Consider the following 115,343-nt stretch of genomic DNA (forward strand, 5'->3'; position numbering starts at 1 on the left):
AATCGTGAATACCTGCGCCGGCGTGGCATCCGGGCGACGATCGCGGTCCCGGCAGATCAAGCCGGCCACCGCCGTCGGCGTGGCTCCGATGGCGGCCGACCTCCCGCGTTCGACGAGGTGATCTACCGGGATCGCAACACCATCGAGCGCGGTATCAACCAGCTCAAACAGCATCGAACCGTGGCGACCAGGTTCGACAAACTCGCTGTCCGCTACCTGGCCACGCTCCACATCGCCGCCATCAATCTATGGCTCGGTAACAGTTGAGGGCGGGCTCACGCCCGCCCTCAACTGTTGCTCGACTTCGAGACACTGCCTAGTCCCGTCGAGAGTTCCCGACCGGCCGCGGCATACCGCGAGTCGATGTGGCCCGGTACCTCGGGCGAGGTCCGGGCCCCACCTCAGCCGATATCGCAGCTCGGCGCCGGTCGTCCGGCCTCGATATCGTTCAGCGACTGCACCGCCCCGGCGAGGTTCTCCACCCGCACCAGCTGCAATCCCTCGGGGATACGCTGTCGGGCCTCGTTGCAGTTGGCCGCGGGGACGAGGAAGACCTCCGCCCCGGCCTCCCGCGCGGCCATCATCTTGTACTGGATTCCGCCGATCGGCCCGACCTTGCCCTCTTCGTCGATACTGCCGGTGCCGGCGACGAACCGGCCGCCGTCCAGTTCCCCGGGGGAGAGTTTGTCGATCAGCGCCAGGCTGAACATGAGGCCGGCCGACGGGCCGCCGATATCGGCGAGGTTGAAAGTGATGCGCATGGGCGGGCGCGCCCCCTCGGCCGGGATCACACCCATATAACCCTTGGCCGGATCGTCGGGGCGGGCGCCGAGCGTGACGGTGGCCGTCTGCTCGATGTTGTCCCGACGGAACACCACGGTCAACGCGCTGCCCGGTGCCCGGCCGGAAACCGCGGCCACCACATCCTGGGGTGTGGTGACCGGGGTTCCGTCGACGGCGACGAATTCGTCACCGGGACGAAGCACGTCCTTGGCCGGTCCGTTCTCGGTCACCTCGCGAACCAGCACCGCAGTGGGCAGCTTCAGATGACGCAACGCCGCGACCTCGGCATTGCTCTCGGAGTTCTCGAACTCCTGCTGGTTGGACTGATCGATTTCCTCCCGCGACACACCGGGCGGGTACACCTCGGCGCGGGGCACCAGTCCGTGGCGGCCGCTGGCCCAGAAACCGAGAGCTTCGAAGATGGTGAGCCCGTCGCGCACCGCGACGGTGGTCATGTTCAGATTGCCGGTCGTCGGATCGACCTCGGCGCCGGAGACCTCGACGACCTTCTTACCCTCCACCTCCCCCAAAGTGTTGAAGGTGGGCCCCGGTCCCAGGGCGACGAACGGCACGCTGAACGTGCTGCCGACAGCACCGAGGACGAGTACCGGGATCAGCGCGGCCAGCAGTGTGAGGATCCGACGGTTCACCCGGCCAACAGTAGCGACCGACCGTGCCGGTACACGTCAGTGGCGTGCACCGACGTGGTCGGTGTCGAGCGGGCGGATGATTTCCCCATCTCCCGAACGGGCTCAGGCCAGACCGGCGAGTACCTTCTTGACCTCGGCCAACGACGGATTGGTCGCGGTGGAACCGTCGCGGAACTTGACGGTGGGGACGACATGGTTGCCGCCGTTGACGCTACCGACGAACTCCGCCGAAGCGGGGTCCTGCTCGATATCGATCTCGGTATAGCTGATACCGGCTTCCTGCAGCTGGGTCTTCAGCCGGCGGCAGTAGCCGCACCAGGTGGTCGAGTACATGATCAGATCAGGTGTCGCATCGGTCACGCAGGAAGCAACGCCTGCGACGGCGTTCCTGTTCCGCGACCCGGTTGTGATGACGAACTCGGTGCGGTGAGCGAACGCAATCGTGCGTTCGCTCGGTGTGGGCGGTGTCGGCTCCGGCTGCCATGATGGTGGCCGTGCCCGCACTCGATCTCACCGCCCTGGATCCCGAGCAGGCGGCCGCCGTCCGCGCGCCCCGCGGACCGGTGTGTGTGCTCGCAGGGGCGGGTACAGGCAAGACCAGGACCATCACCTATCGCATCGCGCACCTGGTATCGGCCGGACAGGTGCGCGCCGACCAGGTCTTGGCGGTCACCTTCACCGCACGCGCGGCGGGCGAACTGCGCGCCCGGCTGCGCGCACTCGGTCTCGGCAGCGCTGCACATACCGTGCAGGCCCGCACCTTCCACGCCGCGGCGCTACGACAGCTGCGATATTTCTGGCCACAGGTGGTCGGTGAGGTGCCGTGGCAGGTGCTCGACAACAAGTTCGCGGTGGTCGCCAGGGCCGCGCAACAGGTCGGCCTGGGCACCGCCACCGAGGAGGTGCGCGATCTGCTGGGGGAGATCGAATGGGCCAAATCCTCGTTGGTGGCGCCCGAGGACTATCCCACGGCGGTGACCGCGCGCCGGCGCGATATCCCCGGGGACGCGACGCGGATCGCGGAGGTCTACGCGGCCTACGAAGCGCTCAAATCCACCCCCGACGGTCTGCTGCTGGACTTCGACGACCTACTGCTGCACACCGCCGCCGCCCTGGAGGACTATCCGGCGGTCGCCGACGAATTCCGCGGGCGCTACCGCAGTTTCGTCGTCGACGAATACCAGGACGTCACCCCGTTGCAGCAGCGGGTGCTCGACGCCTGGCTGGGCGATCGCGACGATCTCACCGTCGTCGGCGACGCCAACCAGACGATCTACTCGTTCACCGGCGCCACACCGCGCTATCTGCTCGATTTTTCCCGCCGCTTCCCGGATGCCACCGTTGTGCGGTTGGAACGCGACTACCGGTCCACACCGCAAGTGGTGGCCTTGGCCAACCGGGTGATCGGAATGGCCAAGGGTCGGATCGCCGGTACTCGGCTGCAATTGATCGGGCAACGCGCGGACGGCCCGGAACCGGAGTTCGCCGAATACCCCGATGTCGCCGCCGAGGCCGCGGCCGTCGCTCATGCCATCGGGAAATTGATCGCCGACGGGGTCCAGGCCGCGGAGATCGCGGTGCTGTACCGGATCAACGCCCAGTCCGAAGCCTATGAACAGGCGCTGACCGAGCAGGGGATCCCCTACCAGGTGCGCGGCGGGGAGGGGTTCTTCGCCCGACCGGAGGTGCGCCAGGCCGTCGGGCAACTCCACCGCACCGCCGCCCGCGACGATCTACCGGATCGCTCCCGCACCGGGGCGGACCTGGTGACCCTGGTGCGCGCCGCGCTCGCCCCCCTCGGCCTCACCGCTGTCGAGCCCGCGGGGGCACAGGCCCGGGAACGGTGGTCCTCGTTGACCGCGTTGGTGCGGTTGACCGAGGAACTCGTCGAGCACGAACCGACGCTGGATCTGCCCGGTCTGCTGCGCGAACTCTCCGCTCGGGCCGAGGCCCGGCATCCACCGACCGTGCAGGGCGTGACCTTGGCCTCGCTGCATGCGGCCAAGGGCCTGGAATGGGATGCGGTATTCCTGGTCGGTCTCGCCGACGGCACACTGCCGATCGGTTATGTGCTGGCCGATGACGGGTCGGTCGCCGATCCGGCCGGGTTGGAGGAAGAACGCCGGTTGCTCTACGTGGGGGTGACGCGGGCCCGGGTACATCTGCGGCTGTCCTGGGCGTTGTCCCGCGGGGCCGGCGATCGACGTACCCGCCGACGTTCCCGGTTCCTGACCGGGCTGGTCCCCGAGGATTCCCCGGCCTCACCGATCGCGGCCGCCCCGGCGCGATCGCCGGAGGACCGAGTCCGCCCGACCTGCCGTATCTGCGCGAAACCGCTGATCGGCACGTACGCGACCATGCTGGGACGGTGCCGGCGCTGTCCGGCGGAACTCGACGAGGAACTGCTGGCGACCCTGCGTCAGTGGCGGGACGAGAAAGCGACCGAACAGCGGGTGCGGGATTTCGGTGTGTTCACCGACACCACCCTCACCGCGATCGCCGAGCAACTTCCCGGCGATGACGCGGCGCTGGCCGCTATTCCGGGGGTCGGGGCACGCAAGATCGAACAGTACGGCGCCGAGGTGCTCGCGATCGTGGCCTCCCGGATGCGGGCCACAGGGCAAAACCGCAGGTAGAAAATAGGTTGTCGAGCTGTCGACAACAGCCTAAGGTGGAAAACGCGCTCGGGAGGGCACTTCCACGCGCACAGTTCAACCATTGATTACGAGTACTGGAGGGAGGCAGACGATGAAGGGCAGCATGGCCATCCAAACGATGCGCGGTGCCTTGCACCTGCCTGTGTCGGCTGCTTCCCGGGGGGTCCTCGCCATGCAGGGGACCGGTCTGTCCCGCACCGGATTCGGTGAGCCCGGAGGCAAAGCCGCCTTTGTCACCCAGGCATATGCACCCATCGCACTGCAGGACAAGCCCAACGCGGATTGGCATCCGATCTTTGCCCCGGCAACGGTCGGTTCCTCCACCGTCGCGAGCGCCGATGCGGCCCTCGATTCGGCGGAACGCCTCCGCAATGCCGACCAAGCGACCGTGAACAGGCGGCCCAGATGCCGACCTAGGTAGGGAGAAATCCCACCCCTGGCCACGGATCGCCCCGTAAGCGAAACCGTGGCCAGAATTGTTTTCCGGCCTTCAGCCATCCGGCACCGGTTTCGCGGAACGACACCGAACCGCTGCAACGAGCTGAAGGAGAACGACGTGATCACCGCCCAGAGCCGGCCACAAGCCGCTACTGACGTGGCACGCCGAACTGTCGCAACAATTTCCACCGATCGGACGGTTGCCACCACCCTGCCCTGTCGGGCGGGCGACCCGGATCTGTGGTTTGCCGAGAGCCCGGCCCAATTGGAGCAGGCCAAGGCGCTGTGCGCATCCTGCCCGATCCGCAAGGGCTGCCTGAGCGCCGCCATCGATCGGCGTGAGCCGTGGGGTGTATGGGGTGGCGAGATCTTCGATCAAGGAGTCGTGATCGCCCGGAAGCGCCCGCGTGGCCGCCCGCGCAAGGTCGCGAGTTGCGTCTGAAGGGTGTCGTCGGATGCCGACACAGCGGCCGAGCCGCTCACCTCGTCGAGGTGAGCGGCTCGGCCTGTTTCGATACGCTGTTGTAGCGCAAGAGATTTCGAATATGGACGGACGGTCAGGCGCTGTCGCGTTCCTCTCGGAAACCCGGCAACCAGGCGGACGCCAACTGAATGAACGGCACTTCGGCGTCGAGCTGGGCGCAGATACCGATGGAGCCGCCGAGCACCCGGAAGATCATCACATATTCACCGGGAAGCATCAGCGACCGCGCGGTCTTCATTTCCGGCGACGAGTAATCCGTGGCCTTTCCCGCGACCCGCTGCATCCATTTGCGGGTGAAGTGGAACGAATCCGAGCGGATCGGATCGGTGAACGGACGCAGATAGTCCTCGATCTCCTGCTCGGAAACCGTCCGCCCCGGAATCACCCAGCCGTTCTCGTGCAACAGTTCGGTGAGCGCGGTGTAATCCTCCCGAACCGCCAGGGCCAGAATACGACCCAACTGCTCCGGGAATCCGTTCGGCAACGGGGCGCATGCGCCGAAATCGATAACGGCCAGTTTGCCTTCCGGGGTGATCATGAAATTGCCCGGATGCGGGTCGGCGTGCAGCAATCCGACAGTTTCCGGGGCGGAGAAATGGAACCGCCCCATCAGAGCGGCCACTCGGTTCCGCAGTACGCGAGTTCCCTCCGGATCCGCTTCCCCGGCGGCAATGATCGCGGAAAGAGGTGTGCCCTCGAGCCACTCGCTGACGAGCACTTTCGGCGCGCCGGCCACCACCTTGGGGATCACGAACTCCGGATGCCCGTCATATGCCTTGGCGAAGGCCCGTTGATTCCGGGCCTCGTTCCGATAGTCCAGTTCTTCTTCGGTGCGTTCGTTGATCTCGGCGAGCAACGGCTTGACATCGGCGCCGGGGATCACCTTGGCGAACAGACCCGTCATCCGGTTGAGCGTTTTGAGATCGGCGCGCAGCGCCTCATCCGCACCGGGATACTGCACCTTCACCGCGACCGGGCGGCCGTCCGACCACACCGCCCGGTGCACCTGACCGATACTGGCCGACGCGGCCGGTGTGTCGTCGAAGGATCGAAAACGCTCTCGCCACCGGGTGCCGAGCTGGTGGTCGAGGACCTTGTGCACCGTCGCGGCGGGCATGGGCGGTGCGGCGGCCTGCAGTTTGGTGAGTGCCTCGCGATAGTGCTCGCCGAACTCCTCCGGAACGGCCGCCTCCATAACACTGAGCGCCTGACCGAACTTCATCGCGCCGCCCTTGAGTTCACCGAGCACGGTGAACAGCTGCTCGGCGGCCTTCTGATTCAGGTCGGCATTGACCTCGTCACGATCCTTGCCCGCAAGCCTCTTACCGAATCCGACAGCTGCCCGGCCGGCGATTCCGAGAGGAATCTTGGCCAACTTCGCATTACGGGAGGCGGGACGGCGCACGATCTCAGACACTCCCCCATCATGGCGGAGACCCCCGGGAACCGCCATGAAAACCCCCGTGATAATCAGAACCGGCGGATCAGTTGTGATATCCGTCACGACCATTGTCGGGGTCCGGAGAAAGGCATCCGCAGTCGGCGTGGGGAGCCCAGCGGCGATGGGCAAGACAATAGGAATCCAAATCCAGTTCCAACGTGCCGCTCAAGGTGGCGGGCTCCCGACGGGGCGAACACGCCAGAATGATCTCCAACTCGCCGAGGGCCAGCGCGGCCGTGGCGGCGATACCCGCGGGACCGGCGTAACCCACCCGCCCCAACAGCTGCGCGGCCAGCATGGGCCATTCGTCGTCCAGATCGCGCCGCACCAGATCCGCACAACGCAAACAGGCGGTGCGGCCCGGTAGCACCAACGGTCCGACCACCCCCTTACCATCGCGCAGCCGTACCGGCAGATGCGCGATACGACCCCGGGTCAGCCGGTGTACCAGCAGAGGATCGGGTATCAGCGCATCGGCCAGTATCACCAGATCCGAGGTCCAAGAGGAAACTCGGCAATCACCACCACGGGAACGTTCCGGACGGACACCGAGACCGCGCAGCCCGGCGGCGATCGCATCGGACAGCGGGCCGAGACCGTGCACCCGAACCGAACGAATCCGACCCGCCGGTTGCTCCGGATGCAGGAGCAGCCCCTCGGCGTCGATCGCATCGATCAGAGCAAGAGCCTGATCCGGGGTGAGACCTTGCTCCCCCGCCCGCCACACGATCTGCGCGCGAGTGTTCAGACCGTCCAACAGCCGGAGAAAGGCAACCACCTGGTCGGGGCGCAGACCGGGGGCTTCGAGAAGGAGCGCGGTCTCGGGATCCCATCCCAACTGCACCGCACCGGAAGGGCGCGTGAGGATCATCAGCCGGGGATGCAGCATCGGACCGCGGGAACAGGTTGTCGTCATGACAGCAGTATGAGCCTGCGTCATGGCGTCGAAATCGGCCCAAACCACTGTTACCCAGCGATTTCACCCGTTATCCACAAGGCCTGAACCCGGCACTCGACAACCGTGCACGGCTGTCCGTCGGACCACTACCGGTTGTCGGTCTCCGTTCCGCCGGGGCGCTCGTCGTCCTCGTCACGTGACCGTCGCTCCGCAGGATCGGTTTCCTCCGCGGCGGTATCCGACCGATTCGCCTCGTCCCGCTCCTTGGCCTCGGTGGCGGCCAACTGGGCGAGCGGATCGTCGAATGTGGCGCTACCACCGCCGATCACACCATCGAGGAAACCGGCCGGGGAATCCAGATCGGTGGAATTCGGCAATAGATCGGGATGGGCCCAGATACCGTCTCGGACGGTCATACCGGCCTCATCGGTCAGCCGCTGCCACAGAGCGGCGGCCTCACGCAGCTTCCGAGGACGCAATTCCAAACCGACCAGGGTGGCGAAGGTCTGCTCCGCTGGTCCGCCGGTCGCGCGCCGACGACGCAGCGTCTCGGCCAGCGCGCCGGCGCCGGGCAGCCGGTCGCCCACCGCCGCGGCGACCACCACCTGCACCCAACCCTCGACCAGGGCGAGCAGCGTCTCCAGCCGTTCCAGGACCTGCTTCTGCTCCGGGGTGGTCTGAGGTTCGAAGGTGCCCTGCGACAGGATCTCCTCGAGTTTGCTCGGATCCGTCAGCGCCATCGGGTCGATGTTCTGAGCGGCCTCCTCGAGCGCGGAGAAGTCCATCTTGATACCGCGGGCGTAATCCTCCACCGCGCCGAGCACCTGCTGCCGCAGCCACGGCACATGCGCGAACAACCGCTGATGCGCCATCTCACGAGCAGCGAGGAACACCAGAATCTCGCTCTCCGGCTGCTCCAATCCCTCACTGAACTTCGAAATAGCGGTGGGCAACAAGGCCGCGGTGCCCACCGGGCCCAACGGCAACCCGATATCGGTACCGGTCAGGACCTCTTTCGCCAACTGCCCGAGCGCCTGACCGAGTTGGGAACCGAAGGCCAACCCGCCCATCTGCCCGAGCATCCCCATCATGGGGGCGGCGAACTCGCGCGCCTCCTCCGGCATGGTCACGGTCCACATACCCGAAACCTGCTGGGCAACCGGGTCACAGAGCCGCTGCCAGGTGGGCAGGGTCTCCTCGATCCAGTCGTAGGCCGTCCAGGCCACCGTTTTCGTCGCACCCGCCGGGAACGTGGTTGCCTCGTCCAACCACAGTTCGGCCAAACGGGCGGCATCGGCGACGGCGCGGGCGGCGCCGGCCGATACCGGCGGGATGGTCGAACCGAGCTGCTGACGCGCCAATCGCTTGGCGACGTCGTAGTTGACCGGCCCGGACTTGGCCCCGGGAGCGGTCATCCCCGCACCCATACCGCTGAGCATCTGCCCGAGCGAGGTCAACATCTGCCCCAGCGCCGCCGGGTCGAAGCCCGCAGCACCGAAACCGAACGGGTCGTTACCGCGACCGGAATCGTTGTCGTCCTGGTTGCCGAAACCGAACGGAATATCACTCATGCTCTGTCCTTTCGCGGCATGACCGGACGCCCTCCGTGGTCACGCTCTGCTGCCGCCTCCGGGCGTTGACGTTCATGCCGGGTCCTTTCGCGGCATACCAGGACGCCCTCCGTGGTCGCACCGCACTGTTCTCGTGGGGCGGGGGCCGGTCGTCCCCGGGAGACCGGTCCGCGCCGAGACCGTCGCCCTGCCGGGGAGAGCGTGCGCGCTGTCGGAAACAGCCGCCGCTTCGTGAAGCTGCATAAAGCCCATAGTAGGCGCGCCCCGGATGCCGGAGCCGTGCGCCGTTGGCCGCTTCGCGCTGAGTGAACAGCGGAGACCGGTGACTGTGCGCCGGCACACATCACGCGGCGGCCCAGGACTCCACAATGGTGCGGGCAATGGATATCGAGCCCGGCAGCAACAGCTCCGGCGCGGAATCCGAACGCGCCGACCAGTCGCCCGCGGCCAATGCCGTGCGCACCTGCTCCCGAGTGAACCAGTGCGCTTCCGCGATCTCACCGTCGGAGAATTCGAGCGTCTGCTCCGGATCGGCGACGGCACAGAAACCGAGCATGAGCGAACGCGGGAACGGCCACGGCTGACTGCCCAGATACCGGATATCGCGCACGTCGAGCCCGACTTCCTCCCGTATCTCACGCGCCACACACCGCTCCAACGACTCGCCCGCCTCCACGAACCCCGCCAGCAGTGAGAACAGCGGGGCCGGCCAGGTGTGTTGGCGGGCCAGCAGCACCCGGTCTGCGCCGTCGTGGACCAGGCAGATCACCGCGGGGTCGATTCGAGGGAACTCCTCGTCCCCGTTTTCGGTGGTCCGCGACCACCCGCCCTTCACCGCCACCGTGGGCGTGCCGTCGGCGGCGTGGTAGGCGGCCTTGTCGTGCCAGTTCAGCAGGGCCAGCGCCGAGGTCAGGGCGTGGGCGGTGAAATCATCGATGACATCGGCCAACGCCCGCAGATCACGCAGGGTGCCGGTGAGCTCGTTGTCCCGGACCGCCCACAGGTGTGTGCCGTCGGCAATGCCGAGGAAAACCGCGTCCGGGCTGGGCTCGCCGGACAGCTCGAGCGCCGGCCCCCACACCAACGCCCCCTCCTCGAACCGCACCTGACCACGACGGTTGACCCGTAACAACCGAGCCGAGGACCAGCCCTCCTTCAACGCCTGTGGATCGGCGCGCACCGTTTCGGCACGATCGATCACCGGACGGGACAACAAAGGGATATGGAGCAGCTCGAAAACCGACACGCAATCGAGACTAGAACAGTCCCGAACTCAGGGCCGGTTCAGCGGGCGCGACGGATGTAGAGCAGCTTGTCACCCGCTTCCAGGGCATCGACCTCCGGCTCCCCGACCCGGATCAGTTCCCCGGCCCGCACGACTCCGAGCACGATATCGCTGAGATGCCGCGGTGAACCGCCCACCTCGCTCGGCTCCACCTCGCGTTCGGCCACGGCGAACCCGTGTTCCGGGGTGAGCAGATCCTCCATCATCTCCACCACGCTGGGTGTGGTGGTGGCCAGACCGAGCAGCCGTCCGGTGGTCTCCGACGACACCACCACCGAGTCGGCGCCGGACTGGCGCAGCAGATGGATATTTTCCGCCTCCCGGATCGAGGCGACGATCTTGGCGCGTTTGGTGAGTTCCCGCGCGGACAAGGTGACCAGGACAGCGGTGTCGTCGCGATTGGTGGCCACCACGACCGCGGCGGCGTTCTGCACACCTGCCAGGCGCAACACATCGGACTGGGTGGCCGATCCGTGCACGGTGACCAGACCCGCGGCGGCCGCCGCCGACAGCGCGTGCTCATCGGTGTCCACCACCACGATATCGGCGGGCTGCGCCCCGTCGCCGAGAATGGCATCGATCGCGGTACGACCCTTGGTGCCATAACCGATCACCACGGTGTGATTGCGCACGCTACGCCTCCAACGCTGAATCTTGAACGCCTGCCGGGACCGTTCGGTCAACACGGCCAGGGTGGTGCCGACGAGCACGATGAGGAACAACACCCGCAACGGGGTGATGACGAGGGTGGTCACCAGTCGCGTGCCCGGGGTCACCGGGGCGATATCGCCGTATCCGGTGGTGGACAGCGACACCGTCGCGTAATACATCGCGTCCAGAAACGACAGCTCGCTGTCGGAGTTGCTGTCCACATAGCCGTCCCGCCCGATATAGACGATGATGCCCGCGATGAACAGCAGGGAGATGGCGAACAACACCCGGCGGATGAGAGAGATCCACGGACTGGTCCGCACTTCCGGGATGTGCAGTATCCCCACCAACGCGAAATCCGGCCGCTCGGTCAGCCCGGCGAGGCTGCGCGCTCGACCGCCCAGGTCGGTGAACACCGAACTCACCGACGACCTCCGCCGCCGATACCGACCTCTCGCCCCATACCCGTGGCCACTGTGTCTTTCTCCGGCACAGCTGGGGAGCCTACCTCTTCGACCGGACCCGACACGGGCGGCGGCGGAACGACCCTTCGGGTGTCCAGGGTGAGCGCATGACAGCTGTTGTCCCGTCCACGGATGCCCTCGATATCGGCCGCGGACCGGCGCTGCGACTGGCCGGTCTGCTGATCGTCGCCGGGGTGCTGCATTTCTCGATGCCCAAGTTCTTCGATTCGATCGTGCCGCGGATACTGCCCGGCGCGGCGCGCACCTACACCTATCTGTCCGGTGTGGCCGAAGTGGGAGTCGGTGCGGCACTGGTGGCGCCACGCACCCGGCGACTCGGCGGCCTGCTCGCGGCTCTGCTGTTCATCGCGGTGTTCCCGGCCAATATCCAGCATACCGTGGATACGGTGGGCAACCCGAAGGCATCCCGATCGCTGAAGGTCATCTCGGTGCTGCGGTTGCCGATGCAGCTGCCGTTGATCACGCAGGCACTGGCGGTACGCCACGGCTGAATGCCACCGGCGAACGCTCATTCGTCGTGTTCCGCGGGCGGTATCGACGAGGTCGGGTCGGTCCGGCGGGAACGGGTGGTGGAATCGATCAGGTCCGCGAGTTCCGCGGGGCCCGGTAAACGGTCCGGTAGCACGGTGCGGCCGGTACGCACATAGTGGAACGCGGCATCGATCCGCTCCAACATCTCCTGTTCGCTCGACCCGGTGCGGGCGGCCATCAACCGGGCCCAGGCCAGGCGGTATACCGCCAACTGCATGACGACCGCGGGTTCGTCGGCGGGGCCCGGCTCGGCGCCGGTCTTCCAGTCGACAATGGTCCAGCGGCCGTCGGACCCGGCGAACACCGCGTCCATCCGGCCGCGGATCACGGTGCCCGCGATGGTGGTTTCGAAGGCCACCTCCACCTCGACGGGGCGGCGGGCGGCCCAGGGCGAGGCCAGGAACGCGTCCTGCATCCGAGCCAGTTCGGCGTCGACGGCGGAGCCCGTCCCGATGTCGGCGGCGCCGGGGAGTTCGTCCAGGCCGGGCAGCTGGTCGGACGCGAACCAACGTTGCACCCAGGCGTGGAACGCGGTGCCGCGCCGGGCCAACGGATTCGGTGGGTACGGCAGAGGGCGGCGCAGGCGGGCGGCGAGTTTGCGAGGATCGGCGCGCATCTCGACCAGGGCGGTGGCCGGTAGCTGGGTGGGCAGCTCCACCTCACGTTCCGCCGTCACACCGGCTCGGAACTCGGCGAGCAGGGCATCCACATCGGCGGCCCAGCCGTCGGGGTCGGCCGCCGGATCCGGTTCGGCTGTGGGCTCGGAGTCGGCGGGATGTTCGGCGAGCCGGGCCATGGCCGCGCGCACCAGGGCCGCGCCCTGTTCGATGGGGTCGCGGCGGTTGCCGAGCGGATCGCGGGGCCAGTGCGCGATGGCCGGATTGTCGGTGAATGGGTTGGTGGCCTCGGGAGGCGGCGGATCGACCCACCGGGCCATTTCGACCATACCCTCGGAGGTGTCGGCGGCCCGTTTCAGTTCGAGCAGGAAACCCGAGGGCCCTTTGGGAGTGGCCCCGCTTTCGGCCCAGTGGTGCGCCGAGACCAGCAGCACCCGTTCGGTTCTGGTGAGCGCGACATAGAACAGTCTGCGGTCCTCGTCGATCCGGCGGCGCTCCAGGGCCGCCTTGTGTGCCTTGACGGCCCGCTCCAGTTCCGCGCGATCGTGAACATCGGACAAATCCAGCACCGGCACCCCCTCGGGGGAGTCGAGGGTGGCGCGATCACCGCGCAGGGCGGTCGGGAGTTCGGCGAGGGCACCGAGCCAGGTGCCCGTGCCGCGACCGGACGGGAAAACGTCCCGCACCACGTGCGGGACCGCCACGACCTCCCATTCCAGTCCCTTGGCCGCGTGCACGGTCAGCACCTGCACCCGGTCGGCGGCGACCTCTACCTCACCCGGTTCGAGACCGTTCTCCACCGACTCGGCGGCGGTGAGGAACGACAGCAGACCGCCCAGCGTGGCGCCGCCGTCGCCGGCATACCCGGCCACCACTTCGGCGAACGCATCCAGATGTTCGCGGCCGGCACCACTTCCGGAGACCGCGCGCCGCGCCTGGGTTTCCACACCAACACCGATGGTGCGTTCGACGTCGGCGACGAGTTCGGTGAGGGGCTGTCCGCTGCGTTCCCGCAATGCCGCCAATTCCCGTCCCAGGGCGACGATCCGTCGATAACCGGCCTCCGAATACCGTTGCGGTGGACCGGGATCGGCGATGGCATCGGCCAGTCCCGCCTGTTCGGTCGGTTCCGGGGCCACCTCGCGCAGGGCGGCGGCGAGAGTCGCGCCGTCGGTGATGTCGCCGATGGTTGCGGTTCCCCGTCCGATCGACAGTTCCCGCGCCCGCCGGGCGAGCGCGGCCAGATCCGCGATACCGATCCGCCATCGGGCGCCGGTGAGCACCCGCACGGCGGCGCTGCCCGCATGCGGTTCGCCGATCAGCCGCAGGGTGGCGACGATATCGGCGACCTCGGGGGTGGCCAACAGACCGCCCAGGCCCACGATCTCCACCGGCAGCCCTTCGGCGCGTAGGGCTTCGGCGAGGGCCGGTGCGTCGGCATTGCGGCGAACCAATACCGCCGAGGTGGGCGGGGCCTGACCTGCCTCGCGGCGCGCGGCCCATTCGGCGGCGATGCGTTCGGCGATCCACCGGCGTTCGTCGGCGACCGTCTCGGTGAGCGCCAACGCCACCGTGCCCGATTGCGCATCGGGTTTGGCGCGCAACGGATCCACCGTGACACCGCCGACGCCCCGGGCGGTCTCCCGCAGCGGTTCGACGATCATATTCGCCAGCGCCAGGGCTTCCGGCGGATTACGCCAGCTGGTGAGCAAAGGCAGGATCCGCGCGGGAACCCCCGGGGCGCGCGGGAAATCGGTGGCGAATCGAGGCAGGTTCGCCGCCGACGCACCGCGCCAACCGTAGATCGACTGCATCGGGTCGCCGACGGCGGTCACCGCCGGCCGAGGCGCGGATCCGCGCCGGGCCGAGGCGCCACCGAACAGCGCGGCGAGCAGGATGCGCTGCGCGTGACCGGTGTCCTGGTACTCGTCGAGCAGGACCAGCCGGAAACGCGCGCATTCGGCGGCGCCCACCTCCGGGTGTTCGGCGGCCAGGCGCGCCGCCAGCGACATCTGGGAACCGAAATCCAGGGCGCCGCGGCGGCGCAGCGTCTCCGACAGCCGCTGCACCAAGGGCAGTAACGCCACCCGTTCCCGCTGTACCCGGAGCAGATCCAGTAGCTGTCGGCTCGGTCCGCCGCGCTGCCGCGGCCCCGGCGGCAGGGTGTAGATCAGTTTCTCCAGTTCGGTGTGCGCGTCCGCGAGTTGTTCCGGCTCCACCAAGTGCTCGGCGAGCTGACCCGACAGCGCGAGCACCGCCTCGGTGACCGACACCGGGGTGCGCTCGGTATCCAGGTCGCCGTCCCAACCGCACACCACCTGATGGGCCAGCTGCCACAGTTGGGTTTCGGTGAGCAGGGTCGCCGACGGCTCCACCGGCAGCAGCAGACCGTGCTCGGTCAGCAATCGACCCGCATACGAGTGGTAGGTGCTGATCTCCGGTTCCGCGCCCGTCAGCAGGGCGCGCAGTTCCCCGGACGGGTCCAGTTCGCGCAGCAGCGCCGACCCCGCCAGGCGGGCCAGTCGGGTGCGGATCCGAGCGGTCAGCTGCTGAGCGGCCTTACGGGTGAAGGTCAGACCGAGAACCTCGTCCGGCGCCACCAGACGGTTGGCCACCATCCACACCACCCGGGCCGCCATGGTCTCGGTTTTGCCCGCACCCGCCCCGGCCACCACCAGGGTCGGTTCGGGTGGTGCGGCGATGACCGCGGCCTGCTCCGCGGTCGGCGGGGGCAACCCGAGCGCCTCGGCCAGTCGTTGTGGCGTCACCCGAGCGCTCACTCGTCGGTCACCTGACGTCCCGCGTCCTGAAGGGGACAACCGGCCCGGACGGCGCAATGCCGGCAACCGTCGTTGCGCATGGCCAGGAAGCTGGGTCCTTTCGTCGCGGCGGCGGCATCGTGGATGGCGGTGCGCCACGCGTTCAGGGCCTCGGCGTCCAACGGCGGCTGTTCCCGCTCGGTGGCGGCGCCGTGGGCGGTCGGTTTGGCGACATACACCAGACGCGCCCCACCGGGGAGGCGGTCCGCGTCGGTTTCTCCCGGATCGGCGGCGCGGTTGGGATCGGTGCGCTCGTCGACCCGATCACCGACCGTCTCGTCGAGCGCACCGTATGCGGCCGCGACCTGGTAGGTCGCCAGTTGGGCGTGTTCGGCGGCGGCGTCCTTGCCGATGACCGTCCGGCCCGTTTTCACATCCACGATGACGAATCGGCCGAAGGCATCGCGCTCCAGGCGGTCGATCCGGCCGCGGATACGTACATCCGGTTCCGAATCGTCCCGACCGGGCAGAACGTGATCCACCGAAACCTCCACCCCGGCCTGGGTGAGCTCCCCACGGGTGTTGTTCACCCAGGTCGTGAAGGTGTCCAACATGGCCTCGGCGCGGCGTCGTTCCTGCCGTGAATACCATCGGGCCTCGGGTTCGACGGCCCGCCACGCCTGCCCCAGCGCTGCCCGCACCTGCGCCGGCGGGACCTTCCCGGCCAACGCCTGCACCAGGGTGTGCACCAGATTTCCCTTGACCGCATGCGGATTGTGTCCGTCGGAACCGCCATTGCGTTCCAATGCCCAACGCAGTGGGCAGGTCTGGAGCAACTCCACCGTAGAGGGTGACAGTGCGACCGGCGCATCGTCGTCCCAGAGCGGTTCGTGGGAGCTGAGTTCTGCGGTGCCGTACCAGTCGTCGGGATCGGTTCCGGGCACCCCGGCGTGCGCGAGCCGGGCGAGTTGTTCCGCGGCGCGCAGCCGGCGGTCCGGGTCGGTGTCCGGATCGCAGACCACTCCCCGTAGTTCGGCGACCAGCGCGTGCATGGCCAGGGCTCGGCCCGGCTCGGCGACCGGCAGGGCGCCCGGTTCGCCGTCGTCGTCGTGGCCGAGCAGCTCGGCCAGGAACCGGGAGGGCACCAGATCGCGGTCGCCGGCCACCGATTCCACGGCGGTCACCAACAGCGACCGCCGGGCGCGACCGCATGCCACATACAGCAGCCGCCGCTCCTCGGCCAGGATCGGCGCCGCCCGGCTGATCGGTTCGTGGGTGTCGATACCCGCGGCGAGATCCACCAGCTCCTCGGTGCCCAGCAGGGTTCCGCGGGGCCGGGGATCGGGCCAGATTCCCTCCTGCACACCCGCGACGGCGACGACCTCCCATTCTCGGCCGGCCGCGGCGTGCGCGCTGAGCAGGTCCACCGCCTCCTCCCGCCGGGTGGTCGGCATCCGGTCGTTCGGGATCTGCTGCTGAGTCAGATATTCGACGAACCCCTCGATGGTCGCGCCGGGTAGCCGATCCACATAGGCCGCCGCGGCGTCGAACAGGGCCACCACGGCATCGAGGTCACGGTCGGCCTGTTGACCGGCCGTCCCGCCGCGTTCGGACTGGGCGACCCAGCGTCGTTCCAGTCGTGAACCGGTCCACAGCGCCCACAGCACATCCTCGAGGCCGCCGCCGCGCCGCCGCACCCGGCGGGCGCTTTCCAAGGCATCGCAAACCCGGCGCAGCGGGGCGATCTCGACCTCGGTCAGACCGGCCGGAATACGCCGGTCACCGATGCCGAGGATCAGGTCCCGCAGGATTTCGGCGGAGGGCCGCTCCAGTAATTCGACGGGGTCCACGGTGGCGTCGGCGGGACCGCCACCGGAATACCACGCGACGTCGGGTTCGGGCCCGGCCGTATCCGGTTCATCATCGAACGATGCCGGGACATCGTCGGGCAGCGGCGATGTGGCCGGTTCCGCGAGGTCGTCGTCGAGGTGGTCCGGGAGGAGACCGTCCCATTTCCGGTCGTCGGGGAACGGTTCCTCGTCGAGTCCATACCAATCGGCGTCCTCGGCCAGCCGCGCGGCATCCGCGAAGGGGTCGCCGGCCACGGTCTCGTCCGGGGAGGGCCAGGTGTCGTCGAGGGGCGGCGCATCGAACGGGTCCGGTAGGGGTGGCTCGTCGATCGGTTCCGGCGGCGGTTCGGGCCATTCCGCACCGTCGAGAGATACGGGATTCGCTCGCCGGGCTTCGGAGTCGGGAGCCGAGCGAGCCAATTCCAGCGCGGTTCGGCGAATACCGCGCCGCAGCCGGCGCAGGCCGATCTGGTCGGCGGAGCCGAGGGGACCCGACAACAGGTCCAAAGCGTCGTCGGCGTCGAACAGTTCCGCCGTGGAACCGGGTCCGCGCGGTGTGGATTCGCCCGCAAGAATCGCCCGCAGGGCCAGCAGCATCCAGGCCGCGCCGCGTCGGCGGGCCAAAGGAGTGTCCGGCGCGGGTTGCCGGATCGGCACCCCGGCCGCCGACAGCGCCCGCCGCAACGGCGGCAGCAGCAATGGCACCGAGCGCACGATGACCGCCATACGCGACCAGGGCACGCCCTCGGTGAGATGCGCGCGCCGCAGATGGTCGGCGATCAGGGCGGCCTCCTTGGCAGGGCTGCCCAGCACCCGCACCCGCACCTGCGCACCATCGTCACCGGAAGCGGTGTCGGTATCCTCGTTCGGACGGTGCGGCGCGACCCCGGGCAGACGCGCGGCGATCCGGGCGGCCGCGGTCCGCACCGCCGCGCCGCTGCGATGGTTGTGTCGCAGAACGATCCGCTGTTCGGCAGGGGCATCGAGTTCCGCCAGGAATCGGGAATCGGCACCGCGGAAGGCGAAAATTCCCTGGTCGGGGTCACCGGCGATCACCGTGGTGGCGGCCCCGGAAGCGAGTACTCGGACGAGGAGGGCGGCCTGCGGGTCCAGGTGCTGCGCGTCGTCGACCAACAGGCAGCGCACCCGGGACCGCTCGGCGGCCAGCAGTTCGGGATCACCGGCCAGGGCGTCCAGCGCCGCGCCGACCAGTTCGGCCGCGTTCAACGCGGGCGCCGAAGCCTCCGGCGCCTCCACCCCGACCGACCACCGCAACAGCATGGCCTGTTCGTAGCGGGTGGCAAAACGGCCGGCGGCGACCCATTCGGGCCGATCGTGTTCGCGGCCGAGCCGGATCAGATCCTCCGGGCCGATACCGCGTTCGGTGGCCCGCAACATGAGGTCGCGCAGCTGATCGGCGAAACCGCTCAGACCGAGCGCAGGCTGTAGCCGCGTCGGCCACAGATCGGATGCGCCGGCGGCGATATCGGTGAGATCGCCGCGCAGCATCTCACGCAGTACCGCGTCCTGCTCGGCGCCGGTGAGCAGGCGCGGCGGTGGATTGCCGTGGGTGGCGGCGTGCCGACGCAGCACCGAGAAAGCATAGGAGTGCACGGTGCGGACCATCGGGTCGCGGGTGGCGCCGGGGATGTCGAGGCCGTTTCCCGCTCCGGGCTCGGCGTCCGCGGCCCGCCGGGCGGCATGGCCGAGCAGTTGTTCGGTGATCGCGTCCCGTACCGCGAGGGCCGCGGGCTTGGCGTGGGTGAGCAACAGAACCGATTCCGGATCGGCACCGGCGACCAGGCGGGTGACCGCCAGATCCACCAGCAGCGAGGTCTTACCGGTCCCCGGACCGCCGAGCACCTGCCAGGGTCGTGGCTTCCGAACCGAATCCGCGGAATCGGTGGGTGTGACGGCGAACAGCGCGCGGACCTCGGGACCCCAGACGCGGGGCCGAGGAGCCACCGCGTTCCGGCGAACGAGTCGCACCGGATTGTCCGAACGCACCACGAGGGCTATTCCAACAGACGGGGCCGACACCACCGCAAGGGGCAGGTCCGAGGGTCGGCACGTCGGGGTTTCCGGACGATCGATCTGCCACCGCGGACGTTTGGCGGACCGGTCACAATGAGCGGGTGTCCGCACTACATGTTCACCGTTTCGGCCCGGCGACCGGCCCCACGATCGTGGCGCTGCACGGCCTCACCGGGCACGGAAAACGCTGGCAGATCCTCGCCGAACAGCTGCCCGACCACCGCATCATCGCCCCCGACCTGCGGGGCCACGGCCGCTCCACCGCCCTGCCGCCCTGGGATTTCGAAACCCTGGTCGCGGATGTGGTGACCGTGGTGGCGGACGAGACCGACCGTCCGGTGACACTGGTGGGACATTCCTTCGGTGGCGCCTGCGCACTACATCTGGTCCATCGGCATCCGCACCTGGTTCGTGCCCTGGTCCTGCTCGATCCGGCGATCGCGGTGGACCCGAGGCTGGTGCACGATATTGCGGTGTCCGGTATCGAGCGGCGCGGCTACGACAGTGTCGAAGCGGCGCGCCGGGACAAACTGGAAACCGCATGGCGCGATGTGGACCCCCGACTGTTGCAGGCCGAACTCGACGAACATCTGATCTCCACGGCGGACGGCCGCTTCGACTGGCGGACGGACCCGGCTGCCGTTACCTCCTACTGGGGGCAACTGGCTCGCGACGCCGTCCTGCCACCGGCCGAGCTGCCGACGGTGTTGGTGCGGGCCGCGCGAACGAACCCTCCGTTCGTCACCCCCGAGTTCCGCGCCGCGCTTGCCGCGCGGCTGGGGGAACGGCTCACCGTACACGAATGGGACTGCGATCATATGGTCGCCCAGGCGCGTCCGGCCGAGACCGCGGCCCTGGTGCGCGCGGTGGTGAGCGACCTCCCCCGATGACAATGACGACCACCACCGACGAGCAGATCGAACGGGTCCGCGCCCTCGTCGCGGCGATCCCGCCCGGCCGGGTGGCCACCTACGGCGATATCGCCGCCGTGGTCGGACTGTCCACGCCGCGCACGGTGGGCTGGATCATGCGCACCGATGCGGGTGACCTGCCGTGGCATCGGGTGATCGGCGCCGGTGGTAAACCCGCCGACCATATCGCCGACCGGCAGCTGCGACTGCTCGCCGACGAAGGTGTCCCGATCCGGGACGGGCGAGTCGATATGCGGGCGGCGCGCCATACGTTTTCCGATGATTTCGTCGGCCGAATATCCAACTCCCACGAACTAGCATGACGGGTATGCCGAAGCCAGCGTTGGACTCCCTCCGGTGACCGCTGACGCCATCGTGCTCGCCGGCGGGCGCGCCAGTCGGATGGGCGGGGTCGACAAACCGGCCCTGGTCATCGGCGGACGTTCCATGCTGGAGGCTGCTCTGTCGGCTACGGCCGGCTGCCGGCGGACCGTGGTGGTCGGACCGCACCGGCCGGAACTTCCCCCATCGATCCTGCAGGTTCGCGAGGTTCCGCCCGGCTCGGGTCCGGTTGCGGCGATCGGCGCCGGGCTGGGCGCCCTGGGCTCGGACGCGGCGCCGTGGCTCGTAGTGTTGGCCGCTGACCTGCCGTTTCTGCGCGAGTCGGCGGTCGCCGAGCTGATGCGGCAAGGTGTCGAATCCGGCGCCGACGCCGTTTTCGCCGCCGACGAGTCCGGGCGGCCGCAGTACCTCATCGGGGTGTGGCGGCGGACCGCCCTGGGAGAACGGCTGCGCTCGCTGGAGGAGTTGATCAACCAGCCGATGAAGGCGCTGGTGCCCGACCATACGGCGATCGTGCCGCTTCCCGGGGTCGCCGATTGCGATACCGAGGACGAGGTGCGCGCGGCTCGGGCGGCCGTCGCGGACGGCAGTGGTACAGGTCGCGGCGGCGCGGTGGTCGCGCGGGTCGGTGGGGAGCCGCTGACACTGGACCGGGCCCGGACCGTCCTCCGGGAGGGCCTGTCCCGGCTCACCGAGTATCGGACCGAGCTGACGGCGGTGCGGGGCGCCGCATTGGCGGCCCCGTTGACGGCGGCGGAGGCCTTGCCGCGGTTCGACGTATCGGCCATGGACGGATATGCGGTCGCCGGCGACGGACCGTGGCGGCTGCGGACCGATATCGGTTTCGCCGGTGGACAACGGCCGGTGGGCCTGCTGCCCGGTGAAGCGGTGCGCATCGCGACCGGGGCGCATGTCCCCGATGGCACCACCCGGGTGGTGCGCGACGAGTTCGCCGAGGTCGCCGATGGGCGGCTGTCTCTGCTCCCGGACAGCCCGCAACGTTCGGATATCCGATGCCGCGGTGAAGACCTGGAACCCGGGTCGCCGGTCGCCGCGGCGGGTACCCCCGTCACGACGGCGCTGATCTCCGCGGCCGCCGCGGTGGAGGTGACCGAGGCACCGGTGCGCGGACCGGTGCGGGCGCGCATCGTCATGACCGGCGACGAGATCCGTAGCGTCGGCCCGCTGCAAAGCGGCCAGACCCGGGACTCCATCGGTCCGATCCTCCCCGATCTGTTGGCCGCGCACGGCGTACGGACAGCGGATCGGGTGCATCTGCGCGATACCCCGCGCGGGTTCGACGAGGTGCTGGCCGGCGCCGGGGATTGCGATCTGTTGGTCGTCGTAGGCGCCACCGGCTCCGGTGCGGCCGATCAACTGCGCGCCGCCCTGGCCCGCATCGCGGCCCGGATACTCGTACCTCGGCTGCGACTGCGACCGGGAGGCTCCACCGTGGTGGCCGAATTACCTTCTACGACAACTGTTCTCGGCCTTCCCGGTAACCCGTACGCGGCCGTCTCCGCGCTTTTGGCGCTGACCCCGGCCATTGTGGAGGGCCGCACCGGGGCCATGCGGTCACGCCGACCGCACGGCCCCCTGCACAATGCGGGCGAGATCGCCGGGCCGATACCCCGGATCGTTCCGGCGCGCTATGCGGAAGACGCGGGACCCACGGGCGGGTGGATCGGCGACCCGGCCGTGCGCACCGCCCATCTCGGCGGCCTACTCGATCGCGACGGTCTGGTCGTCGTACCGAGCGAGGCCACCGACGGCGCGCTCGTGGAATTCATTCCGTTGCCCCGCTGAGCGCGTTCCCGACCACAGGGCTCGGTTCACTAGCACCCGTACCGGTCTCGCCCACTGTGTTCGGCCGGTTCGGTCGGGAAGCTCGTGTTACCCGACCGGACGCGACATCTCCTGCTGTTCCGGGGCGGATGATTCCCAGGGTTACCGGACGTCCTTGTCTTCTGTTTCCGAGTCTTCTGTTTGCAAGTCTTCTGTTTGCAAGTCTTCTGTTTCCGAGCCGGCATCCCACTCCGAATGATCGGCGCAGGCGATCCACCACAGGGCCTGGAGACGTTCCGTCACGATCATGAGATCGACCCCGTCGACGATTTCTCCATACTTCTCGTAGATATCCCCTACACAATGGTGGAGAAAGAAGTAGTAGTGCAGTTCCGCCAATATCTCATCGCGGGATCGCATTCCGATTCTCCGGATGAAGGGTTGCAGTGGTTCCCCCAGCGTGGGCAGGATGTCGATGATCTGTGAACCGTCCATCCGCTCATCGGGAGCGATGAGATCCGAAACCTCACCCGCGGCCCACAACAGGACATACAACGACTCGGCCCGCCAGGACAGCAGATTCGATTGCAGCGCGCGTTGTTTCCACCGCATCTCCGCGTCGGGAAGTTCGGTTATCGCGAATGCCTGTTTTTCCCGATCGGTCAACTCGTTCAGGAAATTCTCCGAGCGCAACCATTCCGAGATTTCCCGCGGATCCTCGTAGAAGATCACCCCGAGCAATCCGTGTAGAGCGAGCGCCCGCCTGGCCAACTCGTCGGGATCACGGAATCGAACAGGAAAAATTTCCTCGATTTCGGGCAGGGATTCCACCTCCAACCCGTGCTGTTCCAATCGAGCCAGTGTCGAGGCAACCATCGCCAACCTTCCATTGAACCGGACAGAGCATTTCGTGAAACTGCGACGTCGAATCCAATGCCGGAAGGCAGGTCGACGGGGTGGATCCACGCAGACCTTGGAAACCCTTTCTTGCACAAGTGGATTCACTGTCCTCTACGCATTGGTTCGAACGGGACAGTGTGTCGCGCCCGGCGCCCGGACGCAAGTGGAACTTCCCGCCGCGGGCCTTCACTTGACGACCGGCGGGATACGCGGTCTCGACGGAGGGGCTCGCCGAGACCGAAAGGATCACCCGGACCCGGCGCGGACCGCGTGTCAGGACCAGCGTTGCGGGGTGACGGGCACCTCCCAGGCGCGGGCGTAGCGGCTCTTGTCGGGGGCGGTGACCTCCTTGCTGCGATAGACCACATACGGCCGCACCAGGTACCCGATCGGCGCGGAGAACATATGCACCAGCCGGGTGTACGGCCAAATGGCGATGAGCGCCAGCACCGCCAGCCCGTGCGCTTGGAAGGTCCACGGGGTGCCCACCATGAGTTCGGGTTGTGGGTTCAGGGTGAACAGACTTCGGAACCAGGGGGAGACGGTTTCGCGGTAGTCGTAGGTGCCCCACAGCAGGTTGCTGCCCATGGTGTTGAGCAGACCGGTGACCAGCGCGGCGACCAGCAGCACGTACATGAACCGGTCGTTGCGGGTGGTGGCCCTGCGCACCGAGGGGACGGTGATACGCCGGTAGAGCAGGATGCCGATACCGACGATCACCGCCAGACCGGCGATGCTCCCCGCGGAGACCGAGAACAGGTGGTACACGTGCTCGCCGATCCCCACGGCCTCGGTCCACGACCGCGGGATCAGCACACCGATGACGTGTCCGCCGATCACACCGAGCATGCCGAAATGAAACAGTGGGCTGCCCAGACGCAGCAGCCGACTCTCGTAGATCTGCGAGGAGCGGGTGGTCCAGCCGAACTGGTCGGTGCGGTAGCGCCAGATATGACCGAGCACGAAAGAGGTGAAGGCCACGTAGGGCAGGGTCGTCCACAGTGTCGTCGTCATCGGCGGCCTTCCGATCGGGCGGGCATCGTGGGGTCCATGGCGAAGGGTTCGAGGCCGACTCCCTCGTCCGGCGGGCCCTGAGCGGCGAGTTCGGTGATACGACGGCGGTCCGCGGTGGTCAGGGGCGGCAAGGTGGCGAGCACGGCCGCCGGCACCGCCGCATACGGCGAACCGCTGTCGGTCAGTGACAGCCGCAACAGTTCCAGCACCGGCACGTATTCGCCGAGCAGGCGTTCCCCGCCGATCGGGTCGACGGTGGCCGCGAATTCCAGCAGCACCGGCAGGTGATCGGGTAGCTCGCCGGAATCGAGTTCCACCCCCGCCTGCCGATAGGCCTGTTTGAAACGCAAGAGGGCCATACCGCGTTTGCGGGTGTCACCGTAGGCGTAGAAGGTCAGGTGCAGACTGGCGCGACGACGCATATCGAAGGTTTCGACATAGGACGCGGCCAGCTCCAACGGTGGGGCCGCGCGCAGATGATCGACCACACCGGCCAGCGGAAAACGCACCTGTTCGGGCAGGCCGGCAACGACATCCGCCAGTTGGCCCAGCAGCGCGAGGGTTTCGCCACTCGGATAGTCCAGCAGCAGGGCCGCCGTCCGCCACACCAGCCGGCGATCCTGTTCGCTCAGCGCGACCGCGGGCTCAGGGCGGCGGCGCAGCTTCAACAGCGCCATACGGCACCTCTTTCGGAGACGAGGTCCGACGACCGGACGGGCAGTACGGAGCGGGACGGCCCGATCTCGGGGAGCGGACCCGCGGCCCGGGCATCGGACGATTCCATAGCGGAACCGACCGGGGAGATGTGCGTGACAACACCGAACGGCCGAGCGGCGGCCGCTTCCCGGAGGCGCGGCGCCGAGGCGGTCACCGAGGCCGACGCGGTCACCGCCCGACCCCGGAGGTATCCGGCACCGGCACGGTCGCGTCGCCGTTCGCCACGGCCCGGTCGCCGTCATCGGTTCCGGCCCCCGGCCCGGCGGCATTCGAGCCGGCCCCCGATCTGCTGCCGTTCGTCACGGTCCCGGGCTCACCACCGGTCGACCCACCCGTATGCCCGTTCGTCTTTCCGACGCCGTTCGCGGCGGGAACCAGCCCCTCGGTGCTCTTACCATCCCAGTTGAGCAGGTTGATCCGGTTCGATTTCCGTGCCGGCGCAGCATCATTGGTGTCGGTGAGGTGGAATTTCTCCACCATCTGGTCGAACGCGGTCATACCGGGACCGCCGTCGGTATCCAGACTGCAACCGGTGGCGAGGGAGTCCAGTTCGTGCGCACGCGCGACCGCCCCGGTGGGGATCACGTACCGGTGTTCGTATTTGGCGATGGCCAGCAGCCGGTACATGGCCTCGATCTCCTCCGGCGCCAATCGCACCGACCGCGCGATGGACGGGTCCGGTTCCTGGCCGAGGTTCACCGAGCGCATGAACGAGCGCATCCCGGCCAGCCGCCGCAGCGCAGCCCGCACCGGACCCACATCCCCGGCGGTGAACAGTTCCGCCAGATAGTCGAGTGGGATGCGCAGCGCGTCGATGGCGCCGAACAGATTGTGCGCGTCCTCGCCGTCGTGTCCGGTCTCCGACAACACATCCACCACCGGCGACAGCGGCGGCACATACCAGACCATCGGCATGGTGCGGTATTCCGGATGTAGCGGCAGTGCGATCTGGTAGTCGACGATGAGTTTGTAGACCGGGGAATCCTGTGCGGCCTGAATCCATTCCGGTGAGATACCGGCCCGTTCGGCCTCCGCGATCACCCGTGGATCGTGCGGGTTGAGGAAGACGCCGAGCTGCGCCGGATACAGGTTCTTGTCATCGCGCACCGAGGCGGCCTCGAGCACGGCGTCGGCGTCGTAGAGCAGGACACCGATATAGCGCAGCCGACCGACGCAGGTCTCCGAGCACACCGTCGGGATACCGACCTCTACCCGCGGATAGCAAAAGGTGCATTTCTCGGCTTTACCGGTTTTGTGGTTGAAGTAGATCTTCTTGTACGGACAGCCGGTGACGCACTGTCGCCAACCGCGGCATTTGTCCTGGTCGACCAGGACGATTCCATCCTCGGAGCGCTTGTAGATGGCACCCGACGGACAGGAGGCCGCACACGACGGGTTCAGGCAGTGTTCGCAGATCCGCGGCAGGTAGAACATGAAGGTCTGCTCGAACTCCAGTTTCACCTGTTCGGACAACCGCGCCAGCAATGGGTCCTTACCCACCTGATCCGGGCCCGAACCCAGATCGTCGTCCCAGTTGGCGCCCCAGGTCACCCGGGTGTCCTCGCCGGTGATGAGTGATTTCGGCCGCGCCACCGGGGTGGTGTCGGTGAGGGGGGAGGACAACAGATTGTCGTAGTCGTAGCTCCACGGCTCGTAGTAGTCGTCGATCGTGGGCAGATCGGGATTGGCGAAGATGTTCGACAACCGCTTCAGCCGTGACCCGGTGCGCAGGGTGAGCCTGCCGCGCCGGTCGAGCCGCCAACCTCCCTTCCACTTCTCCTGATCCTGGTATCCGCGCGGATAGCCCTGCCCGGGTCGGGTTTCCACATTGTTGAACCAGATGTACTCGGTGCCACCGCGATTGGTCCACGCCTGCTTGCAGGTGACCGAGCAGGTATGACAGCCAATGCACTTGTCCAGGTTCATGACCATGGCCAGCTGTGCCATCACACGCATCTCAGTACTCCACTTCCTGGCTGCGGCGGCGAATGGTGGTGACCTCGTCGCGCTGGTTTCCGGTGGGGCCGTGATAGTTCAGGGCGAACGACTGCTGGGCGTAACCACCGATGAGATGCGATGGTTTGATCATGATCCGGGTGAGCGCATTGTGGATACCGCCGCGCTTCCCCCGCCCCTTGAACGCCGCTTTCTCGGCACCTGACGGGCCCTCGATCCGCGGTACGTCCACAGCGCGGTCCTGCGCGTGATACATGAATACCGTGCCCTCCGGCATCCGGTGGCTGACGATGGCCCGGGCGACCACCACACCGTTGCGGTTGACCGCCTCGATCCAGTCGTTGTCGGTCACCCCGATCTTCGCCGCGTCCTTCTCCGACATCCAGATGGTCTGTCCGCCGCGCGACAACGTCAGCATGTGCAGGTTGTCCTGATAGGCGGAGTGAATGGACCATTTGGAATGCGGGGTCAGATACCGCACCGTGACGCCGCGTTCGGTGACCTCACCGACACCCGGTTCGCTGAACAACGCCGACATATCCAGCGGCGGCCGGAAGATGGGCAGCTGTTCCCCGAGTTCGATCATCCAATCGTGATCGAGGTAGAAGTGTTGGCGACCGGTGAGCGTATGCCAGGGCTTGAGCCGCTCGGTGTTGATGGTGAAGGGCGAGTACCGGCGTCCGCCGGATTCCGAACCCGACCATTCCGGTGAGGTGATGACCGGCACCGGCCTGGCCTGGGTATCGGCGAAGGTGATCCGCTTGCCCTCGTGTTCGGCGGCCATATCGGCCAGTCGGGTGCCGGTGCGTTCCTCCAGCGCATGGAATCCCGCCACGGCCAGTCGACCGTTGGTGGTGCCCGACAACGCCAGAATCGCCTCGGCGGCGTGAATATCCTTGGCCAGCGAGGGACGTCCCTGTCCGACACCGGAGACCACGGTGCCGTTCACCCCGGCCAGGTACTCCACTTCCGCGTCCGGATGGGTGGTGACACCTTTGGTGGTGAGACCAAGGGAATCGACGAGCGGTCCGAGCGCGGCCATCTTCTCGGCCACTTTCGCGTAGTCGCGTTCGACGACCACGAGCTTGGGCATGGTCTTACCGGGAATCGGTTCGCATTCCCCGGCCTTCCAGTCCCGAACCCGCCCACCGGCCTGCGCCATGGCGTCGGGCGAATCGTGTTGCAGCGGCACCGCGACGATGTCCTTACGGCGGCCGAGATGTTTCTCGGCCATCCAGGAGAACCCGCGGGCGATCCGATGGAATGCCTCGAAATCGGTTTTTGCCTCCCACGGCGGCGAAATGGCCGGGGTGAAGGCGTGTACGAACGGGTGCATATCCGTCGAGGACAGATCATGCTTCTCGTACCAGGTGGCGGCGGGCAACACGATATCGGAGAACAGCGTGGTGCTGGTCATCCGGAAATCCAGCGACAGCAGCAGATCGAGTTTGCCGGTAGCGGCCTCGTCCCGCCAGACCAGCTCCCGTGGACGCACACCGGGCGACTCCTCGGTCTGCAGGTTGGAATCGGCGCCGAGCAGATGTTTGTGGAAATACTCGTTGCCCTTACCGGAGGAGCCGAGCAGGTTGGCGCGCCATACGGTCAAACAGCGCGGGAAGTTCTCCGGGGCATCGGGGTCTTCGCAGGCGAAGCGCAGCTCACCGGATTTCAGTCCGTCGACGATATGGTCCTGCGGGGTCTTACCCGCCTGCTCCGCTTCGTCCACCAGATCCAGGGGATTGCGGTCGAAAGTGGGATAGCTCGGCATCCAGCCCAATCGGCTCGCGAGGGCGATATTGTCCGCGGCGGTGCGGCCGGCGAACCGGCCCGCGCCCAACGGGGAGGCGAAGACATCGGCGCGGAACGGATCGTAGCGCCACTGGTCGTTGCTGAGGTACCAGAACACGGTGCCCTGCATCTGTCGGGGCGGACGCTGCCAGTCCAGGCCGAACGCCAGGGTGGACCAGCCGGTCACCGGGCGGCATTTCTCCTGGCCGACGTAGTGGGCCCAGCCACCACCGTTGACGCCCTGGCAACCGGTGAGCAGGGTCAGGGTGAAGAAGGCGCGATAGATCTGGTCGGAGTGGAACCAGTGGTTGGTGCCGGCTCCCATCAGGATCATCGATCGACCGCCGGAACGGTCGGCGTTGTCGGCGAACTCGCGGGCGATCCGCTCGGCCTGCGCGGCCGCGACCCCGGTGATGCGCTCTTGCCAGGCCGGGGTGTAGGGCTCGGTCGCGTCGTCGTAACCGGTGGGCCAGGCGCCGGGCAGGCCGGGACGGCTCACCCCGTACTGGGCCAGCAGCAGGTCGAAAACCGTGGTGACCCGTTTACCCGCCACAACGGTGGTCGGCACCCCGCGAGTGACGACCCCTGGGGTGTCGGTGTCGTATCGAGGGAACCGCACCTCCGCGACGGAGTCCGATCCCGCGTTATCGCTCGCATCGGTGCGGTGGTACAGGGTCAGCAGGGGCTGCACGTCTCCCAGATCCAGGTTCCAGCGTCCCTTGCCGGCCTCCCCGAATCGGTCGCCCAGAGTGCCGTTGGGGACCACCGGGTTACCGTCGGCATCGAGGAGAACGGTGCGGAACTCGGCGGCCTCGGTATCGAAGCCGTCCAGTCCGGCCCGGGCCAGGTCGGCGGCGGTGAGGAATTTGCCGGGCACAGCGACACCGTCGTGGTCGTCCAGGGTGATCAGGAACGGTAGATCGGTGTAGCGGCGCACATAGTCCAGGAACCTCGGGGTGATCTTCTCGACGAAGAACTCGCGCAACACCACATGCCCCATCGCCATGGCCAGGGCGGCATCGGTGCCGGGGCGGGCGGGCATCCACTCGTCGGCGAATTTGGTGTTGTCGGCGTAGTCCGGCGACACCACCACGACTTTCTGACCGCGGTACCGGGCCTCGGTCATGTAGTGAGCGTCGGGGGTGCGGGTCACCGGAACGTTGGAACCCCACATGATCAGGTAGCCGGCGTCGAACCAATCGGCCGATTCCGGAACATCGGTCTGATCGCCGAACACCTGCGGCGAGGCCACCGGCAGATCGGCGTACCAGTCGTAGAACGACAGCATGGATCCGCCCAGCAGTGAGATGAACCGGGCGCCCACCGCATGGCTGACCATCGACATGGCCGGAATCGGCGAGAAACCGGCGACCCGATCGGGGCCGTACTTCTTGATGGTGTGCACATGCGCGGCGGCCGCGATCTCGGCGGCCTCCCACCACTCCACGCGGACGAAACCGCCCTTACCTCGAGCGGCCTTGTAGCGCCGGGATCGCTGCGGGTCCTCCACGAGATCACCCCAGGCCAGCACCGGATCCTTCAATCGTTCCTTGGCCTCGCGATACAGCTCGAGCAGGGTGGAACGCACATACGGGTACCGCACCCGTGCGGGCGAATAGGTGTACCAGGAGAAGGAGGCGCCGCGCGGGCAGCCGCGAGGTTCGTACTCGGGTTTGTCGGATCCGACGGACGGATAGTCGGTCTGCTGCGATTCCCAGGTGATCACGCCGTCGGAGACATAGATCTTCCAGGAGCAGGAACCGGTGCAGTTGACACCGTGCGTGGAGCGCACCACCTTGTCGTGGGCCCAACGGTCCCGATAGAAATCATCGGCGCCCCGTCCGCCCACCTTGTGCAGGGTGCGGTGATCCTCCGACACCTCGCCGCGATGGAAGTATTTCCCCAGCCGCAACAGCGCCTCGGCGGCATCTCCGGACAGCCGGCCCGAATCGAAGGACGTCGAACCCTCAGTGCGTGGAACAACCACGACGCCCCCTTTTTTTTCTAGCTGCGAAATGGGCTGTTGCTCCGACTGTAAGGAGGCCGCGGCCGGGCACCAAAAATTACTCTCACCACGCACTTCGCCCGAAAGTGAGTTGTGAGATGACGGAAATCCGCCGGTCACGGATGGCGACCGTAATACCCCCTTATAGACCGCGATCACCTGGGAAGAAGCACCGGAAACACCCTCTGCGCCACCATTTCGGACAATTCCGGTGAAACTTTGGAAATAATCGCTTCTCCGACGCTTTACATTCGTTTACACATCGTCGGCGGCACCCGCCCACGCGGATCACCCGGCCCGGATCGGTCGCGCCCCCGATCGGCCGATCGCTCTTCCAGCTTCTGGGAAGCATTTCCGCACCGGCATCGGCGAGTCGGTTATTATTCCTCGTCATCTGCCCACCCCGGGCCCATCGAGTTCGAGGTTGTTCGATGTTCAGCGCAGTTCGACGTGTCCGAGTCCACCTGTGCGCATTTGCCGCCGCAGTACTGGCGACCGGCCTCACCGCGGCCCTCGGCCCGGACGCGCACGCGAGCCAGTCCGTCACGGTGCATCCCGGTATGGAGGTCCGGCACACCGAATACCGCGACGAAGAGGCGATCGTCTCCCGCTGCACGATCGGGCTCACAGGTTCGGTGGGCAATGCCCGCTACGGCGTCACCGCCGGCCACTGCTATCGGTCGGGGATCATCACCGACGCGAAGGGCAACTCGGTGGGTTGGTACGAATCCCAACGCCCCGACGATGGAATGAAATTCGGATTCGCCCTACTGCGCCTCTACGACAACGTCGGCGTCTCCGCCTCCATGGGCAAGTTCGGCCTCTCCTCGGTGGACACGAAACCTCGGGTCGGGCAGGAGGTCTGTAAGGTCGGCGCCACCACCGGCTGGGGTTGCGGCAAGATCATCGAGGTCGACGACGACTATCTCTATGTCGACAAGTCGTTGGGCGCCGAAGGTGGGGATTCCGGTGCCGTGGTGTATCGCCAGACCTCGGACGGGCACGCCGCCTTCGTCGGTATTCTCGCCGCCTACGACGGAGACCGGGACCACGCGGCGGTGGTGGAACCGGCCGGGCGTCTCTTCGGTCAGATCCGCCGCTACGGCCCGACCCGCGAAAACCCCTTCGTCTGGTACCGCGTCTGAGCGCGGGCACCCCATGTCACCGCGCGTGGGTCGGAGTCGGTGGGGATTCGAGCTGCCCGCGTCCCGACGGCGCGTTCGGCTCGCACGGCATCCGATATCGGAGCCGTCGTGATCTCACCGCGCCTCGATACGGCCGAGCTCGCGCACGGCGGCCCGGTAGCGATCGGCGATCAGGCGGACGACCGCCGGATGCACGCCGATCGGACCGGCGACCGCCGTGGCGCCGGCGGTGTGCAGACGTTCCTGGAACAACCCGTGCGCCAACAGGTAGGAGGCGATGAACACTCGTTCGCGACCCGCGGCGCGCAGGGTGCCGACCACATCCGGAACCCGTGGTGCACCGGTCGCGACATAGGCGATGTGCACCGGGGTGGCCAGCTGAGCGGTCAGCATGGCGGCGGCGCGCCGAATATCGGCGCGGGCGCGGGGATCCGAGGAACCGGCCGCGGCGAAGACCACCGCGTCGCCGGGCCGCCACCCGACCGCGTGCAACCGCACGGCCATGACGCGGGCCAATGCCTGATCGGGCCCCATGGCGGGGGTCACCGTGACCGACGGGTGACCGCTGTCGGCCACCTCGCGCGGTACATCCTGATAGACGTGATAACCCGAGGCCAAGAACGCCGGCACGACGACGGCGGGACGCGACGAGGTCTCGGCGAGACCGCGCAGCACCTCCCCCGGCGAAGGACCGAGCACATCGACGAATGCGGTACGTACCCCCGGGTGGTGTCCGCCGCCGTCCGCGCCCAGTTCCCACGCGACCGCCTCGGCCAGCGCGGCGATCATCTGTACGCCCTTCCCACTGCGGGTGCCGTGCGCGACCAGGACCAGGCCGGCCTCGGCCTCGGTGTTCACCGGTTCACCACCGCCCGCAGCGCTGCCGAACCCGGCGCGGACACCGCGATATCGGACAGGCGGTCCTCGGCGTTGTTGTCGGCGCATTCGGCCGGATCGAGGGCCAACCGATAGCCACGCTTGACCACCGTCTGAATCACCTTGGGCGCGCCGAGACCGGCCCGCAACCGGGCGATCGCGGTCTCCACCGCATGGGTGTCGTCACCGCCACCGGGCAGGGTGGCCAGCAGGTCCTCTCGCGAGACCACCCGTCCCGGATACCGGGCCAAGGCACGCATCAGCGCCATCGGGGCCGGCGCCAACTGTCGAACGCAACCGTCCACCACCACACATGCCCCGCGCACGCTGATCAGATGCCCGGCGGCGTGGATCCGATTGGCCCGCCGCGGCAGCTCCTCGGCGACATGCCGGGCCAGGGCGCCCAGGCGGGCCCGTCCCGGCATGGTGGTGCGAACGCCGAGCTCCTCCAGCGGTGCGGCGGTGATCGGCCCCACGCAGGCGGGCAGCACCCGGGTGCGTAGCGCGTGCAACAAACCCTCGAGCAGACCGGTTTCCTTGGCGCGCATCAGCATCGACGCCACGGCGGGGGCGCTGGTGAAGGTCACGCAGTCGATACCACCGGTGATAATGGCCTCGATGAGCTGATCCATCGGGCCGCGATCCGACGGTGGAGTCCACCGGTACACCGGCACCGGAACCACATCGGCGCCGGCCGACCGCAATACCTCGCAGAAATCGGGCAGCGGTTCCCATTCGGTGGTGGCGCCGTGCAGTTGGACCGCGATGCGCACCCCCTCCACGCCCTCCTCGAGCAGATGGTCGAGCACCTCCGCCGACGACTCCGAGGCCGGCGACCACTCCTCCCGCAGTTCCGCGGCCCGGATGGCCCCCTTGGCCTTGGGACCACGGGCCAATAGCCGGGTGCTCGACAGAGTCGAACGCAGCCGTTCGGCGAGGCCCCAGCCTTCGGCCGCCTCCATCCAGCCGCGGAAACCGATACCGGTGGTGGCCACCACGATCCGTGGTGGGTCGGCGATCAGCGTCCGCGTCACCCGCTCCAGTTCGGTGTCGTCGGCCAGCGGAATGATCCGGATGGCGGGCGCCGACACCACCGCCGCGCCCCGCCGGGTGAGCAGCGTGGTGAATTCCTCGGCCCGGCGCGCAGCGGTGATACCGATGGTGAAACCGGCCAGTGGGGTATCCGGATTCGACGTCGTCATATGCCTACCGTTCGTTTCCGGTGGCGACGGGCGTGTTCGACACCGAGACCACCCCGTCGTCCACACGCACCGCGTACACCGGCAGCGCGACCGATCCATCGTCCAGGCAGTGGCCGTCGAGCAGGGAGAACGCCTGCTTCAGCAACGGCGACGCCACCACCGGCACCCCGGCGCGGTCGCCGACGATCCCGCGCGACATCACGGCCGCCCGACCGAACGGGTCGATATTGCCCACGGCGTGGAGCGAACCGTCGGGCAGCAGGAACAGTGCGGCCTGACGCCCGCCCCGCAGTAGCACGGCCACACCCCGGCCCGGGATCAGGTAGTCCAACCGGCACGCCTGCGTCCACATGGTGGTGTCGGTGGTGACACCACGGGTATCGATAACGGTCATCGGTGTTCTCCTCCACACGCCTTACCCATTGGTACCGACGTCCTGTTTCCTGGGGGTTAAGCGGTCATTTCCCGGGCGTAGCGGAGGAGGTGACCTCCGGCATACCCAGCAGGACCGGGACCTTGCGCTCTCCGCTCTCGTCGAAGGCGATGGTCGGATCGGCCTCGGTCGGCGCATTGACGAAGGAGACGAACCGCGACAGCTTCTCCTCGTCCTCCAGGACCGCGGCCCATTCGTCCCGGTAGCCCGCGACATGCCTTTCCATGGCCGCTTCCAGCTCTGCTGCGATACCGAGCGAGTCCGAGCAGACCACGTCGCGGATGTAATCGATCCCGAGCTCTTCTTGCCACGACGCGGTGCGCTGCAGCCGGTCTGCGGTGCGGATGTAGAACATCAGGTAGCGGTCGATATAGGAGATCAGGGTCTCGTCGTCGAGATCACCGGCCAGCAGCACCGCGTGCTTGGGTGTGAGACCACCGTTACCGCCTACATAGAGGTTCCAGCCGCTCTCGGTGGCGATGACGCCCACATCCTTGCCGCGGGCCTCGGCGCATTCCCGAGCGCAGCCGGAAACGGCCAACTTCAGTTTGTGCGGGGAACGCAGGCCCCGGTAGCGCTTCTCCAACAGCACGGCCATCCCGACCGAGTCCTGCTGACCGTAGCGGCACCAGGTGGACCCGACACAGCTCTTCACGGTGCGCAACGCCTTGCCGTAGGCGTGCCCGGATTCCATACCGGCGTCGACCAACCGCTTCCAGATCGCCGGCAGCTGTTCGACCCGAGCACCGAACAGGTCGATCCGCTGACCACCGGTGATCTTGGTGTAGAGGCCGAACTCCTTGGCGACCTCACCGATCACGATCAACTGTTCCGGGGTGACCTCCCCACCGGGCATCCGCGGCACCACCGAATAGGTACCGTTCTTCTGCATATTGGCCAGGAAGTGGTCGTTGGTGTCCTGCAGTGCGGCCTGTTCACCGTCGAGGATGTGATCGCTCGAGGTGGAGGCCAGGATCGACGCCACGACCGGTTTGCAGATATCGCAGCCGAGTCCCCGGCCGTACTCGGCGATCAGGCCCGAGAAGGTGCGGATACCGGTGGCCTGCACGATCTGGAACAACTCGGCGCGTGTCTGGGTGAAGTGTTCACACAGCGCCTTGGACACCTCGACACCGGACTGTTCGAGGATCTTCTTCAGCATCGGCACACAGCCACCACAGGAAGTGCCGGCACCGGTGCAGCTCTTGATGGCCGGCACATCGCAGGCACCGCCTTCGATGGCACCGCAGATGGTGCCCTTGCTCACATCGTTGCAGGAGCAGATCTGGGCGTCGTCGGGCAGCGCGTCGGCGCCGAGTTCGGCGCCGGCCGGGGAGATCAGCGAGGCCGGATCGGCGGGTAGCGGGCGGCCGATCAGCGGACGCAGCGCCGAGTAGGCGCTCGCGTCGCCGACCAGGATGCCACCGAGCAGGGTTTTGGCATCGTCGGAGACGACGAGTTTGGCGTAGGTGCCCTTGGCCGCGTCGTGTAGGACGACCGACAGAGCGCCCTCGGTGGTGCCGTGCGCGTCGCCGAAAGAGGCCACGTCCACCCCGAGCAGTTTCAGTTTGGTGGACATATCCGCGCCGGGGAACTCGCCGCTACCGCCGAGCAGCCGGTCGGCCACGATCTCGGCAGTGGTGTAGCCGGGAGCGACCAGACCGTAACAGGTGCCCTCCACGGCCGCGCACTCACCGACGGCGTAGATGTTCGGGTCCGAGGTGGCCATGCCCAGGTCGGTGACGACCCCGCCGCGCGGGCCGATCTCCAGACCCGCGTCCCGGGCTATCCGGTCCCGTGGCCGGACACCGGCGGAGAACACCACCAGCGCGGCCTCGATCACGGTGTCGTCGGAGAGGGTGACCTTCAGCCGGTCGGCGGGACCGTGCTCGGCGTCCCGCTCGATCGAGGAGGTGCCCACCCCGGTGTGCACCTGCAGTCCCAGATCCGTGACGAGGCGTTCGAGGATCGCACCGCCGCCTTCGTCGACCTGGGCGGGCATCAGCCGGCCGTTGTACTCCACGACGTGCGGGGTCAGACCCAGCAGCCGCAGCGCGTTGGCCGCTTCCAACCCCAGCAGACCACCGCCGACGACCACACCGTGCGCGCCGGGTCCGGCGGCCTGCGCCGCGGCCCGGATACCGTCCAGGTCATCGATGGTGCGGTAGACGAAGCACTCGGGATTGTCGTGGCCCGGAACGGGTGGCACGAAGGGATAGGAGCCGGTGGCCAGCACCAGGGCGTCGTAGCCGAGGGTATCGCCGGTGGAGGTGGTGACCTTACGAGCGTCCCGGTCGATCGCGGTGGCGCTCTGGCCCAGCCGCAGCTCCACCAGATCGTCGCCGGTGTACTCGTTACCGGGCAACGCCAGCGCCGCCGGGTCCCAGGAGCCGATATAGGACGACAGGCCGACGCGGTCGTAGGCGGGCAGCTTCTCCTCGCTCAGGACGATCACCTGCCACCGGCCGTCCTCGTCCCGGGACCGCAGGGCCTCCACGAACCGGTGTCCGACCATACCGTGTCCGGCGACCACCACTGTTTTGCGCTGTTCGGGTGTCGTGTTCATGACAGTCCTTCCGTGGAGATTCGGGTCAGGCGCGCGCCGACGAGTGAGCGGACCGGGTGGAGGTATCGGCTTCGGCCGTCCGGAGCAGGGCCTCGGCCTCGGAGACGATCTCGCGTCCCGATACCGCGGCGGCGGGCCGGCGCAGGAAAACCGCCCAGGTGATGAGGGCGCAGGCGATGTAGAACGCCATGAACACCCAGAAGGCGGCAGTGGCCGACTGTGTGGAGGCGTACGAGGAGCGCAGCACCATATTGATGGCGAAGCCGCCGACCGCGCCGATGGCGCCGACGATGCCGATGAGTGCGCTCGAGGTGCTCTGCGACCAGGCCGCACGTTCGGCGGGACCGAGGTCCAGGCTGTGGGATTTCGCCTCGAAGATCGAGGGGATGATCTTGGTGACCGAGCCGTTGCCCAGACCCGACAGCGCGAACAGGGCGACGAATCCCACGACCGATGCCATCATGACCGCGCCCGAGGGCCCGTGCTCGGAGCGGTCGCCGAGGGTCGAGGCGATGGCGACGACCAGCGTCGCGGCCATCATCGCGCCGAAAACGGCCACGGTGACCCGGCCGCCCCCGATACGGTCGGCGAGTTTGCCACCGTAGGGGCGGACCAGCGATCCGAGCAGCGGGCCGATGAAGGCGAGTTGCGCGGCGTGCAGGGTGGCCTGCGCCGGAGTGTCCCCACCGGCGACGAAACCTATCTGCAGCACCTGTGCGAAGGCGAAGCTGTAACCGATGAACGAACCGAAAGTGCCGATGTAGAGGAATGCCACCGCCCACGACTGGGGCACCTTCAGCGCGGTGACCATGGCGGACATATCGGCCCGCTGGTTGGGCAGATTGTCCATGAACAGGGCTGCGCCGAGCCCGGTGAGAACGACCAGCACCAGGTAGAGGGTGCAGATGACGGTGGCGTACTCGTTGCCGAGGGTGGCCAGGACCAGGAGACCGACCAACTGGATCACCGGTACGCCGATATTGCCGCCGCCCGCGTTCACCCCCAGCGCCCACCCCTTGAGGCGCTGCGGGAAGAAGGCATTGATATTGGCCATCGATGAGGCGAAGTTGCCGCCGCCGACCCCGGCGAAGGCGGCGACCACCAGATATGTGGTGTAGGAGGTGCCGGGTTGATTCACGAAATACAGCGTCAGCAGCGCGGGAACCAGTAGGAGGGTGGCGCTGAACACGGTCCAGTTGCGGCCGCCGAACGCGGCGGTGGCGACGGTGTAGGGAATCCGCAGAACGGCGCCGACCAGAGTCGGCACGGCCACCAGGAAGAATTTGCCCGCGGCATCGATACCGTATTGCTCGGTGGGCATGAACAGCACCATCACCGACCAGATCGACCAGATGGAGAAGCCGATGTGTTCGGCGATCACCGACCAGACCAGGTTGCGAGTGGCGACCTTCTTGCCACCGGCCTCCCAGGCCGCGATGTCCTCGGCGTTCCAGTGCTCGAGCGTCGGACGGGCAACGGTCCGGCGCAGCCTCTGCCACCGGTTCGGCGTCTGCGTGCTCAATGGGCCTCCCAACATGCGGTTGGCCCCAAGGTAGGGAATGGGTATTGCCGAAATGCTGCGACAAATGACGGGAAAATCAACGGTTGCTCACCCGGGTATACCCGTACGGGTGAGATCAGGGCATCCGGTGTGTGGAGCGCGCATCACAGCAGGTGTGATACATATTCGCCCTGTTCACGCGGTAACGGAAGGGGACGAACGATATCGATGCGGGCCTCATCACACCCCCCGGCGGCCGCACCGAATCGATAGGGTCGCTCGATGGGACCCATAGGACGACCCCATGAGGAACCACCGGTGATCACTATGGGCGGTACTCTGTTGCGGTGCAACCCGTTCGACGCACCGGCCTCATCGCCCAGGTTACCGAGCAGCTGCGTGACGATATCCGTTCGGGCCGCTGGCCGGTCGGCTCCCGTATCCCGACCGAACCCGAACTCGCCGAGATCACCGGCACCGGACGCAACACCCTCCGCGAGGCCGTACAGGCCCTGGTCCACGCGGGCATGCTGGAACGACGACAGGGCTCCGGCACCTATGTGATCGCCACCTCGGAGGTCGGCGGCACCCTCGGCAAGTACTTCGCCGACGCCCGGGAACGCGACATCCTGGAACTGCGCCAGGCCCTGGACACCACCGCCGCCGCCCTGGCCGCCCGCCGCCGCGACGAGACCGATATCGATACCATTCGCCGGCTGTTGGACGAGTGCGACCGGCTCTGGTATTCGGACAGCCACGCCGAGGCCATCACCGCCGACGTGCAATTGCACCGGGCCATCGTGCTCGCCAGCCACAATGCGGTGTATCTGGAGTTCTACGATTCCCTGCTGCCCAGTATCGAGTCGGTGATGCGCTCGCATATCGAGAAAACCGAAAACCCCTACGAGGCCGAACACCGCGAACTGGTACAGGCCATCATCGACGGCGACCCCGAACGCGCGGCCGAGACCGCGAGCTGTTTCCTCGGCCATATGCTCGCCGACTACCCCGATCGGTAGACCGCGACGGTTCGTAACCGATCCATCACCGAACCGGCCCCCGGACACGTGAGCCGGATTTGAGCGGATCGTCACAACGGGCCATTTCGCCGCAACACAATACTTCTAGCGTTTCCTCTCGACCCTGAGAAAGGCTCGACGACCGGCGTGCACCGCCAGGGGGGCCGTCGAACCGGGATGAGAGGACGCCGATGACCGCGGTAGCCGACACCGGCCCACAAACCACCGAAACCCCGTTCTTCCATCAGCGTCGCGGACGCTGGCTCGATCACTGGGAACCCGACGACGAACGGTTCTGGGAGTCCGGCGGAAAGCGCACTGCCACAAAGAATCTCGCATTCTCGGTCTTCGCCGAGAATCTGGGCTTCAGTGTCTGGGTCATCTGGGGCAGCGTCGTCACCAGTATGGGTGCGGCCGGTTTCACCTTCCTGGATGGTCTGGGGCGGGGCAATCCCACCGCCGTCGGCAATGCCTTGCTGCTCACCTCCATTCCCACCCTGGTCGGTTCAGCGCTGCGAATCCCCTACACCTTCGCCATTCCCCGATTCGGCGGGCGCGCGTTCACCGCGTTCAGCGCCGCCATGCTGTTGATTCCGACCCTGGGCCTGGCCTATTTCGTCAACCAGCCGCAAACCCCTATGTGGGTTTTCGTGCTGTTGGCGGCGTCGGCCGGTTTCGGCGGCGGCAACTTCTCCTCGTCGATGGCCAATATCTCGTTCTTCTTCCCCGAAGGGAAAAAGGGTGCGGCCCTGGGGATCAACGCCGCGGGCGGCAATCTCGGTGTGGCACAGACCCAATTGGCACTACCGCTGCTGGTCACCCTGGGCACCCATCTGACCGCGCAGGATCCGGCCGGTTACCGCTTCGGGATAACCCTGTCGGTGCTGGTGTGGGTGCCGTTCATCCTCGCCGCCGCATTCGGCGCCCTGCGGTATATGGACAGTATTCGCGCCGCGAAATCCGACGGTCGCTCGTATCGACCGGCCCTCACCAACCGCCACACCTGGGTGATGGCACTGCTGTACATCGGCACCTTCGGGTCGTTCATCGGTTTCTCGTTCGCCTTTCCGACCCTGATCAAGGCCAACTTCCCGGATCTGGCGAATATCGGATGGATCACCACCCTCGGCAACCTCGCCTTCCTCGGTGCGTTCGTCGGATCGTTCAGCCGGCCTTTCGGCGGCTGGCTGGCAGACCGACTGGGCGGCGGCGCCAAGATCACCGTGGCGGTGTTCGTTGGGATGACGGTAACGGTCGCGTTCATCATGGCCGCACTGGAGTCGAAGAGTTTCCCGCTGTACCTGATCGCGTTTCTGGTGCTGTTCGTGCTGACCGGTATCGGCAACGGTTCCACCTACCGGATGATCCCCGCCATCTTCGGCGCCGAGGCCCGTGCGCACGCCGCCGAACACGGACTCGACACGGCCGAGGCGACGGCGTCGGCCAAACGTCAGGCCGGCGCCGCGATCGGGGTGATCGGGGCGGTCGGCGCCTTCGGTGGTTTTCTGCTGCAGCAGGCACTTCGGCTGTCCAACAACCACTTCGGCAGTATGGCGCCCGCCTTCTGGGGCTACGCCGTCGCCTTCCTCGCGATGGCGGCCATCACCTGGTGGTTCTACCTACGGACCTCCTTCGCGGTGCACCGGGCGCCCTCCCTGGCCTACGCCAACGTGTGACCCGTGGACGCGGGTAGGGCTGTGCCGCTTCCCCACGGCACAGCCCTACCCCTTGTCCGCGTGATACTGCTCATAGCAGGAACCGCACCATATCGGCCGTCCGCGCCAACCCCGGCAGGGCCTCCGGCGTGGACCGCGGATGCAGCGCGTGCACCGCCAGCCGAAAGATCACCGCCCGCAACAGCATCTGCGGCCATTCCGGCAGATCCGCCCAACGCTCCAACAGACCGTCATCCGCCCCACCCCAGGACAGGGCGTCCACCACGATCACCCCGGCGGCCCATGCCGGAGGCCGCCAGTAGGGGGTGATATCGCTCAACCCCGGCGTCTCCATACCGGAGAACAGCACCGTACCGAACAGATCGCCGTGCACCAGCTGCGCCGGACTGTGCACCGGTTTACGCAGGGTGGCCAGTTGACCGATCAGTTCCAGGCTCCGCCGGCCGTCCGGGGTTTCCGGTATCGCGCCGGCCGTGCGCAGGGCTCGCAGGGGCGCCGCCTCCCAGGCGCAGCGGTCCGCGGCGACGAAAACGTCCACGTCCATCCAGGGCGCCATGGGTGGCTGGGACAGGAACCGGGGCCGTTCCAGTCCGGCGGTGGCCGCGTGCAGTCGCAGCGATATCGATACCACCTCGTCGTGCCGTGGTTCGGGCATACCGCCGAGGTAGGTATCGGCCCGCCACCCGGACACCACATACCGACCGTCGGTGGCACGCACCGGCCGGGCCAGACGCAATCCGTCCACTTGCAGCGTTTCCCGCACCTTCGCCGACCACGCCGCCCTGGCGTGATCGGCGACGGGGCTGAGCACCACATCACCGAGGCGCCAGCCGCCCTCCCAGTCACCCAGTGGGACCGGGGTCACTTCACGTAGGCCGAATGTGGCCCGCACATGTTCGGGAGGTTCCACAGTGGTGGTCACGGCCGTACCGTACTCCCGGCGGCGCACCCCCGAACAGCACGCCGCACCATGGACGACACGCCGAAGTCGAACTGCAACATTCACCACCGAACGTCTCCCGCCGCAGCGTAGCGGCGCCGAGGACCCGCACCGGCACCGCCGGCGGTCAGTAGACGGGCAGCGACGGATCGATCTGCTTGGCCCAGGCGATGACCCCGCCCTGCAGATGCGCGGCGTCGGAGAAGCCGGCACGTTTCAGGGCCGCCAGCGCCTCCGCCGAACGCACCCCGGTCTTGCAGTGCAGGACGATCTTGCGATTCTGCGGCAGCTCCGCCAGCGCCTCACCGGACAGGATGCGATCCTTGGGGATGAGGGTGGCGCCCTCGATGTGCACGATGTCCCATTCCACGGGTTCGCGCACGTCGATCAGCTCGACATCACCGGCGTCGAGCATGTCCTTCAGCTCGGTCGCGGTGACGGTCGACCCGGCCGCGGCGGCCTGACCTTCCTCGGACACCACACCACAGAACGCCTCGTAGTCGATCAGTTCGGTGATCGGCTTGCGCTCCGGGTCGCGGCGCAGCTTGATGGTGCGGTAGGTCATGTCGAGGGCGTCGTAGATCATGAGCCGCCCCAACAGAGGCTCACCGATACCGGTGATCAGCTTGATGGCCTCGGTCACCATGATCGACCCGATGGATGCGCACAGCACACCGAGCACACCACCCTCGGCGCAGGACGGAACCATACCGGGCGGCGGTGCCTCCGGGTACAGGTCGCGGTAGTTGATACCGCGCCCGTCGGGGGCATCCTCCCAGAACACCGAGGCCTGGCCTTCGAACCGGTAGATGGAACCCCACACATACGGTTTACCGGCCAGCACGGCGGCATCGTTGACCAGATAACGGGTGGCGAAGTTGTCGGTGCCGTCGAGAATCAGGTCGTATTCGCGGAAGAGCTCGACCGCGTTCTCCGGTTCCAACCGCATCTTGTGCAGCCGAACGTCGATACCGGAGTTGATCTCCAGGATGGAATCGCGAGCGCTGTCGGCCTTGGAGCGGCCGATATCGGATTCACCGTGGATGACCTGACGCTGCAGATTGGAGGAATCGACCTCGTCGAACTCGACGATGCCGAGGGTGCCGACCCCGGCGGCGGCCAGGTACAGCAGCGCGGGCGAGCCCAGCCCGCCGGCCCCGATCACCAGCACCTTCGCGTTCTTCAGTCGCTTCTGCCCGTCCATCCCGACATCGGGAATGATCAGATGGCGGCTGTAGCGGGCGACCTCGTCCCTGGTCAGCTCCGCGGCCGGTTCCACCAGAGGCGGCAGGGACTTCGCTGATGACACGTCCAGAACTCCTCGTATCGAATTGGCCGGTGCGATATGACGGGCCGTCTGCCCGTCGCGGCGCCTGTTCCGGGTACAACACCGCCGTACGGGCCGTTTCTTCCCGACCCATCGTCGCGTATCCACCGCGCCGCCGACCGGCCGGCCCCGCGGACGGCCGGATGTTCACCCGCGAGGATACGGCCACGGATTGAACCGGCAGCGCTTCCCATCCATCGGCACCACCCCGTGCGGGTCGAGGGTGGCGATCTCGTCGTTGGCGGTGCCGAAGGTCTGCTGCATCATCACCGGGGCCAGTCCACCGTCGTTCTCACACGGCTGATGTTGGGAATAACCGATGGCATGGCCCACCTCGTGGTTGACCAGGTACTGCCGATAGGAGCCGATATCACCGTTGAACGCCAGGGCGCCACGTACCCACCGGGCCTCCGACAGCACCACCCGCGCGAGGTCGGAGTTGTAGCAGGAGGAATCGATGGGGATCTCGAAACCACAGAGATTGCGAGTGGTTTGCCGGGAGGTCAGCGAGATGCGGAAATCCGGTTCCCCGCGGTCGATCCGCCGGAAGGCGAACATGCGATCGTGCACCCAGCTCTTGGGGTTCGCGAGCGTGGAGTCCACCATTCGGGCGACGGCCTCGTCACCGCCGATCGCCGAGGTGTCGATACCGTTCTCGATCTCCACGGTATAGCTGAACACGTACTGTTCGCCCACGCCCCGCTGCTCGGTGCCGCCCCGGACCACCCGCCAGGTGCCGGCTCCCGTTTCGGCGAAGGCGCCGCCTTCGGGAAGCGCGCCGGTCGGCAGGTCGGCGGGGAACTCGCCGTCGCCCGGCGGAGCGCCGATGATCCCCGCGCGCGACGGCGGAGCGCCGAGGGTGCCGAGCGCCGGCTCCCGGGCGTCCAACCGGGGCTCCGGGCCGGTGCGAACGGCATCGGCGATGACGAACACGGTCAGGACGAATAGCAGCGGTAGCGCGTAGGCGCGCCACCCGTAGGTGGCGACGAAGCTGCGAAGCCGGCCCGGTTTGGCGTGCCGGGTGGGTGGATAGGGCACCTCGATGGTCGGGTCCCATTCGGCGCGCAGGGGTCGACGGTCGGGCTCGGCCGGTAGGTGTTTCGCCGGTGCATCCGGTTCTCGCGTCGCGCCGTCGGCCGCGGCGGTATCCGGGGCATCGGTATCCGGGACATCCGGGTCGGTGGGCTCGTCGCCGCCTCGGTCGGCCGGGAGATCATCGCCGGCCTCGGCGCGGGCAGGGTCGAAGTCGGGCGGGCGGTGCGCATTGCGCTCCTCCCCGGAGGCGCGGTGCGCATTGCGCTCCTCCCCGGAGGCGCGGTGCGCATTGCGCTCCTCCCCGGAGGCACTGCGGCTACCGCCGGCGATCCTGTCCGGTCGGTCGGTCACCTCACCAGGCTCTCATAACGCCCCCCACCGGCGAGCAGGTGCTATATCGAGCGGGCGAAGGTCTGTGACCGAACCGAGTTATACACCGTCGAGTCGGACCGGATCCCCCACCCGGGTCGGCAACGGCCGCTCAGGCGAGTATGGTGCTCGAAAGACCCGGTACACACCCCTTCTGCCGGGGAAGCGACTGGGAGATCCGATTATGACCGACCTCGTGGACCGGATGACGTCCCGGCGTACGCCATCCGCAGCCGTACCCGCCCCCAAACGGGGAACCCGCCTGCCGCGTGACGAACGACGGCAACAGCTACTGGCCGCGGCCAGTGAGGTTTTCGTGCTCCGTGGCTACCACGCCGCCGGAATGGACGAGATCTCGCAGTGCGCCGGGGTGAGCAAGCCGGTGCTCTACCAGCACTTCACCAGCAAGCTGGAGCTGTATCTGGCCGTCCTACAGAACTATGTCGACATGTTGGTGTCCAGTGTGCGCCAAGCGCTGCGATCCACCACCGACAACCGGCAGCGCGTACGTGCCGCCGTGCAGGCGTACTTCGATTTCGTCGACAACGAGATGCAGGGCTTCCGGCTCGTCTTCGAATCCGACCTCACCAACGAACCGCAGGTGCAGCGCCGGGTGGAACAGGCCACCGAGGCCTGCGTCGACGCCGTCTACGACCTGGTTGCCCACGATTCCGGTCTCGATCCGTATCGGGCCCGCATCCTCGCCGTGGGCCTGGTCGGCGCGAGTCAGTTCACCGCCCGCTACTGGCTCGAGGCCGATCGTCCCATCCCCAAGGACGACGCCGTGGACACCACGGTCGCTCTGGCCTGGGGCGGTCTCTCCCACGTCCCCCTGCACCCGATCGACTGAGTCCGATTCCGTCGGCAGGCGGCAGGTGCGATCATCCGCCCCCTCCGAAAGCAACCCCGTGAAGGGTTGTCATCGAGGTTCGCGGTCCGTCTCGTATCTCCGCCCCCGAAGCGCCGTGCCCAAGGCACGAGTCCCGGGGCGGAGATACCGGGCCCGAAGGGCCGCGAACCGCCCGCGCGGAGCGCGGGCCGAATCACACGGCCGCGAATCCCACTCGGCCGGCGGTTGCGGTACCGATTTCCACGTAGGCGACCTTGGCGGCCTGGATCAGAAACTTGCGGCCCTTGTCGTCGGTCAGCGAGACAACGCCACTCGCGTTGCCCAGCGCCTCGGATACCAGCGCCTCGACCTCTTCGGGGCTCTGCGAACTGGTGATGACGAGTTCGCGCGGGCTATCCGAAATACCGATCTTGACCTCCACGGCCAACCTCCGAACCTAGTACCTGTGTTGTCCCTGCCAGGCTAGTGCAGCGGTGTCCCCGGGGCGTACACGGTGCACTGCGCTGTGGGCGAACATCCGTCGGGGCGGGTGGTCAGGATTTCGGCTCGACCAACTGGATCTCGAGTTCGATCTTCACGGTGTCGGAGAGTATTCCGGGCAGTGCGCCGCCGACACCGAACTCGGTCCGTTTGATGGTTCCCGTCGCGGAGAAACCGGCATGCCGTTCGCCGGTGTCGCCGAAGGATCCGATACCACCCCACTCCACGTCCAGGGTGACCGGTCGGGTGATCTCGCCGAGGATGGCCGTACCCTCGACCACGAAGGTCTCGGCGACCCGGACGGGGCGATCGGCCCGGAACACCAGGGTGGGGCGATTGGCGACATCCAGGAAGTCGGCGGCGCGGACATGTGCGTCACGGTCGGCGTTCCCGGTGTCGAACGAGTCGAGATAGATGGTGGCCCCCACGGTGGCCGCACCGGATTCGTCGACCACGAACTCGGTCTCGAAACGGGAAAATCGCCCGCGGACCTTGGAGATGCCGAGGTGGCGAATGGTGAAGGCCACCGAGGAGTGGTGGGTGTCCAGGGCCCAGGAACCCGGGCGCAGTACTTGTTCGGTGGTGGCGTTCTCTGATGTCGTCGTCATGACATCGACGATTCCCGGACCGCGGTCCGCTATCCAGACCCGGTTTATCCTGGACCTGGCAGGGCGCGGATATCGGTGCGAGGACCGGGCACCATGGATGCATGGCTTCGAACGCGTTCGCCGACTATCTCCGCAGGCGCCGCACCGAACTGCTCCCCTCCGATGTCGGCCTGCCCTCGGGTGGCCGCCGGCGCACTCCCGGACTGCGCCGTGAGGAGGTCGCGGTACGGGCCGGCGTGAGCGCGGACTATCTGGCCCGCCTGGAGCAGGGCCGGGATACGAATCCCTCTGCGGCGGTGGTGGAGGCCTTGGCCGATGCGCTGTTGCTCGACGACAAGGAGCGCGCCGTATTCGGCTGGCTCGCGCTCACCAGTAGCCATGCCGGTCGGTGTCCGGAATCCCCACCGGCTCCGGATCGGGTCCCGGAGACCATCGAGACCATTCTCGCCGCCCTCGAACCGAATCCGGCGTTCGTTCTGGGCCGCCGACTCGACGTCCTCGGTTGGAACAATGCCTGGGCGGATTTCGTCACCCCGCTGGGGATGCTCGACGATCCGGCGGAGGTGAACCTCGCGCACTACACCTACACCCATCCCATGGCGCGGCGGGTGCTGCGGAACTGGGCCGAGACCGCCGATATCTTCGCCGACGCGCTACGGCGCGCCGCCCTGCGATGGCCGGGTGACGCCGAGCTGCGCCGCACCCTCGAAGCCTTACGCGAGCATCCGCATTTCGACGGAGACTGGCGACCCCGACGTCCGGGTACGGATATGTCCGGTGTGCTGGGTTTCGATCACCCGGATCACGGTCGGGTCGATGTGTCCTTCGAGATGATGGAGGCCGATCGGGAACAGACTCTCGTGATCTGGCTCCTCGATCGGGAACAGGCCTCCGCCCCTGCGCTGCGGCTGGTTCGGTCGCGCGCGGCCGGTGAGTGACGAGACGACGCCCGACCGATTTCCTACAGGCCCAGGACGGCCATGCGCTCGGCGTGCGCGGTCTGCATTCGCTCGAAGAGAGCGGCAATACCGTTGAGGTCGCCGGTGACGGCGAGAACCAGTTCGGTCAGTTCGTCCCGTTGCGCCATCACGTACTGGGCCTGGGTGATCGCTTCGCCGAGCAGACGTCGGCCCCACAGGGTGAGCCGGTCCCGCTGGGAACGGCTCGCCGTCACCGCGCGTCGCACCTCGTCGACGACGAACTCCGAATGGTCGGTCTCGGCCAGGACGTCGCGCACCACCGCGGCCACATCGGGACTGAGGGCTCCGGCGATCTCCCGGTAGAAGTCGGCGGCGATACCGTCACCCACATAGAACTTCACCATCGACTCGAGCCAGGTGGAGGGGTCGGTGGAACGGTGGTAGGAGTCCAGGGGCCGTACGAACGGGGCCATGGCGGTGTAGATATCCACCCCTCGTTCGGTCAAGGCCGCTTCCAACAGTTCGAAGTGCGCCATCTCGGCGGCCGCCATCTTCGCGACCGCGACCTTGCCGTGCAGGGTCGGCGACAGCGCGGCCTCCTCGGACAACCGGTAGAAGGCGGAGATCTCGCCGTAGGCGAGCACCGCGAACAGGTCGGTGACACCGGGGTGGTCGGCCGGGACGGGCGAAGAGGCCGGTTCGTTCGGCGTTACACCCAGCGCGGCGGGTGGATGTGCTCCCATGACAATCCAGCCTAATACCCGGTTCCCGGGGTACTCCGCACACGGCTCGGCGCGGCCGGTCGCCCGGCGGATCCGCCGGGCGACCGGCTCAGGCGGGGGTGGTCAGGAATTTGTCGAGGTAGGTCCAGGTGGTGTTCCGGGCGGTGGTGCCGGTCAGGATGCCCAGGTGGCTTCCCGGCGCGGTCTCGTAGTGCACGGCGGCGGCACCGGTGAGGGTCCGGATGCCGGCCCGGACGGAGGCGGCGGGGGTGATGACATCGCTCGGTCCACCCACCAACAGCACCGGCGCGGTGACCGCGGACAGCCGGATCTCCCGATCGCCCAACCGCACGACGCCGCGGCCGATGTCGTTGTGCAGGACCAGTCGCCCCCACAGCTGCCCGTACAGCCGGCCGGGATAGCCGGGCATCTGGGCCATGAACCGGTCGACGGATTCCATTCGGGCCAGGGCCTCGGTGCGGGCGATATTGCTCGCCACATACCAGGGGCGTTTCACCTCGCGCTCCCAGGCGGTGACCCGGTAGGCGAGCCGCGTCATCCGGGCCGGGATACCGCCGGCGGCCCGGACGGCGGTGGTGACGCCCATGCCTCCGGTGAGCCGCGCCGCGGCGCGCAGTTGGGGGACTCCCGGCATCGCGTCGTAGTCCAGCGGCGAGCCGACGGCGGTGATGGAACGGATCGGCAGGTGATGATGGGCGGCGGCGGTGAGCAGGGCCATGGTGCCACCGAGCGACCAGCCGACCAGATCGACCGGCGCCCCGCCGCGGTCGGTCGAGGTGCGCAGGATCGCCTCGGGGAGGATGTCGTCGATCCAGTCCTCGAAACCCATCCGCCGGTCCGCGAAGGTGATCTCGCCGTAGTCGACGAGATAGGGCGCGCGGCCGGTGTCCAGCAGGAACCGGGCCAGGCTCTGGTCGGGACGCAGATCGAAACAGCTCGCGGGCGCGGCCAGTGGCGGCACCAGCAGTACCGCCGAATCGGGTGGTAGGCCCGAGTAGGCGGATTCGGCGGCGACCCCCGGCTCGAAACGGAGCAACCGGCGGTGCGGTTCGTCCCACAGCACGGTCGCCGGAGTGGGGTCGGGTGATTGCACTCCGGGTCCGAATGTCAGTGCCCACGCATTACGCGCGGCCAGGGAGACGGTGTCTGCGATACCCACGGCCATGAATGTCTCATACCCGCGTCTCGGGCAGCGGTCGGGCTCACCCCCGCCCGGCCGTATCGCGACACGGGAGTGAATTCGCGGGTGCGGATCGTTCGCCTCTCGCGAATGAATCGGATTGGCACACATACCCATACGACAGAGCATGCATATAAAAGGGGAGATTTCCGTCAAAAATACTTCGACAGCTTTTCGGGGACGGAACAATATCACGCTACAATCGGGACGGACAACGGAAAATGTATCGCCCGATCGAGGCCACAGGGTTGTACCGATACCCGGCCCGCCGGCGCAGTAAAGACACGACCGGTGTGCCGCGGCGCGTCGGTCGCGGCGAATCGGCTTTCCGATGTCCACGGAAAATGTGCGCGCACCAGATCCGCGTCACCGCGTGCGCCGAGCCGATGTCTCCTCCAGGCAGTCCCCGATGGGCGGACTCCGCTGACATCAGGCGGCGGCCGGGTGAGTATCGCAGGCGGATCCGTGGTTGTCGTGGACCGACCGGTCCGCCCCACGCCTCGTGCGCGTGAAGCGCGATAACGAGGGAAGGCACGAACCTGAGCAAGATCACAGTCGAACAGGAACCGGGTCTGGCGGACACACTGCTGACAGCCGAACTGGACGAACGACACACCGCCCCGACATTCGCCGAATTGGGCGTCCACGCCGATATCGTGCGTGCGCTCGGTGAAATCGGCATCGAACATACTTTCGCGATTCAGGAGCTCACCCTACCGCTGGCGCTCGCCGGTGAGGATCTCATCGGCCAGGCCCGCACCGGTATGGGCAAGACCTTCGGCTTCGGGGTGCCGCTGCTGCACCGGATCACCGCTGCCGATTCCGGCGTCGCGCCCCTGGACGGGACCCCGCGGGCATTGGTCATCGTGCCGACGCGGGAACTGTGCCTACAGGTCACCCAGGATCTGGAGAACGCAAGCAAATATCTGCGTGGCGGGCAGGGTCCGTTGCGGGTCGTCTCCATCTACGGCGGCCGCCCCTATGAATCCCAGATCGCGGCGTTGCGCTCCGGCGTCGATGTCGTGGTCGGCACACCCGGACGATTACTGGACCTGGCCGACCAGCAGCATCTGATTCTCGGCAAGGTCGCCGTCCTGGTGCTGGACGAGGCCGACGAAATGCTCGACCTGGGGTTCCTGCCGGATATCGAACGCATTCTCGGCATGGTCCCGGACGGTCGGCAGACCATGCTGTTCTCGGCGACCATGCCGGGACCGATCATCACCCTGGCCCGCACATTCCTCACCCGACCCACCCATATCCGGGCGGAGGAACCGCACGATTCGGCCGTACACGAGCGCACCGCGCAATTCGTCTACCGGGCGCACGCCCTGGACAAGGGTGAGCTGATCGCCCGAGTGCTGCAGGCCGAGGGCCGCGGCGCCACCATGATCTTCACCCGCACCAAGCGCACTGCCCAGAAGGTCGCCGACGAACTGGCCGAACGCGGTTTCGCCGTCGGTGCGGTCCACGGCGACCTCGGACAGATCGCGCGGGAGAAGGCGCTGGCCAAGTTCCGCAAGGGCACCATCGACGTTCTGGTGGCCACCGATGTCGCCGCACGCGGTATCGATATCGACGATGTCACCCATGTGATCAACTACCAGTGCCCGGAGGACGAGAAGACCTACGTCCACCGCATCGGTCGCACCGGCCGGGCCGGACGGACCGGTGTCGCGGTCACCCTGGTCGACTGGGACGAACTCAACCGTTGGGCGGCCATCGACGCCGCACTGGGGTTGGGCATCCCCGAACCGGTGGAGACCTACTCGCGCTCCCCGCACCTGTACACCGATCTGGGCATTCCGCAGGACGTCACCGGCTATCTCCGGAAACCGCGGCCCGAACGCGATCCCGAGGCGACCGTCGTCGAACGGCCGGAACGGACTCCGCGCAAACGCAACCGCAGGCGCACCCGCGGCGGAAAGCCCATCGACCACGCCGACACCGGAGCGGCCTCGACCGACTTCCCGACCACCGAGTCCGAGACCGCAGGCGATGACACCACCGGCGGTGACACCACTACCGTGAACACTCCGGACGAGGCGGCCGGCGAGGAGCGTCCGGGCCGACGTCGTCGGCGGCGCCGCCGTAGGTCGGCCGACGCCGATACCGCGACCGACACACCGGACGAGACCGTGGAAACCCATACCACCGCGGAAGAGACGAACGGCGCCGAGCCGGCCGCCGAACCCCTCGCGACGGATACCGCCGAAACGAACGACAACCGCCCGGCCCGGCGCCGACGCCGCCGCCGCAAGAGCGCCGATTCGGGGACCGACGGCGACACCGGAGCAACCGGTGACATCGCGGCCGACACGGCGCCGAGCACCGCGGAACCGAGCGGGACCGAATCGGCGAAGGCGGGCCGGACGACCCGCCGGACCCGTTCGACGCACCGGAGGACCGAGCCCGCGACCGCCGAAACGATGTCGACGGCAGGCAGATCGGAAGCGACGGCTGAAGGCCGAAAGACCGCCGGAGACTCCCCCGCGACCGACACCGACATCGCCGCAGCGCCGCAGCGGGACGAGTCGGCTCCGGCGGGCAACGACTCCGCGACGACGGCGAGCGTGGGCCACACCGCGTCGGCGTAACCAACCGATCCGATACGCTCGCACCCGTGCTCGCACCCGAGCGGCGGACGCGCGCCGATGTCATCGCAGCCGCCGCGATCGCCGTGGTCCTGGTGATCGCGGCGGTCTCGGCATGGGCGTGCAGCGATGCCCGCGGCGCCGAATCCATCACCGCGACCGAATCCGTGACGCGACCGCCGAACGCCGATCGGCTGCCCACCCGGCCGAAGGAACTGTGGCGCGCTCCCGATACGGCCGACGACCGTGTCCTCACCTCCGAAGGGGTGGTGGTCACCGCCGACGGCGGGACCGTGACCGGCCGCGATCCGGGCACCGGCGCACAGGTGTGGCGGTATCGGCGCGATCTGCCGCTGTGCGGGGTGGAGTCGCAGTTCGGCATGGTCATCGCGGTGTACCGGGACGATCGCGGCTGCAGCCAGACCACCATGCTCTCGGGTCAGGACGGGCGGCGCCGCACCGCCCGCAGCAGCCATATGGACGACACGATCCGGCTGTCCACCGACGGCACCTATGTGCTCGCCCTCGGACCGCGCCGGCTGGAGATGTGGCGCTCGGATCTGGTGCGCACCCTCGAGTACGGATACGTCGACGCCAGGGTCAACCCGAAAACCCAGCCACGCCAAGGGTGTTCCCTGATATCGGCGGCAAGCAGCCCGTCCCGGCTGGCGGTCCTGGAACGCTGCCCGAACGAACCCGCCAACCGGCTAACGGTGCTCGACCCGGCGCCGGAGGACAATACCGTCCCCGAGGAGTTCGGGACCCATGTGTTGGAGGAGCCGGACGCCGATTCCCCCGACGCGCGGGTGCTCGCTGTCTCCGACACTCGAATCGTCCTGTACCTACCCGGAGTCGAGGGTCCGAAGCCGCAGGCACCTCGGCTGAAGGTTCTCGATGCCACGGGCAATTCGCTGGTGGTACACGAACTGTCCGCCCCCCTCACGGCCTCCGCCACCACCACCCGAATCGGTTCGGGCTATTTCGTTTTCACCGGCAACAGCGTTATCGCCCTACACGCCGGTACCTTCGATCCGATGTGGACCGCCCCCCACGCCCTCGGCGGCCCGGCCCTGATGGCGGGCCGACTGCTGGTTCCGGTTCCCGACGCCATAGCCGCCCTGGACCCGAGTACCGGCGCCGTGACGACCCGAATTCCGGTATCGCGCAAAGACCACGACGGTTCCCCCATCTCGATCGGTGTCCTCGGCACCACGATCTTCGAACAACGCGGCGGCGAACTCGTGGCACTCGGCTGATCCGACCGCGCCCCCGCCGGTTCGGGCCGCCCCCGAACCACCGGTCGAAACGATTCGGCCACAACGGGATAGCGCGGTGGAGCGCATAACCCTGTCGGTGTCCTCGGGCATAGTGAGGCCATGAGCGAGACAGCACAGCGCACCGCGGGCGAACCCCGTGCGATCACCCGGTACGGCAGCCCCGACGCGCCCTGGAACCAGGAATTCCCGGAGAATCCCACCACCTGGAATCACGATGTGATCCGAGAGTTCCGCGCCAATGCCGGCCGGGTCGGCGGGGCCTACGCCGATACGACGCTGCTGTTGCTCACCACCACCGGCGCCCGGACCGGGAAACGGCATGTGGTGCCGCTGGCCGCGCTGTATCGGGGTGACACCCTCTACGTCAGCTCCTTCGCCGAAGATCGGTATCCGGCCTGGTATCACAATGTGCGGGCTCATCCCGAGGTGATCGTGGAGATCGGCGACCGTATCCACCACGGAACCGCCCGGGCCCTCACCGGTGCCGAATACGACGAGTTCGCGGCGGAGGTACTACGCGACAATTCGCTTCTCGCCGATTTCCAGGCCACCGTCGCACTACCCATCCCCCTGGTGGTGCTGACCCTGCACGACCACGACCCGAACTGATCGGCCCGGCGCCGGCGAGGCATCATGGGTACCGTCGACGGCGCCGCTCCCGCGGACGTCCCGACACACCGATACCCGAGCATCGGATGTATCCGTATCCCCCGAACCAACCCGTCACGGAGCCCTTCACGTGCAACCCATCGTGCGCCGCGCCACCCCGGATGATATTCCCGCCCTGGTCGACCTCATCTACGATCTGGCCGAATACGAGCAGGCCCGGGACGAATGCACACTGACATCCGAACAGCTGCACACCGCCCTGTTCGGTCCGTCGCCTTCGGTGTTCGCCCATGTGGCGACCTTGGACGGCGTGGTGGCCGGTTGCGCCATCTGGTTCCTGAACTTCTCCACCTGGGATGGCGTGCACGGCATCCATCTGGAGGACCTCTACGTTCGTCCGGAGGCCCGTGGCACCGGACTCGGCAAGGCGCTCGTCGCCGCATTGGCGCGGGAGGCCGTCGACCGCGGCTACACCCGGGTCGGTTGGTCGGTACTCACCTGGAATACTCCGGCAATCGAGTTCTACGAGGCGCTCGGCGCCGTCGCCCAGGACGAATGGGTCGGTTATCGGCTCGCCGGCGACGCCTTGACCACATTGGCAGCGGGGGCGTCGCGGAACCCCGTTCAGGACCCGTCGGACCGGCCCCTGTCCACGCCCGCCCCGTATTCCGACGCCATCCACCGCGAGGTGGCCGGTAGGAAGAGCAGCACCAGCGCCCCGATCACCACCACCCCCAGGACCGAACCGTAGAGCGGCTGGTGGGAGTCGGTGAGCAGCGACCACACCACCGGAAGTAACAGGAGCTGCGCGATCACCGCGATGGCCCGTCCCCAGCGACGGCCGAACAGCAACCCGATCCCGGCCGCCAGTACCGCGCCCCCCAGAATCCCGAACCAGGCTGCCGTCCCATAGCCATTGGCGGCGGTCTGGTCGTATCCCAACAGGCCACGTACCACCAGCACGATCGCCACGATCACCGCGACGGCGCCCTCCAGAGCCACCAGGGCGCCGGCACCTCGGACGGTCGGGGGTGCCTTCTCGACGTCATCTCGCTCGACCACGTCGCCAGCCTACGGATATGACGACGATCGCATTCACCAACCTCACCCGCCATCCATCCGTCCGGGCGGCGGGAAAGGAGTGAGGCCCTCGCTTCGTCCGAGGGCGACCGGCCCCGGATCGGCATCCGATCGCACCCAGTAGGGTGCGAGGGTGCGGACGTTGTTGATCGTGAATCCCAATGCAACCTCCACCACGGCGGCGACTCGGGACCTGTTGGCACATGCGTTGGAAAGCCGAACCCAGCTCACCGTCGCGCACACCCAGCATCGCGGTCACGCGGCCGAGCTGGCGCAATGGGCCGCGACGAACGAGATGGACCTGATCGTGGTGCACGGGGGCGATGGCACGGTCAACGAAACGATAAACGGTTTCGTCCCGTTGCCCCAGGTCGACGACGGTCAGGCATGGCGGCCTCGGCTGGGTGTGATCCCGGGTGGTTCGGCGAACGTTTTCGCGCGAGCCCTCGGAGTGAAACCCGATCCGGTGGCAGCCACCAACCAGCTCATCGATCTGTTGGGGGTGGAGGGTCGCCGTCCGGGCGCTTCGGTCGATCGGCGGATCGGGCTCGGTATCGCCGACGATCGGTGGTTCTGTTTCAGCGCCGGCGTGGGTCTGGACGCCGATGTGTGCGAGGCGATCGATGCCAGTCGCGCGGGCGGTCACGCCGCGACGCCGGGCCGTTATCTGCGCACCACGGTTCGGCAGTTCTTCCGCGCCAAACGCACACCGCCTCGAGCAACGGTGCAGGTCCCCGGTTATGAGCCGGTCGAGGGGGTGCATTACGCTTTCGTCACCAACACCACTCCGTGGACATATCTGAACTCCACTCCGGTGTGCACCAACCCCAATACTCGGTTCGAATCCGGTCTCGGCGTGTTCGCCGTGCGAACCATGGCATTACTGCCTACACTGCGCCTGGCAACACAACTGTTGTCGCCGAACTCCGAGCCGAAGTCACGGAAATTGTTCCGTGACGACGATGTTCCATCGGTGCGCATCTCGAGCGCCGAACCAATCGGCCTGCAAATCGATGGCGACTTCATCGGCAAACGCAGCGTGGTGGAATTCACGGCCGTACCGGATGTTCTGGACGTGATAGCGCCGCGCCCGGCTCCATTGGTGTGATCAATAGGACAACGTCCGGGTTGTGCTGCGAAAACCGGGCGAAGCGGGTAGAAAGGACCGGGCGGGTTCCTCGATAGAGGAACAGTCAGGCGTGAGTTTCCCCACGGTGCGCCGGATACCTATTGACATCTACGGTGTTCGTGAAAGCATTCACAAGCAACCGTGCGGAAACATTCAGTTCGCACAAGTGAACGACCCACCAACCCGATGGCGTCGAATGACGCCCTACAAAGGAGCAGAGGAATGGATTGGCGCCACAAGGCGATCTGTCGTGACGAGGACCCTGAGCTGTTTTTCCCGGTGGGCAACAGTGGTCCTGCGCTCGCGCAGATTGCCGATGCCAAACTCGTCTGCGCTCGCTGCCCCGTAACCGCCGAATGCCTGTCCTGGGCCCTGCAGTCCGGACAGGATGCCGGAGTATGGGGCGGTATGAGCGAAGACGAGCGGCGCGCCCTCAAGCGGCGCAACGCGCGCACCCGTACGCGCACCGCCGTCTAGCCAGCGCGGACCGGCGTAACCGGGCCATTACCGGCCCGGTATACGTTCGACTGCCCGGTACAGCGAGTACCGGGCTTTTCTCATATTCGGACCCGAATGTTTCCGCACCCGACCGGTGAATGCTCAGCGTCCCGAACGCCGTCCCAACGGAACCCGGAGAACCGCGTCGGTACCGATATCCGCGCCCGGATGCAGACCGATGGAACCACCCAATTCGGCGGTTACCAGGGTGCGCACGATCTGTAGCCCGAGACTGTCGGAGGATTGCAGGCTGAAACCGGCGGGCAGGCCGCGCCCATCGTCACTGATGATCACATCCAACCAGCGGGCCGAGCGTTCCGCGCGAATGGTCACCGTACCGTCGCGCCCGGGATCGAAGGCGTGTTCGATGGCGTTCTGCACCAGTTCGGTGAGCACCATGACCAGTGGGGTGGCCCGTTCGGCGGAGAATACGCCGAGCGACCCCTCCCGCCGCACCTTTATGCGGGCGGTGTGCACGGTTGCCACATCGGCCATGATCGGCAGCAACCGGTCCACCACCTCGTCCAGGTCCACCTCTTCGTCCACCGACATCGATAACATCTCGTGCACCGATGCGATGGAGGTGACCCGACGCACCGACTCGGTCAGCGCGACCCGGGCCTCCTCGTTCTCGGTCCGTCGCGCCTGCAACCGCAGCAGGGCTGCGACGGTCTGCAGATTGTTCTTCACCCGATGGTGGATTTCCCGGATGGTGGCGTCCTTGCTGAGCAATGCGCGGTCCCGGCGTTTCACCTCGGTGACATCGCGTACCAGCACCGCGGCGCCCGCCAGTTCGCCGTGCGGCCGCAACACCAGCGTGCGCAACAGCACCGTGGCGCCACGGGCCTCCACCTCCATTCGCCGACCGGTCCGTCCGGCCAATGCCGCCTGGATATCGCCGACCACCTCCTGCGCGTCGAAGGGGTCGGTGATCAGCGAACGAGTGGTCTCGGCCAGATCCTGACCGATCAGGTCCGACTGCAAACCCATGCGGTGATAGGCCGACAGCGCGTTCGGGCTGGCATAGGTGACGATCCCCTCGGTGTCGATCCTGATGAATCCGTCGCCTGCCCGGGGACTGGAATGGGTCGCGGCCCGGTCCTCCGTGGTCGGAAACGTCCCCTCGGCGATCATCTGGCACAGATCGTCGGCGCAGGCCACATAGGCGATTTCCAAACTGCTGCGCACCCGGGACCTCAGCCGGTCGGTATCGCGGCTGAGCACCGCGATCACATCGTCGCCGCAACGTACCGGAATGGCTTCCCGAATCGCCTGGACCGGCTGCGGGTGATAGACACCCAACGCCTCGCCCTCGGTGTCCACGCGCTCGATCCGACCGGTGATCAGCGCATCGAAAACCTGCGGATGTTCCGAACGCCGGGCCAGTGAGCCGACCAGGTCTTCCTGGTGCACGGTGGCGGCGGTGGTGGGTCGGCACTGCGCAACGCAGACGATATCGGCACCGTCGTCGACCGGTCCGGCCCCGACCCACAGCAGCAGGTCCGCGAAGGAGAGGTCGGCGAGCAGCTGCCAGTCACCGACCACCCGCTGCAGATGATCGACCGCGACACCGGGAAGGTCGGTGTGTTCGGCCAGTAGGTCGCTGAGTGTGGACACCCCTCGACCTATAGCACAACGGTCGAAACCGCCTCGGTCGCGAACCGGCGATCCCGGTGCGGCCGCGTCCTCGCGGGCGGGAACTCCCAGGCTCATGGCGGCCCTACCGGACCCGGATGGCGGCGCGGTACAGCGCCGGCGATCACGAGATGACGGCGATCAGATCGCCTTGCTGCAGCACCTGGCCGGGGCTGACGGCGATGGATGTGACCTCTCCGCCGGTCTCGGCGATCACCGGGATCTCCATCTTCATGGACTCCAGCAGTACCAGCGTCTGGTCGATCTCGACCCTGTCTCCCACCTCGACCTCGATGGTCAGCACCGTGGAGACCATTTCCGCCCGTACTTCCTCCGCCATGGCACCCCGTTTCCTGGTTCCGCCGGCCCCACCGCCCACCGGTCCGCGTATCCGCCGAACCTACAGCCAATCACACGTGAAAGAATGGCCGACGATCAACATCTATTCCCCGCATTCGCGGGAACAGTCCCCAGGAGGGAGCTACCCATGGGTAAGCGTGGCCGCAAGAAGCGCAGCCGGAAGAACAGCGCCGCCAACCACGGCAAGCGTCCGAACGCCTGAGCCGTGTAGACGCGGCCGTGCCTTCGGCGCGGCGCATGCGCGTTTCGGCCCCCGAGACATGTGCTTCGGCACATGTGCTTCGGGGGCCGATGTCGTATCCGGGCCCGGGGCCGACCGCGAGATCGCCTCGAACGTTCAGTGTTCCGGAGGTTGCGGGGTGGGGCGCTGGGCATGGAGGTTCACCGCACGGTGGATCTCCAATGTCAACCGCTCTCGCAGCGATTCCGGTGCCCGTTCCCCACCGCATTTGCGGCCGAGCAGGCTCTTGATCTTCTCCTCGATGCCGTAGGCCTCGATACACGGCGCGCAATGATCCATATGGTGTTGCAGCCGTTGCCGGGTGGCATCGTCACATTCGCCATCGAGCAGCAGCCAGACGTCGGCCATTACCGCGGTGCAGTCGAGCTCCAGGTAGGGATCGTGCTCGGTGCTCACTGCTTGACCTCCTGGCGTACCGAGCCCGCCGGCGTGGCCTGTTCGGCGCCGGTGCGGTTGAATCCACGTTCGCGCGCCACGTCGGCAAGCAAACCCTTCAATTGCTTTCGGCCGCGATGCAGCCGGGACATCACCGTACCGATAGGGGTGCCCATGATGTCGGCGATTTCCTTGTACGGGAAACCTTCGACATCGGCGTAGTAGACAGCCATGCGGAACTCTTCGGGCAATTCCTGCAGGGCCGCCTTGATGGTGTCGTCGGGCAGCGCGTCCAAGGCCTCCACCTCGGCCGAGCGGAGCCCCACGGAAGAGTGTTCGGCGGTGGCGGCCAACTGCCAGTCGGTGATCTCGTCGGTGGGGTACTGCGCGGGCTGGCGCTGTTTCTTGCGGTAGGAGTTGATGTAGGTGTTGGTGAGGATGCGATACAACCAGGCGCGCAGGTTGGTCCCCTCCTTGAAGGACTTGAACCCGGAAAACGCCTTGACGTAGGTCTCCTGCACCAGATCCTCGGCATCGGCGGGGTTGCGGGTCATCCGCAGCGCGGCCCCGTAGAGCTGATCCAACAGCGGCAACGCGTCCCGCTCGAAGCGCTCCGCCAGTTCGGCCTCGGTCTCCGCGTCGCGAGTGTCGGCCTCGGCGGTGTCGACATCCGTATCGTCGACCTCCGCGATATCGGCCTCCGTAACCGACGCGTCACTGGTGATCGCGTCACCGGTGACCGTGTCGGCGTCGACGCCGTCCCCGGTCGCCGCGTTATCGTCGCTCGTCACACGTGTCCCTTCGATCGGCTTATCAGCCAAATCTACGCGCAATACGACGTCCCCGGAGAACCGCGTGGTCTCGGCGAGCCGGGGAGAGCGCATAGCCTGCGCTTGCTTCCGGGCGGGGTGTTCGTCGAGCAGAACAGGCACCGACCAGCTCCTTCGTGATATGACGGGGATCCGTACGCCGCGCCCGTAACCCACCGGTCCGCGTGAAACGGGCCGATCGAAGCGCTGTGCACTCGCCTACAACACCCACTCGTCGGGATGTGTTCCCACCCGGGTGCGTCGGGGCCGGCGTCGACCGTATCCGGCCGGTACCCGGGGGCGATGGTCGGTAGAGTGACCGCCGTGGCAAAAGCTTCGACAGCTTCGACACCCGCCATCCGGGTTCTGGTGCAGGCCGGCGTGCCGCATCGGGTGCATGCCTACGAGCACGATCCACGAGTCGATTCCTACGGCGCCGAGGCGGTCGAGGCGCTCGCCCGGCGGATCGGGGCGGATCCGGAACAGATCTGCAAGACGTTGGTGCTGGAACTGTCCACCGGCGGCCTGGCGGTAGCGGTGCTGCCGGTGCCACGCAGTCTGTCGTTGAAGGCGGTCGCCGCCGCGCTGGGCGCGCCGAAGGCCGGGATGGCCGACCGGGTCCGGGCCGAGCGGAGCACCGGCTACGTGCTGGGCGGTATCTCCCCACTCGGTCAACGCAAACGGTTGCCGACCGTGGTGGACGCCTCGGTACTCGACCGGGAGCGCGTCCTGTGCAGCGCCGGGAAGCGCGGACTCGAGATCGAACTCGCCCCCAACGACCTGATCCGGTTGGCCGCGGCGGTGACCGCGCCGATCACCACCTGATATCCGTATCCGATATCCACATCTGATATCCGCATCGCTGTCGGCGGGTTGCGCCCACGAACGGAAACCATATGCGTTACTTGGGAACGACCGTAACCGACCGACCCGAGGATGTGATGCGAGATGTCCCTGTGCCACCCGATGCGCACCGTGCTCGTCGCCCTGTCCGGGGCGTTGGTCCTGACCGGCGGTCCCATTCTGCTGTCCACCGCGCCGACGGCGGTGGCCGGCCCGCCGGCGGTCGCGGCGCCGACGGATGAGCCCGACAACGGACCACGGCACCGAGCCGGTGCCGAGTTGCGGACCATCGAGGACGGTGACTATCCGTTCGGGGGTGGAGACAGTGGCACCGGCGGTTCGCGGAGTTCGCGGGGCGGTTCGCGGAGTTCGGGGGGCAGCGGTACCGACGGCCCTGCCGCGCGGGCGGAGAAGGCGGGCGGGGGCATGGCGAGCGCCATCATCGACCTGTCCGCCGACCTGTTCAAATGTGGGCTCAGCATCGTGACCCCGAGCGTCGACTGCCCGCTGTGAACCTTGCGGATCGGTGCGGCCCGAGCGGGCCGCACCGGGACGGCCGGCCTCGATCGAAGGGCCGAGGTGGGCATCCGATCACAGCAAGGTGGTCTGTTCCGCCCGCTCTTCGACCGGCGCCAGCAGTTCCGGCCCGTTGTTGCGCACGCTGTTCACCAGCGTTGACACCGGCCGCGCGGTGATCTCTGCGACCAGTTCCACGCTCGGCGGCGCCAGCAGCTCCGTCGGGGCCGGGTGATCCGGGTCGAGCCAGGCATCCCAGTGTTCACGCGGCATGGGCAAGGGCATTCGATCGTGGATGCGGGTGAGATCGCCGACGGCGTCGGTGGTCAGGATGGTGCACGACAGCAGTGGCTCGGCATCGGGAACGGAGCTGTCCCGCCATACCGACCACAGCCCGGCCATGTACAGCCGCGAACCGTCGGCGCGGGACATGAAATATGGGCGCTTGACCACTTTCGGTTTACGACCCCGGCCCGTGGTTCCGCCATTCGAGGCCTCCGGCTCCACCAGCCACTCGTACCAGCCGTCCATCGGCACCAGACAGCGCCTGCGCTTCACCGCATCCCGGAACGACGGCAGGCTCGCCGCCTTGTCGGCCCGGGCGTTGAACAGTGGTTTGCCCTTCACCGGAACGCCGGGTTCCGCGGCCTTGGTCCAATGCGGGATCAGACCCCAGCGCATCCGCCGGATACGCAGGCGGGGCGTGTCGGAGTCGTGGCGTTCGACCACCGTGAGGACCTGTGTCGTGGGGGCGACGTTGTAGTCGGCGCCCTCCGAGACCGCCGCGGCGGACGACCGACTCGTACCGCGGGGGGCACCCCCATTCACCGGTCCGCCGATATCGGTTTCGTCGAGGGCGTCCAACTCCACCGCGAGTCGACCGGGGTTCGTCGTCATCGCATATCGTCCGCACATATTCCCGATACTCCCACCGGAGACCGACAGTGTCCGAGTATGTCGCTCGGCAAGGTTCCATCACGCCGTTCCATTACGCCACCGGGCGGTGCTCGATCAGGCCACCGAAAGGCATATCGGAATCGAACGACAAAACGGGTGCAGACAATCTCGCCGGTCTCGGGAACAATGAATGGCACGAACTGGTGACTAATTGAGAGTTATGTCCTAGCATTCTCTCACCAGGGACGAGGCGGTGACGCGGGCCGCCCGTTCGCGCGCGCATGAACCGCCGACTTCCGCAGAGGAGACCCGTTGACAACCACCGAAAAGATCACCGACGAAGAAGCGGTGTTGACCTCGGTCGATCCGGCCACCGGCGCGACGCTGGCCACCTATCCGATCGCGGACGAGGAAGCCGTACGTGCCGCCGTCGCCAAGGCCCGCGCCGCCGCCCCCGCCTGGGAGCAGCTCGGATTCGACGGGCGTCGCAAGGCCCTGCTGCGCTGGTCCGGCAGGCTGGTCGCGAAATCGGACGAGTTCTGCGAGCTCATCCACGCCGAGAACGGCAAACCGCTCGACGACGCGTTCCTCGAACTCATGTTGGCGCTCGAGCACATCGCCTGGGCCGCCAAGCACGCCAAGAAGGTATTGGCCCCGCAGAAGGTCCCCACCGGGCCGCTGATGTCGAACTTCTCGGCCCGCATCGAATACCGCCCACTCGGCGTGATCGGTGTGATCGGTCCGTGGAACTACCCGGTCTACACCCCCAACGGCTCCATCGCCTATGCCCTCGCCGCCGGTAACACCGTGGTGTTCAAGCCATCGGAATACTCCACCGGTATCGGCAATTTCCTCGCCGAGGCCTTCGCCGAGGCCAACCCGCAATTGCCGGCGGGCGTGTTCATCACCGTCAACGGCTACGGCGCCACCGGCGCGGCCCTGGTGCAGGCGGGCGTCGACAAGGTCGCGTTCACCGGTTCGCCGGGTACCGGCCGCAAGATCATGGCCGCCGCCGCCGAGACCCTCACCCCCGTGCTGCTGGAATGCGGCGGTAAAGACCCGGTGATCGTCGCCGCCGACGCCGATGTGAAGGCCGCTGCCGACGCTGTCGCATGGGGCGCCACCTCCAACAGCGGCCAAACCTGCGCCGGTGTGGAGCGGGTGTATGTGGACAAGTCGGTGCGCGACGAATTCGTCGCAGAACTGACCCGGATCCTCGCCGATGTCAAACCCGGTTCGGCGGAGAACGCCCACTACGGTCCGATGACCATGCCGAGCCAGATCGCGATCGTGAAGCGGCACATCGAGGACGCGCTCGCCAAGGGCGGCAAGGCCGTGCTCGGTGGGGTGGAGTCGGTGAAGGATCGGTTCATCGAGCCGGTCGTGCTGGTCGATGTGGACGAGAACTCCGCGGCCGTCAAGGAGGAGACCTTCGGTCCGACCGTCACCGTCACCACGGTGAACAGCATCGATGAGGCGATCGAACTGGCCAACGCCACCACCTACGGCCTGGCTTCGGCGGTGTTCTCCAAGCGCCGTGGCCTGGAGATCGCCCGGCGACTGAAGGTCGGCGCCACCTCGATCAACTCGGTGCTCGGCTTCGCGGCCATCCCGGCCCTGCCGTTCGGCGGCAGCGCAGATTCCGGTATCGGCCGGATCCACGGCGAGCCCGGCCTGCGCGAGTTCGTGCGGCCGCATTCGATCGCAGCCCAGCGCTTCGCCGTCCCGGGAATGGCACTGCTCAGCTATCGCCGCACCCAGACGAACATGAAGATGCTGCGCAAGATGGTGCCGCTGCTGCACGGGCGGCACAAGTAAACCCTCGATACGAGGCGTTGGACGCGAGTGAACAACCACCGGTGGTGCTCGGAATCCCACTTTCCGAGCACCACTGTCATGTCCGGATCGACCATGCGCGAAGATAGGCGAGTGAGTTTCTGGCCAGCGCCCCACGTCGCTGTCCCGGTTCAGGCGTCCGTGACCCTGCCGGGCTCCAAATCCATCACCAATCGGGCGCTGGTCCTGGCCGCGCTCGCCGACGAGCCGTCCACCATCACCGGCGCCCTGCGCAGCCGCGACACCGAGCTGATGATCTCCGGGCTGCGCGCGCTGGGTGCCGAGATCACCGGCGACGGGGACACCCTCGAGGTGGTGCCGCGCCCGCTGCGCGGCGGCCGGGTCGACTGCGGTCTCGCCGGCACGGTGATGCGTTTCCTGCCACCGGTCGCCGGTCTGGCCGCGGGCGACAGCGCCTTCGACGGCGATATCCAGGCCCGGGTCCGGCCACTGCGCACCATCCTGGACGCGCTGCGCGGTCTCGGCGCCGCCATCGACGGTGATGCCTTGCCGTTCACGGTGCACGGCAAGGGCGAGTTGCGCGGCGGTACGATCACCATCGACGCCTCCGGGTCGTCCCAGTTCATCTCGGGACTGCTGCTGTCGGCGGCCCGGTTCGACGAGGGCCTGGTGGTGCGGCACAGCGGCAGTCCGCTGCCGTCCATGCCGCATATCGAGATGACGGTGGAGATGTTGCGCCGCGCCGATGTCGCGGTGGAGGCGCCCGCCGATGTCCGCAAGGAACAAGTCTGGACGGTGCGACCCGGCCCGATCCGCGCCGTCGACTGGACGGTGGAGCCGGACCTGTCCAATGCCACCCCGTTCCTGGCGGCCGCCGCCGTCACCGGTGGGCAGGTGAGCATTCCGCACTGGCCGCGACTGACCTCGCAGCCCGGCGATGTCATCCGCGAGATCCTCGTACGCATGGGCGCCGAGGCGCGCATCTTCGACGGGGTCCTCACCGTCACCGGACCCGACCGCCTGGCAGGTATCGATATCGATCTGCACGATGTCGGCGAATTGACGCCCACGGTCGCCGCTCTCGCCGCACTGGCCGACTCACCCTCACGCCTGCGCGGTATCGCGCACCTGCGTGGCCACGAGACCGACCGGCTGGCCGCCCTGTCCACCGAGATCAACCGGCTCGGCGGGCAGGTCCGGGAAACCGAGGACGGCCTGGAGATCACCCCCGCCCCGCTGCACGGCGGACGTTGGCATTCCTATGCCGACCACCGGATGGCCACCGCCGGCGCGATCCTGGGCCTGGTGGTCCCCGGGGTGGAGATCGAGGACATCGGGACCACCGCGAAAACGCTGCCCAACTTCGTGGACCTGTGGGAGGCCATGCTCGATTCGAAGGGCGATCAGGAGGAGGTGCCCTGAGCCGGCGCGGCCGTTCCTCGGCCAGTTACGACGAGTCGGATGTGCGGGTGCGGCCGGGCCGCAGTTCGCGCCCACGCACCAAGAACCGACCCGAGCATCGGGATGCTCGACCGGCCATGGTGGTGTCGGTGGACCGAGGTCGCTGGGGTTGTGTGCTCGACGGTGACCCGAACCGTCCGATCGTGGCCATGCGCGCCCGCGAACTGGGTCGCACCCCGATCGTTGTAGGTGATCAGGTGTATGTGGTCGGCGATCTGTCCGGTCGTCCGGACACCCTGGCGCGAATCGTGCGGGTGGCCGAGCGCACCACCGTCCTGCGCCGCACCGCCGATGACACCGACCCGTTCGAGCGCGTGGTCGTCGCGAACGCCGAACGACTGTTCATCGTGGTCGCACTCGCCGACCCACCGCCGCGCACCGGTTTCGTCGAACGCGCCATGGTCGCCGCCTATGCCGGCGGTCTGGAACCGGTCCTGTGCCTGACCAAACACGATCTGGCCGAGGGCACCGAATTCGCCGCGGCCTTCGCCGACCTCGACCTCACCATCGTCTACGGCGGTATCGAGGACCCGCTCGAGCCCGTACTGGAGCTGCTCACCGGCCGGCTCACCTGTTTCCTGGGTCATTCCGGGGTCGGCAAATCGACACTGGTGAACCGCCTCGTCCCCGAGGCCGGTCGCGCTGTCGGCGAGGTCTCGGGCGTCGGCAAGGGTAAACACACCTCGACCCAATCGGTGGCGCTTCCCCTGCCCACCGGCGGATGGGTTATCGACACGCCCGGTGTCCGTTCCTTCGGCCTGGCCCATATCACCCCCGAGGACGTTATCGCCGCCTTCACGGATCTGTCCGAGGCCATCGAGGACTGTCCCCGCGGCTGCACCCATCTCGGCCCGCCCGCCGACCCCGAATGCGCCCTGGACGACCTCCCCGGCAAGGAACGGCGTGTCGCCGCCATCCGCCGCCTACTGATCGCCCTGGCCTCGAACGACCCCTGGTGATTCGGTCCGACCGCTACCGTCCGCCGGCGCACAATCGGCAGGGCAGCGGCGCCGGTTCGCCGGCGGTACCGCGCAGATAGGATTCCAGATGCCGGGCAATCGCCTCGGCGAGCATGGGTGGCACCGCATTACCGATCTGGCGGGCGATCTCCACCTTGGTTCCGCACCAGCCGAACGAATCAGGGAAACTCTGTAGCCGCGCCGCTTCGAAATGGGTGATCGGCCGGTCCACACTGCGCGCGGGATCGTCACGATCCCATTGGGGATGCAGATACTGGCCTTTCTCGGGCTTGTAGAACTCGGTCCGGATCGTCAGCGACGGCATATCCCACCGCATTCGGCCCATGACGTCGGTGGTGCCGGTCTTCTTCTCCCGCCAGCACCGCGACAGCAGATGATCGGGCAGGTCGAAGCGACCGCCGCCCGGCGGAATATGCCGATAGCGCTGTAACGACAGCGCCGTCGGATTACGTCCGATATGCAGTTCCGGGGTTTTGAACACCCCGCGGATCCGTTCGCCGAACACCTCGGTCCACGAGTCGGGCAGTTGCCGGGTCGGCGGGATCTCCGGTAGGTCGGCCAACACGTCACGGGTGGTGTGCCATCCGGGTCCGGTCCCCGCGGCGCCGGGGCGGATATGCGTGGGTTCGGGCAGTGGGATCTCCCCGATACGAGAACCGATCACGATGGTGCGTTTACGCCGCTGCGGTACCCCGAAATCGGCTGCGAGCAGAAATCCCGCCGTGAGTCGGTAGTCCGCCAACAATCCGCCCGGTTCGGTCTCGGCCCGCAACAGGGCGAATTCGCTCGACGAGAAGAACCGGTCCACGTTCTCGATGACGAAAACCCGAGGACGCGCATGGCGGACGAAACGAATGTACTGCTTCCACAGCGCGTTTCGCGGATCGTCCACATTCTTCGAACCGAGGTTGGAAAACCCCTGACACGGTGGCCCGCCGATGATCACGTCGACGGCCGGGATCGCGGAATCGGCGATATCGGCGATATCCGCGTAGTGGGTGTGGGCCTCGCCGAAGTTGACCGCGTAGGTCGCCGCGGCCGCCCGGTCGAATTCCACCGCCATCACCGACTCGTAGCCCCCGGAAGCGGTGAAACCGGCGGTCATGCCGCCGCAACCCGCGAACAGGTCGATCACCGTCAACGATCGTGAGCTCACCCGGTCACCCTAGCGAACCCACGACCGCACCGGACCGAGTCGTCGGCGCGACACCACGACATCCCTCGGCGCACCCTGGAGATTAGGTCCCGGCCCGGCCGCAACGCCTCTACGATCGAACCCCATGGTGGGTCAGTCGGGATTGCAGCACGCCGATCTGGCCGGTCGCTGGATGGCCGCGCTCGGCGGTGGAGACCGCGTCCAGGGGTCGTCGGACCCCGACGAGATGCTGCATCTACTGACCGAGCTCGTCGGTGAACTCGACGCCGCGGTCCACGGTCACGCCACGGCGCATCGGGTGGCCGAGGTGGGGGCCCGACTGGCGCGCGAGTGTTCCGTCGACGACGAAACACTCGGCCGCAGCATCACCGTGCTGAGCGAGTACTTTCTCGGCTCGCGTCCCGACGATGAGGACCGGCTCGAGTTACTCGGCGCCTTCGCCACCGGCTACGTGCGCGCACTGCAAACCCGTCTGCTGAATCAGCAGGAAAGTATCCGCGATGCCGAGAGCACGGCCCGGCGGCGGGCCGAGGAACGGTTGCGGGCCACCGAGGCCCGAATGCGCGCGGTATTCGCTCAGGCCGGCATAGGCACCGGCCTGGTGGACACCTCCGGCAGACTGATCGAGGTCAACGACGCCTTCGCGCGCATGCTCGGCTACACCCCCGAGCAGATGTGTCGACTGCCGCTGAGCGCCCGGACACACCCGGCCGATCCGCCCGGTATCCGGAATCTGTACGAGAGCGTGAGCCGCGGCGAACGGGAGCACGCCCAACTGGAGAAGGCCTACCGCCATCGCGATGGCCACACCGTGTGGACCAATATCAATATTTCCCTCATCCGGGACGACAACGGAGCACCCCGCTACGTCCTGGCCCTGGTCGAGGACATCTCCGAACGCCGCGCTCTGCGCGAACGCCTCGACTACCGCGCCAACCACGACGAGCTCACCGGCCTGCCGAACCGCTCGTATTTCCTCGACGCCCTGGCCACCGCCTTCGCCGACCCGGAGGCCGCCTGCGGGCTGTGTTACCTGGATCTCGATCATTTCAAAACCGTCAACGACACCTTCGGACACGCGGTCGGCGATCAGGTGCTGGTGCAGGCCGCGACCCGGCTCGCCGACTGCACCACCGGGGATCAGACGGTCGCCCGGATGGGGGGCGACGAATTCGTCATCCTGGTACCGCACACCTGCGGAGAAGACCAGCTCGCGAAACTCGCCGACACCGTACTCGACGCGTTCGCCGAACCGTTCGACATCGATGGCACCCGGTTGAGTATCAGCGCCAGTATCGGGGTGATGGAACGCCGCCCGGAGCACACCAGCGCCGATCAACTGCTCAATGCCGCCGATACCAGCATGTATTGGGCGAAGACCGGGGGACGCGGCCGGTACGCGGTCTTCGATCCGGCCCGTGGCGAACTCGAACACACCCGCGCCGAGCTGACCGCGGCGCTGCCGCAGGCCTTGGATCGCGGCGAGTTCTTCCTCGATTATCAGCCGATCCTCGACCTCGCCACGGAACGCACCGTCGCGGTGGAGGCGCTGGTGCGCTGGCGTCATCCCGACCACGGTGTCCTGTCCCCGGCCTGTTTCGTCGAGCTCGCCGAGGACAACGGTCATATCGGCGCCCTCACCGAATTCGTGCTGGAGCAGGCCTGTCGCGATCACTCCGCGAACGGGTCCGCCGACGCTCCTCTGGTGAGCGTGAACATCTCCGCCACCGATATGGCCGAACACGGCTGGCTGGACCGGGTTCACGCCATTATCGCCGCCACCGGGATCGAACCCACCAATCTGCAGCTCGAGTTGACCGAGAGCGCTTTCATGGACACCGTCCGCCGCCCGGTGCGCGCCCTACACGAACTCGCCGACCGCGGGGTTCGTCTCGCACTCGACGATTTCGGCACCGGGTATTCGAATCTGGCGTATCTGAGCAGACTGCCGCTGCACACGATCAAACTCGCGGGCCCGTTCATCGATCACATCGGCACCCCCCGCTCGATCGGCGCCGCGGATCTGCTCATCCTGCGCAAGATCATCGAGCTCGCGCACGGCCTCGGGCTCACGGTCACCGCGGAATGCGTGGAGACCCGCGATCAGGCCGATCGACTGCGTGACCTCGGTTGCGATACCGCCCAGGGATGGTATTTCCACCGTCCGATGTCGATCGAGCGGCTCACCGATCTACTCGCCGAGGAGCAGGCGAAGAATGCCCGAACCCGAGCGACGTCCACGGCGAGGTCGTAGCCCGTCGCCGGTTTCCCGCCCCGGGCCCGGTTGCTCGTCCCCGCGAGCTCGATACCTCAGGTCACCAGATGTCCGTTGCCGGTGACGATAAGCCCTATGTTGTGCAACGATCGACTGTTGCTGTCGAAATAGGAGCCGTGAATATCCGGGTTCCAGCCCAGAGAGGTCCAGGGACCGCGCACCGTATCGGAACCGAATAGCGTGGCCTCGAACTTTCGGCTGTGGGGCGCGGTGTCCAGCTCGGGCATCAGTTTCACCGAATCATGCTCGGCAATGGTGGCGAACGCATGTTTTCCCATATCGGCCGGATCCACACCGACGAGCTTCAGGTCGGTGACATGTTCCGCGCCGGAACTGTATCCGCCGACGAAGACCAGTGCATCCGCGTCCAACGGCTCTCGGGCGGCATAACCGATATTGCCGGTTCCGGAGGAGTAGCCCAACGCCGTGTTGTACGAGGGCTCGCCCTCATGGGTAACTCGGAGACCGGCGTGGTAGGCACGCAAATCCGGTGCATCACGGCGAGCCGCGGGGATGAGCTCATCGATTCTGCCCGGTGACGACTGCCGATATCCCAGCCAGGTGGTGACCGCCGTTTCGGCTTTCGGATCGACCAGGAGTGCGGCTTTTCTTATCTGCTCGGAGCGTTCGGACGCGAATTGGATTCCGAATGGATTCTCACCGGCCCCGGCGGCATTGAGGACGACATTGTCGGCCCGGTCCGGATCGTCGATGGAGACCGCCACCCGGAAGTCCGGCTCCAACCTGGTCAGGTATCGGGGCGGTGTTCCCGGTGGTGATTCGAGTGCGAAACCGATGGTGCCGGTCTGTCTGAGCGCGAGGGCTCGCCGGTGTCCATCGGGGATCGAATGGGCCGCGTCGTACATTTTCTCGAGGTTGCGCAGGTTATAGCGGTGGCGGTCGACATGAGGAATACCGTTGCGATTTCCGATGAAAGGATCGGCTCGATAGAGAGCTTCCCTGTCGGTACGGGTGAGGCCGGACCACAACGCATGTAATCGGCGCGGATCGGAGGGCAGGATATCGCGGGCAACGTTCGCGGACGAGAATGTCTCGGACCGCACGAGGATCTGTCCGAATACATGGTCTTTCTCGGTGGATCCGGTTGCGAATCGGTCGATTTCCCGGCTCATCTCCCGGGTGGTGCCGCCGGCGTGGCCGCCGAAGCGACGAAGGCCACCGGCCAGCGTGTCGCGGATGCGGATCATATGGGCCTGCAGTATCCAGGAATGGAAGGTGCGCATTCTGCCTCCCTTCCGCGGTCGCTACGACAGCGCTATTGTCATGCCACCGATGAGGGTTTGCGTCCTGTTCGGATAGACCCTACGGCTCGCGCACCCGCCGAACGCTACCCACGGTCGTCCTCCGCCCGACGGTATACCGGCGGCCACTCGGCCCTAGCGTGCCTCCGACAGTCCCGTCCGGGCGGGTCGCACCCGGTGGTGGGGGGAGTCGGGTCCGGCGGCGACCAGTGATTCGTGGGTCGGCGGATCGCTGGGCACATGATCGGGGCGACGGAGTTCGAACTCCTTGCGCAGCACGGGAACCACTTCGCGGCCCAGCCGCTCGATCTGCTCCAGCACCACGTCCAGGGGCAACCCCGCGTGGTCGACGAGGAACAGTTGACGCTGGTAGTCGCCCGCATAGTCGGCGAAACCGAGGGTGCGTTCGATCACCTGTTCGGGTGTTCCGACGGTCAGCGGGGTCTGGGCGGTGAACTCCTCCAGTGATGGTCCGTGCCCGTATACCGGCGCATTGTCGAAGTAAGGCCGGAAGAACCGTTTCGCCTCCACCTCGGTATCGGCCATGAACACCTGCCCGCCGAGACCCACGATGGCCTGGTCCGCGGCGCCGTGGCCGTAGTATTCGAACCGCCGCCGGTACAGTCCGACCATCTGCTCGGTGTGTTCTTTGTTCCAGAAGATGTTGTTGTGGAAGAAACCATCGCCGTAGAAGGCGGCCTGTTCGGCGATTTCCGGTGAGCGGATCGAGCCGTGCCATACGAACGGCGGGGTGTCGTCCAGCGGGGCGGGGGTGGCGGTGAAGCCCTGTAGCGGGGTGCGGTACCGGCCCTGCCAGTCGATCTGCTTCTCCCGCCACAGCCGGCGCAGCAGATGGTAGTTCTCGATGGCCAGCGGAATGCCCTGGCGAATATCCTTGCCGAACCATGGATATACCGGTGCGGTGTTACCACGGCCGAGCATCAGATCCACCCGCCCGTCGGACAGGTGTTGCAGCATGGCGTAGTCCTCGGCGATCTTCACCGGATCGTTCGTGGTGATCAGGGTGGTCGCGGTCGACAGCCGGAGCCGCTCGGTGCGGGCCGCGATATGGCCGAGGAAGGTGGTCGGTGACGAGGGCACGAACGGCGGATTGTGGTGTTCGCCGGTGGCGAAGACATCCAGGCCGACCTCTTCGGCCTTCAAGGCGATCGCGACCATCGCCTTGATTCGTTCGGCCTCGCTCGGTGTGCGGCCGGTCGTGGGGTCGGTGGTGACGTCTCCGACGGAGAAGATTCCGAACTGCATATGTCCTCCTCGGCCGCTTCCGGCATTTAGTGGATATGTCAACCAGTGGAACGGTGGGCCCCGCCGGGGTATTCCGACCGCGTGGCGCAGTTAGGCCACCGCCGTCGTGAGACGAGGATTCGCCGATCGGTCGCCGTTATCATCGCAGGCGCCCCACCGCAGGACCGAAGTACAGGTAGCCCCGATGACAAGCCGGCCGGAAATCCCCGTTCCCGTGATACCCGAGACCGAGGTCCGGCCCGATGACACGGCACCCGCACGAGCACCGGAATCGTGGAGCTACTTTCCCCCGCCACGGGAGCTGCGCGGCAATCTGAACGGCTGGACCTACCTGGCCGTCTTCCTCGCCGCCGTACTCGTGACCATACTGTCGGCCCGGGCCATCGCAGCGCTGGACTCCGGCCAACCCCTACGCCCCTGGCTCTACACCGCGGTCGCCGTATGGGTGGTCTCGCTCCTGGTCATGCTGTCGGCATTCGCCGGCGGCCGCACCTGCCTCGAGCTCGAGAGCACCCGCTTCGAACACGATCGGGGCGGATTGGTGATCCGGCGTTCGCTCGCCTACGAGACCGCCGCGGTCCTCTTCCTCGGAAGCCTGGCCGCGGCCTGTGCGCTCTTCGGCATCGGCACCCATCGCGATTCCCTCACCTTGCCCCTGCATCCACCGATCCCCGCATGGGCCGCGCTCGCCGTGGCGGTCGCGGTATTCGCCTATCTGGTGGTGTATCTGGCGCGACCGCGGGCCCACCGCCTGGTTCTGCGACCCGGCCATATTGCGCTCCCGACGACCATCCGCCCCATGAAACTTCTCTCCTGGGCCGAGCTGAGCGATGTCACGGTCGTCTCGCGCACCAGTTGCCAGGGCACGGTCCGACTCGAAACCGCGTCCCGGAAACCGAAGCGGCCCCGTCGAGCTCATATTCGCGCGGAGAAATTATCGATCGGCTCGTCGGCCGCCTACTGGCTGATCCGCTTCTATCACCGACACCCCGAACTGCGCGAGGAACTGTCCGACGAACGGGCCCTCGAGCGGCTGCGCGTGTACGGGGTCGTCGAAGAACACTGAAAACCTTCTGCCGCAACCGGACACGATGCGCTCGGTGCCCTCGGGGTACCGACTCCGATCCCGATTCGGGGCGGGGGTAGCGCACGCGCTACCCCCGAACGGTCGTGCACATCACCGACATTCCGCGGCGATCGCCGTGTGATGGAGGTATGACAACAGCACCTTCCGACCTCGCCCCTCCCATTACCACCACCGCGATCCGGGCACGCGGGGGGCGGTGGTTTCTGCTGCTCGCCTTTGCCGGAGCGTGGATTCCGTGGGGACTGGCGGGAGCGGCCGGATACTCACTCGACGACCCGGTGGTCCAACTGCTGTCCGGCGGTGTGGTCGCGCCCGCACTCGCGGCAATCGTCGTTCGTCGGTGGATCACCCGCGAGGGGTTCGCCGATTCCGGCCTGCGACCGCGGATCGGCCGGACCCGGTCGTCGTACTCGATCGCGGCGCTGCTGCCCCTCGGCATCCTCGCCATCGCGCTCCTCCTCGCCGCCGCCCTCGGATGGTGGGATCCGCTGAACCGGGATTTCGGTTCCGACGACGCGCTGTTCCTCGCCATCGCCCTCGTGGTCCCCGTGGTGGCCGCCCCGCTGTTCTGGGGTGAGGAATTCGGCTGGACATCGTATCTGCGCGATCGGCTTCTGCCCGGCCGCCCCGTCGCCACCACTTTCGCAACGGGACTGATCTGGGGCGTGTGGCACTGGCCGCTGCCATGGGTGGGGTACCTCGGCTCCACCGGCACCGTGGTCGAGACGATCGTCGCCATGCTGTTGTGGCTGCCGCTGTCGATTCTGCTCGAGTTCGTCATCGGTTGGCTGTGGGTCCGTGGCGGTTCGGTGTGGCCGGCGGCCATCCTGCACAGCGGCAGCAATCTCGTGGTCGCCGCGGGGCTCGAACGGTTCGTGGACGGTCCCGACACCATGGCGACCGCCACTACGCTGCTGATGTGCGTCGCCTACCTACCCGTGGTGGCGTGGATCGTCGTGACCACGAGGCGTGACGGTTCACGCGGCTCCCACCCGACGACCGAAAGGACTCGCCGATGAACAGCGTGGCATCGGCCCTGCGATCCGGTCCGCGCTACCTCGTATCGCCTTGGCCGTGGCGTGCCGTGAGCTATGTGGTTCTCGGCGGGATTCTGTCGTCGATCACCGTCCTCGGCATCGTCCCCGTGCTGGTCCTCGGTCCGACCCGCCGCCTCCGGGCGGCACTGTGGGAGCCGCTGCTGCGTGTGCACTGCACCCGACTACGGCTGATCGACCCCGCCCTCGCCGATAGCGCCGATATCCGGGTGCGGGCGGCCGCCGACAATGGGCGTCTACCTTCGCTTCGGCAATTCGCCTATGTCGTCGGCACCGCCGTGTCCGGGGGTGTGGTGTTCGTCCTGGCGACACTCGCATGCGTCGTCGTGGCAATGTTGCTCGTGGCGCCATGGCTGGTCCGCGACGACTACTTCGATCTCGGACCCTGGATCGTAGACACCACATCGCAGGCATGGTTCGTCGCCGCCGGCGGCCTCCTCGCCGGTGCGGTGCTGCTTTTCGTGCTCGGCGGCTGGGCGGCCCTCGAGGCCGCAACCGCGCGGGTTCTGCTGGTTTCCGATACCGACCGGTGGCGGCAGGAAGCCGAACGAATCGAGAACTCCCGATCCGGCCTGCTCGAGGCGGAGGGTTTCGAACGGGAACTGCTCGAATCCGAACTGCACGACCGGGTCCAGCACCGGCTGGTCGCCCTGTCCATGAGCCTGGGCCTGGCCGAGGCGAAGGACACGGACGGTCCCACCGGCTGCCTCGCCGCAAACGCCCACCGGCAGGTCGACGAGACCTTGGCCGAACTGCGGGCCGTGCTGCGCGGGTTCTCCCCACGGGCCCTGGTCGACCGCGGCCTGGAACCGGCCCTGGTCGACCTCGCCGCCGATATGCCTCTGGAGGTGACCTTCGATATTCGGAGCGGGCGCCACCGACTGCCCCCCGCGGTCGAGCACATGTCCTATGTCCTCGTGGCCGAGGCACTCACCAATATCGCCCGACACTCCGATGCGTATCGGGTGGCCGTGCGCGGGGCGCGCACCGGATCGATGTGGATACTGAGCATCACCGACGACGGCCCCGGTGGCGCTCATATTTCGCCGGGCCACGGCCTCGACCGACTGACCCGTCGGGTCGCCGCGCTGGACGGTACGCTCACGCTGACCAGTCCCCCCGGCGGACCGACCACCCTGCGAATGGAGTGTCCGGTGTGATACCGCATCAGCGACCGCGGCGCATCGTGGTGGCCGAGGACAGCCCGCTACTGCTGGCCGGACTGGAAAGCGTACTCGCCTCGGCCGGTCACGAGGTGAGCGCAACCGTCACCGACGCACCCGGTCTCCTGCACGCCTGGGACGCCCACCGGCCGGATCTGGTCATCACCGACGTTCGAATGCCGCCCACCGAGACCGACGACGGGTTGCGCGCCGCGGCCGAACTCCGCCGGCGGCGAGCCGACCTTCCGATACTGGTCCTCTCCCAATACGTGTCCGTCGCCTATCTCGACGATCTCCTCGGTGACGACCCGACCCAGGGCGGAATGGGCTACCTGCTCAAGGACCGGGTGGGTCATGTCCGCTTCTTCCTCGACACCGTCGACCGGGTGGCCCGCGGCGAGACGATCGTCGACCCCGACGTGGTTCGGGCCCTGGTCAAATCCACCCGCAACCGCGCGCCCCTGGACGGTCTCACCCCACGGGAGCGTGAGGTCCTCGCCCTGGTCGCCGAGGGCCACACGAACTCCGGTATCGCCCAACGGCTCAACGTCTCCGAAGCCGCCGTGCGCAAACATATCGGCTCCATCTTCGCGAAACTTCCCCTGCGCGACGGCGACCGGCGAGTACAGGCGACCCTCATCTACCTGCGGTCACTGGGCTGATCATCGTCCTCGGCCCCGGCCTGCGGCGCCGAGGCGGCCCGGATGGCTCCGACCGGGATGGCCTGCAAGGCCGCCGCCCAGGTCAGTTCCCCGGCGAGCAGCAGATCCACGGGAACGGCGCCACGAAGACCGGCATTGGGACTCGTCCACCAGGCCGCGACCTGCCAGGGGTCGTCCTTCGCACCCAGTTTCCGGTTCACTTCCCGCACAATCGGATCTATCCGGTTGCGCGCGGTGTCCAACTGGAAATTCGGAAACCGAAACGATCTTCCCACCGGAAGCCCCAACAGTTCGGAGCGAAGCCGGTGATACCGCACGGCGCTGGTCCTGCGCCGAGGGGTCGGGCTCGGATCGATGACCGCGCCCACCTCGGACGCGCCCACGCATTCGAGCCGCAGCAGGATCTCGCGATATTCGGCGGGAAGCGGATCCGGCGGCGGCACATAGGATCGCGACCACAACGGTTGCTCCGCCCATCCGGGTGGGCAGCCGATCCGGCTTGCCGGCTGGTCGACGGCCGCCAGACCCGAGGTGATCAACTCTGCGGTTTCGAGTCGCCAGGTCGACCGGGGATCGAGCCGGGCGGTGAGGTAGGCCAGAATCGCGAGCGAGGCGTAGACCCTCGAGCGTGCGTGGGTGCCGGTGGCGTGCGCGAGATCAGGGAAACGGTCGAGCCGACCCACCTGATCGACCACATTCCTGTTCCACACTCGCAGATGATGGGCACAGGCATTGCGCAGGCTCGCGAGATTGGTGATCCATTTCGTCAGCGCCGCCCCGTCACCATCGCAATTGCCTTCGTACACACCGAGACTCGCGGCGATGAGGTTTTTGTGTTGCGGTTTCAAACCGGCGAGCAAGGTGGCCAAACTCCCGAACCCCAGTAGCTCGGTAACCACCCAAACCGGTAGGGGCATGCCGTATTTGGACCGGAAATGCTTGACGAAATCCTCCTTCGACCGGTCTTCCAGCCGTCGCACGTTCCGCAACCACTGTCCGTGCGGGCTCTCGAGCCAATGTGCCCGGGCGACAATCGGATTCTGCTCGTCGAATTCGGTGAAGCCGCGATCCAACAGCGCGGGGTCGAGATGGGCGAAGGCGTGGCCGGCGCCCAATGTGTAACCGAGTTGGACCCGCAATGCGACCTCAACCCGTTCGATGGCGTCGAGAATATGCAGTCGCAGCCGCCGATCGAACTCGTAGATCCCCACCACCCGCTCGAATGTGGTGCCCGGAACGAACCTGTCTCCCACCACCTTCCCCGGCCCGTGGGGGTTCGGTTCCAACGCCCGGAAGATGTACCAGTATCCGCTCAGCCGGTAGTAACCGACCCGGCCCAACACCTCGATCGCCGCCGCCTCGTCCTCGACGATCATTCCCCGCCCACGCAGCAGGGCGACCTGTTCGGACAGGGTTTTGAAGGGCTTCTCGTAGCTCGTGACGGAGCGCGCCCTGCGGGAGCCGGACATACGCTCACCCATCGGGTGGCACCTTTGATACGCTCTGCGCACACGGCCGACCGCCCACTCCCGCCCCAGGGAGGGACGGTCGGTTCTCCGTTTCGAACATCCCCTGCTTCGGTCCGTACCCACTCGGTCGACGCGGGCCTCGTCGAGGTCGACCAGACCCACCATGCGCTGTCGGATACGGTACTCCACCGTCGCCCGAGCCGGACGGAGCCCGTAGCGCGCTCCCGGGCCACTCCTCGGCCTATCGGACCGAGCGGATCAGCGGAATGCCGACAGATCGGTGAGCGCTTGGCCGATGATGAGCTGGTGCACCTCGCCGGTGCCCTCATAGGTGAGCACCGATTCCAGATTGTTCGCATGCCGAAGGATCGGGAACTCGAGGGTGATACCGGCGGCCCCGAGAATGGTGCGGCATTCGCGGGCGATGCCGATGGCCTCCCGAACATTGTTGAGTTTGCCCAGCGAGATCTGCTCCGGCCGCAGCCGGTGCTCGTCCTTGAGCCGGGCCAGGTGCAACGCGAGCAGCATGCCCTTGCCCAGTTCGACCGTCATATCCGCAAGCTTGGCCTGGGTGAGTTGATAGGCCGCGAGCGGTTTGTCGAAGATATCGCGCGCGCCGGCGTATTCGATCGCGGTTTCCAGACAGTCGCGGGCCGCACCGAGCGAACCGAACACGATGCCGAAGCGGGCCTCGTTCAGGCATGACAGCGGACCGCGCAGCCCGCGCACCTCCGGAAAAGCGGCCGATGCCGGTAGGCGCACATTGTCGAGAACCAGTTCGCTGGTGACCGAGGCCCGCAGCGAGAGCTTGCGCTTGATCTCGGGGGCGGAGAAACCGGGGGTGTCGGTCGGCACGACGAAGCCGCGGACACCTTTACCGTTTTCGCCCTCGTCGGTTTGCGCCCACACCACCGCGACATCGGCCACCGATCCGTTGGTGATCCACATCTTGTTGCCATTGAGGATCCAGTCGGCGTTCTCCCCGGAACCGTCCCGCCGGGCGCGGGTCCGCATCCCGCCGGGGTTGGAGCCGAAATCGGGCTCGGTCAGTCCGAAGCAGCCCAACGCCTCGCCCGCGGCCATCCGCGGCAGCCACTGTTGTTTCTGCTCCTCACTGCCCCATTTCCAGATCGCGAACATAGCCAGCGAGCCCTGCACCGAGACCAGTGAACGCAGACCGGAATCGCCCGCTTCCAACTCCATACACGCCAGACCGTAGGCGGTGGCGCTGGTGCCCGCGCATCCGTAGCCCTCCAGGTGCATACCGAGGACGCCGAGCGCGCCGAGTTCCTTCGCCAGTTCCCGGGCGGGAATCCGGCCGGCCTCGTACCACTCGGCGATATGCGGTTTGACGGATTTCTCGACATAGGCGCGCACGGTGTCACGGATATCGCGGTCCGCCTCGTCGACGAGGTGGTCCACCGAGAAGAGTTCGAGCGGGTTCTGTGCCATGGGATGTCCTTACCGGGAGATCGGGAAAGTCAGAGGAAGGCCGAGACGCCGGTCTCGGCTCGGCCGATGAGCAGTTTCTGGATTTGGCTGGTGCCCTCGTACAAGGTCATCACCCGAGCGTCTCGCATGTACTTCTGGACCGGGTACTCGTCGACATACCCGTACCCGCCGAAGGCCTGAATCGCGAGATTGGCGGCCTTGACGGCCTTCTCCGAGGCGAACAGTTTCGCCTTGGACGCCGCCACACCGAAGGGTAGGCCGCGTTCGATCAGATCGGCGGCCCGCCAGGTGAGCAACCGGGCCGCGTCACAGTCGGTGGAGATTTCGGCGATCATGTCCTGGATGAGTTGGAAGGAGGCCAGCGGACGACCGAACTGCCGACGCTGCACACTGTAGTCGACGACCGCCTCCAGACAGCCCTGGATGATGCCGGTGCATCCGGCGCCCACCGAGACCCGCCCCTTGTCCAGGGAGCGCATCGCGATCTTGAAGCCCTCACCCTCCGCGCCGATCAACGCGTCGGCCGGGACCCGGACATCGTCGAAGGCCAATTCGGCGGTGGCCTGACCGCGCAGACCGAGCTTGCCGTGGATCTCGGTGCGGGAGAACCCGGGGGTGTCGGTGGGTACCAGGAAGGCGGAGATTCCCTTCGCGCCGGGGCCGCCGGTGCGGGCGAAGACAACGCAGACATCGGCCCAGGTGCCATTGGTGATGAAGATCTTCCCGCCGTTGATCACCCAGTCCGAACCGTCCTTGACGGCACGTGTCTTGAGATTGGCGGGGTCGGAGCCGTTATCCGGTTCGGTGAGCCCGAAACAGCCGAGCACTGTCCCGCTCGCGATACCGGGCAACCACCGCTGCTTCTGCTCCTCGGTCCCGTGGTCCAGGACGATCTTGCCGAACAACCCCATCGAGACCGAGACGATGCCACGAACCGCGGAGTCGGCGCGGCCCAGCTCTTCCATCCCGATGCAGTAGGTGATGTAGTCGCCGCCCATCCCGCCGTATTCCTCGGGGATGGTGAGACCGAAGAAACCGAGTTCGCCGAGTTTGGGGACGAGCGCGGTGTCGACCGCTTCCCGCCGGTCCCACTCCGCACGGTGCGGAACCACCTCCTTGTCGAGGAAATCCCGCGCCATCTGCTGGAACGCACGCTGCTCGGGGGTGAGCGAGAAGTTCATCGAATTCCCTTCCCGACGCGGTTGCCCGCCTCGTCGTAGACGTAGAAACCACGGCCGGTCTTGCGGCCGAGGTTGCCCTGCTCCACAAGGGCGGTGACCGTCGCCGACGGTTTATCGGCCGGATCGCCGGTTTCGGCGAATCGGGCGAGTTTGGTGTAGTAGCCGATATCGATGCCGGTGAGATCCATCAGCTCGAACGGTCCCATCGGATACCCCAGCGCGGTGCGGGCCGCGGTATCGATCGCCTCGATATCGGCATAACCGCCCTCGTAGAGACGGATCGCCTCGTCGCGCACCGCGTTGAGAAGCCGATTGGCGACGAATCCCGGGATCTCCTTGTCCAGGACTATGGCGATCTTGCCGATCCGGTCGACGAACTCGAGCGCCGCCTCGACCGTCCGCGGGCTCGTCTGCGGGCCGCGCACCACCTCCACCGCCTTCATCACCAGCGCCGGATTGAAGAAGTGCAGGTTGAGGAAGCGATCGGGCCGGTTGGTGGCCGAAGCCATCGCCGATGGCACGAAACCGGAGGAGTTGCTGGCCAGGATGGTGGAGGCCGGGCACAGTGCGTCCAGTTCGGCGAACAACGCCCGCTTGACCTCGAGCCGCTCCACCACCGCCTCCACCACCAGATCGACCTCGGCCGTCGGTTCGGCGACGGGGGTGAGCCGCGCGAAGGCGTCGGCCACCTCGTCTGCAGCACGCCGCCCCTTGGCGACCTGGGCGTCCATTCGCTCCCCCAGGTGGGCCAGCGCCCGGCCCGGTGCGTCCGGGTCGAGGTCGTACAGCGTGACGTCGCAGCCGGCCAGGGCGGCAACCATCGCGATCTGCGACCCCATCGCCCCCGCGCCGGCGACGAGCACTTTCTCGATACGACTCACCGTGCCCTCCAATCGGGCGATCGTTTGGCCAGGAACGCCTCGGCGCCCTCGCGTTTGTCCTCCGTGGTGTAGAGCAACGCCTGGGCCAGGCGTTCGATCACCAGACCCGTGTGCCGGTCGGCGTCCATCCCCGAGCGCACGACCAGTTTCGCCAGTCGAACCGCCAGCGGTCCCTTGGCCAGGATGGTGCCGGCGATCTCCCGGGCCTTGGGCACCAGCTCCTCCGCCGGTACGACATGGCTCACCAGACCGAAGCCGTGCGCCTCCTCGGCGGTGACCATCCGACCGGTGAGGATGAGTTCGACCGCCCGTCCGACGCCGATGAGCCGCGCCAATCGTTGGGTGCCGCCGGCCCCGGGGAGCACCGACAGATTCGTCTCGGGCAACCCGAACCGCGCCGACTCCGCGGCGATGCGGATATCACAGGCCATGGCGAGTTCGCATCCACCACCGAGCGCATAGCCGTTGACGGCGGCGATGGTCGGTTTCTCGAACGCCTCCACCTCGTCGTAGAGCCGCTGCATGGTCGAGGCCAGACCGGTGTGCAGGTCGTAGTCCTTCAGTTGACCGATATCGGCGCCGGCGGCGAAGGCCTTCTCTCCCGCCCCGGTCACCACCACGACCCCGACGGAATCGTCGACGCGCAGCGCGGCGAGGGCATCGCGCAGGTCGGCCTGAACCTGCGCGTTGATCGCATTGCGGACCTCGGGGCGGTTGAGCGTCACGACCGCCACCCGATCCGTCACATCGACCAGCAGCGTCTCGTACCTGCCGGTGTATTCACTCATGGCGCCTCCAAAAGAACCGAGATCCCCTGACCGACACCGATGCACATCGTCACCACGGCCCGGTCCGCACCGCGCGACGACAGTTCCATCGCCGCGGTGAGTGCCAGCCGGGCACCGCTCGCGCCGAGCGGGTGACCGAGGGCGATCGCGCCGCCGTTGGGGTTGACATGCTCCGCGTCATCGGACAGACCGAGTTCCCGGGTGACCGCCAGCGCCTGTGCGGCGAAGGCCTCGTTGAGCTCGATCAGGTCGATATCACCGATGGTGAGTCCGAATCGGGACAGAAGTTTTCGGGTGGCGGGCACCGGCCCGATCCCCATGACGCGGGGCTCGACACCGGCGACCGCGGCCCCACCGACCCGAGCCAGGGGTTGTAGACCGTAGCGTTCGACCGCTGCCGCCGAAGCGAGTAGGACGACTCCGGCGCCGTCGTTGACGCCCGAGGAGTTTCCGGCGGTGATACTGCCGCCGGGCACGATCGGTTTCAACGCCGCCAGCGCCGCGAGGCTCGTGGTGCGAGGATGCTCGTCCCGCTCGACTACGGCCACATCACCACCGCGCCGCGGCACGGACACCGGCACGATCTCGCGAGCCAGGCGGCCGGAGTCGATCGCGGCCGCGGCCCGCTCCTGCGAGCGCAGGGCGAACGCGTCCTGATCCGCGCGGTCGATACCGCGCTCGGCGGCCAGGTTCTGCGCCGTCTCCGGCATGGCGTCGGTGCCGTGGACCGCGGCGAGCCGGGGATTGACGAAACGCCAACCGATGGTGGTGTCGTGAATCTCGGTCGTCCGCGACCACGCGGCGGATGCCTTGGGCAGTACGAACGGCGCGCGGGTCATCGACTCCACCCCACCGGCGAGCACGAGGTCGGCCTCCCCGGCCCGGATCATTCGGGCCCCCTGGGCGAGGGCGTCGAGCCCCGAACCGCACAGCCGGTTGACAGTGCCGCCGGGAACATCGACGGGCAGGCCGGCCAGGAGCACGGCCATCCGAGCGATATTGCGGTTGTCCTCGCCCGCCTGATTGGCGCATCCGAACAGGACGTCGTCGAGGGCGGCCCAATCGATGCCCGGGTGCCGCTCGACCATCGTCCGAATGGTGTGCGCCGCCAGATCATCGGGCCGGACGGCGGCCAGGGCGCCGCCGTAGCGTCCGAAAGGCGTACGCACCCCGTCGACCAGGTATGCCGTGGTCATTCTCCGGCCACCTGTTTGCGGAGCTGGAACTTCTGGATCTTCCCGCTCGGTGTCTTCGGCAGCTCGTCGAGCACCACCAGCCGTTCGGGCCAATACTGTTTGGCGACCCCTTTGTCCTGGAGAAAGGCCTGCATCTGCTCAAGCGTCAACGTCGCGACGCCGGGAACGAGCGTGACGCACGCGCAGGCCCGCTCCTGCAATCGTGGATCGGGGACCGCCACCACGGCGACGGACTCGATATCGGGGTGCTCGTAGAGCGCGTTCTCCACATAGGCGACCGGAATGTTCTCCCCACCCCGGATGATGACGTCCTTGAGGCGACCCGAAATGCTCAGATAGCCCTCGGCATCGATCCGGGCGAGATCACCGGTGTCGAACCATTCGCCGCCGCCGTCGTCGCTCGGGCGCATCTGTTCCCGGGCCAACTCCAACCGTTCGGCGTATCCGACGAACAGGAAGGGACCGCGCACCTGGAGCACCCCTTCCGCACCGCGCGGCCGTTCGACACCGGTCACCGGGTCGACCACGCGGATCTGCATACCGGGCCACGGATAACCGTCGGTGTCGATGATCTTGTCCTCGGGATCACCGGGGATACCGATGGTCACCAGACCTTCCTCGGTCTGTCCCCAACCGCCGACGACCACCAGGTTCGGCAGTTTCGCCTTGGCCTCCCGCACCATCGCGCGCGGGATCGGCGCACCCATACAGCAGAACCGCACCAGCGAGTCGGTGTCGTGCTCGGCGAGATTGTCGGCGGTGAGCAGATCGTGCAGGAACGGTGTGGCGGCCGAGGTGTAGGTGATGCGATGCCGTTCGACGAGTTCGACGAAAACCTTCGCATCCCACACGTCCTGGAGCACGCAGGTGGCGCCGTTGTGCACATTGAGCCGCGCGCCGTACAGGAAACCGGTGAGATGGGCCAGTGTCGAGGCCATGTGCAGCACGCTGTCGGGGGTGATGCCGAGCCGCTCCGGGAGTGGATCGTTGGCGGCGACCAGCGTGTTGTGGGTGTGCATGACGCCCTTGGGCTCCCCGGTGGTGCCGGAGGTGAAGATGAGCAGCGTCACGTCGTTGGGGTCGGGCCGCAGCGCGGCGAGCCTGGCCGCCTCCTCCGCGGTGGGCGGTGGCGTCGAGGCCAGCTCGTCCCAGAACGGTTCTCCGACGACAGCCATCTGCGGGGTGAAATCCCAATCGGCCCCCGCCCGGGCGAACATGGCCGGGTAGTCGAACCCACGGAACTGCTTCGGCACCACGATCAGAGCCGGTTTCGCCAACCCGACCATGAACCCGATCTCCCGCTCACGGTAGATCGGGATGAGCGGGTTGCTGATGGCGCCGATCCGGGTCGCGGCGTAATGGACGACGATCCATTCGATGCAGTTGGGCAACTGAAAACTGACCACGTCCCCGGGTTCGACACCGCGGGCGAGCAACCCGAGCGCGACCCGGTCGACCTCCTGCGCGAGTTGGCCGTAGGTGATCTGTCGGCGAGCGTCGACGAAGGCGATCTTGTCGGGACGGGCGGCGGCCTGCTCGTCCAGGAAGTCGGTGATGATCTTGTCTCGCCAGTAACCGCCGGCGGTCTCCCGGGCGATCCGCTCGGGGGTGAGGAGTGTTTCGAACATATCGACCTCGACTCAGTTCATCGTGAGACCGCCGCTGACGCTGACGGTTTGGCCGGTGATGAACGCCGCCTCGTCGGAGGCGAGGAAGGCGACCACATTGGCGAGATCCTCGGGTTGGCCGAGGCGCTTCATCGGGATGGCCTTGCGCAGGGCCTCGCGCAGGTTTTCCCCACCCATCGAGGCGAACAGCGCGGTATCGGTCGGTCCCGGGCAGACACAGTTGACATTCACCTTGGCCCGCGCCATTTCCCGGGCCATCGCCTTGGTGAAGGCGATCACGCCACCCTTGGCGGCCGAGTACACCGCCTCGCCCGACGAACCGACCCGACCGGCGTCGGAGCCGAGGTTGACGACCTTGCCGTACCCCTGCTCGACCATGATCGGCAGCACCTTCTTGGAGGTGTTGAGAACGCCGTACAGATTGATCCGGATGATCCGATCCCAGGTCGCGGGCTCGGATTCCACGAAGGGTTCGGCCTTGTCCCAACCCGCGTTGTTGACCAGGATGTCCACCCGGCCGAATTCCGCCACGACCCGGTCGACCATGGCGTCGACCGATGCCCGGTCGGTGACATCGGTGCGGATACCGAGCGAGCCGTTACCGATTCGGGCGGCGGTCTGCGCGGCGGTTTCCTCGTTGATATCGGTGACGGCGACCGTCGCCCCCTCGGCCGCGAGTTTGGTGGCGATCGCGGCGCCGATCCCCTGACCGCCTCCGGTGACGATCGCAATCTTGTTGTCGAGTTTTCCCATGGTGATTCCCTAAATGTGTTGAGGTCCGGGGTTGCCGTTTCCGGATGCTCAGGGCGCGTAGGCGCGACCGAGCAGGGTGCGGGAGATGACGAGTTTGGAGACCTGCGCCGTGCCGTCACCGATTTCCAAACCGATGACGTCGCGGAGACGTTGCCCCACCTTGTGTTCGGTGGAGTAGCCGATATGACCGAGGGTGAGCAGGGACTGGTGGATGACCTCGGTCGCGAGTTTGGGCGCCCAGAATTTCGCCATCGCGGCCTGAGCGCTGTGTTCGAGGCCGTTGTCCTTGCGCCAGAGCGCCTCGTAGCAGACGTGCCGGGCGCCGGTGATGTAGGTGGCGCATTCCGACAGTGGGAAGGCGACCCCCTGGAAGGTGCCGATGGGTTTGCCGAAGGCGACCCGGTCGCGTGACCATTGCAGCGCCTCGTCGAGCGACTGTTGCGCGGCGCCCAGACAGAGCAGACCGATGATGGCGCGGGAGTAGTCGAATCCCTGCATCACCGAGACGAATCCGCCGCCCTCCTCGCCGATCAATTGTTCCCGGGTGACCCGGACATCGTCGAAGTGAACCGAGGCTCGTCCGATGGCTCGACTGCCGAGATCGTCGAAGGGCGAGCGGGTGATCCCGGGGGCGGACAGGTCCACCCAGAAAGCGCTCACCCCGCGTGCTCCGTCACCACCGGTGCGCGCCAGGACGACGGCCCGGTCGGCGGCCATACCGAGGGTGATCGAGGTCTTCTCGCCGTTCAGTCGCCATCCGTCTCCATCGGGTGTCGCGGCGAGCGCGAGATGGGCCGCGTCGGTTCCGGCGCCCGGTTCGGTGATCATGATGCACGGCACGTGCCGGCCCGAAGCGATATCGGGCAACCAGGCCCGCTTCTGTTCCTCGGTGCAGTTGCGCACCAGGATGTCGCTGATCAACGCGGTGTTGATAATGAGATATCCCGCGTTGAAATCGGCCCGGCCGACCTCCTCGGCCGCAATACCCGCGACCACCGCGGTGGCGTCCTGGCCGCCGTATTCCTCCGGGATGCGCAACCCGGTCAGACCCATCCGGGCCATATCCAGCGCCTGTTGCCGACGGAAGGTCGCCGCCTTGTCGTCCGCTTGGTAGTGCGGCGCCAGGACCTTCTCGGCCCACCGTCGCACCTCGACCTGAAAGTTCGCTTCGTCCTCGTCGAACCCGTAATGCATACTCGCGCCTCGCTGTCGGTGTGGATTCGACTCAGTGCCAGTTGACGTAGGCGGAGAAGTCGGCGGGCCGTTTCTCGGCGAAGGCCTTCGCGCCTTCCATGCCCTCGGGGGAAACACCGAACATGTCCAGCGCCGTCATGGCCATATTGCTGAATCCGGCCTGGTGGTCGGTATCTGCGTTGAACGACTGCTTGAGGAAGCGGATCGCGGTGGGGCTGAGCACGGCGACCTCCTCGACCCACGCCTTGGCCTCGTCGAGCAGCCGGTCGGCGGGAACAACCTTGTTGACCAGACCCATTTCCAGGGCCTCCTGGGCGTTGTAGAGCCGGCACCAGAACCACATCTCGCGGGCCTTCTTCTCCCCCACCACGCGGGCGAGGTAGGCCGAGCCGAAACCGGCGTCGAACGAACCGACCCGCGGTCCGGCCTGTCCGAAACGCGCGGTTTCGCTGGCAATGGAGACATCGGCGAGCACCTGGAGCACATGCCCCCCGCCGACCGCGACGCCATTGACCGCGGCGATAACCGGTTTGGGCAGGTCGCGCATGATCTTGTGCAGATCGCCGATCCGGAAGCGGTTGAACTCGGAAGGTCCGTAGTCGCCGGTCTCGGCGCGTTGTTTGACATCACCGCCGGTGCAGAACGCCTTCTCTCCCGCGCCGGTGAGCACCACCGCCCGCACCGCGTTGTCCGACCACGCGGACTGGAACGCGGTGATCAGTTCGTCGACCGTCTGCGCGCGAAAGGCGTTGTGGCGGTGGGGGCGGTTGATCGTGATGATTCCGGCGGCGCCGTCGACCTCGTAGGTGATGTCCTCGAACTGGCTCATACCTGCCTCCATGGAAATGAATATTGATTCATTGACAGTGAACTTATATTCATTAACAAGAGTGTGTCAACGGTCTCACTCGAAATCTGCTCTAAAGTGAACCTACGTTCACTCCGAAGGAGGCGATATGACCGAACGCGCCGAGCTCCTCGATCCCCACGACGCCGCGCGGCGCGCCCGCGCAGCCCAACGCTCCCGACAACTGCTCACCGCCGCCGCGCGACTGATGGAGCGCGAGGGCTCGGAAGCCGTCTCCATGCAGGCCCTGGCCGCGGAAGCGGGCGTCAGCGTGGGACTGATCTACCGCTACTTCGGCAGCAAGGACGAGGTGTTGTACGCCGTAATCCTCGACGTCCTGGACGCATTCGCCGCAGCGGTTCCGGCCGCCGTGGCCGCGGCCGGCGACGACCCGGTGCGCCGTCTGGCCGCCGCCTTCACCGCGTACTGCCATGTCATCAACGAACACCGCCACGCCGCGGTCCTGACCTACCGCGAATCCAAATCGCTCGACGAAGCCGGCCGCGAACGAATCAAACAACTGGAGATCGAAACGAGCCAACCACTGCGCCAGGCCGTACGAGACGGCGTCGACGCGGGTCTACTGACCACCTCGGACCCCGACCTGGTGGCCTACAATCTGCTACTTCTCGCCCACGCGTGGGCACTCAAACACTGGTATTTCCAACGGACGATGAGCCTGGACTCCTATATCGACGCCCAACTCGCCCTGGCGCTGCGCGCGGTCATCGTGCCCGACCACATCGACCGATACACCGATCTGCTCACCGCACCGGGCAATCACGCGGACAACATCGACTCCTGAAAACATGCCGGAAGCATGGACGAACCCGGCGCGATCGTCGATAGCACACAAAGGCCCACGGGCCGTCCGAGATATGGCCGGCCTTTCCGGCCGGAAGGACACAGGGAGCAGGTGGCCGAACAAGACAGCGGCACAGTCGGTTACCGAACCTCGAGAATATCTCGAATTCGTCGGCCGATCGGACCGTCTGCTCTCCTGCTTCCAACAGAAACGAGATGCTCACGCTCCACTGCTCCTCATACCAGGACCGGACGTAACCGCGCCGCCGCACGGACCAGGTCAATCAGGCCTTGCCGCCGGATTGATGCGCTGCTGTCGGCTCCGAGTCGTTATCCATCGAGCGCCGGGAGCGTTCATCGTCCCAATCGGCGAAGTCGTCGGCGAGGTCTCGAACAAATCGATCGAGTCCGTCACCATCCGAGGTCGTGATGACGAAAGCGGCGGCAAGGGCTTCCGCGGTGATCTCTACGGCGTAGGCACCTGTGTACTCGTCATGCCGGTCATATCCGTGGATGCGCAACTGCGCTCGGGATCTATGTCGGCCAATACGATCTCCGTCACGGAGGCCGACGTACCAGAATGTCACCGACACGGCTATCGCATTTCGGCTCGCGACGACGATTATCGGTTACGCGATCGAGCAGGTGACCACTACGAGGTGGCCCGAACAACGGAGAACCGCGTTGAACGCCTTGTCCCACTTGATGCGGGAAGCCGCCAGGAGGATCGATAGAGCGGTCGACACTTCGATGAGGGGAGCCGAGGATTTCATCCGCAATACGGCATGGGCGACCGGCGAATCCGCTCATCGGGCCGAACGCGGTCAGGCCGCGGGCGCCGACACGGTACGCCGCTCTTTGGACACCGAAACCACGCGCACCACACCGTCTTCCGACCGATCCACGACCCCTCTGCACGGCCTCGATCGAAACAATCGATACATCGAGTTCGACTACGAGCAAGTGCGGGTCGTTCCGCTGCGGTCTCCCGACGGGAAGCCGATCGGCGTGTCGTTCTCCTCGCGGCAGAACGACCTCACGAGAATTCAGCGCTGGGTGCGCCTGCGGCACACCTCGGGAAATCACGAGTACTACCCCAGATGGGCGGCCTCGGAAGTGGCCACACGAAAGCGATACCCGCTGTCCATACGTGCAAGTGACTCCTCACCGCTACCGGCCCCCTGGTATGACCCCGAGACGAAGGCGGAACCGATCGTCCTGAACGCGCATGCCGATGGGAACGGATACCAGATCAGTATCGAGAATCCGGAAACCGGGAAAGACGATGCCGTCTATGTCGACGGCGTCGTTTTCGCCCGCCTGGCCGAGAAGTGCCGCTACTTCCAACGGGCCTGCCGACTACACTCCGACAGTCCGGTACTCCAGGTGTCGTGCAGCCCCGCGACTCCGGGCGGGAATGCGCACAAGCTGTTCGCCGAATACCTGCACGGCAATGGTTTCGACAGGGACATCTGGGCTGCCACGGACATCATGTCCACCTATCGGGACGGTCGGATAGGCGTGATGACCTCGATAGATCGATACGGTTCCATGATCACACCGTTTGTGGTCGCCCGAGCACCACAGTCCTGACCCGCCTCGAATCCACATCGCTCGACGACGCCGGCCGGATCGTCGGGGAGGCCGGCTTCGATCTCACATCGAAGTGGAGTGCACCTTTGCCGCCGAAGCTCCGACAGTCGGGGTGAACCATCGAAGCTAGCGAATCACCAGGCCCGCGAGAAAGCGTCCAGGACGCGATATCAGGGCGTGACGGCGCGCAGCTCGACACAGCATTCGCCCGGTCGCGGATTCAGCACCGCCTGCACGGCATCGGCGCCGAGCCCGGTGAGCAGGCCCGAGCAGAATTCCCGGTTGAGCTCGCACACCAGCTCCGGCTCACGTTCGGCCAAGGGATGGAAGGGACAGTTGCGCAGTCGAACGCAGGTGGGTTGCAGGCGATCGGGTTCGAAACCGAACTCGGCGAGCACGGCTTGCACCAAGGTCAGCGCGCGTTCGGCGCCCAACCTGCCAGGGCGTAGGCGTTCCCGCTCGGCCCTGCCGAGTTCTGCGCCGCGGTCTTGTGCGACCCGGCCCGCGGTTTGTCGGGCGGTTTCCCCGTCGCGTTCGTCCAGCACCGCGCCCATCAGAATCTCCGCCAAGATCTCGTAGCGGCGTTCGGGAATGCCGACCCGCACATCGGCCTCGGTCGGTTCGTACACCTTGGGGGCGCGCCCGACTCTGCGTATTCCCGCCGGCGCCTCGTAGCGGGCGCGCAGCAGCCCGGCCTCGACGAGCTTGTCGAGGTGGAAGGCGGCGAGTTTCCGCGAGATTCCCACCTGGGCAGCGGCTTCATCGCGGGTGACCGGTCGGCGCGCGCGGCGGATGAACCGGTACATACCGCGCCGAGATTCGTCATCGAGGGCCGCAATGGCACCGATCGCCGTGTCATCACTGGTCACCCGATCACAATAACGCCCATCAGATCTGACGCAATAGATCAAATAACCTAATATCCTGGGCGATATTGACCACATCGAGCAATTAAGCAAAGATTCTTTGGTGTAATCCCCGAACGGCAGGAGGTTGCCGTGACGATCGATTCACCGCGAGGAAAGCAGCCGGTCAGCGCCGCGTTGGCGGGGCCGTACGGGCATCCGTTCCATCCGATCCTGGTCACCGTCCCGATCGGGGCATGGGTGGCGAGCTTTGTCTTCGACCTGGCCTCCCACATGGTCGACGACCCGGATTTTCCGGCCCGAGGCGCACTGTGGCTGATTGCGCTCGGCGTCTTGGGCGCACTGGCCGCTGCCGCAATCGGAATGCTGGACCTGCTCGCCATCCCCACCGGCACGCCGGCGTTCCGAACCGGACTGGCCCATATGAGCCTGAACCTGACCGTGGTCATCGCCTTCGCGATCGGGTTTCTGTGGCGACGCGCCGGAGCGGGCCCATACGGCGCCGTGGGCTGGGGGCCGCTGCTGCTGAGCGCGGCATCCCTGCTGGTACTCGCGGTATCGGGCTATCTCGGCGGCGAACTCGCCTATCGCTACGGGGTCCGGGTCGCCGACGAGGCCACCCAGGCCGACGGTTTCCGGCGCCGACCCCCTTATTCCTCATCGTAAAGGAGCACGTCATGGGCCTCGCGGCTCTGATCCTGTGGTTGTTGACCGCCGTCGGCGGTTTCGTCATGCTCGGCATCTGGATCGCCAAAGGCGGCGCGCGGCGGCCCGGCGACACCCAACTACCGCCACCGGCTCTGTTCGGTCACTTCCTCCTGGCCGCCATCGGGCTGATCGTCTGGATCGTCTATCTCGTCGTCGGCGGCGCACTGTCATGGGTGGCGTTCGTGCTGTTGGTTCCGGTCGCACTGCTCGGCTTCCTCATGTTGACCCGCTGGATACCGGTCTACCGGTCCCGCACCACCACGACACGAGCGAACGCGGCCGGGGCAACCGACGACGGCCCGGCCGAACGACATTTCCCCGCGGCCCTCGTCGCCGGACACGGTCTGCTCGCGGTCGTCACGGTTGTTCTGGTGCTGCTGACCGCACTCGGCGTGGGCGGGAACTGACCGATGCCGAAGCAGCCCGCCCTCCGCGTCATCCACCACCCCCGCGCCGGTATCGACCTGGCCGCCGCCGAGCACGCCGCACACCAGTTCCTCAGCGCGCTCGGCATCGACCTCGACGACGAACATCTACGTGCCACACCCGGCCGGATGGCGCGCGCCTACGCCGAGATGTTCACACCCCGCCCGTTCCATCTGACCACCTTTCCCAACGAGGAAGGCTACGACGAACTCGTCCTGGCCCGACGCATCCCACTGCGCTCGGTGTGCGAACACCACCTGCTGCCCTTCGTCGGGGTCGCCCACGTGGGGTACCTGCCGGGGGAACGCATCCTCGGGCTGTCCAAACTCGCCCGCGTCGTAGAACACTTCTCCCACCGGCCCCAAGTACAGGAACGTCTCACCAAACAGGTCGCCGACTGGCTGTCCGAACACCTGCGGCCACGAGGCGTCGGCGTGGTCGTCGAAGCCGAACACACCTGTATGACCCTGCGCGGCGTTCAGGCCGTCGGCTCCACCACCGTCACCTCGACCCTGCTGGGCACCCTGCGCGCCGACGCCCGCTCCCGTCAGGAATTCTTCGCCCTCACCGGGCTCACCCCCTGAGCATCGGGCCCCATCCCTGCCCGGAGCCGAAACCACGAGATGGCCCGTCACCGAAAACGTTTCGACGAACGGCCTCATTCTTGCCGCTTCGCGACAGCACGAACGGGCCGTGCCGGGTGCCATCAGGTCTCGACCTGGTGAGTCGACGCACCGGGTTGGACTCGCGGACAAGCGGATTCGGTGACATATGCCGAAAATCGCCGGCCCGCGGATCCGTACTCGCTTCGATCTGCGCCCGCCGTGTCCGGACCGCGCGCAGGCTTCATCCCCGTACCTCACCCGTGAAACCGTGAAATCGACGAAGATTCAGCGCGTTCCGGCTATTCTGCGTGCGCATCGAAGATTTCGGCGGCAGTACGCCGCCCGCTCGACTCGAATTCTCGCACCACCACAGGCAGTACCGCCCCGGCGGCTCGGTCCCGCCATATCAGCACGATTTCGAGCACAGAAGGAACAATGTTCAGAGTCTTCGTCATCGGCACCCTCACCACCGCGCTCATGTACGGCGCCGCACTCACCGCCCATGCCGCTCCCGGCCCGGGGGCACGGTCGCCGGAGGTCGATACGGCCATCCCCGAGAATGTCGTCAATCCCAACCCGGCCGACGATGCCGTGGCCCAACGGCCGTGGATCGACCGGAAATTCCTCCGCGCCGCTCTCTTCGACGACGAACCCTATGCGGTGCAGGACGCGGCGATCAGGCTCGCCCGTGCCCAGTGCGCCTACCTCGACACGGTCGGCAACACCCCGCGCAACCACCTGTATCTGGCCGAGGGATCGCGGGAATTCGTCCATTATCCGTATCTGTTCCTGAACGCCGCGATCGACTCGTACTGCCCGCACAACCGGCTCTGAACACCACGGACGGCGCCCCCTTTCGAGGGGCGCCGTCCGTGGTGATGGATCGAATTCAGTGCCGGCGGCGGCTCTTCGCTCCCCGCTGCTGCGGCTTGCTCTGCGCCCGGGCCGCCTCACGACGCTCCCGACGAGTGCCCTGCCGGGGGGCGCCGGAGCCGTATTCCTGGGCGTCGCTGCGCACTTCGGCGTGACCACCCTCATCCGGACCGGAATAGCTCAGACCGCGCGGACCGCTTTGATCGATTCCGCGGGCGCGCAGCGGCGCGGGAGCCACAGATCCACCGGGTATCGGCGGTTGCGGTGGGATGGGGCGGGCGCCGGCCATCGCGCCGACCGGGGAACGCAGCCCCGAATCCACCGGCATCCCCTCCGGCTGCGGCGGCTGCTGCACCTCGACCTGCAGGTGGAACAGCATGCTCACCGATTCCTCCTTCAGGCCGTCGAGCATCGCCATGAACATGTCGAAACCCTCACGCTGGTACTCCACCAGCGGGTCCCGCTGCGCCATGGCGCGCAGACCGATGCCTTCCTTGAGATAGTCCATCTCGTAGAGGTGTTCCCGCCACTTACGGTCGAGCACCGAGAGCAGCACCTGACGCTCCAGGGTGCGCATACTGCCCTCGCCGGCGAGACCATCGATTTCCGCCTCCCGCTTGGCGTAGGCGTCGTGCGCATCGTCGAGCAGGATCTGCAGCAGCTCCTCCCGGGTCAGGTCACCATGCTCCTCGATTCCGGACTCACCGGTGAGGTCACGGTAGTCGACGCTCACCGGATACAGGCTCCGCAGCGCGGTCCACAGTTTGTCGAGGTCCCAGTCCTCCACATAGCCCTCGGCGGTGGCGGCGTCGACATAGGCGGTGATCACGTCGGTGATCATCTCCTGGACCTGGCCCTCCATGTTCTCGCCGCGCAGGATCCGGTTGCGCTCTTTGTAGATGACGGTGCGCTGCTGGTTCATCACCTCGTCGTACTTGAGCACATTCTTGCGGATCTCGAAGTTCTGCTGCTCGACCTGCGTCTGCGCGCTCTTGATGGCCCGCGACACCATCTTGGCCTCGATCGGCATATCGTCGGGCAGGTTCAAGCGGACCATGATCGCCTCCAGGGCGGCACCGTTGAAGCGGCGCATCAACTCGTCCCCGAGCGACAGGTAGAAACGGGATTCACCCGGATCACCCTGACGACCGGCCCGACCGCGCAACTGGTTGTCGATCCGGCGCGACTCGTGCCGTTCGGTGCCGAGCACATACAGTCCGCCCGCCTCGCGCACCTGTTCGGCGTCGGCGGCGGTGCGGGCCTTCACCTGCTCCAACGTCGGCAACCAGGCGGCCTGGTACTCCTCGGGGGTCTCCACCGGGTCCAGGCCCTGTTTACGCAGTTCGATATCGGTGATGATGTCGGGGTTACCACCGAGCACCACGTCGGTACCGCGGCCGGCCATATTCGTCGCGACGGTCACCGCGCCGGGGCGACCGGCCTGGGCGATGATCTCGGCTTCCTTCTCGTGGAACTTCGCGTTCAGCACGGTATGCGGGATGCCGCGCTTGGTGAACTGCTTGGACAGATACTCCGAGCGCTCCACGCTGGTGGTGCCGATCAGTACCGGCTGGCCCTTCGCGTGCCGCTCCGCCACATCCTCGACCACGGCCGCGAACTTGGCCTCTTCGGTCTTGTAGATGAGGTCGGGCTGATCCTGCCGGATCATCGGCCGGTTGGTCGGGATGGGCACCACACCCAGTTTGTAGATCTGGTGCAGCTCGGCCGCCTCGGTCTCGGCGGTACCGGTCATACCGGACAGCTTGTCGTAGAGACGGAAGTAGTTCTGCAGGGTGATGGTGGCCAGCGTCTGGTTCTCCGGCTGGATCTCCACCCCCTCCTTGGCCTCGATGGCCTGGTGCATGCCCTCGTTGTAGCGGCGACCCACCAGAATGCGGCCGGTGAACTCGTCGACGATGATGACCTCACCGTTGCGGACGATGTAGTCCTTGTCCCGCTGGTAGAGCTCCTTGGCCTTGATGGCGTTGTTCAGGTAGCTCACCAACGGCGAGTTGGCCGCCTCGTACAGGTTGTCGATGCCGAGCTGATCCTCGACGAACTCCACCCCGGCCTCGTGCACACCGACGGTGCGCTTCTTGATGTCGACCTCGTAGTGCACATCCTTCTTCAGCAGCGGCGCGATCCGGGCGAACTCGGCGTACCACTTGCTGGAGGCGTCGGCGGGGCCGGAGATGATGAGCGGGGTACGGGCCTCGTCGATGAGGATGGAGTCGACCTCGTCGACCACGGCGAAGTTGTGCCCGCGCTGGACCAGGTCCTCCAGCGAATGGGCCATATTGTCGCGCAGATAGTCGAAGCCGAACTCGTTGTTGGTGCCGTAGGTGATATCGGCGTGGTAGGCGGCCCGGCGCTGCGCCGGAGTCATCCCGGACAGGATCGACCCGACCTCCAGGCCGAGGAACCGGTGCACGCGACCCATCCACTCGGAGTCGCGTTTGGCCAGGTAGTCGTTGGTTGTGACGATATGCACACCATCACCGCTGATGGCGTTGAGGTAGGCGGGCAGGACCGAGGTGAGGGTTTTGCCCTCACCGGTCTTCATCTCGGCGATATTGCCCAGGTGCAGGGCGGCGCCACCCATGATCTGCACTTTGTAGTGCTTCTGATTCAGCACCCGCCACGACGCCTCCCGCGCCACCGCGAACGCCTCGAGCAGCAGGTCGTCGAGGGTTTCCCCATCGGCGTAGCGGGCTTTGAACTCCTCTGTTTTGGCCCGCAGCTCGGCGTCGGTGAAATCTTCGTAGTCCGGCTCGAGCGCGAGCACCTCGTCAGCGAGATGGGCGAGGCGCTTGACCATGCGGCCCTCACCAATCCGAAGCAACCTCGTCAGTGTCAGCGCAGGCACGGGTGTCGTCAGTCCTCTGGTCGGTGTCGTCTCATGGTGAACCATCCGGCTCCGGCGGCCCCGCAGAGACAGGACCGGCACCGAAGTCGCAGCTCGTTTCATGGTAGTGCGGCTCCCATGGTAGGCGTACCTCCGCCTGTGGCCCGGCGACGATCCGTATCACCTCCCTCGAGCCGCCCCGACGGAACGGACCGACCCGGATTATGGCGGGCCTGGCGGCGGAACGGCCCCGACAGGAGCACAATGGGCGACAGTCGGCAGCGGAAGGAGCAGCGAACAGGTGATCACCAGGTTGACACCGCAGGACGCGTCCTTTTTCCGTATGGAATCGAGCAGCAACCCGGTGCACATAGGTTCGCTCTTCATCCTGGACAACTCCACCGACTCGTCCTCCAACGGCAACGGTCCCGCCTTGGACTACGAGAGCCTGGTCGACCTGGTCGAATCCCGATTGTCATTGGTGCCGCGCTATCGACGAAAGGTCCGCGAGATACCGCTGTCGCTGGGCCGGCCGGTATGGGTCGAGGACAGTCGATTCGATATCACCTATCACGTTCGCCGCTCCGCCCTACCCGCCCCGGGAAGCGCGGAGCAGCTGCACGAGCTCGTCGCCCGACTGACCTCGCGCCCCTTGGACGCGAGCCGCCCGCTGTGGGAGATGTATCTGATCGAGGGGCTGTCCGAGGGGCGCTGTGCCCTGTTCACCCGAACCCATTCGGCGCTGGTCGACGGAGAGACCGCATTGGACATCGGCCACGTCGTCCTGGACGGATGCGACTCCCCGCGTTCGGTCGCCAATGATTCCTGGCATCCGCAGCAGGAACCCAGCGACGCCGATCTGTTGTTGGGCGTGTTGAGCGATCTGGCCGGTCGGCCCGGCGCGGCGTTCGAGGTGCTGCGTGAAGCCCGCCACAATGCCGCCGGCCTGGTCGGCGCGGCCGAACGAACCCTGGACACGGTGGTCACGGCCGTGCGCTCCACGGTGGGCGGCGCCCCGTACAGCCCGCTGAACAAACCCACCTCCCGCCAGCGTCGGTTCGCGGTGGCCTCGACCTCGCTGGACGACTGCCGCGCCGTGCACCGACACACCGGTTGTTCCATCAACGATGTGATCCTGGCCGTGGTCACCGGCGCTCTGCGCGAGTGGCTGATGTCGCGTGACGCCGGGCTGGTCGAATCGACCATATTGCGCGCCGTGGTGCCGATGTCGGTGTATGCCGGTGACGACACCGACGGACGCACCGTGCCCAACGAGGTGACGCCGTTCCTGATAAGCCTCCCGGTGGGTGAGCCGAATCCGGTGATGCGGCTGTCCCATATCTCCCACGCCATGGAGGAGCAGAGTCGGCATCGGCGTGCGGTTCGGGCCCGCACCCTGGTCCATTTGACGGGTTTCGCCCCGGCCAGTCTGCACGCGGCGAGTGTGCGGGCGGCGAGCACCTTCGCGGATCGAACGTTCAACCTGGTGATCACCAACGCTCCGGGACCGCAGACCCCGATGTATATCGGCGGGGCACGGATGCTGGAGATGTACCCGGTGTCGCCACTGCTGCGCAACCAGGCGTCGAGTATCGGGATCACGTCCTACGACGGACGGGTCTACTACGGTCTCAACGCCGACCGCGAGGCAATGGCGGATATCGCCGTACTGGCCGCCCTCATACCGGAGTCCATGGAGGAGATACTCGGTGCCTGCCTCTGAGCGCACGACCATGCGGGTGTATGTGCCCGCCACCCTGCCGATGTTGCGGGAGTTGGTGACCGAACGGAAATTGCACGCCGTCGGCAACACCGCCTTCGCGCTGACCCCCGCCCTGCGGGAGGCGTACGCCTCCGGCGACGACGAGGAGCTCTCCGAGGTCGCCATGGCCGAGGCCGCCCGGGCCGCGCTGCGGCTGCTGGCCACCGAGCGAGAGGCGGTCGTGGGCTCTTCGGACGAACCGGATCAGGACACCGACTCGACCGATTCCCCCGACGGTGAGGCCCCCGACGAGGGGAACGAACCGGCCCCAAGAGGTGACGTCTTCGCGAGCGGCCCTATCTACCGTCGAGCGGTGATCGCCGTCGACGTCACCGGCGCCACCCTGCGCCCCGACCTGGACGACGCGGTGGTCAAACTGTCCGGCCCCATCTCCTATGAGCGGGTGGCATCGGTGCATGTGGATCTCGCCGACGCCGAGCCCGCGGTGGCGAAGGCCGTCGATGTGATCGACGCCGCCGATCTCGGCGATCCCGATGCCGAGTTCGTGCTCGGCGATGCCGAGGACCACCAGTTGGCCTGGTACGCCGCCCAGGAGCTGCCGTTCCTGCTGGATCTGCTCTGACCTCGGGCACCGGGTGCGGCGGCATGTCCGCATCCGGGCTCTCCCCGATGAACCTACGATGCCGTAACCTTGTCGCGAGAAGCGTCGACACCGGCGTGGAAACAGGGAGACGAGCAGGGGCATGGGCAGGAAACGGAGCGGGATCTCGGTGCGTGGCGTGCGGGAATGGTTGGAGGCCCCCGCGGCGTCGGTGGCCGATCGCGGTGGCCGATTGAACGTGCTGCGCGGTGCGGTGGCTCGGGCCACCACCCCACTGTTGCCCGACGACTACCTGCATCTGGTGAATCCGCTGTGGTCGGCTCGGGAGCTGCGCGGCCGTGTGGTGGACGTGCGCAAGGAGACCGCCGACTCGGCCACCCTGGTGATCAAACCGGGCTGGGGTTTCGACTTCCGCTATCAGCCGGGCCAGTACATCGGCATCGGTGTCCTGGTCGACGGACGCTGGCACTGGCGCTCGTACTCGCTGACCTGTCCCCCGGACTGGACCGACGAACGCTACGGCAAGAAGGTCATCTCCATAGCGGTCAAGGCGATGCCGGAGGGTTTTCTGTCCAGCCACCTGGTCAACGGGGTGCGCCCCGGGACCGTCGTGCGGCTGGCCGCGCCCCAGGGCGGGTTCGTCCTGCCGTCCCCGCCGCCGCCCAAGGTGCTGTTCCTCACCGCAGGCTCCGGGATCACACCGGTCATGTCGATGCTGCGGGCCATGGACCGGCGCGATACCGTCACCGATGTGGTGCACATTCATTCCGCACGCACCGCCGACGATGTGATGTTCGGCGCGGAGCTGAGCGATCTGCACGAGCGCCATCCGAGTTTCGTCTCGCACATCCATCTCACCGCCGAGCACGGCAAGTTCCGGCTTGCCGAACTGGACGAGCGCTACCCCGATTGGCGAGAACGCCAGACCTGGGCCTGCGGCCCGCTGGGCATGCTCGACGAGATCGAAAAGCACTGGCGCGACGCCGGAATCGGTAGCCGGTTGCATGTGGAGCGGTTCGAGCTGGAGCGCTCGGAGATCGGCGAGGGAGGCACGGTCACCTTCGCCAAAACCGGTCGCAGCACTACCGTCGACGGCGCCACGAGTCTGCTGGAGGCCGGCGAGGCGGCCGGGGTGCAGATGCCGTTCGGTTGCCGAATGGGTATCTGCCAGACCTGCGTGGTGTCCATCACCGCCGGGCACGCCCGAGATCTGCGCAACGGCACCGAACGCCGGGAAGGCGAAAAAGTGCAGACCTGCGTCTCGGCGGCGGCAGGTGATTGCACATTGGACGTGTGACAACACTCGACGGCCACCCACCCGACACGTTTGACCGGTAGGCTCGGAGGTAATCCGAGAGCAGCTCGCGGGATCGTACCGGATGCCGGAGCCTGCCGCTATCCGGGCCGACGGGCCTCGTACCGATTCGGATCCTCCTGAGTCCCGTATTCCGCACAGATGCATTCCGCCGACAGAAGGGACGCCGGTGGCCATCACCGATATCAGAGCGTTCGCTCACCTCACCGATGCCGATGTCGAGACGCTGGGTCGGGAGCTCGATGCCATCCGCCGCTCGGTGGAGACATCACTGGGAGAGCGCGACGCGCGCTATATCCGACGTACCATCGCCGCGCAGCGCGGTCTCGAACTGGCCGGGCGGGCGATTCTGTTCGGCAGCCGCAAACGGTGGGCCTGGTTGACCGGGACAGCGCTGCTGTCGGTCGCCAAGATCATCGAGAACATGGAGCTCGGGCACAATATCAGCCACGGCCAGTGGGACTGGATGAACGACCCGGAAATCCACTCCAGCACCTGGGAGTGGGATATGACCGGCCCCTCGACGCAGTGGCGGCGAGCGCACAACTATTCCCACCACACCTACACCAATGTGCTGGGCAAGGACGAGGACCTCGGGTTCGGCATCCTGCGCATGACCCGGGACGAGCGGTGGCGGCCCGTGCACCTGCTGCAACCGGCGGCGAATTTGATTCTGGCGGCAACCTTCGAGTGGGGTATCGCGCTCCACGACTGGAGCATCGAGAAGCAGCTCGCCGGTGTCCCGCCGTGGCAGATCGGTTCGGAGCCGAACAAACAGTTCGCCCGTAAGGTCGGCCGCCAGGTGGCCAAGGATTTCCTGATCTACCCGGCGCTCACCGGACGAGCGTTCAAGTCCACCCTGAAGGCCAACGCCACCGCGAATCTGATCCGCAATCTCTGGGCCTATGCGGTGATCTTCTGCGGACACTTTCCCGACGGGGCCGAGAAGTTCACCATCGAACAGCTCGAGGACGAAACCCAGGGTGAGTGGTACCTGCGGCAGATGCTGGGCAGCGCCAATTTCGAGGCCGGTCCCGGTATGGCCTTCATGAGTGGCAATCTCTGCTACCAGATCGAACATCATCTGTTTCCCGATCTGCCCAGCAATCGGTACCCGGAGATTGCCGCACGGGTGCGGGAACTGTGCGATAAATACGATCTGCCCTACACCACCGGTTCACTGGGCCGGCAATATCTACTCGCCTTCCGCACCATCCACAAGCTCGCCCTGCCCGACCGGTTTCTGCGTCGCACCGCCGACGACGCCCCGGAGACCTCGTCGGAACGCAAATTCGCCTCTCTCGCGGAATGGGCCGGTTCGGACCAGCGCCCCTGGGGCGTAGACCCGGAGACCGGACAACGCCGCGGACTGCGCTCGGCCCTGCACGAGGCGAAGATCGTGCTGGGGGACAAGGCCCGCCAGGAGAAAAAGCATTTGCGCGAGGCCAAACAGGCTCTGAAAGAGAAGGCTCGACTGGAAAAGGAACTGCGCAAACTTCGGCGCCGCCGCCGTGCCGAGGCGATTTCGTTCACCGCCGGCCATATCGGTCCGGATCCGATGGTGTCGCGCTGACGGAGAACCATCCGATATCGCGGCCGATCGATATCACCCCATACCCCGCTTCACAATAGGGCATAGGACACATTTTCCGGCCGCGTTCCGGCAACCTACGGTGACGTAACTTACGGTAGGGTAGCCCCCATGGCGATCTCGGATATCAAGGAATACGCGCATCTCACCGCGGCAGATGTGGAAGCCCTCGGTGCGGAGTTCGACGCGATCCGTCGGGAGATCGAGTCCTCACGCGGCGAGCGGGACGCCCGCTACATCCGCGCCGTGATCCGTTTGCAACGCGCCCTGGAAATCGGTGGTCGTGCCGTGCTTTTCGCCAGTTTCGCGCCCCCGGCCTGGTTTGCCGGCGTGGCCCTGCTGAGCACTGCCAAGATCATCGAGAACATGGAGATCGGGCACAATGTGATGCACGGGCAATGGGACTGGATGAACGACCCGGAAATCCACTCCAGTCACTGGGAATGGGACAATGCCGGCCCGTCCAAGCATTGGAAGCACACTCACAACTACTTGCACCACAAGTACACCAATGTGCTCGGCATGGACGACGATATCGGCTACGGGCTGCTGCGGGTGACCCGCGACCAGCGTTGGAAGCCGTTCAATCTGGGCAATCCGCTCTACAACCTGATCCTGCAATCGCTGTTCGAATACGGCGTGGCGATCCAGCATCTGGAATTGGGCAAACTCTTCGCGGGCCGGTACAAGCCGGGCACCCCGGAACGTGCCGAGTTCGAGCGCAAACGCGACGAGGTATTGGCCAAGATCAAGAAGCAGGCGCTCAAGGACTACGTACTCTTCCCGCTGCTCACCGGCCCCGCGTTCTTCCACACCCTGACCGCGAATCTCACGGCGAACATCATCCGAAACGTTTGGTCCAATGCCGTGATCTTCTGCGGTCACTTCCCGGACGGCGCCGAGAAATTCACCAAGGCCGATATCGATAACGAGACCCAGGCGGAGTGGTATCTGCGGCAGATGCTGGGCAGCGCCAATATCTCCGGGGGACGGCTCATGCACTTCATGACCGGTAACCTCAGCCACCAGATCGAACACCATCTGTTCCCCGATCTGCCGAGCAACCGATACGCCGAGATCGCGGTGAAGGTGCGCGCGCTGTGCGATAAATACGATCTGCCCTACACCACCGGTTCGCTGCCGGTGCAGTACTTCAAGGCGTGGCGGACAATCCTGAAACTGTCCCTCCCGAACAAGTACCTGCGCGCCACCGCCGATGACGCCCCGGAGACCGCCTCCGAACGCAGGTTCGGAGGCAAGACGACCGCCGCCGTGGACCCGGTCACCGGACGCCGCCGCGGACTGCGCACCGCCTTGGCCGAACGCCGCCGTCGGTTCGCCCGGCGGACCCGGGCCGCCTTGGCAGGCGCTGTCTGACAGCGACACGGATCGGTGCTCGTCCGGCGGGGCGGGCACCGTTCGGTCACGGACCGGCGGAGAGCTGTCCGTGACCGACGGGTCACATGGTTCACTGACAGCTGTGTGTGCCCCGGAAATGAGCGTCTACGAAGCGATCCGAACCCGCCGGGACGTACGGGCTGAATTCAGCGGACAGCTCGTCGACGACACCGTGCTCCTGCGCATTCTGACGGCCGCGCACCGGGCACCGAGTGTCGGGAACTCACAACCGTGGGATTTCGTCGTGGTGCGCGATCCGCGGACACTGCGGACCTTCGCGAAACACGTGGCGGACAAACGACGCGAATTCGCCGACTCGCTGCCACCGGACCGGGCCGCCGCATTCGATCCGATCAAGATCGAAGGTATCGAGGAGAGCGGCACCGGCATCGTCGTCACCCATGACGACTCCCGTGGCGGCCCACATGTGCTCGGCCGGGCCTCGATTCCCGAAACCGGGCTCTACTCCACGATTCTCGCGATCCAGAATCTCTGGCTGGCCGCCACCGCGGAGGGCATCGGCGTCGGCTGGGTGTCGTTCTATGATCCGCCGGTGCTGTCCGAGTTGGTCGGCCTACCGGCCCATATCCGCCCCGTGGCGTGGCTGTGTGTGGGGCCCGTGACGGAGTTCCAACAGGTTCCCGACCTGGAGCGGTTCGGCTGGCGGAATCGGCGACCGGTCGACGAGGCGGTGCACTACGAGGTCTACCGCGGTTGATACCGCCGAACGGCGCCGAAGGACCCACCGGCCCCATAACCACCCATGCCGGCCGGCGCATACACGCGCCGGCCGGCATGGGGTAACGGATCAGGCCAGTCTGATCAATCCGTAATCGAAAGCGTGACGTCGATACACCACCGACGGCCTATCCGTTTCCTTGTCCTGGAACAGGAAGAAATCATGGCCGACGAGCTCCATCTGATACAACGCATCGTCCACGGTCATCGGCGTCGCCGGGTGAACCTTGGTGCGCACGATATGACCGGGACCTTCGTACTCCTCATAGGAGGAGGTCTCCTGACGTGAGTGATCGTGGGCTTCACCGCCCTGATCGGGCAGAATCTCGTCGACCAGTTCGGCCGTGGCCTCGGCGACCGAGACCGGGGTCTTCTCCCCGTAGTGCACCCGGCGCCGATCCTTGGTTCGACGCAGCCTGCTCTCCAGTTTGTCGGTCACCGCTTCGAAGGCGGCATAGAAACTGTCCGCACAGGCCTCGGCCCGGACCACCGGTCCCTTTCCTCGGGCCGTGATCTCCACTCGCTGACAGTTCTTGCGTTGTCGACGATTCCGTTCATGGAACAGCTCGACGTCGAACAAGAAGATCGAAGGATCGAAGCGCTCCAATCGTGACAATTTATCCGAAACATAGACTCGGAAATGGTCGGGCACCTCGACGTTACGGCCCTTGACCACAATATCCGCGCGGGTCCGACGGGGCCGTTCCGTGGCTTGTTCGAGCTGGTCGTCCAGCTGCGTGGTGTCTGCCTTACGCACTGAAGGTCGTGAAGAAATCGTCACGCGTACCTCCTGGATCTGGCCGCACCCAAAACGCGTGCGGCGGGATTGATCGGTACCGGCCAAACGGCTGCATTCGAGAGCCGGCCGGCACTAGTTGTCCAGGCCCACCTCCAAACTCCCGGTCCGGGTGTGTGTCCGCGACGCTAGTACGCCGAACGGCGCTTCGCCACCGTTCACGCAAATTTTCCGAAGTCAAGTCGCACAGGACACCAGTACGCCATCGACATGGGTTCCGACACGCGACAGGGCATGTATCGAAACGGCGGCGGTGGTCCCGGTCGTCAGAACATCGTCAACCAATACGACCTGGGCATATGTCGGTATATGCGGCATCGGAACAGCGGTGATCCGCCCCCGTAGATTCTGGCAGCGTCGCTGCGCGGACAATCCCGCCGAATCACGGACCCCCCACCACAATCGCAGACCGGGCGCCACCTGGCAACCGCTCAGCCAATGCGGCTCCAACCGCCGCGCTGCCACTCGCGTCATCCGCAGCACCGGGTCGCCACCGCGCCGCCGTGCCGCCGCCGAACGGGTGGGAGCCGGGATCAGCACCAGCGGACGGTCGGGTACACACAGCCGGGCCAAGCCGTTCGCCAGCGCCGCACCGAGTGGATCGGCCAGATCCCGGCGCCCACGTTCCTTGGCCGACAACACCGCCTGTCGAGCCGGGCCACGATAGCGCCCCAACGCCCAGCACGGAACCCCCGGATCGATCCGCGGCCACACCCGCAGCGGCGGACCCGCCAGACTCGCCGCGCACTCACCACACCATCCGGTTCCGGAACGTCCGCAGCCGGCACAGAGCACCGGCAGCACCAGATCGAGTAATGTCCGCATCGCCCGAGTGTGCCCGCCCGCACCGACACGACCGTCCCGCACCGCTGAACGGAACCGGTGAAACGGTGGGCCGGGACCCGGGTGAGCGAGCCGGGCGCGACTCAGCCGGGCAGCACCGGCACCGCGTCCTCGCCCAGCCCCGGCACCTCACGCCAGTACGGCTCACCACCATCCGGCGAAGTCGTATATTCCAGTACCGCACGGGAATCGGCGACATACTGGTGGTCCGGTGACGCGGCGACCACCCGCACCGGCGGAGTCAGATTACGACCGGTCAGTGACGACATCGAGGAGCCGTCGATCTTGACCGTCCGCACCGGATCGACATTGCCCTCGGCGGCGATGATCAGGGTGTCGTCGCTGAACCAGTCCACCGAGACCGCCGGAGAACTCAACTCCACCGCCACCTGAAGCGGTGCGGTCAATACGTATTCACTGTCCGATCGGCGCGACGCGACCGCCACATACACCTTGCCGTCGGCGATCACCGCCACCCGCGCACCGTGGCGGGAGACCTGCAGATCGGTGATGGGTCCCCGAAGCTCTTCCCCGGAGACACCCGTGGTCGACAATTCGGCGACATCCACATCCTGTACCGAAACATTCCCGGTGCTGCGATCGGTGATGGCTCGGATCACCCGCTGCCCGTCGACCACCGCCCAGGCGGCGGTTCCGTCGCTCGTCCACGAGGGGGTGCCGATGCTGTTGCCCTCGGCGACCGGGAAGGCGTTACCGCCGTAGCTGCCGACCATCAGGACACGCTGCGGTTCCGGTGGCGGCCGGCCCGTGTCGGCGACGCCGGCGACCAGCTGGCCGTCCGGGGACAGCGCCACCGATTGCAGGTTGCGCACCGAACCGAAATAACCCGGGGCCGGTTCGACACCCCGCTCGCCCATACGCACCAGAGTTCCGTCGCGCAATGCATGCAACCCGACCCGGTCGTCCGGTCGAGCCGTCCCACCGAACCCGCCGAGGTCCGCCACCGTCCACCCGTTGGCGAACCGCTCGACCAGTGGTTTCCCATCGGCCAACAGGACATAGGGGCCCAGCACGTCGGCGGCGGACAGGGTGAGGACGACCTGCGCGGCGAGCAGCTCCCGATCTCGTTCGGACAGTCCGCCCGCCCCGGTGAGATCGATCCGCACCCCGCCGACGCCGACTCCCACCCCGACCGAATCGCCATTGGCCTTGGTGATCGACCCGCGTAGAGCGACCGGCGACGCCAGGTAATTGCGCACGGCCGGTGCGAGATACGGTTTGGGCCCCTGGAGCAGCATGGTGAGCAGACGTTCGGCCAGCCGATCCTGCGGCGTGGCGATCCAGCGCAGATCCGGGACCACATCGCCGAGTGTGTCCTGCCGGATGAAGTACAGCACCTGACGCCGGTACGCCTGGGTGAAGGCGCTCGATTCCACCACCACCCCGTCGGGCAGTTCGTCGATCCGCCATTCCCCGTCGATCCGGGTCATCTCGATCTTGTTCTCGATTATGCCGTCGGTGGCGTGGTAGGAACCATCCGAGGACAGCTCACCGACCTTCCGCGCGCGCAGTACGTATATCGCCTCGTTCTCATCCCGCGATTCGCGCAGGGTATCGACCTTCTCCACGATCACCGTGGAGGCCGAGTCGTCCCAGGTGGTCGCCGCGGCCTCGGTCATGTACTGGCGGGCGGCCACGTGCCGATCCGCTGGATCGGCACTGGCTCGCAGGAAATCCCGCAACAGCAGGTCGGGATCGCGTCCGGGCGTCGGCGGCGGGGGGCCTTCCGCGGCCGGTGCGGGGTTGATGGTGCCCAGGGCCTGCGGATCGGAGGATTCCGGCAGGCTGGCGCATCCGGCCGCGAGTACCACGGCCACCATCGCGACGGCCGCCGTGCTCAGTAACCGAAACCATCTCGAATGCCTGGGGGGCAAGGTCATGAGTGTTCGTCTCCGCGATCGGTGCGCACCGCTTCGTCGGTGTCCGACGGTACCGAGCCGGGATCGGCGGCCCCGCCGGTGGGATCGGTACCGGTCGGATCACCGGCCGCGCGCGCCGCACCCCGGGCGTCCGGGTCCGTCGCCGGGGCGGTCGGCTCCGTGGGGGACGCCGCCGAATCGGGCGCACCGGCGGACCGTTCGGATGTGGTGTCGTCGGCAAAGCCATTACCCGGTACCGCGGATACGGCGGTTGTACCCTTCGGGCCGGTCTCCGCGGATGTGCCCTCACTTGCCCCCTCGGTGGCTCCCCCACCCACCGGCACCGGCCGCCGCGGTGCCTTCTGGGTGCCCGGTTCCAGCGGCAGTGGGCTGGCGCCCATCTTGCGGCCGCGGACCAACGGCAGGGTCAACCGGAAACTGGCCCCGACACCGGGCCGGCCCCAGGCCTCGAGCTTGCCGTCGTGCAGGTGCGCATCCTCCACACTGATCGACAAACCGAGCCCGGTACCGCCCGAGCGTCGCATCCGCGACGGATCCGAACGCCAGAACCGGCTGAACACCAGCTTCTCCTCGCCGGGCCGCAAACCGACGCCCTGATCGCGTACCACCACCGCGACCACATTGGCCTCGGTGTCACCACGCATCCGGATCAGTACCGGTTTGCCCTCGCTGTGGTCGATCGCATTGGCGAGCAGGTTGCGCAGCACCCGCTCCACCCGGCGCGGATCGACCTCGGCGACCACCGGCTCCTCCGGCAGGTCGATGACCACCTCCACCCCGGCCTCCTTGGCCAGATGCCGCACCGTGGAGATCGCCGCTCGCACGCACATCCGCACATCCAGCGATTCCACCTGAAGTTCGGCCACGCCCGCGTCGTGTCGACTGATCTCGAGCAGATCGTTGAGCAATCCCTCGAAACGATCCAACTCGGTGACCAGCAATTCGGCGCTGCGGGCGAGCGCGGGATCCAGATCGTCACTGCTGCCGTGGATCAGATCGGCCGCCATGCGCACCGTGGTCAGCGGGGTGCGCAGTTCATGGCTGACATCGGAGGTGAACCGGCGCTGCAGATTGCCGAACTCCTCGAGCTGGGTGATCTGGTTGGACAGGCTCTCGGCCATCTCGTTGAAGGCCTTGGCCAGCCGCGCCATATCGTCGTCGCCGCGCACCAGCATGCGTTCTTTGAGCCGGCCGTCGGCGAACCGACCCGCGATCCGCGCCGCCGAACGAATCGGCAACACCACCTGGCGGGTCACCAGGGCCGTGATCGCGGCCAGCAGCACCAACAGCACCAGCCCACCGACCAGCATGGTGCCGCGCATCAGCGCCAGACTGCGTTCCTCGTTGGCCAACGGGAAGATCAGGTAGATCTCCAGCGTCGGCACCTCGGTGCTGGGACTGCCGATAATCAGCGCCCGACCGCGGTAACCGTCCGGTTCGTCGACCGTGGCGAACTGGTAGCTGACCTGGTTGCGCTCGACGAAACGGCGCAGTCCCTCGGGTACCTCCTGGATCGGGCCGACCGCGATCGCCCGTTGCGGTGTACCACCGACCATGCTCAGCGCCGAGTCGAAATTGCCCGCCGCACCGCCGGATCGGCCGGCGTCACTGCGATTGGACAGCGCGTCGCGGGCATCGGCGAGCCGCTGCTGCTGACTGCTGATATCGGTGACACCGGCCAGTCGGCTTTCCACCGTATTGCGGGCCCGGTCCATCTCCTCGACCGCGGCGCCGATCTTGGCATCCAGCAGACGATCGGTGATCTGACTCGTCAGGACGACCCCCAGGATCGTGATGACGATCAGCGACAGTGTCAACGTCGAGACGATGACCCGCAGCTGCAGCGAGCGCCGCCAGATCTGGCCCAGAGCGTTGCCCACGTTTTGGGCCCATTCCTTGGCCGACGCCGATATCTGCCGCAGTCCGGCAACTCCGACGCTCGATGCTCCGCTTTCCCGGGTCCCTCCTTCGTGGACAGACAAAGCTACCGCCTCCCGGCCCATCGCTCAGGCCGAAGCGGATCGATCACGGCGGTCCGGCCTTGTAGCCGACACCGCGGACGGTCAGTACGATCTCCGGGTTCTCCGGATCCTTCTCCACCTTCGCGCGTAGCCGCTGAACGTGGACGTTCACCAAACGGGTATCGGCGGCGTGCCGGTAGCCCCAGACCTGTTCGAGCAGCACCTCGCGGGTGAACACCTGCCGGGGCTTGCGGGCCAGCGCCACCAGGAGATCGAATTCGAGTGGCGTCAGGGAGATCTGCACGCCATCCCGCGTCACCTTGTGCGCGGGCACATCGATCACGATATCGGCGATGGTCAACAGCTCGGCGGGCTCTTCCTCGGTACGGCGCAGCCGAGCGCGCACCCGAGCGACGAGCTCCTTGGGTTTGAACGGTTTGACGATGTAGTCGTCGGCTCCCGATTCCAGACCGAGCACCACGTCGACGGTGTCGGTCTTGGCGGTGAGCATCACGATGGGTACGCCGGAGTCCGCGCGCAATACCCGGCACACATCGATACCGTTCATACCGGGCAGCATCAGGTCCAGCAGCACCAGATCGGGCCGGATCTCCCGGACCGCCGACAGGGCCTGCGTGCCGTCGCCGACCACGTGCGGGTCGAAACCCTCACCACGCAGGACGATGGTGAGCATCTCGGCGAGTGCCATATCGTCGTCGACGACCAGAATCTTCGGCTTCATGGTTACTATGTTGTCATCTCCCGGACTCAAAACGGGCCATCACGCCACATACTCGGCGCGTTCACGGATAATCCAACCTTAATCCAACAGTCGAGCGCCAGTCCGCACCCGGCCACGGCAAAAACAAAGGTTACGCCCACCCGCCCGCCATGACGGCGAAAACACCCGCACAACCGGGGACGAAGCGACGCCTATCCCTGTTGCGTCACGACCTCCGTCAACCGGGTGGCCAGAGTCTCGGGATCATCTCCCGGCGCACAAACCCACCAGGGACCGAACCACTCCCGTCGAGCGAGTTCTCGATATACCGCCGCGGTGCGCTGCTGTAGGGCGGCGTCGCGTTCATAGGCGTCCAATGCCCGCTCGGCGTCGAGTTCACCACGGCGGCGGGCGCGTTCGGCCGCCACCTCGACCGGAACGTCCAACAACACCTGCACCTGCGGGACGGGCAGCTCGAATCGTCCGAATTCCAATTCCCCCACCCAGGTCACGATCTCCGCATCGGCTCCCTCGCCCAGTCGCGCCGCGTTGTAGGCCGCGTTCGAGGCCACATACCGATCCAGCAGCACCAGATCGTTACCGGCCGCCGATTTCGCCAGCTCGTCTCGCGCCCCCGCACGATCCAGCGCGAACAACAGCGCCATGGCATTCACGGAATCGGCCAGGTCCCCGTGTGCCCCCCGTAGCGCCTCGGCCGCCAGATCCGCGTGCACGGACCGCCCGTATCGCGGAAACGCCAGTGTCCCCACCCGCAGGCCTCGCCGTTCGAGCACCCCCACCAGCCGGTCGATCAGCGTGCGTTTACCTGCCCCGTCCAGACCCTCCACCGCCACCAGCACACCCATACGGGCAGCATATTCGACGGCTTTCCCACCGATGCGACAGTGCCGCCGGCAGGCTTCTCCCCCAACCAACTGCCCGCTAACTGCCCGGGGTCGGACCGCACCGTCGTGCGCGTCCCGGGTTGCCGTCTCCGAGACGCCATGCCGAGGGCACAGGTCTCGGAGACGGCAACCCGGAATCCGAGGAGATCGCGGGCCCGCCCGCGCCCGGACACGGGCCGGGCGGCTCAGTAGCGGTAATGATCGGGCTTGTAGGGGCCCTCCACGTCCACACCGATGTATTCGGCCTGATCCTTGGTCAGCTTGGTGAGCGTGCCGCCGAGAGCCTCCACATGGATGCGGGCGACCTTCTCGTCCAGGTGCTTGGGCAGCCGGTACACCTCGTTGTCGTACTCGTCCGGCTTGGTCCACAGCTCGATCTGCGCGATCACCTGGTTGGAGAAGCTGTTGGACATCACGAACGACGGGTGTCCGGTGGCGTTGCCCAGGTTCAGCAGCCGGCCTTCCGACAGCACGATGATGGATTTCCCGGTATCACCGAAGGTCCACAGATCGACCTGCGGTTTGATGTTCAGCCTGGTCGCCCCGGACCGCTCCAGCGCGGCCATATCGATTTCGTTGTCGAAATGACCGATATTGCCGAGAATGGCCTGGTCCTTCATCGCCTTCATATGGTCGAGGGTGATGATGTCCTTGTTGCCGGTGGCGGTGATGACGATATCCGCGTCGCCGATGGCCTGTTCCACGGTGACCACGTCGTAGCCGTCCATCAGGGCCTGCAACGCGTTGATCGGGTCGATCTCGGTGACCTGCACCCGGGCACCCTGGCCGGAGAGAGACTCCGCGCAACCCTTGCCGACGTCCCCGTAGCCGCAGATGAGCGCCTTCTTACCGCCGATCAGGACATCGGTGCCGCGGTTGATGCCGTCGATGAGCGAATGCCGGGTGCCGTACTTGTTGTCGAATTTGCTCTTGGTGACCGAGTCGTTGACATTGATGGCGGGGAACACCAATTCTCCCGCGGCAGCGTACTGGTAGAGCCGCAGCACGCCGGTGGTGGTTTCCTCGGTGACCCCGCGCACCGATTCGGCGATCGCGGTCCACTTGCCCTTGTCGCTTTCGAACCGCTCGCGCAGCAGATTCAGGAACACGGTGTACTCGGCGGAGTGGTTCTCGTCGGGGGGCGGTACCACGCCGGCCTTCTCGAACTGGGCACCGCGCAGCACGAGCATGGTGGCATCACCACCGTCGTCGAGGATCATATTGGCGGGTTCATCCGGCCAGGTGAGCATCTGCTCGGCCGCCCACCAGTACTCCTCCAGGGTTTCGCCCTTCCACGCGAAGACCGGGACGCCCTGAGGCTCGTCGACCGTGCCGTGCGGTCCGACGACCACGGCCGCGGCGGCATGGTCCTGGGTGGAGAAGATATTGCAGGAGGCCCAGCGCACCTGCGCGCCGAGCGCGGTGAGGGTTTCGATCAGCACCGCGGTCTGCACGGTCATGTGCAGCGAACCGGAGATGCGCGCCCCCTTCAGCGGTTGCACCTCGGCGTATTCACGCCGCAGCGCCATGAGTCCGGGCATCTCGTGCTCGGCCAACCGGATCTCCTTGCGACCGAAATCGGCCAGCGACAGATCCGCCACCTTGTATTCGATGCCGTTGCGGACATCGACGGTCGGCAACGTGCCGGGAAGTTCTGAGGTAGTCATCAGTGTGGGTCAGCCTTCTCTCGGTATCGGTCTCGAGGAAAGGCTAGTCGCTGCCGGGCGGCGGCGGTGTGGCACCGCCGCCGCCCGGCATGGCGTCCCGCGTGGCGACCGATCCGCTCTCCGAAAGGCCCGGCCCGGCAATGCGATAACGCGCCGTGTTCTACGCCGCGAGGGCTGTGTTCTACGCCGTTCTACGCCGCGTTCTACGCCGTTCTACGCCGCGTTCTGCGCCGTTCTGCGCCGTTCTACGCCGCGAGGCCTGTTCTACGCCGCGAGGCCTGTTCTACGCCGCGAGGCCTGTTCTACGCCGCGAGGCCTGTTCTACGCCGCGAGGCCGTAGGTCTCCAGAATGCGGTCTCGTTTACCCGGGGCGATATTGGCCTTGGTGATATCGCCCTCGTAATGCTCGAGCAACCTCTTGTCCATAACGCGACGCCACAACGGCGGGATTATGGCGAGCACGATCATGCTCGCGTATCCGGCGGGCAACTGCGGTGCCTCCTCGCAACTGCGCAGGGTCTGATAGCGCCGACCCGGGTTGGCGTGATGGTCGCTGTGCCGCTGTAGGTGGAACAGGAAGATATTGGTAACCAGTCGGTCGCTGTTCCAACTGTCGCGAGGCGAACAGCGCCGATAACGACCGTCGGGCCGCTTCTCCCGCAGCAGGCCGTAGTGCTCGATGTAGTTGACCGTCTCCAGCAGTCCGGCTCCGATCACCGCCTGCAACACCAGGTACGGCAGAATGGTCCAGCCGAATGCCACCATCAGCCCGCCGAACAGCACCAATGTCATGGACCACGCCTGCAGGAGATGATTGCGCGGGGTCCACCAGCCCAACCCGTTCCGCTGCAGACGTTCCCGTTCCAATCGGATGGCGGAGACGAAACCGCCGTATGCGCTGCGCGGCAGGAACGCCCACAGCGATTCGCCGAGCCGGCCGCTGGCCGGGTCCTCCGGAGTGGCGACCCGGACGTGGTGGCCCCGGTTGTGTTCCACGAAGAAATGGCCGTATCCCGACTGGGCCAAGGCTATCTTGGCCAGCCAGCGTTCCAGACGCTCGACCCGGTGGCCGAGTTCGTGGGCGGCATTGATGCCGATTCCGGATACCAACCCCAGGGTGGTCGCCAAACCGATCTTGTCGACCACGCTCAGTTCATTACCTGCCCACATGTACGCCGCGATGATCAGACCGATGAGCTGGATGGGTAGGAACAGGTATGTGCACCAGCGGTAGTAGCGATCGTTGGACAGGATCTCGTAGTCCTCGTCACGTGGATTGCTGCCGTCGTCGCCGACCAGCACATCCAACAGCGGAATCACGCCCAACACGATGATCGGGCCGATCCACCAGAACACCTCGAGCCCGGTATGCAGCACCAGCTGGGAGGGTAACAACGCGCAACCCGGCGCGATGAGACCCAACACCCACAGGTGGCGTTTGGGGTCGGGCGAACCCGAGTATTTGCCAACCGTTTGCACATCAACCCCTATACAAGACCCGAACTCCAGCGCCGATCTATGATTCCAGACCGGACGCCAACTGACCTCTTGGGATGCCGACCACACTCGAGAACCACCCATACCGACCGCAGGCATGGTCGAACTCACGGCCGGTCCCACCCAGCGGCAAACACACCGCTACACGTCGTCAACGTTACTTTCTCACAAGAATATCGCGAGCCGGAACGCTCAACATTACAGTCTGCTAACTCAGCGCAATTCCCGAGCGGCGAGGATGGTCGTGACGAAGGGGGTGAACACCCGGCGGAGTTCGGCGGGCGCGTCGCGGCCCGGGGCGGGCGGAGTCGGAATGTAGCTGAGTGCGAGCCGGACCAGGGTGTGCGCGAGCACATCGGCCTCGTCCGGGCTCGCCGCCACCCAACTGTGTTGGAAGACCCGGGAAAGTCGGTCGGTGGCGTGATCTATCAGCGGCTCGGCGTCCAGGGTGATCAACCGCAACAGATCCGGTTTCGCCTCCCCCGTCACCAGCGAGCGCACCAGCGGGTCTACGGCGGCATCCCGGAAAAAAGCGGCCAGCCCCTCCTCCAATGCCGCCGCGGCATCGCCGGTGTGGGCCGCAATGGCGGAATCGACATGGTCGACCAGATCGGTGGCCAACCGCAGCGCGTACGCCTGGGCGAGACCACCGCGCGAACCGAACTCGTTGTAGAGGGTCTGCCGACTGACCCCGGCCGCGGTGGCCACATCACTGAGGGTGATCTTGGACCAGTCCCGGTCGAAGAGCAGTTCACGCATGGCGTCCAGGACGGCCGTACGCAGCAGTTCCCGCGCGGCCTCCTGATAGGGAATCCTGACTCCGTTGCGGGACATGTACGCGACACTGGCACGGTCGCCCGCCACAGTCAAAGCGCTACGACCGTTCGACCTCGACCATGAAGAAATCCGATTTCGCCGCCCCACAATCCGGGCAGCTCCAATCGTCGGGAATATCCTCCCATCGCGTACCGGGCGCGATACCGTCCTCCGGCCACCCTTCGGCCTCGTCGTATTCGAAGCCGCACTGTATGCACCGATAGAGCTTGTACTCGGTCATATTTCGAATCCTTCCCGTGTTCCCGATCTTCCCGATAGCGCCGATTCGGGAAATCGACCGTCGCCGTGGTC

96 protein-coding genes and 3 pseudogenes are annotated in these 115,343 nt (G+C 66.7%); 41 read left to right on the plus strand and 58 right to left on the minus strand.

What is annotated here, in order from left to right:
- Positions 1-267, plus strand: a pseudogene (locus ON32_RS15805) (IS5/IS1182 family transposase); the annotation flags it as partial.
- Between the two features lie 134 nt (positions 268-401).
- On the opposite strand, the gene ON32_RS15810 reads toward ON32_RS15805, so the two are convergent.
- Both ON32_RS15810 and ON32_RS15815 read right to left on the minus strand, forming a co-directional pair.
- Entirely contained in the window at positions 402-1,433 is a 1,032-nt protein-coding gene (locus ON32_RS15810; RefSeq protein WP_040791710.1) for a YlbL family protein, read from the minus strand.
- Between the two features lie 102 nt (positions 1,434-1,535).
- Positions 1,536-1,766, minus strand: coding sequence for a mycoredoxin (locus ON32_RS15815; protein ID WP_040791711.1), 231 nt, complete (start codon positions 1,764-1,766; stop codon positions 1,536-1,538).
- Between the two features lie 152 nt (positions 1,767-1,918).
- Between ON32_RS15815 and ON32_RS15820 the strand changes: the two genes are divergently transcribed.
- Positions 1,919-4,069 carry an ATP-dependent DNA helicase UvrD2 gene (locus ON32_RS15820; protein ID WP_040791919.1) on the plus strand — a complete coding sequence of 717 codons (2,151 nt, stop codon included), beginning with the start codon at positions 1,919-1,921 and terminating at the stop codon, positions 4,067-4,069.
- Between the two features lie 616 nt (positions 4,070-4,685).
- A complete protein-coding gene (locus ON32_RS27825; protein WP_169331629.1) occupies positions 4,686-4,970 on the plus strand; it encodes a WhiB family transcriptional regulator in 285 nt (94 codons plus the stop codon).
- Positions 4,971-5,085: 115 nt separating this feature from the next.
- Here the strand turns inward: ON32_RS27825 and ON32_RS15835 are convergent, their stop codons facing one another.
- The 5 genes from ON32_RS15835 to ON32_RS15855 all read right to left on the minus strand — a co-directional run bounded on the left by ON32_RS15835 (position 5,086) and on the right by ON32_RS15855 (position 11,274).
- The gene (locus ON32_RS15835; protein WP_083874591.1) at positions 5,086-6,465 is read right to left on the minus strand and encodes an ABC1 kinase family protein; all 1,380 of its coding nucleotides are present in this window, start codon (positions 6,463-6,465) and stop codon (positions 5,086-5,088) included.
- 31 nt (positions 6,466-6,496) lie between these two features.
- The gene (locus ON32_RS15840) at positions 6,497-7,369 is read right to left on the minus strand and encodes a hypothetical protein (protein ID WP_051133313.1); all 873 of its coding nucleotides are present in this window, start codon (positions 7,367-7,369) and stop codon (positions 6,497-6,499) included.
- A gap of 128 nt (positions 7,370-7,497) precedes the next feature.
- Positions 7,498-8,922, minus strand: coding sequence for a zinc-dependent metalloprotease (locus tag ON32_RS15845; RefSeq protein WP_051133314.1), 1,425 nt, complete (start codon positions 8,920-8,922; stop codon positions 7,498-7,500).
- A gap of 343 nt (positions 8,923-9,265) precedes the next feature.
- Positions 9,266-10,168, minus strand: coding sequence for an NAD(+) diphosphatase (gene nudC / locus ON32_RS15850; protein ID WP_040791713.1), 903 nt, complete (start codon positions 10,166-10,168; stop codon positions 9,266-9,268).
- 38 nt (positions 10,169-10,206) lie between these two features.
- A complete protein-coding gene (locus ON32_RS15855; protein WP_085995213.1) occupies positions 10,207-11,274 on the minus strand; it encodes a potassium channel family protein in 1,068 nt (355 codons plus the stop codon).
- Positions 11,275-11,429: 155 nt separating this feature from the next.
- Between ON32_RS15855 and ON32_RS15860 the strand changes: the two genes are divergently transcribed.
- Complete coding sequence (locus ON32_RS15860; RefSeq protein ID WP_051133315.1) at positions 11,430-11,834, plus strand: DoxX family protein; 405 nt, start codon at positions 11,430-11,432, stop codon at positions 11,832-11,834.
- 17 nt (positions 11,835-11,851) lie between these two features.
- On the opposite strand, the gene ON32_RS15865 is transcribed toward ON32_RS15860, so the two are convergent.
- Positions 11,852-15,271, minus strand: coding sequence for an ATP-dependent helicase (locus ON32_RS15865; RefSeq protein ID WP_051133316.1), 3,420 nt, complete (start codon positions 15,269-15,271; stop codon positions 11,852-11,854).
- Entirely contained in the window at positions 15,268-19,107 is a 3,840-nt protein-coding gene (locus tag ON32_RS15870; RefSeq protein ID WP_040791927.1) for an ATP-dependent helicase, read from the minus strand. Before ON32_RS15870 ends, ON32_RS15865 begins: the two co-directional genes overlap by 4 nt.
- Before the next feature lie 128 nt (positions 19,108-19,235).
- Between ON32_RS15870 and ON32_RS15875 the strand changes: the two genes are divergently transcribed.
- From ON32_RS15875 to ON32_RS15885, 3 genes are all read left to right on the plus strand, one after another.
- Entirely contained in the window at positions 19,236-20,024 is a 789-nt protein-coding gene (locus ON32_RS15875) for an alpha/beta fold hydrolase (RefSeq protein WP_040791714.1), read from the plus strand.
- 2 nt (positions 20,025-20,026) lie between these two features.
- Positions 20,027-20,368 (plus strand): MGMT family protein, encoded by a 342-nt coding sequence (locus ON32_RS15880; RefSeq protein WP_051133317.1) that lies wholly within the window; start codon positions 20,027-20,029, stop codon positions 20,366-20,368.
- 79 nt (positions 20,369-20,447) lie between these two features.
- Positions 20,448-22,193 (plus strand): NTP transferase domain-containing protein, encoded by a 1,746-nt coding sequence (locus ON32_RS15885; RefSeq protein WP_051133351.1) that lies wholly within the window; start codon positions 20,448-20,450, stop codon positions 22,191-22,193.
- 141 nt (positions 22,194-22,334) lie between these two features.
- On the opposite strand, the gene ON32_RS15890 is transcribed toward ON32_RS15885, so the two are convergent.
- From ON32_RS15890 to ON32_RS15915, 5 genes are all read right to left on the minus strand, one after another.
- Entirely contained in the window at positions 22,335-23,048 is a 714-nt protein-coding gene (locus ON32_RS15890) for a DUF4272 domain-containing protein (RefSeq protein ID WP_040791716.1), read from the minus strand.
- 297 nt (positions 23,049-23,345) lie between these two features.
- Positions 23,346-24,086 carry a respiratory nitrate reductase subunit gamma gene (narI, locus tag ON32_RS15895; RefSeq protein ID WP_040791717.1) on the minus strand — a complete coding sequence of 247 codons (741 nt, stop codon included), beginning with the start codon at positions 24,084-24,086 and terminating at the stop codon, positions 23,346-23,348.
- Positions 24,083-24,763, minus strand: a complete 681-nt coding sequence (gene narJ, locus ON32_RS15900) for a nitrate reductase molybdenum cofactor assembly chaperone (protein ID WP_040791718.1) — start codon at positions 24,761-24,763, stop codon at positions 24,083-24,085. The genes narI and narJ overlap by 4 nt, the downstream gene beginning before the upstream one ends.
- A gap of 208 nt (positions 24,764-24,971) precedes the next feature.
- Positions 24,972-26,759, minus strand: a complete 1,788-nt coding sequence (gene narH, locus ON32_RS15910; RefSeq protein ID WP_040791720.1) for a nitrate reductase subunit beta — start codon at positions 26,757-26,759, stop codon at positions 24,972-24,974.
- Between the two features lies 1 nt (position 26,760).
- Entirely contained in the window at positions 26,761-30,534 is a 3,774-nt protein-coding gene (locus tag ON32_RS15915; protein ID WP_083874566.1) for a nitrate reductase subunit alpha, read from the minus strand.
- Positions 30,535-30,983: 449 nt separating this feature from the next.
- On the opposite strand from ON32_RS15915, the gene ON32_RS15920 reads away from it, so the two are divergent.
- Positions 30,984-31,697: a chymotrypsin family serine protease gene (locus tag ON32_RS15920; protein ID WP_040791721.1), complete on the plus strand. Its 714-nt coding sequence runs from the start codon at positions 30,984-30,986 to the stop codon at positions 31,695-31,697.
- A gap of 114 nt (positions 31,698-31,811) precedes the next feature.
- Here ON32_RS15920 and ON32_RS15925 read toward each other — a convergent pair whose 3' ends face one another.
- The 5 genes from ON32_RS15925 to ON32_RS15945 all read right to left on the minus strand — a co-directional run bounded on the left by ON32_RS15925 (position 31,812) and on the right by ON32_RS15945 (position 38,311).
- Positions 31,812-32,555, minus strand: a complete 744-nt coding sequence (locus tag ON32_RS15925; RefSeq protein ID WP_281032237.1) for a sirohydrochlorin chelatase — start codon at positions 32,553-32,555, stop codon at positions 31,812-31,814.
- Complete coding sequence (locus ON32_RS15930) at positions 32,552-33,775, minus strand: uroporphyrinogen-III synthase (RefSeq protein WP_051133318.1); 1,224 nt, start codon at positions 33,773-33,775, stop codon at positions 32,552-32,554. The genes ON32_RS15925 and ON32_RS15930 overlap by 4 nt, the downstream gene beginning before the upstream one ends.
- A gap of 4 nt (positions 33,776-33,779) precedes the next feature.
- Positions 33,780-34,169, minus strand: a complete 390-nt coding sequence (nirD, locus tag ON32_RS15935) for a nitrite reductase small subunit NirD (RefSeq protein WP_040791722.1) — start codon at positions 34,167-34,169, stop codon at positions 33,780-33,782.
- Positions 34,170-34,233: 64 nt separating this feature from the next.
- Positions 34,234-36,774 carry a nitrite reductase large subunit NirB gene (gene nirB, locus ON32_RS15940; RefSeq protein ID WP_040791723.1) on the minus strand — a complete coding sequence of 847 codons (2,541 nt, stop codon included), beginning with the start codon at positions 36,772-36,774 and terminating at the stop codon, positions 34,234-34,236.
- 25 nt (positions 36,775-36,799) lie between these two features.
- Positions 36,800-38,311: a nitrate/nitrite transporter gene (locus ON32_RS15945; RefSeq protein WP_083874568.1), complete on the minus strand. Its 1,512-nt coding sequence runs from the start codon at positions 38,309-38,311 to the stop codon at positions 36,800-36,802.
- A gap of 311 nt (positions 38,312-38,622) precedes the next feature.
- Here ON32_RS15945 and ON32_RS15950 point away from each other — a divergent pair, with 311 nt between their 5' ends.
- Together ON32_RS15950 and ON32_RS15955 are read left to right on the plus strand one after the other, a co-directional pair.
- Entirely contained in the window at positions 38,623-39,294 is a 672-nt protein-coding gene (locus ON32_RS15950; protein ID WP_040791724.1) for a FadR/GntR family transcriptional regulator, read from the plus strand.
- A gap of 191 nt (positions 39,295-39,485) precedes the next feature.
- Positions 39,486-40,970, plus strand: coding sequence for an MFS transporter (locus ON32_RS15955; RefSeq protein WP_040791725.1), 1,485 nt, complete (start codon positions 39,486-39,488; stop codon positions 40,968-40,970).
- A 70-nt stretch (positions 40,971-41,040) separates the two neighbouring features.
- Here the strand turns inward: ON32_RS15955 and ON32_RS15960 are convergent, their stop codons facing one another.
- The 3 genes from ON32_RS15960 to ON32_RS15970 form a co-directional block, all read right to left on the minus strand.
- Entirely contained in the window at positions 41,041-41,880 is an 840-nt protein-coding gene (locus ON32_RS15960; RefSeq protein ID WP_085995214.1) for a TIGR02569 family protein, read from the minus strand.
- A gap of 157 nt (positions 41,881-42,037) precedes the next feature.
- Positions 42,038-43,219, minus strand: coding sequence for an adenylyltransferase/sulfurtransferase MoeZ (moeZ, locus tag ON32_RS15965; RefSeq protein WP_040791726.1), 1,182 nt, complete (start codon positions 43,217-43,219; stop codon positions 42,038-42,040).
- A 165-nt stretch (positions 43,220-43,384) separates the two neighbouring features.
- Positions 43,385-44,623, minus strand: coding sequence for a DUF3152 domain-containing protein (locus tag ON32_RS15970; protein WP_040791727.1), 1,239 nt, complete (start codon positions 44,621-44,623; stop codon positions 43,385-43,387).
- Positions 44,624-44,825: 202 nt separating this feature from the next.
- Here ON32_RS15970 and fasR point away from each other — a divergent pair, with 202 nt between their 5' ends.
- Positions 44,826-45,491, plus strand: a complete 666-nt coding sequence (gene fasR, locus ON32_RS15975) for an HTH-type transcriptional activator FasR (RefSeq protein ID WP_040791728.1) — start codon at positions 44,826-44,828, stop codon at positions 45,489-45,491.
- 193 nt (positions 45,492-45,684) lie between these two features.
- Here the strand turns inward: fasR and ON32_RS15980 are convergent, their stop codons facing one another.
- Together ON32_RS15980 and ON32_RS15985 are read right to left on the minus strand one after the other, a co-directional pair.
- A complete protein-coding gene (locus tag ON32_RS15980) occupies positions 45,685-45,912 on the minus strand; it encodes a DUF3107 domain-containing protein (protein WP_040791729.1) in 228 nt (75 codons plus the stop codon).
- 112 nt (positions 45,913-46,024) lie between these two features.
- Positions 46,025-46,579, minus strand: coding sequence for a YceI family protein (locus ON32_RS15985; protein ID WP_040791730.1), 555 nt, complete (start codon positions 46,577-46,579; stop codon positions 46,025-46,027).
- A gap of 101 nt (positions 46,580-46,680) precedes the next feature.
- Between ON32_RS15985 and ON32_RS15990 the strand changes: the two genes are divergently transcribed.
- The gene (locus tag ON32_RS15990) at positions 46,681-47,517 is read left to right on the plus strand and encodes a helix-turn-helix transcriptional regulator (RefSeq protein WP_040791731.1); all 837 of its coding nucleotides are present in this window, start codon (positions 46,681-46,683) and stop codon (positions 47,515-47,517) included.
- Positions 47,518-47,540: 23 nt separating this feature from the next.
- On the opposite strand, the gene ON32_RS15995 is transcribed toward ON32_RS15990, so the two are convergent.
- The gene (locus ON32_RS15995) at positions 47,541-48,242 is read right to left on the minus strand and encodes a ferritin-like fold-containing protein (protein WP_040791732.1); all 702 of its coding nucleotides are present in this window, start codon (positions 48,240-48,242) and stop codon (positions 47,541-47,543) included.
- 88 nt (positions 48,243-48,330) lie between these two features.
- The gene (locus ON32_RS16000; protein WP_245551085.1) at positions 48,331-49,401 is read right to left on the minus strand and encodes an alpha/beta fold hydrolase; all 1,071 of its coding nucleotides are present in this window, start codon (positions 49,399-49,401) and stop codon (positions 48,331-48,333) included.
- A gap of 593 nt (positions 49,402-49,994) precedes the next feature.
- On the opposite strand from ON32_RS16000, the pseudogene ON32_RS16005 reads away from it, so the two are divergent.
- The 4 genes and pseudogenes from ON32_RS16005 to ON32_RS16020 all read left to right on the plus strand — a co-directional run.
- Positions 49,995-51,563: pseudogene (locus ON32_RS16005) on the plus strand (DEAD/DEAH box helicase); the annotation flags it as partial.
- A 482-nt stretch (positions 51,564-52,045) separates the two neighbouring features.
- Positions 52,046-53,272 carry an Rv3212 family protein gene (locus ON32_RS16010; protein ID WP_040791733.1) on the plus strand — a complete coding sequence of 409 codons (1,227 nt, stop codon included), beginning with the start codon at positions 52,046-52,048 and terminating at the stop codon, positions 53,270-53,272.
- Positions 53,273-53,392: 120 nt separating this feature from the next.
- Positions 53,393-53,902, plus strand: coding sequence for a nitroreductase/quinone reductase family protein (locus ON32_RS16015; protein ID WP_040791734.1), 510 nt, complete (start codon positions 53,393-53,395; stop codon positions 53,900-53,902).
- Positions 53,903-54,041: 139 nt separating this feature from the next.
- Positions 54,042-54,503, plus strand: a pseudogene (locus ON32_RS16020) (GNAT family N-acetyltransferase); the annotation flags it as partial.
- A gap of 23 nt (positions 54,504-54,526) precedes the next feature.
- On the opposite strand, the gene ON32_RS30125 reads toward ON32_RS16020, so the two are convergent.
- Positions 54,527-54,964 (minus strand): hypothetical protein, encoded by a 438-nt coding sequence (locus ON32_RS30125; RefSeq protein ID WP_083874569.1) that lies wholly within the window; start codon positions 54,962-54,964, stop codon positions 54,527-54,529.
- A gap of 151 nt (positions 54,965-55,115) precedes the next feature.
- Here ON32_RS30125 and ON32_RS16025 point away from each other — a divergent pair, with 151 nt between their 5' ends.
- Entirely contained in the window at positions 55,116-56,090 is a 975-nt protein-coding gene (locus ON32_RS16025; RefSeq protein WP_040791735.1) for a diacylglycerol/lipid kinase family protein, read from the plus strand.
- Positions 56,091-56,333: 243 nt separating this feature from the next.
- On the plus strand, positions 56,334-56,588 hold the full coding sequence (locus ON32_RS16030) for a WhiB family transcriptional regulator (protein ID WP_040791736.1): 255 nt from the start codon (positions 56,334-56,336) through the stop codon (positions 56,586-56,588).
- Positions 56,589-56,711: 123 nt separating this feature from the next.
- On the opposite strand, the gene ON32_RS16035 is transcribed toward ON32_RS16030, so the two are convergent.
- Positions 56,712-58,226, minus strand: coding sequence for a sensor histidine kinase (locus ON32_RS16035; RefSeq protein ID WP_040791737.1), 1,515 nt, complete (start codon positions 58,224-58,226; stop codon positions 56,712-56,714).
- A 142-nt stretch (positions 58,227-58,368) separates the two neighbouring features.
- Positions 58,369-58,584 (minus strand): biotin/lipoyl-binding carrier protein, encoded by a 216-nt coding sequence (locus ON32_RS16040; RefSeq protein ID WP_040791937.1) that lies wholly within the window; start codon positions 58,582-58,584, stop codon positions 58,369-58,371.
- A 147-nt stretch (positions 58,585-58,731) separates the two neighbouring features.
- On the opposite strand from ON32_RS16040, the gene ON32_RS30850 reads away from it, so the two are divergent.
- A complete protein-coding gene (locus ON32_RS30850) occupies positions 58,732-58,806 on the plus strand; it encodes a 50S ribosomal protein bL37 (protein ID WP_157224221.1) in 75 nt (24 codons plus the stop codon).
- 135 nt (positions 58,807-58,941) lie between these two features.
- Here the strand turns inward: ON32_RS30850 and rsrA are convergent, their stop codons facing one another.
- Together rsrA and ON32_RS16050 are read right to left on the minus strand one after the other, a co-directional pair.
- Entirely contained in the window at positions 58,942-59,241 is a 300-nt protein-coding gene (rsrA, locus tag ON32_RS16045) for a mycothiol system anti-sigma-R factor (protein WP_040791738.1), read from the minus strand.
- A complete protein-coding gene (locus ON32_RS16050) occupies positions 59,238-59,912 on the minus strand; it encodes a sigma-70 family RNA polymerase sigma factor (RefSeq protein ID WP_051133355.1) in 675 nt (224 codons plus the stop codon). Before ON32_RS16050 ends, rsrA begins: the two co-directional genes overlap by 4 nt.
- Before the next feature lie 420 nt (positions 59,913-60,332).
- On the opposite strand from ON32_RS16050, the gene ybaK reads away from it, so the two are divergent.
- Both ybaK and ON32_RS16060 read left to right on the plus strand, forming a co-directional pair.
- A complete protein-coding gene (ybaK, locus tag ON32_RS16055) occupies positions 60,333-60,854 on the plus strand; it encodes a Cys-tRNA(Pro) deacylase (protein WP_040791739.1) in 522 nt (173 codons plus the stop codon).
- A 123-nt stretch (positions 60,855-60,977) separates the two neighbouring features.
- Positions 60,978-61,385, plus strand: a complete 408-nt coding sequence (locus ON32_RS16060; RefSeq protein ID WP_040791740.1) for a hypothetical protein — start codon at positions 60,978-60,980, stop codon at positions 61,383-61,385.
- Between the two features lie 78 nt (positions 61,386-61,463).
- Here the strand turns inward: ON32_RS16060 and ON32_RS16065 are convergent, their stop codons facing one another.
- Positions 61,464-62,303 carry an SOS response-associated peptidase gene (locus tag ON32_RS16065; RefSeq protein ID WP_040791741.1) on the minus strand — a complete coding sequence of 280 codons (840 nt, stop codon included), beginning with the start codon at positions 62,301-62,303 and terminating at the stop codon, positions 61,464-61,466.
- Positions 62,304-62,597: 294 nt separating this feature from the next.
- On the opposite strand from ON32_RS16065, the gene ON32_RS16070 reads away from it, so the two are divergent.
- The 3 genes from ON32_RS16070 to rsgA all read left to right on the plus strand — a co-directional run bounded on the left by ON32_RS16070 (position 62,598) and on the right by rsgA (position 66,502).
- Positions 62,598-64,103, plus strand: coding sequence for an aldehyde dehydrogenase family protein (locus tag ON32_RS16070; protein ID WP_051133319.1), 1,506 nt, complete (start codon positions 62,598-62,600; stop codon positions 64,101-64,103).
- Between the two features lie 93 nt (positions 64,104-64,196).
- Entirely contained in the window at positions 64,197-65,504 is a 1,308-nt protein-coding gene (gene aroA / locus ON32_RS16075) for a 3-phosphoshikimate 1-carboxyvinyltransferase (RefSeq protein ID WP_040791742.1), read from the plus strand.
- A complete protein-coding gene (rsgA, locus tag ON32_RS16080) occupies positions 65,456-66,502 on the plus strand; it encodes a ribosome small subunit-dependent GTPase A (protein WP_174361638.1) in 1,047 nt (348 codons plus the stop codon). Before aroA ends, rsgA begins: the two co-directional genes overlap by 49 nt.
- Positions 66,503-66,515: 13 nt before the next feature.
- Here the strand turns inward: rsgA and ON32_RS16085 are convergent, their stop codons facing one another.
- Complete coding sequence (locus tag ON32_RS16085; protein ID WP_245551088.1) at positions 66,516-67,679, minus strand: DNA cytosine methyltransferase; 1,164 nt, start codon at positions 67,677-67,679, stop codon at positions 66,516-66,518.
- A gap of 124 nt (positions 67,680-67,803) precedes the next feature.
- Between ON32_RS16085 and ON32_RS16090 the strand changes: the two genes are divergently transcribed.
- On the plus strand, positions 67,804-69,933 hold the full coding sequence (locus ON32_RS16090) for a putative bifunctional diguanylate cyclase/phosphodiesterase (RefSeq protein ID WP_051133320.1): 2,130 nt from the start codon (positions 67,804-67,806) through the stop codon (positions 69,931-69,933).
- Positions 69,934-69,989: 56 nt separating this feature from the next.
- Here the strand turns inward: ON32_RS16090 and ON32_RS16095 are convergent, their stop codons facing one another.
- Both ON32_RS16095 and ON32_RS16100 read right to left on the minus strand, forming a co-directional pair.
- Positions 69,990-71,198 (minus strand): alpha/beta hydrolase, encoded by a 1,209-nt coding sequence (locus ON32_RS16095; protein ID WP_040791745.1) that lies wholly within the window; start codon positions 71,196-71,198, stop codon positions 69,990-69,992.
- Between the two features lie 153 nt (positions 71,199-71,351).
- Positions 71,352-72,482, minus strand: coding sequence for an LLM class flavin-dependent oxidoreductase (locus ON32_RS16100; protein WP_040791746.1), 1,131 nt, complete (start codon positions 72,480-72,482; stop codon positions 71,352-71,354).
- A gap of 184 nt (positions 72,483-72,666) precedes the next feature.
- On the opposite strand from ON32_RS16100, the gene ON32_RS16105 reads away from it, so the two are divergent.
- The 4 genes from ON32_RS16105 (at position 72,667) to ON32_RS29625 (ending at position 76,449) form a co-directional block, all read left to right on the plus strand.
- Complete coding sequence (locus tag ON32_RS16105) at positions 72,667-73,548, plus strand: hypothetical protein (RefSeq protein ID WP_040791747.1); 882 nt, start codon at positions 72,667-72,669, stop codon at positions 73,546-73,548.
- Positions 73,549-73,697: 149 nt separating this feature from the next.
- The gene (locus tag ON32_RS16110) at positions 73,698-74,588 is read left to right on the plus strand and encodes a CPBP family intramembrane glutamic endopeptidase (RefSeq protein WP_040791748.1); all 891 of its coding nucleotides are present in this window, start codon (positions 73,698-73,700) and stop codon (positions 74,586-74,588) included.
- Positions 74,585-75,784 carry a sensor histidine kinase gene (locus ON32_RS29620; RefSeq protein ID WP_040791749.1) on the plus strand — a complete coding sequence of 400 codons (1,200 nt, stop codon included), beginning with the start codon at positions 74,585-74,587 and terminating at the stop codon, positions 75,782-75,784. The genes ON32_RS16110 and ON32_RS29620 overlap by 4 nt, the downstream gene beginning before the upstream one ends.
- Positions 75,772-76,449, plus strand: coding sequence for a response regulator transcription factor (locus tag ON32_RS29625; RefSeq protein ID WP_373284311.1), 678 nt, complete (start codon positions 75,772-75,774; stop codon positions 76,447-76,449). Before ON32_RS29620 ends, ON32_RS29625 begins: the two co-directional genes overlap by 13 nt.
- On the opposite strand, the gene ON32_RS27150 is transcribed toward ON32_RS29625, so the two are convergent.
- The 10 genes from ON32_RS27150 to ON32_RS16170 all read right to left on the minus strand — a co-directional run bounded on the left by ON32_RS27150 (position 76,428) and on the right by ON32_RS16170 (position 87,820).
- Positions 76,428-77,930, minus strand: coding sequence for an Abi family protein (locus ON32_RS27150; RefSeq protein WP_051133321.1), 1,503 nt, complete (start codon positions 77,928-77,930; stop codon positions 76,428-76,430). The two genes, ON32_RS29625 and ON32_RS27150, sit on opposite strands and share 22 nt — an antisense overlap.
- Before the next feature lie 246 nt (positions 77,931-78,176).
- Complete coding sequence (locus ON32_RS16130) at positions 78,177-79,370, minus strand: acyl-CoA dehydrogenase family protein (RefSeq protein WP_040791750.1); 1,194 nt, start codon at positions 79,368-79,370, stop codon at positions 78,177-78,179.
- A gap of 29 nt (positions 79,371-79,399) precedes the next feature.
- Positions 79,400-80,551 carry an acyl-CoA dehydrogenase family protein gene (locus ON32_RS16135; RefSeq protein WP_040791751.1) on the minus strand — a complete coding sequence of 384 codons (1,152 nt, stop codon included), beginning with the start codon at positions 80,549-80,551 and terminating at the stop codon, positions 79,400-79,402.
- Positions 80,548-81,432: a 3-hydroxyacyl-CoA dehydrogenase family protein gene (locus tag ON32_RS16140; protein WP_040791752.1), complete on the minus strand. Its 885-nt coding sequence runs from the start codon at positions 81,430-81,432 to the stop codon at positions 80,548-80,550. Before ON32_RS16140 ends, ON32_RS16135 begins: the two co-directional genes overlap by 4 nt.
- A complete protein-coding gene (locus ON32_RS16145; RefSeq protein WP_040791753.1) occupies positions 81,429-82,220 on the minus strand; it encodes an enoyl-CoA hydratase/isomerase family protein in 792 nt (263 codons plus the stop codon). The genes ON32_RS16140 and ON32_RS16145 overlap by 4 nt, the downstream gene beginning before the upstream one ends.
- A complete protein-coding gene (gene pcaF / locus ON32_RS16150) occupies positions 82,217-83,416 on the minus strand; it encodes a 3-oxoadipyl-CoA thiolase (RefSeq protein ID WP_040791754.1) in 1,200 nt (399 codons plus the stop codon). Before pcaF ends, ON32_RS16145 begins: the two co-directional genes overlap by 4 nt.
- A complete protein-coding gene (locus tag ON32_RS16155) occupies positions 83,413-85,044 on the minus strand; it encodes an AMP-binding protein (protein WP_040791755.1) in 1,632 nt (543 codons plus the stop codon). Before ON32_RS16155 ends, pcaF begins: the two co-directional genes overlap by 4 nt.
- Positions 85,045-85,056: 12 nt before the next feature.
- Entirely contained in the window at positions 85,057-85,797 is a 741-nt protein-coding gene (locus ON32_RS16160) for an SDR family NAD(P)-dependent oxidoreductase (RefSeq protein WP_040791756.1), read from the minus strand.
- A gap of 48 nt (positions 85,798-85,845) precedes the next feature.
- The gene (locus tag ON32_RS16165) at positions 85,846-86,991 is read right to left on the minus strand and encodes an acyl-CoA dehydrogenase family protein (protein WP_040791757.1); all 1,146 of its coding nucleotides are present in this window, start codon (positions 86,989-86,991) and stop codon (positions 85,846-85,848) included.
- A gap of 31 nt (positions 86,992-87,022) precedes the next feature.
- A complete protein-coding gene (locus ON32_RS16170) occupies positions 87,023-87,820 on the minus strand; it encodes an enoyl-CoA hydratase-related protein (RefSeq protein ID WP_040791758.1) in 798 nt (265 codons plus the stop codon).
- A gap of 127 nt (positions 87,821-87,947) precedes the next feature.
- On the opposite strand from ON32_RS16170, the gene ON32_RS16175 reads away from it, so the two are divergent.
- Complete coding sequence (locus ON32_RS16175) at positions 87,948-88,643, plus strand: TetR/AcrR family transcriptional regulator (RefSeq protein WP_040791759.1); 696 nt, start codon at positions 87,948-87,950, stop codon at positions 88,641-88,643.
- 283 nt (positions 88,644-88,926) lie between these two features.
- Here ON32_RS16175 and ON32_RS16180 read toward each other — a convergent pair whose 3' ends face one another.
- Positions 88,927-89,235: a DUF6228 family protein gene (locus ON32_RS16180; protein ID WP_040791760.1), complete on the minus strand. Its 309-nt coding sequence runs from the start codon at positions 89,233-89,235 to the stop codon at positions 88,927-88,929.
- 157 nt (positions 89,236-89,392) lie between these two features.
- Between ON32_RS16180 and ON32_RS16185 the strand changes: the two genes are divergently transcribed.
- The gene (locus ON32_RS16185) at positions 89,393-90,235 is read left to right on the plus strand and encodes a hypothetical protein (protein WP_040791761.1); all 843 of its coding nucleotides are present in this window, start codon (positions 89,393-89,395) and stop codon (positions 90,233-90,235) included.
- Between the two features lie 170 nt (positions 90,236-90,405).
- Here ON32_RS16185 and ON32_RS16190 read toward each other — a convergent pair whose 3' ends face one another.
- Complete coding sequence (locus ON32_RS16190; RefSeq protein WP_040791762.1) at positions 90,406-91,104, minus strand: helix-turn-helix transcriptional regulator; 699 nt, start codon at positions 91,102-91,104, stop codon at positions 90,406-90,408.
- A 129-nt stretch (positions 91,105-91,233) separates the two neighbouring features.
- Here ON32_RS16190 and ON32_RS16195 point away from each other — a divergent pair, with 129 nt between their 5' ends.
- The 4 genes from ON32_RS16195 (at position 91,234) to ON32_RS16210 (ending at position 93,674) form a co-directional block, all read left to right on the plus strand.
- Positions 91,234-91,767: a DUF2231 domain-containing protein gene (locus ON32_RS16195; RefSeq protein WP_040791763.1), complete on the plus strand. Its 534-nt coding sequence runs from the start codon at positions 91,234-91,236 to the stop codon at positions 91,765-91,767.
- A gap of 11 nt (positions 91,768-91,778) precedes the next feature.
- Positions 91,779-92,216, plus strand: a complete 438-nt coding sequence (locus tag ON32_RS16200) for a hypothetical protein (RefSeq protein ID WP_040791764.1) — start codon at positions 91,779-91,781, stop codon at positions 92,214-92,216.
- Positions 92,217-92,219: 3 nt separating this feature from the next.
- Positions 92,220-92,819: a GTP cyclohydrolase I FolE gene (gene folE / locus ON32_RS16205; RefSeq protein WP_040791765.1), complete on the plus strand. Its 600-nt coding sequence runs from the start codon at positions 92,220-92,222 to the stop codon at positions 92,817-92,819.
- A gap of 456 nt (positions 92,820-93,275) precedes the next feature.
- Positions 93,276-93,674 (plus strand): DUF732 domain-containing protein, encoded by a 399-nt coding sequence (locus ON32_RS16210; protein WP_040791766.1) that lies wholly within the window; start codon positions 93,276-93,278, stop codon positions 93,672-93,674.
- Between the two features lie 55 nt (positions 93,675-93,729).
- Here the strand turns inward: ON32_RS16210 and secA are convergent, their stop codons facing one another.
- Positions 93,730-96,579, minus strand: coding sequence for a preprotein translocase subunit SecA (gene secA, locus ON32_RS16215; protein WP_040791767.1), 2,850 nt, complete (start codon positions 96,577-96,579; stop codon positions 93,730-93,732).
- A gap of 280 nt (positions 96,580-96,859) precedes the next feature.
- Between secA and ON32_RS16220 the strand changes: the two genes are divergently transcribed.
- From ON32_RS16220 to bluB, 6 genes are all read left to right on the plus strand, one after another.
- On the plus strand, positions 96,860-98,281 hold the full coding sequence (locus tag ON32_RS16220; RefSeq protein WP_040791768.1) for a WS/DGAT/MGAT family O-acyltransferase: 1,422 nt from the start codon (positions 96,860-96,862) through the stop codon (positions 98,279-98,281).
- Positions 98,282-98,291: 10 nt separating this feature from the next.
- Positions 98,292-98,903 carry a DUF6912 family protein gene (locus ON32_RS16225; RefSeq protein ID WP_040791769.1) on the plus strand — a complete coding sequence of 204 codons (612 nt, stop codon included), beginning with the start codon at positions 98,292-98,294 and terminating at the stop codon, positions 98,901-98,903.
- 121 nt (positions 98,904-99,024) lie between these two features.
- Positions 99,025-100,179 (plus strand): ferredoxin reductase, encoded by a 1,155-nt coding sequence (locus ON32_RS16230; RefSeq protein ID WP_040791770.1) that lies wholly within the window; start codon positions 99,025-99,027, stop codon positions 100,177-100,179.
- A 187-nt stretch (positions 100,180-100,366) separates the two neighbouring features.
- On the plus strand, positions 100,367-101,770 hold the full coding sequence (locus tag ON32_RS16235) for a fatty acid desaturase family protein (protein WP_051133323.1): 1,404 nt from the start codon (positions 100,367-100,369) through the stop codon (positions 101,768-101,770).
- A gap of 129 nt (positions 101,771-101,899) precedes the next feature.
- Positions 101,900-103,165: a fatty acid desaturase family protein gene (locus ON32_RS16240; RefSeq protein WP_040791771.1), complete on the plus strand. Its 1,266-nt coding sequence runs from the start codon at positions 101,900-101,902 to the stop codon at positions 103,163-103,165.
- 118 nt (positions 103,166-103,283) lie between these two features.
- The gene (gene bluB, locus ON32_RS16245) at positions 103,284-103,904 is read left to right on the plus strand and encodes a 5,6-dimethylbenzimidazole synthase (protein ID WP_040791944.1); all 621 of its coding nucleotides are present in this window, start codon (positions 103,284-103,286) and stop codon (positions 103,902-103,904) included.
- Between the two features lie 90 nt (positions 103,905-103,994).
- Here the strand turns inward: bluB and hpf are convergent, their stop codons facing one another.
- The 10 genes from hpf to ON32_RS16295 form a co-directional block, all read right to left on the minus strand.
- Positions 103,995-104,657 (minus strand): ribosome hibernation-promoting factor, HPF/YfiA family, encoded by a 663-nt coding sequence (hpf, locus tag ON32_RS16250; protein ID WP_040791945.1) that lies wholly within the window; start codon positions 104,655-104,657, stop codon positions 103,995-103,997.
- Between the two features lie 240 nt (positions 104,658-104,897).
- Positions 104,898-105,545, minus strand: coding sequence for a ComF family protein (locus ON32_RS16255; RefSeq protein ID WP_040791772.1), 648 nt, complete (start codon positions 105,543-105,545; stop codon positions 104,898-104,900).
- 101 nt (positions 105,546-105,646) lie between these two features.
- On the minus strand, positions 105,647-107,464 hold the full coding sequence (gene lpqB / locus ON32_RS16260) for an MtrAB system accessory lipoprotein LpqB (RefSeq protein WP_051133324.1): 1,818 nt from the start codon (positions 107,462-107,464) through the stop codon (positions 105,647-105,649).
- A complete protein-coding gene (gene mtrB / locus ON32_RS16265; protein ID WP_373284313.1) occupies positions 107,461-109,344 on the minus strand; it encodes an MtrAB system histidine kinase MtrB in 1,884 nt (627 codons plus the stop codon). The genes lpqB and mtrB overlap by 4 nt, the downstream gene beginning before the upstream one ends.
- A gap of 145 nt (positions 109,345-109,489) precedes the next feature.
- Complete coding sequence (gene mtrA / locus ON32_RS16270; RefSeq protein ID WP_040791773.1) at positions 109,490-110,167, minus strand: MtrAB system response regulator MtrA; 678 nt, start codon at positions 110,165-110,167, stop codon at positions 109,490-109,492.
- A gap of 191 nt (positions 110,168-110,358) precedes the next feature.
- Positions 110,359-111,012: a dTMP kinase gene (locus tag ON32_RS16275; RefSeq protein ID WP_040791774.1), complete on the minus strand. Its 654-nt coding sequence runs from the start codon at positions 111,010-111,012 to the stop codon at positions 110,359-110,361.
- 224 nt (positions 111,013-111,236) lie between these two features.
- Complete coding sequence (gene ahcY / locus ON32_RS16280) at positions 111,237-112,718, minus strand: adenosylhomocysteinase (protein ID WP_040791775.1); 1,482 nt, start codon at positions 112,716-112,718, stop codon at positions 111,237-111,239.
- Between the two features lie 321 nt (positions 112,719-113,039).
- On the minus strand, positions 113,040-114,197 hold the full coding sequence (locus ON32_RS16285) for an alkane 1-monooxygenase (protein ID WP_040791776.1): 1,158 nt from the start codon (positions 114,195-114,197) through the stop codon (positions 113,040-113,042).
- A gap of 231 nt (positions 114,198-114,428) precedes the next feature.
- Positions 114,429-115,049, minus strand: coding sequence for a TetR/AcrR family transcriptional regulator (locus tag ON32_RS16290; RefSeq protein ID WP_040791948.1), 621 nt, complete (start codon positions 115,047-115,049; stop codon positions 114,429-114,431).
- A gap of 40 nt (positions 115,050-115,089) precedes the next feature.
- Positions 115,090-115,272 carry a rubredoxin gene (locus ON32_RS16295; RefSeq protein WP_040791777.1) on the minus strand — a complete coding sequence of 61 codons (183 nt, stop codon included), beginning with the start codon at positions 115,270-115,272 and terminating at the stop codon, positions 115,090-115,092.
- Between the last annotated feature and the right edge of the window lie 71 nt (positions 115,273-115,343).

This window comes from Nocardia paucivorans NBRC 100373, from assembly GCF_000308675.1.
Classification (GTDB): domain Bacteria; phylum Actinomycetota; class Actinomycetes; order Mycobacteriales; family Mycobacteriaceae; genus Nocardia; species Nocardia paucivorans.

What these genes read in the sequence shown, in the direction of transcription:
- ON32_RS15815 (WP_040791711.1), bottom strand. Translation starts at nt 1,766, where the DNA reads ATGTACTCGACCACCTGGTGCGGCTACTGCCGCCGGCTGAAGACCCAG.
- ON32_RS15820 (WP_040791919.1), top strand. Translation starts at nt 1,919, where the DNA reads ATGGTGGCCGTGCCCGCACTCGATCTCACCGCCCTGGATCCCGAGCAG.
- ON32_RS15835 (WP_083874591.1), bottom strand. Translation starts at nt 6,465, where the DNA reads ATGGCGGTTCCCGGGGGTCTCCGCCATGATGGGGGAGTGTCTGAGATC.
- ON32_RS15840 (WP_051133313.1), bottom strand. Translation starts at nt 7,369, where the DNA reads ATGACGACAACCTGTTCCCGCGGTCCGATGCTGCATCCCCGGCTGATG.
- ON32_RS15845 (WP_051133314.1), bottom strand. Translation starts at nt 8,922, where the DNA reads ATGAGTGATATTCCGTTCGGTTTCGGCAACCAGGACGACAACGATTCC.
- ON32_RS15860 (WP_051133315.1), top strand. Translation starts at nt 11,430, where the DNA reads ATGACAGCTGTTGTCCCGTCCACGGATGCCCTCGATATCGGCCGCGGA.
- ON32_RS15880 (WP_051133317.1), top strand. Translation starts at nt 20,027, where the DNA reads ATGACGACCACCACCGACGAGCAGATCGAACGGGTCCGCGCCCTCGTC.
- ON32_RS15885 (WP_051133351.1), top strand. Translation starts at nt 20,448, where the DNA reads ATGGGCGGGGTCGACAAACCGGCCCTGGTCATCGGCGGACGTTCCATG.
- ON32_RS15890 (WP_040791716.1), bottom strand. Translation starts at nt 23,048, where the DNA reads ATGGTTGCCTCGACACTGGCTCGATTGGAACAGCACGGGTTGGAGGTG.
- narI (WP_040791717.1), bottom strand. Translation starts at nt 24,086, where the DNA reads ATGACGACGACACTGTGGACGACCCTGCCCTACGTGGCCTTCACCTCT.
- narJ (WP_040791718.1), bottom strand. Translation starts at nt 24,763, where the DNA reads ATGGCGCTGTTGAAGCTGCGCCGCCGCCCTGAGCCCGCGGTCGCGCTG.
- narH (WP_040791720.1), bottom strand. Translation starts at nt 26,759, where the DNA reads ATGCGTGTGATGGCACAGCTGGCCATGGTCATGAACCTGGACAAGTGC.
- ON32_RS15920 (WP_040791721.1), top strand. Translation starts at nt 30,984, where the DNA reads ATGTTCAGCGCAGTTCGACGTGTCCGAGTCCACCTGTGCGCATTTGCC.
- ON32_RS15930 (WP_051133318.1), bottom strand. Translation starts at nt 33,775, where the DNA reads ATGACGACGTCGAATCCGGATACCCCACTGGCCGGTTTCACCATCGGT.
- nirD (WP_040791722.1), bottom strand. Translation starts at nt 34,169, where the DNA reads ATGACCGTTATCGATACCCGTGGTGTCACCACCGACACCACCATGTGG.
- nirB (WP_040791723.1), bottom strand. Translation starts at nt 36,774, where the DNA reads ATGAACACGACACCCGAACAGCGCAAAACAGTGGTGGTCGCCGGACAC.
- ON32_RS15945 (WP_083874568.1), bottom strand. Translation starts at nt 38,311, where the DNA reads ATGTTGGGAGGCCCATTGAGCACGCAGACGCCGAACCGGTGGCAGAGG.
- ON32_RS15955 (WP_040791725.1), top strand. Translation starts at nt 39,486, where the DNA reads ATGACCGCGGTAGCCGACACCGGCCCACAAACCACCGAAACCCCGTTC.
- fasR (WP_040791728.1), top strand. Translation starts at nt 44,826, where the DNA reads ATGACCGACCTCGTGGACCGGATGACGTCCCGGCGTACGCCATCCGCA.
- ON32_RS15985 (WP_040791730.1), bottom strand. Translation starts at nt 46,579, where the DNA reads ATGACGACGACATCAGAGAACGCCACCACCGAACAAGTACTGCGCCCG.
- ON32_RS15990 (WP_040791731.1), top strand. Translation starts at nt 46,681, where the DNA reads ATGGCTTCGAACGCGTTCGCCGACTATCTCCGCAGGCGCCGCACCGAA.
- ON32_RS15995 (WP_040791732.1), bottom strand. Translation starts at nt 48,242, where the DNA reads ATGGGAGCACATCCACCCGCCGCGCTGGGTGTAACGCCGAACGAACCG.
- ON32_RS16015 (WP_040791734.1), top strand. Translation starts at nt 53,393, where the DNA reads ATGAGCGAGACAGCACAGCGCACCGCGGGCGAACCCCGTGCGATCACC.
- ON32_RS16030 (WP_040791736.1), top strand. Translation starts at nt 56,334, where the DNA reads ATGGATTGGCGCCACAAGGCGATCTGTCGTGACGAGGACCCTGAGCTG.
- ON32_RS16040 (WP_040791937.1), bottom strand. Translation starts at nt 58,584, where the DNA reads ATGGCGGAGGAAGTACGGGCGGAAATGGTCTCCACGGTGCTGACCATC.
- ybaK (WP_040791739.1), top strand. Translation starts at nt 60,333, where the DNA reads ATGGTCGGTAGAGTGACCGCCGTGGCAAAAGCTTCGACAGCTTCGACA.
- ON32_RS16060 (WP_040791740.1), top strand. Translation starts at nt 60,978, where the DNA reads ATGTCCCTGTGCCACCCGATGCGCACCGTGCTCGTCGCCCTGTCCGGG.
- ON32_RS16065 (WP_040791741.1), bottom strand. Translation starts at nt 62,303, where the DNA reads ATGTGCGGACGATATGCGATGACGACGAACCCCGGTCGACTCGCGGTG.
- aroA (WP_040791742.1), top strand. Translation starts at nt 64,197, where the DNA reads ATGCGCGAAGATAGGCGAGTGAGTTTCTGGCCAGCGCCCCACGTCGCT.
- ON32_RS16090 (WP_051133320.1), top strand. Translation starts at nt 67,804, where the DNA reads ATGGTGGGTCAGTCGGGATTGCAGCACGCCGATCTGGCCGGTCGCTGG.
- ON32_RS16095 (WP_040791745.1), bottom strand. Translation starts at nt 71,198, where the DNA reads ATGCGCACCTTCCATTCCTGGATACTGCAGGCCCATATGATCCGCATC.
- ON32_RS16100 (WP_040791746.1), bottom strand. Translation starts at nt 72,482, where the DNA reads ATGCAGTTCGGAATCTTCTCCGTCGGAGACGTCACCACCGACCCCACG.
- ON32_RS16105 (WP_040791747.1), top strand. Translation starts at nt 72,667, where the DNA reads ATGACAAGCCGGCCGGAAATCCCCGTTCCCGTGATACCCGAGACCGAG.
- ON32_RS16110 (WP_040791748.1), top strand. Translation starts at nt 73,698, where the DNA reads ATGACAACAGCACCTTCCGACCTCGCCCCTCCCATTACCACCACCGCG.
- ON32_RS29620 (WP_040791749.1), top strand. Translation starts at nt 74,585, where the DNA reads ATGAACAGCGTGGCATCGGCCCTGCGATCCGGTCCGCGCTACCTCGTA.
- ON32_RS27150 (WP_051133321.1), bottom strand. Translation starts at nt 77,930, where the DNA reads ATGGGTGAGCGTATGTCCGGCTCCCGCAGGGCGCGCTCCGTCACGAGC.
- ON32_RS16130 (WP_040791750.1), bottom strand. Translation starts at nt 79,370, where the DNA reads ATGGCACAGAACCCGCTCGAACTCTTCTCGGTGGACCACCTCGTCGAC.
- ON32_RS16135 (WP_040791751.1), bottom strand. Translation starts at nt 80,551, where the DNA reads ATGAACTTCTCGCTCACCCCCGAGCAGCGTGCGTTCCAGCAGATGGCG.
- ON32_RS16145 (WP_040791753.1), bottom strand. Translation starts at nt 82,220, where the DNA reads ATGAGTGAATACACCGGCAGGTACGAGACGCTGCTGGTCGATGTGACG.
- pcaF (WP_040791754.1), bottom strand. Translation starts at nt 83,416, where the DNA reads ATGACCACGGCATACCTGGTCGACGGGGTGCGTACGCCTTTCGGACGC.
- ON32_RS16155 (WP_040791755.1), bottom strand. Translation starts at nt 85,044, where the DNA reads ATGTTCGAAACACTCCTCACCCCCGAGCGGATCGCCCGGGAGACCGCC.
- ON32_RS16160 (WP_040791756.1), bottom strand. Translation starts at nt 85,797, where the DNA reads ATGGGAAAACTCGACAACAAGATTGCGATCGTCACCGGAGGCGGTCAG.
- ON32_RS16165 (WP_040791757.1), bottom strand. Translation starts at nt 86,991, where the DNA reads ATGCATTACGGGTTCGACGAGGACGAAGCGAACTTTCAGGTCGAGGTG.
- ON32_RS16170 (WP_040791758.1), bottom strand. Translation starts at nt 87,820, where the DNA reads ATGAGCCAGTTCGAGGACATCACCTACGAGGTCGACGGCGCCGCCGGA.
- ON32_RS16175 (WP_040791759.1), top strand. Translation starts at nt 87,948, where the DNA reads ATGACCGAACGCGCCGAGCTCCTCGATCCCCACGACGCCGCGCGGCGC.
- ON32_RS16185 (WP_040791761.1), top strand. Translation starts at nt 89,393, where the DNA reads ATGAGGGGAGCCGAGGATTTCATCCGCAATACGGCATGGGCGACCGGC.
- ON32_RS16200 (WP_040791764.1), top strand. Translation starts at nt 91,779, where the DNA reads ATGGGCCTCGCGGCTCTGATCCTGTGGTTGTTGACCGCCGTCGGCGGT.
- folE (WP_040791765.1), top strand. Translation starts at nt 92,220, where the DNA reads ATGCCGAAGCAGCCCGCCCTCCGCGTCATCCACCACCCCCGCGCCGGT.
- ON32_RS16210 (WP_040791766.1), top strand. Translation starts at nt 93,276, where the DNA reads ATGTTCAGAGTCTTCGTCATCGGCACCCTCACCACCGCGCTCATGTAC.
- ON32_RS16225 (WP_040791769.1), top strand. Translation starts at nt 98,292, where the DNA reads ATGCGGGTGTATGTGCCCGCCACCCTGCCGATGTTGCGGGAGTTGGTG.
- ON32_RS16230 (WP_040791770.1), top strand. Translation starts at nt 99,025, where the DNA reads ATGGGCAGGAAACGGAGCGGGATCTCGGTGCGTGGCGTGCGGGAATGG.
- ON32_RS16240 (WP_040791771.1), top strand. Translation starts at nt 101,900, where the DNA reads ATGGCGATCTCGGATATCAAGGAATACGCGCATCTCACCGCGGCAGAT.
- bluB (WP_040791944.1), top strand. Translation starts at nt 103,284, where the DNA reads ATGAGCGTCTACGAAGCGATCCGAACCCGCCGGGACGTACGGGCTGAA.
- ON32_RS16255 (WP_040791772.1), bottom strand. Translation starts at nt 105,545, where the DNA reads ATGCGGACATTACTCGATCTGGTGCTGCCGGTGCTCTGTGCCGGCTGC.
- lpqB (WP_051133324.1), bottom strand. Translation starts at nt 107,464, where the DNA reads ATGACCTTGCCCCCCAGGCATTCGAGATGGTTTCGGTTACTGAGCACG.
- mtrA (WP_040791773.1), bottom strand. Translation starts at nt 110,167, where the DNA reads ATGAAGCCGAAGATTCTGGTCGTCGACGACGATATGGCACTCGCCGAG.
- ON32_RS16275 (WP_040791774.1), bottom strand. Translation starts at nt 111,012, where the DNA reads ATGGGTGTGCTGGTGGCGGTGGAGGGTCTGGACGGGGCAGGTAAACGC.
- ahcY (WP_040791775.1), bottom strand. Translation starts at nt 112,718, where the DNA reads ATGACTACCTCAGAACTTCCCGGCACGTTGCCGACCGTCGATGTCCGC.
- ON32_RS16290 (WP_040791948.1), bottom strand. Translation starts at nt 115,049, where the DNA reads ATGTCCCGCAACGGAGTCAGGATTCCCTATCAGGAGGCCGCGCGGGAA.
- ON32_RS16295 (WP_040791777.1), bottom strand. Translation starts at nt 115,272, where the DNA reads ATGACCGAGTACAAGCTCTATCGGTGCATACAGTGCGGCTTCGAATAC.